Genomic DNA, 115,343 nt, shown 5'->3' with positions numbered 1-115,343 from the left:
CGCCGACAAGGTCGCCATGATCGCCACCTTCGGCACCATCAAGGCGAAGGCCGCCATCAAGGACGCCGCCCGCGTCCTGGGTCATCCGTACGCACTGGGCGACAAGGTCTCCAAGGCGTTCCCGCCCGCGGTGATGGGCAAGGACATCCCGCTGTCGGGCGTCTTCGACAAGGACCATCCGCGGTACGGCGAGGCCGGCGAGCTGCGCAGGCTGTACGACGAGGACGTCGACGTCAAGGCGACGATGGACCTGGCCAAGGGCCTTGAGGGCCTGATCCGGCAGACCGGCGTGCACGCCGCCGGCGTCATCATGTCGGCCGAGCCGCTCGTCGACAACGTCCCGATCATGCGGCGGGACTCCGACGGCGCGATCACCACGCAGTTCGACTATCCGACCTGCGAGACGCTCGGCCTGCTGAAGATGGACTTCCTCGGCCTGCGCAACCTCACGATCATCGACGACTGCCTGAAAATGATCGGGCTGAACGGCGACGAGCCGATCGACCTGCTCAAGCTGCCGCTCGACGACCGCATCACCTACGAGCTGCTCAGCCGCGGCGACACCCTGGGCGTCTTCCAGCTCGACGGCGGCGGCATGCGCTCCCTGCTGCGCGTCATGCGCCCCGACGTCTTCGAGGACATCTCGGCCGCCCTCGCGCTCTACCGGCCGGGCCCCATGGGCGCCGGTTCGCACACGAACTACGCGCTGCGTAAGAACGCCCAGCAGGAGATCACCCCGATCCACCCGGAGCTCGAGGAGCCGCTCGAGGAGATCCTCGGCACGACGTACGGCCTGATCGTTTATCAGGAGCAGGTCATGGCCATCGCGCGGAAGGTCGCGGGCTATTCCCTGGGCGGCGCCGACCTGCTCCGCCGCGCGATGGGCAAGAAGAGGAAGTCCGAGCTGGACGAGCAGTTCGAGTTCTTCGAGAAGGGCATGCGGGACAACGGCTTCTCGGCCGCGGCGATCACGTCGCTGTGGGACGTCCTGCTGCCGTTCTCCGACTACGCCTTCAACAAGGCCCACGCCGCCGGGTACGGCCTGGTCTCGTACTGGACCGCCTACCTCAAGGCCCACTTCCCGGCCGAGTACATGGCCGCACTGCTCACGTCCGTGAAGGACGACAAGGACAAGGCGGCGCTGTATCTCAACGAGTGCCGCCGCATGGGCGTCAAGGTCCTCCCGCCGGACGTCAACGACTCCGACTCCGACTTCACCCCGCGCGGCACCGACGTCCGCTTCGGCCTGTCGGCCATCCGCAACGTCGGCGGCGACGTCGTCGACGGGATCATCGGCGCCCGCAAGGAGAGGGGCCGCTTCACCGACTTCAAGGATTTCCTGCGCAAGGTCCCCGCGATCGTCTGCAACAAGCGCGTCATCGAGTCCCTGATCAAGTCGGGCGCCTTCGACTCCTTCGACCACGTCCGCAAGGGCCTGCTGACGGTCCACGAGCAGGCCGTGGACGCGATCATCGACATCAAGAGGAACGAGGCGATCGGGCAGGACTCGCTGTTCGGTGCCGTCGAGGGGGACGAGGACCGGACCTTCGACGTGCGGATCCCGCCGGGGGAGTGGGACAAGACCACGCTGCTGCGGTTCGAGCGGGAGATGCTCGGGCTGTACGTCTCCGACCACCCGCTGCTCGGCGTCGAGCACATCCTCGCGTCCGGCGCCGACTGCTCGGTGGCCGCGCTGCTGTCCGAGGACCGGCCCGACGGTCAGATCGTCACCGTCGGCGGCCTGCTGTACGGCCTGCAGCGGAAGGTCACCAAGAAGGGCGACACCTGGGTCCTCGCCATGCTGGAGGACCTGGAGGGAGCCATCGAAGTGATGATCTTCCCTTCGGCGTACCGGCTGTACGCCACGATCCTCGCCGAGGACGCGATCGTCTTCGTCAAGGGCCGGATCGACAGGCGGGAGGACGTCGCGAAGATCATCGCGATGGAGGTGACCACGCCCGACCTCGCGGATTTCACGGATTCCACGACCGAGACCGGGGGCCGCACGTCGGAGCCTGATCCCGGGACTTGAGGTTCCAGCGGCTGGAGGGTGCAGGCTGGTCGTGTGAGCGAGGAGACACGGCTCTACACGATCGGGCAACTCGCTCGCCGTACTGAGCTTTCGGTACGCACGATCCGTTTCTGGTCCGACATCGGCCTGATCCCACCCGCCGGCCGGTCCGCCGGCGGGTACCGCCTCTACGACGCCGAGGCGGTCACCCGCGCCGACCTCGTCAGGACCCTGCGCGATCTCGGCGTGGGGCTGGAGGCCGTCCGGGAGATCCTCCTGCGGCAGGCCTCGGTCGCCGAGGTGGCGCAGGCCCATGTCAGGGCGCTGGACGCGGAGATCCGCACCCTGCGGCTGCGCCGGGCCGTGCTGAGCACGGTCGCCAAACGCGGCGGCACGACCGAGGAGACGCTGCTGATGCACAAACTGGCCCTGCTGTCCGTGCGCGAACGCCGGCAGATCATCGATGACTTCGTCGACCGGGTGACCGCCGGGGCCGGCCTCGACGCGGACGCCGCTGTCATCGCCCAGTGGATGCGCGAGCTGCCCGACGACCCGGCCCCCGAGCAGGTGGACGCCTGGATCGAGCTCGCCGAACTCGTCGGCGACGAGGACTTCCAGCGCAAGATCAGGCAGATGGTGGCCGGGGGAGCGGCGGGAGGGCGGCCCGAGTCCGCCTACGACGTGCGCGCGCTGGCCGTCCGGTTCGCGGGGCGGGCGCTGGCGGACGGGATCGTGCCCGGGTCCCCGGAGGGCAAGGCCGTCCTGGACCGCATCGTTCCCCCCGATCTGCCGGCCCCGGCGCGAGCCGGGCTCCGCCAGTGGCTGGAACCGCTCGCGGACGCCCGGGTGGAGCGGTACTGGCAGTTGCTGGACGCCGTGAACGGCCGGGAGCCGTCCCCGCCCGCCGTCCCCCCTGTGGAGTGGGTGGTCGACGCGCTGCGTGTGCACGGCTGAGCCCCGGCCGCCGGCCGTGCATGATCACGAAGTGCGTCCGCGCAGGTCGCGGGCGTTGATCGCGAATCCGTGCATGATCACGATGGACGAGTGTGCAGGTCGGAGGGCTTGATCGCGAATATGTGCATGATCACGGTCGGTGGGCGGGCAGGTCAGGTGCCGTGATCACGAACCTGTGCATGATCACGGCGAGGGTGAGGGCGGGCGGGTGCCGGTTGTTTGTGGGCCCGAGTGATGTGGGCCTGAGCTGTGTGGGCCTGACTGGTGTGGGGCTGAGTTGGGTGGGGCCGGCTGGGGTGGGGCCGGCTGGTGGGGGCCGCATGCGGGGCTCGCGGCGGGCTGGTCGCCTGGACGGCGTCGCCGCCGGGCGCTGGGGCCACGGCACGGCCGGCGTCGCGATGCCCCCCGGGTGTGGTCCTGTGTGAGGCGCCGGGGCGGTCTGCGCGCGCGTGGCCGCGAGGGCCGGCGTGGCGGCGGTCGTGCCGGATGTCGGGGCGGCCGCCACGCGGGCCGCCCTGCCAGCCGTTCGGCCATGCGCCGTGCCGGCCGTGTGGCCGTGCGTCCGCGCCTCCGTCTGCGCCGCCGGGCCCTTCGCCCGTGGCCCGGTCCGTGCCGTCCCCGTGGTCCCGGCCGCCGTCCCGGTCGCCGTCCCGGCCTCTGCGCCGGTCATCCTCGTCGAGGGACTCCCTCAGGCCGGGTGTGAAGCCTCCGCCGAACCGGGACATGTCCGGGGGGACGAAACCGGACGGCTCGATGTGCTGCAGTGCCGCGGACATGGAGTCGACCCAGATCGGCCCGGGGAGGGAGGCGCCCTGCACGGCGCCGTAGGACTGGCCGCCGATCTCGACGCCCGTGAGCGGGTAGCGGTAGGAGCCGCGGATGTCGCCGACGCTCACGGCCGCGGCGAGGTTGGGCGTGTACCCGGCGAACCAGGCGGACGTGTATCCGTTGTTCGTGCCGGTCTTGCCGGCCGCCGGACGTCCGATCGACTGGCCGCGCATCGTCCCCTGGGTGAAGACGCCGGACAGCACGTGGTTCTCGGCGTCGGCGACCTCGGGGTCGAGCGCCTGCGTGCAACTCGGCGGAATCTGCGTCCGGCTCCCGTCCCGCTCCACGATGTCGGTGATCGCCATGGGCTGGCAGTAGCGCCCCCGCGCGGCGAACGTCGCGAACGCCGCGGACACCGTGGTGGGGTCCATCTCGTTGACCCCCAGCGTGAAGGTGGGGACCTCCTGCAGCGGCTTGCCGTCGGCCCGGGTGATGCCGAGGGCCTTGGCCGTCTTCACGACGTTGCACAGCCCGACGGCCTGCTCGAGCTTCATGTAGAAGATGTTGACCGACTTCCAGGTGCCCAGTTCCAGGCTGTACGGCCCGCCGGTGCCCTCTCCGCTCGCGTTGTAGATCGTGGCCGACGGATCGTTCACCGGCTTGCCCGCGCAGTTGCGGAAGCCGCTGGAGGGCACGAAGGCCCCCGGGGTCTGGAAGCCCTCCCCGAACCGCCAGCCCTGCGACAGCGCGGTGGCCAGGGTGAACGCCTTGAAGGTCGACCCGGCCTGGAAGCCGTCGCCGCCGCCGTGCGCCCGGTCGGCGGCCAGGTTGTAGGTGGTGCTCGGGCCGGAGTTCCGGTTGCGCGGGTTGCGGCCGTACCGCTTGCTGGCGGCCATCGCCCTGATCAGGCCGGTGCCGGGCTCCACCATGGTCTCGGCGGCGACCTGGGTGTCCTCCGGCCTGACCCGTTCGGCGATGGCCTGTTGCGCGGACTTCTGGGCGATCGGATCGATCGAGGTCCACAGGGTGAGCCCGCCCCGCTGGAGGCGGCGTTCACGATCGGCCCGGGTGTAGCCGAAGGCCGGATTGGTGAGCACCTCGTGTTCCACGTAGACGCAGAAGAAGGGGTAGGCGCTGCCGCCGCACCCTCCTGGCTCGCCGCGCATGTGCAGGTCGAGCGGGCTCGCCGCCGTGGACTTGTCCACGGCAGGCGTGATCATCTTCAGGTCGGCCATCCGGTCGAGCACGATGTTGCGCCGCTCCAGCAGCCGCGCCTGCTCCTCGTCGCCGAGGGCGGGGTCGGTGTCGGACGGCGTCCGCACGGCCCCCGCGAGCGTGGCGGCCTGGGCGAGCGTCAGGTCCGCGGCGTCGGTGTCGAAGAACCGCTGCGCCGCGGCCTGGACGCCGAAGGCTCCCGCGCCGAAGTAGGCGATGTTGAGATAGCGCTCCAGGATCTCCTTCTTGGAGTACTTCTTCTCCATCGCCAGCGCGTACCGCAACTCGGTGATCTTGCGCTGGATGTTCTTGACCCGGGCCAGCGCACGCTCGTGCTCCGACTCGGCCTGGGTGAGCATGATGTTCTTCACGAGCTGCTGGGTCAGCGACGAGCCGCCCTGCTTGATCCCGCCGGCCTGCGTGTTGGTGATCAGCGCCCGCAGGGTGCCCTTGATGTCGAGCCCACCGTGCTCGTAGAAGCGGGCGTCCTCGATCGCGACGATCGCCTGCTGCATGGCGGGCGCGACCTGGGTGAGGGGCACCGACTGCCGGTTCTGGTAGTAGAACTGCGCGATCTGCGTGCCGTTGCGATCGAGCAGCCGGGTCATCTCCGGGAGCGGTTCCTCGCGGGGAGGCGGGGGCAGGTCGGTGAAGGTGGACGCGACCCCCTTCACGCCGACCCCGGCCCCGCCCACCAGCGGCAGGACCAGTCCCGCGACCAGGACGCCGCCCAGCGCACCGGACACGCCCAGCGCGACGGCGGCGCTGAGGAGGCGAGAGGTCACGGGTTAACAGTGCGACGCGGCGGAGTGTCGCAAACTCCGGCCGCGAAAACTTTACGTTCCCCTGCTGATCTTCAGCCCGAGAGAGGTGAACTGCTCGAACGGCCGGTGGTAGCCCCGCTCGATGTGGTTGACCCCCCGCAACGTGGAGGTGCCCTCGGCCACCGCGGCCGCCAGCACGGCCGAGAATCCCGCCCGGATGTCGGGAAGCGTCACGTCGGCGCCGCGCAGTTCGGACACGCCGCGGACCACGGCGGAGTGCTTCGCGTTGGTGTCGTGGTAGCGGCAGGCCGGCCCGCCCAGGCACTGCGCGAAGACCTCGATCTCGCAGCCCATCTTCTGCAGGGCGGGCACGTAGACCAGCCGGTTCTCGAAGACGGTCTCGTGCAGCACCGACATGCCCTCGGCCCGCGTGAACAGCACCATCAGCGGCGTCTGCCAGTCGGTCATGAACCCGGGATGGGTGTCGGTCTGCACCGCGGCGGCGCGCAGGCCGTCCGGTGCCGAGGCCGTCAGCCAGTCGTCGTTGATCTCGAACCGGGCGCCCATCCGCGCCAGGGTCGTGATGGCGGTGACCAGCCGGTCCTGCGGGCACCCGTGCACCCGCACCTCGCCCTTGGTGACGAGTCCCGCCACCAGGTACGAGAACGCCTCGATGCGGTCGCCGGCGAGCCACGTGGAGGCGCCGTGGAGGCGCTCCACGCCCTCGATGACGATGCGCCGGTCCGGGCTGAGCTCGATCATCGCGCCCATCCGCTGGAGGAACAGCGCGAGCTCCACGACCTCCGGCTCCATCGCCGCGCCCTTGATGACCGTCTTGCCCTCGGCGAGTACGGCGGTCATCAGGATCGTCTCGGTGGCGCCGACACTCGGGTAGGGCAGCGTGATCCTGCTTCCGCGCAGGCGCGTGGCCTTGGCGGTGATCCCGGTCTCGCCGACCTCGATCTCGGCGCCCATCGACCGCAGCGCCTCGACGTGGAAGTTGACCGGGCGCCGCCCGATCGGGTCGCCGCCCACCAGGGGGACGAACGCCTCGCCCGCCAGGTGCAGCAGCGGGCCGAGCATCAGGATCGGGATGCGGTTGAGCCCGGTGTACTCCTCCGGGACGCGGGGCCTGATCTCGTCGCTCCGCTCGATGGTGATCTCCCCGGGGGTGATCTCCACATGGATGCCGAGCGCCTCCAGCATGGCCGCCGTCAGGCCGACCTCGCCGACCTCGGGGGCGTTGTGCAGCGTGCTCGGGCCGTTCCCCAACATGGCCGCGACCATGTGCTTGGACACGGCGTTCTTGGACCCGCGCACCTCGACGTCACCCCGGAGGGGACCCGAGGGGTCGATCCGCCACACCTCTTCGCGGCCGTTCCCTTGCACACTCACACCTACTCCTCGCCGGTGGCTGGTGGAGCAAGGGTATCGGGGCTTCCCCCGATCATCATGTAGGTACCATCTGGACGGTGCGGCATTTGAGGGGCAATCTGACGACGCTGGTCGCGACCGTTCTCGTGCTGGTCGTGGTGGGGGTGGTGGCCGGTTTCGTGTGGTCGGCGGTCGCGCCCACCACCCAGTACGTCCTGACCGACGTGGGACCGCAGCCGGCCGATCTCGAGGGCCAGTCGCTCATCGCGGCCGACGGCTGGTTCGCCGTCATCGGCGCGGTGTGCGGCCTCGTCTGCGGCGCCGGAGCGTACTTCCTGACGCGCACGCGCCCCATATCCGCCGTCCTGGGGGTGGCCGGCGGGGGGCTGCTGGCCTCCTACGTCGCCTCACTCGTCGGGAGTTCGGCGAAGGGAACGATCCAGGCCTCCGCCGCCGGCGGATTGACGACGTCGACGTCGCTCGGCCTGACCGCGCACGGCGTGCTGTTCGCGTGGCCGGTCGTGGCGACGGGAGTCTTCTGGATCCTCGAGTTCGTGCTGACCTACCGGCTGCGGGGACAGGCCTGAGAGCCCGGGAGCTCCGGCTTCCTCCGCCAGGTGCCCGTCGCCTGCTCGAAAGCGTGGCCCAGTCGCAGGACGTCGAAGTCGGCCCACGGCCGTCCGACGATCTGCACGCCGACGGGCAGCCCCCCCGAGGTGAAACCGCAGGGCACCGACATGGCGGGCGCGTGGAGCACGCTGATCCAGTAGCAGGACCGCATCCACGCCAGGTAGTCGGGCATCGGCGTGCCGTCGATCTCCAGGACGTACGGATCCTCCACCGGGAACGGCGGCACCTGGCTGACCGGTGCGATCAGGAAGTCGTATTCGCCGAAGAAGGCGTTCATCCGGTGGAACAGCCCGGTGCGCAGCCGTTCGGCCCTGGCGAGGTCGGCCCCCGTGACCTTGCGGCCCTGTTCCACGTTCCACGTGATGTTGGGGCCCGCCTCGGGCAGGTCGCCCAGCGCCAGCGCGTAGTACCACGAGCGGTAGATCCGGAAGGCGTCCTCGGCGTCGGACAGGTCGAGACCGACCTGCTCCACCTTGGCGCCGAGGCCGGTCAGCACGGCCGCGGCCTCCGCGGTCACCCGTGCGGTCTCCGGATCGACGGGCAGCCCGCCGAGGTCGGGGCTGAACGCGATCCGCGCCCCCGTGAAGTCATGCTCCAGCGGGGCCGCGAAGGCCGACCCGTCCTCCCTGATCGCGTACGGCGAGGCCGGGTCGAAGCCCGCGATGGCGGTCATGAAAAGCGCCAGGTCGGCCGCCGTGCGCGCCATCGGGCCGGACACGCTGAGCGTGTACCAGGCGGCCTCCGTGGACGCCGACACCACGCGACCGGGGGTCGGCCGCAGCCCCGCCACGTTGCAGAAGGAGGCGGGGTTGCGCAGTGAGCCGCCCATGTCCGAGCCGTCCGCCAGCGGCACCATGCGGCTCGCCAGTGCGGCCGCGGCGCCGCCGCTGCTGCCGCCCGCGCTCTTGGACAGGTCGTAGGGGTTGCGGGTCGCCCCGAAGACCTCGTTGACCGTGTGCGACCCCGTGCCGAACTCCGGGGTGTTGGTCTTGCCGATCATGATGCCGCCGGCGTCCCTGACCCGGCGCACCAGCAGGTCGTCCTGGTCGGGCACGTGGCCGGCGAAGACGCGTGAGCCGTACGTCGTCCTGACTCCCGCCGTGTCGACCAGATCCTTGTGCGCGACGGGGAGGCCGTGCAGCGGGCCGCGCCAGTGACCGCGCGCCAGGTCGGCGTCGGCCTTCCCCGCGTGGTCGAGCGCCTGTTCGGCCACCAGCGTGACGATGGCGTTGACCTGGTCGCCGACCTCGTCGATCCGCCTCAGGTGCGCCTCGGCGAGTTCCACGGCGCTCACCGCCCGCTCGCGCAGCAGCGCCGACATCTCCGTCGCGGTCAGGTCCACCAGTTCGGTCACGTTCGTGCCCCCGTTCCGTCGTCCTTCGGCTACGAGTCTCGGGTGGGGGAGCGGGCGGAGGCGATGGCAACAGTCGACAGGCTCAGGTCTTCGCGATGGGGGCGGTGACCGCCTGCGTGAGCCGTACGAGATTGGCGGGTGCCGTCTCGATCTGCAGGCCCCTGCGGCCCGCGGAGAAGTAGACGGTCTCGAAGCCGAGCGCCGACTCGTCGATCACCGTGGGCAGCTTCTTGCGCTGCCCGAGCGGGCTGATCCCGCCGACCACGTAGCCGGTGACCCGCTCCACCTTGACCGCGTCGGCCATCGCCGCCCGCTTCCCCTTGAGCGCCGCCGCGAAGGCCTTCAGGTCCAGTTTGCCCGCCACGGGGACCACCGCGACGGCGAGGCCCGCCTCCGTCTCGGCGACCAGCGTCTTGAAGATCCGCTCGTACGGCACGCCGAGCGCGTCGGCCGCCTCCTCGCCGTACGCCTGGGCGTTCGGGTCGTGATCGTAGGGGTGGAGGGTGAACTCCGCCTTCGCCTGCGTGAGGGCGACCGTCGCCGGAGTGCCCTGGCCGCCCTTGCTCCTGGTCTTGCTCACGCCGGACAGACTAGCGATCCGCGCGGCCGGGCCCTTCTCCTTACCGTCCATTTCACATGACTTGACTCAAGTCGACAGAGAACAGATCATCGTCCTGATCCGGATATCGCCGTGCCCGTAGGCGGACGGGCCCCGCTCCTGCCGGACCTTCGTCATCGAACAGAGGATCATGCTCATGACCAGGCACGACATGGGGGTGACGCGCACGTGGACCCGGTTGCTCGCCGTGTTCGCCGTCGCGCTGGGGCTCTCCGCCGTCCCCGCCCACGTCCCCGCGCGGGCGGCCGCCGCCCCTCAGTTCAAGGTGCTCGCCTTCTACAGCGGCACCTATGACGCGGCCCACATCGACTTCACCAAAGAGGCGAACCAGTGGTTCCCCCAGGCCGCCGCGCAGAACAACTTCTCCTACACCTCGACCACCAACTGGAACCAGCTGAACGCCGCCACCCTCGCGCAGTACCAGGTGGTCATGTTCCTGGACGACCTGCCGCAGACCGCCGCCCAGCGGTCGGCGTTCGAGCAGTACATGCGGGGCGGCGGGGCGTGGATGGGGTTCCACGTGTCGGCGTTCAACACCAACCCGGGGAGCTGGTCCTGGTACCACAACGAGTTCCTGGGCACCGGGGCCTTCAAGTCCAACACGTGGGGCCCCACATCGGTCGTCGTGCGCAATGAGGGCGGCGCCGGCCATCCCACGACGGCGCGCCTGCCCGCCACGTTCACCTCGTCCGTGAGCGAGTGGTACAGCTGGAACAACGACCTGAGGAACAACCCCAACATCAAGATCCTCGGGTCCATCGACCAGTCGAGCTTCCCGGTCGGGACGGACCCCAACCAGACCTGGTACAGCGGCTACTACCCGATCATGTGGACGAACAAGAACTACAAGATGGTGTACGCCAACTTCGGCCACAACGCCATGAACTACTCGACCAACACCCGGCTGTCGTCCACGTTCGCCAGCGACACCCAGAACCGGTTCGTCATCGACAGCCTGCTGTGGCTGGGCGGGGGGAGCACTCCTCCTCCGCCGCCGGACACGATCTCGCCGACCGCGTGGTACAGCCTGGCCAACCGCGCCAACGGCAAGTGCGTGGACGCCCGGGCGGCCGCCTCGGCGAACGGCACCGCCATCCAGCAGTACGCCTGCAACGGCACCTCCGCCCAGCAGTTCCAGGTCCAGCCGACCAGCGGCGGGTTCGCCCGGCTGAACAACCGCAACAACAGCGCCCAGGTGATCGACGTGACCAACGTGTCGACGGCCGACGGCGCCCCGCTCCAGCTGTGGGCGTACGGCGGGGGCAACAACCAGCAGTGGCAGGCGGTCTCGGAAGGCGGCGGTTACTACCACTTCGTCAACCGCCTGAGCGGCAAGTGCCTGGACGTGCCCGGCGCCTCGGCCGCCGACTCCGTCCAGCTCCAGCAGTACACCTGCAACGGGACGGCGGCGCAGTCGTTCCAGCTGTCCCAGAGGGCGTAGCCCACGGGGACTCACAGTGAACACGGAGGGCGGCCGGTGCGTCACCGACCGGCCGCCTTCGATGGGCCGAGGAGGCACCGTGGAAGATCGCGCAGCTCGGGGCGCCCGGTTCCCGTCCGCGAAACACGGTGTCCCGCATAGTGGGCAGAACGGGATCTGTCCCTGGTCATCCGTAGACTAGGACGGTGATTTCCCGTATCGACCTGCGTGGGTCGCTGCCCGGCGACCTGCGTGAGGTCCTGCCCCGCGCCGAGCTCGACGTCGAGGCCGCCCTGGAGAAGGTGCGGCCCATCTGTGAGGACGTCCGCCATCGTGGCGCGGCGGCCGTCCGGGAGCTCACGGCGAGGTTCGACGGGGTCGAACTGGCGTCGACCAGGGTCCCCGCCGCGGAGATCTCCCGAGCCCTCGACGAGCTCGATCCGGCCGTGCGCGCCGCCCTGGAGGAGTCGATCCGCCGGGCCCGCCTCGTCCATCGTGACCAGCGGCGCGCCGACACCACGACCCAGGTCGTGCCGGGCGGCTCGGTCACCGAGCGCTGGGTTCCGGTGGGCCGGGTGGGGCTCTACGTGCCGGGCGGCCGGGCCGTCTACCCGTCCAGCGTGGTGATGAACGTCGTGCCGGCCCAGGAGGCCGGGGTGCGGTCGCTCGCGGTGACCTCGCCCGCGCAGAAGGAGTTCGGCGGTCTGCCGCACCCGACGATCCTGGCGGCCTGCGCGCTGCTCGGGGTCGAGGAGGTGCACGCCGTCGGAGGCGCCCAGGCCGTGGCGATGTTCGCCTACGGCACCGAGGAGTGCCCGCGGGCCGACATGGTCACCGGACCGGGCAACATCTGGGTCGCGGCGGCCAAGCGGCTGCTCAAGGGGCGGATCGGGATCGACTCCGAGGCCGGCCCGACGGAGATCGCGATCCTCGCCGACGAGACCGCCGACCCCGTCCACATCGCGGCCGACCTGATCAGCCAGGCCGAGCACGACGTGATCGCCGCGGCGGTGCTGGTCACGACGAGCGTCGAGCTCGCCGACGCGGTCGACAAGGAGCTTCCCGGCCAGGTCGCCGCCACCCGCCATTCCGAGCGGATCACCGAGGCCCTTTCGGGCCGCCAGTCCGGCATCGTGCTCGTCTCGAGCGTCGGCGACGGCCTCGAGGTCGTGGACGCCTACGCCGCCGAGCACCTGGAGATCCAGACGGCGGACGCGCGTGAGGTCGCCGCCCGTGTCCGCAACGCCGGGGCGATCTTCATCGGGCCCTATGCGCCGGTGTCGCTCGGCGACTACATGGCGGGCTCCAACCACGTGCTGCCGACCGGCGGGTGCGCCTGCCACTCGTCGGGGCTGTCCGTGCAGACGTTCCTGCGCGGCATCCACGTCGTCGACTACACCCGTGAGGCCCTCGCCGAGGCGGCGCCGTACGTGTGCGCGCTGGCCGACGCCGAAGACCTGCCCGCCCACGGCGCCGCCGTCCGTGCCCGGTTCGACTGGGAAGTGCCCTCATGACACTCGACGACCTGCCGATCCGCGACGACCTGCGCGGCAAGCAGCCCTACGGCGCGCCGCAGCTCGACGTGCCCGTCCAGCTCAACACCAACGAGAACCCCCACCCGCCGTCGGCCGCGCTGATCGACGATCTCACGCGGGCCGTGCGGCACGGGGCGGCCACGCTCAACCGCTACCCCGACAGGGACGCGGTCGACCTGCGCAAGGACCTCGCCGACTACCTCGGCCACGGCCTCACCGCCCGGCAGTTGTGGGCGGCCAACGGGTCGAACGAGATCATCCAGCAGATCCTCCAGGCGTTCGGCGGCCCGGGGCGTTCGGCCATCGGGTTCGAGCCGTCCTACTCCATGCACCCGATCATCGCGGGCGGCACGAACACCCGGTGGGTCGAGGGCGCCCGCGACGAGGACTTCTCGATCGACGTCGGCCACGCCGTCCAGGCCATCGAGACGCACCGCCCCGACGTCGTCTTCCTGACCTCGCCGAACAACCCGACCGGTACGGCACTGCCCCTCGGCGTGATCGAGCGGATCATCGCCGCGACCCCGGGGATGGTCGTGGTCGACGAGGCCTACGCCGAGTTCGCGAGGGCGGGCACGCCGTCGGCGCTCAGCCTGCTGCCGGGCAACCCCCGCCTGATCGTCACGCGGACCATGTCCAAGGCGTTCGCCATGGCGGGCACGCGGCTCGGGTATCTGGCGGCCGACCCGGCCGTGGTCGACGCCATGCTGCTGGTCCGCCTGCCGTACCATCTGTCGACCCTGACCCAGGCCGCCGCCCGGGTGGCCCTGGCCCACCGCGAGGAGTTGCTCGCGACCGTTGGGACACTGCGGGCAGAGCGGGACGAGACGGTCGAGTGGCTACGGCACCGTGGCCTGGCGGTCGCTGACTCGGATGCCAACTTCGTGCTATTCGGTAGGTTTCCGGACCGGCGTGCCGTATGGGAGGGGTTGCTTGAGCAGGGCGTTCTGATCCGGGAGACCGGCCCGGCGGGCTGGCTCCGCGTGTCGATCGGGACGAAGGATGAGATGGCGGCCTTCCGGGCCGCCCTGGAAGGGGTCCTCGGATGAGTGACGTACGCCGTGGCCGGGTCGAGCGCAGCACCAAGGAGACATCGGTGCTGGTCGAGGTCGACCTCGACGGCACCGGTGTCGTCGACGTCGCGACCGGTGTCGGCTTCTACGACCACATGCTCGCCCAGTTGGGCAAGCACGGTCTGTTCGACCTGACCGTGAAGACCGAGGGCGATCTGCACATCGACGCGCACCACACGATCGAGGACACCTCGATCGCGCTGGGCGCGGCGTTCCGCGAGGCCCTCGGCGACAAGTCGGGCATCCGCCGCTTCGGCAACGCGTCGTGCCCTCTCGACGAGGCGCTGGCCCAGGTCACGGTCGACCTGTCGGGCCGGCCGTACCTCGTGCACACCGAGCCCGAGGGCATGGCCCCCATGATCGGCCCGGACTACGACACGACCATGACGCGGCACATCCTGGAGTCGTTCGTCGCCCAGGCGGCGGTCTGCCTCCACGTGCACGTGCCGTACGGGCGAAACGCCCACCACATCGTCGAGGCGCAGTTCAAGGCCTTGGCCCGGGCCCTGCGTGAGGCCTCGGAGCGGGATCCGCGCGCGACCGGCGTGCCGAGCACCAAGGGCGTTCTCTGATGACCTTCGCCTCGGGTGGCATGATCTTCATTGGGCTCTTCCTCCTCGGAGGTGTCTACTCCGCCATACGGCAGAAACTCAAGGTGCTCGCGGCGCTGACCGGCGTCGGGGCCGCGCTGGCGATCACGGCAGGGGTGATGTGGTGGCAGTAGGCAGACGTGTCGTGGTCCTCGACTACGGATCGGGCAACCTCCGCTCGGCGGAGCGCGCGCTGGCCCGGGTGGGCGCCGACGTGACGGTGACCGCCGACTGGGACGCCGCGCTGGAGGCCGACGGCCTGGTCGTTCCCGGCGTCGGGGCCTTCTCCGCCTGCATGGAGGGTCTCAAGAGCGTGCGCGGCGACCAGATCGTGGGCCGCCGGCTCGCGGGCGGGCGCCCGGTGCTCGGAATCTGCGTCGGGATGCAGATTCTGTTCGAGAAGGGCGTCGAGCACGGCGTCCACACCGAGGGCTGCGGCGAGTGGCCCGGCACCGTCGAGCGCCTCGACGCCCCCGTGCTCCCGCACATGGGCTGGAACACGGTCGCCGCACCGGCGGGGAGCGTGCTGTTCGACGGCCTCGACGCGGGCACCCGCTTCTACTTCGTCCACTCCTACGGCGTGCGCGACTGGAGGCTCACGGCCGGCCCCGGCTTCAACCAGCCGCTGGTCACCTGGGCCGAGCACGGCGTGCCGTTCGTCGCGGCCGTGGAGAACGGGCCCCTGATGGCCACCCAGTTCCACCCCGAGAAGTCCGGCGACGCCGGAGCCGCGCTGCTGGGCAACTGGCTGCGCACGTTGTGAGCCGGGCTAGCCGTAGGGCGGGACGGGAGACAGGATGAGCAAGGAGCGGGCCAGGCGGAGGGCGGAGCGTGAAGCCGAGCGCGAGCGCCTCGCCGCCGCTCGCGCCGTGCGTGAGGCCAGAGCGGCCAGGCGGCGCGAGTTGCGCGGCCGCGTCACCGCGGTGTTGCCGCGGCCGGTCCGGGTGGCCCGGCAGCAGGGCAGGCTCGCGCGAAGGCGCCGCACGGAGAACGGCGTTCTCGCGCTGCTGTGGTTCATCGTCCAGGTGCTCGCCTGGCTCCTGCTCGACGGCTGGATGGCCCGGCTCGGCGTCCTGATCTTCTCCACACTGCTGATCCCCGTGCTCGTCACCATCGTCTTCGACCGGAGGTCGTGACCAATGTCGCTCGTTTTGCTCCCTGCTGTGGACGTCGCGGACGGCCAGGCGGTCCGCCTGGTGCAAGGTGAGGCAGGGACGGAGACCTCGTACGGGGATCCGCTCGCCGCGGCGCTGGCCTGGCAGGAGGCCGGTGCGGAGTGGATCCATCTGGTCGACCTGGACGCGGCGTTCGGCCGGGGTGACAACCGCGAGTTGCTCGCCTCCGTCGTCGGCGCCCTGGACGTGCAGGTCGAGTTGTCGGGGGGCATCCGTGACGACGCGTCGCTCGACGCCGCGCTGTCCACCGGCTGCCGTCGTGTCAACATCGGCACGGCGGCCCTGGAGGACCCCGCCTGGTGCGCCAAGATCATCGCTGAGTACGGCGACAAGATCGCGGTGGGGCTCGACGTCCGGGGGACCACCCTCGCCGCACGCGGCTGGACGCAGGAGGGGGGCGACCTGTGGGAGGTCCTCGACCGTCTGGAGTCCGAGGGCTGCCCGCGGTACGTCGTCACCGACGTGACCAAGGACGGCACGTTGCGCGGTCCCAACCTCGATCTGCTCCGCGAGGTCTGCGCCAGGACCGACCGGCCCGTGATCGCCAGCGGCGGCGTCTCGTCGCTCGACGACCTCCGCGCGCTGGCCACCCTCGTCCCCGAGGGCGTCGAGGGCGCCATCATCGGCAAGGCGCTGTACGCCCAGGCGTTCACGCTGGAAGAGGCGCTCGCGGCGGTGAGCGCGCGATGAGTGAGCGTGTCACCTTCACCCGGATCTCGTCCGGCGGTCCCTGGGAGGACCGGTACGGCTATGCCCGCGCGGTCGTCGCGGGCCCCCACATCCACGTGTCCGGCTGCACCGCCACCGTCGGCGGAGAGATCCAGCACGTTGGCGACGCTTACAACCAGACGCTGACGGCGATCTCCATCGCCCTCGACGCGGTGGAGAAGGCGGGGGTCTCGGTCGCCGAGGTCGTCCGCACGCGCCTCTACGTCGTGAACGCCGCCGACTTCGAGGCCGTCGGCCGCGCGCACGGCGAGGTGTTCGGGACCGTACGGCCCGCCTGCACGAGTGTCCAGGTCGCCGGCCTGGTGGACTCCCGCATGCTGGTCGAGGTCGAGGTCGAGGCCTACCGGGGGGAGCGGTCGCCATGACGGTCGCGGTGCGGGTCATCCCCTGCCTGGACGTGGACGCCGGGCGGGTGGTCAAGGGCGTCAACTTCGAGAACCTGCGTGATGCGGGGGACCCGGTCGAGCTTGCCCGCCGTTACGACGCCGAAGGCGCGGATGAGCTGACATTTCTCGACATCACCGCGTCTTCGGGTGAGCGGGAGACCATGCTCGACGTGGTCCGCCGTACGGCCGAGCAGGTGTTCATCCCGCTGACCGTCGGCGGGGGGATCCGGGCGGTCGAGGACGTGGACCGTATGCTGCGCGCCGGCGCCGACAAGGTGGGCATCAACACCGCGGCCATCGCGCGGCCCGAACTGCTCACCGAGGCGTCGCGGCGGTTCGGCTCCCAGTGCGTGGTGTTGTCCGTCGACGCCCGCCGGGTCGTCGACGGTCCGCCCACGCCGTCCGGCTTCGAGGTGACCACCCACGGCGGGCGCCGCGGCACGGGACTCGACGCCGTCGAGTGGGCCGCGCGGGGCCAGGAGCTCGGTGTGGGGGAGATCCTGCTCAACTCGATGGACGGCGACGGCACCAAGTCGGGTTACGACCTGGAGATGCTCAGAGCCGTCCGCGCGGCCGTGACGGTCCCGGTGATCGCCTCGGGCGGCGCGGGAAGGCTGGAGGACTTCGCGCCGGCCGTCGAGGCCGGGGCGGACGCCGTCCTCGCCGCGTCGGTGTTCCACTTCGGCCAGCTCAAGATCCACGAGGTGAAGGAGACGCTGCGGTCCGCGGGTCATCCCGTCCGCTGAGGCAGGGGTGAAACGGCTCTTTGCCGCTCGGGGAGTTTGATTTCCGGGCGGCGGAGATGTGGTCTCGTGCGATTCCTGGAAATTCACCGAATATGCGAGAAACGCGGCCTCCAGATTCACTGGAGGCCGCATCTCCATTCATGTGGCCGCTTTTTCCGCGGCGCTTGGTTTCACTGTTCGCCGGGCTGGTGCGGGTGTGTCACCCGCTCTGGTCCGACCAGCGGTTCCTGGGCTCCTCGCGGGGAGGTATCGATTCTCCCCGCATGGACTGCTGCTGCAGGGGCTCGCCCGTGAGGGACTCGTCCGTGCTGGACTGGCCCTGCGAGATCTCTTCCGGTGTGGTGGCCTCTTGCTGCTCGGATTCCTCGGAGTCCTCGGCCACCGGGTCGAGCGACGGGATCCGCATCCGGTCGCTCATGGTGCGGGACGTCCCGCTGTGAGCGGTGCCGATCGTCGTGTCGGACGCCGTGTCGGCGACCGACGAGGTGCCGGGGTCGTGGGTGGCGGCCTGGGCCGTCTGCGCCGACCCGAAGGCGATGGCGGGAAGAAGGGCCAGCCCCAGAAGAGCTGGGAAACGCTTTCCGTTCATGCTTTCTCCTATCCGATCAGGGCCGCTTGGCGGCGATCGGGGATTTGCTCTTCCATCGTCGGCCCGGGCATCGAATTCCGTCTAGGCGAATCAACCGGAAACAGAGCGAACCGAACGGCATTCCATTCCACGGGCTGACGGTTCGTTGTCCTTGCCCACCGATTACGAGGTGGCGATTTGCGCGCTCGTCGACTCCCTGACGACCAACGTCGGCTGGAACATGATCTGCTGGTGCGTGTGCGCCTCGGGGTTGTCGCACTCGTCGAGCAGCAACTGGGTGGCGATGCGGCCGAGCCGGTACGTCGGCTGAGTGATCGAGCTGAGCGACACGGCCGAGGCGGCGGCGAAGTCGATGTCGTCGTAGCCGATCAGCATCATGTCGCCGGGCACGCGCACGCCCGCCTGGAGCAGCCCGCGCAGCAGGCCCAGCGCCAGCAGGTCGTTGGCGCAGAACACGGCGTCCGGCAGCGCTCCCGACGCCAGCAGCGCCTCGGCGGCCTGCTGCCCGCACCCGGCGTTCATGCTGGGCATCGTCAGCTCGGCGAGTGCGACGGCCGGGTCCAGGCCCGCCCGCAGCACGGCCTGCCGCGCTCCCTCCAGGCGGTCCTGACACTGCCGGATGGAGGAGGGGCCGCTCAGGTAGGCGATGCGGCGCGCTCCCCGTTCGAGCAGGTGGGCCACGGCGAGGCGGCCGCCCGCCACGTCGTTGACGGCGACCGAGCACTGGTCGGGGCGGTGGGCCGGGTGGTCGACCAGGACGAGGTTGATGCCGCGCTCGCGGATGCGGTCGAGCCGGACCGGGTCCTCTCCGGACGGAGTGATCAGCACTCCCCGCACGCGTTGCTCGGACAGGACGAGCAGGTTGCGCTCCTCCTTCGCGAGGTTCCCCGCGGAATTGCCGAGGATCACCGCGTACCCGAGCTCGCTCGCCATGTCCTCGACCCCGGCGGCGACATCGGTGAAGAAGGGGTTGCCGATGTCGATCACGGACAGCCCGATGGTCCTGCTGTGCCCCGCCCGCAACGACGACGCGGAGCCGTGCCGGACGAATCCCAGCTCCCGTACGGACCGCTGGACTCGTTCCCTGGTGGCGGCGGCGACCTTCTCCGGACGATTGAGCACGTTGGAGACGGTGCCGGGGGAGACGCCGGCGTGGGCCGCGACCTCCCTGATGCCGATCGGATTCATCGAAGCCGATTAAAACGGAGCCCCAGGGGGCCGCGCCAGCCCGGGGGCGCGCCTTTCCACGGGCCGGCCGGGCGGCGGGCGCCCCCGCGTGCGCGGCCCGCACATGCGGGGGTACGAGCCGGAGGCCGGACGGCGGGTCAGAACGCCCGCAGGTGCTGGAAGGTCTCGTACGCGACGTCCTGGGCGGCGAAGTCCGCGGCCTCCGACCGTTTGACGGCCAGATAGGCGGCGCCCCGCAAGGGCCCCAGGGCGTCCATGAGGAGCCGGTCGGCCTCCAGGGCGTCCAGAGCCTCACCGAGGGACGCGGGGAGCCGCTCACAGCCCAGACGGGCCCGCTGCTTGGCACTCAGCGTGTCGGGGTCCACCATGACGGCCTTTCCGGGGTCGAGCTCCCGCCGGATGCCGTCCAGCCCCGCGTGGAGGACGGCGCCGAGCGACAGGTACGGGTTGGCCGACGAATCCGAGGGCTTGATCTCGAGATTCGTCGACGCCTCGACGTTTCCGCCCATGGGGGAGCAGATCCGGACCGCCGCCTCGCGATTGTCCGTGCCGTAGCAGGTGTACGCGCTCGCCCAGGTGCGGGGCCGGAGGCGCCGGTAACTGTTGACGCTCGCGCAGGTCAGTGCCACGAGGCCGGGCAGGTGGGCGAGGACGCCCGCGATGAAGCGCCGGCCGAGCACCGACAGGCCGCCCTTGCCGTCGGCGAACAGGTTGCGCTCCAGATCGGCGTCCCAGAGTGAGACGTGCAGGTGGGCGCCGTTGCCGGCCTGGTCGGCGATCGGCTTGGGCGCGAGCGAGGCCCACATCGCCATCCGGAAGGCCACTCCGCGGACGGTCTCCCGGTAGATCACGTGGTTGTCGGCGGCCTTGAGGGCGGTCGCGGGCCGGATGGACAGCTCGTGCTGGCCGGCTCCCAGCTCGGGGTAGTAGTGCTCGATCGGCAGCCCCTGCGCCTCCAGCGCGCGTACGAGCGCCATCGTGTAGTCGTGGGCGAGGTCGAACCCGGCCGCGGCGTAGCACAGGCTGTCGTCGATCGGGACGAGCCGGTCGGGACCGCCCGTCGGATCGGGGAGCCGCCGGCCGAGTGTGAACTCGGGCTCGAAGGCCGCGACGGGGGTGAGGCCCTGCGAGCCGAGCAGGGCGACGGCGTCCTTGAGGAACGTCCGCGGGCAGGCCGCCCACGGGCTCCCGTCGAGCTGCCGGAGATCGGAGAGCATCGCCGCCGCGCCGGACGCGTAGGGGAGCGGCACGAAGGTCGCGGGATCGGGGACGATGCGGACCTCGCCCACCGGTCCCATGCCCTCGACCGGCTGGAGATGGTCGAGCATCGACATCGCCATCATCGCCACCGTGTGGCCGATGCCCGTGCCGATCCGTTCGGGGAGGCGGGAGCGTCCCGAGGCCTTGCCGCGGATGACTCCGCCGTGGTCGGCGTAGAGGAATCGGACCAGCTCGATGCCGTCGACCTCGACACGTTCGAGAATCCTGCGGGCCGCGGGATCGAGTTGTGGTGGAGCGACGGCGGCGCTGTGGCGGTCTCCCATCCTGTCTGCGTAACACGGGAGAGCCGACGGCGGAAGTGCCGCCACGCCACCGCGCCGTCTTTTCGGCGCGGTGGGCGGGGTGGAGAGAAGGCCGGGTGTGCGGAATCCCCTTCGGCACACCGGCCGGGGTCACATCACTGCAGGACCGTCGTGAAGAAGGTCGCCAGACGGGTGGCGCCGGTGTTGATCGTGTCGAACACGCCGTTGACGGCGCCGGCTGCGGCTCGCGGCTGGTTGTAGAGGTAGAAGACCACGAACGCGATGGCCGCGTACGTAAGAACCTTCTTGACCTGCATTGGGGGGCCTCCTGCAGTCAGTTTCCCGGCTGTTTGTACCCGGCGACACGGAAGATCATAACTAGCCGGGAGGCCACGAGCCCCTACCATCCCATCCGCTGAGAAGGCGCGGGGTCAGCTGTTCACGAGCGTCGTGAAGAACGACGAGAGGCGTTCCGCGCCGGTGCTGACGCCCCCGAACAGGCCCCTGACCGCGGCGGCTGCGGCCGTGGGCTGGGTGAACAGGTAGAAGATCACGAAGGCGACGACCACATAGGTGATTATCTTCTTGGCGTTCATCGGGGCTCCAACCATGAGGCACTGCCCTCATGCTGCCGCATCGCGCCAAGGTTACGCGTGATTTCCGTCTAGATCGATTTACCGTGTCACATGCCCAGTGGCGTCTCGCGCAGCCGCCGCACTGCGCCCTCGTCGCCTTCGAAGGTCACCCGGGCGTGCTCGGCCCGGCCGAAGGCGAACAGGATCAGCTCGCCGGTCTCGCCGCTGACGACCACCTCGGGCGCGGTCTTCCCGGCCGTCACCTCGCCGCCGCCGGTGCGCCGGAGCAGGACGCCGACCGGCGATCTGCGCAGGAAGAGGCGGGCGCCGCTCTTGAGTTGCCGCCACAGCGACTCCTCGGCCTCCGGAGGCAGCACGCGGGGCTCCCAGCCGGGCTGGGCACGCCTGGCGTCCTCGTGGTGGACGAACAACTCGACGGAGTTCACGACCTTGTCGATGCCGGGGATGCGGTACGGGGACCAGATCGGCGGGCCCTGCCGTACGAACTCGACGAGTTCGGCATAGGGCCGGCCGTTCTTGAGGCGGTTCTGGACGGAGCCGGTGTAGCCGGACAGGAAACTGAGCGCGATGCCTCCCGCGGCGTCGGGCCGGCGCTCACGGAGCACGAGGTGCGCGGCGAGATCGGCCGTCGTCCATCCCTCGCAGAGCGTGGGAGCATCGGGACCGAGCTCGTCCAAAGTGGTGGAGATGGCCGCACGTTCGTCCCGTACAAAACTCACGAGGGCAGCCTAGCCCCGATCACCCGCGTCGCGATCACCAGGCCAGTCAAGGAATAATCCGGTTGATCGTGATGATAAGGAATATCTAGGACTAAAGGCTTGGTGTGGCGTCGGTCGAGAGGCCGATTCGTGTGCGCGCCGGGGTAGGTAACGTCCGATTCGCTGGCGCTCGGAGCGGGCGGCCAGATGGTCCCCGACCGAGAGGAAACCCGGCGTGCCGTCGAAGGACTCCCCCGCGCGGCCGAGTAAATCCGTCATGACCCGAGGTCTGCGGGTCATCGGCATGGCGATCAGGGCCGAGCCGCGCATCTTCACCAGCGCGGTGCTCGCGAGCGCGGTCTACGGCATCATGACCGTCGGCTCCTCATGGGCCCTCGGCCGGGCGACGGACGACGTCGTGCTGCCCGCCTTCCGCGACGGCCGTGCCCACACCGGCGCGCTGGTCTCGGCGGCGCTGCTGATCGTCGGCGTCGCGGTGTTCAAGGCTGCCGGGATCATGGGCAGGCGGATCCTCGCCGGGGTCATGCAGTACCGGATGCAGGCCCGTTCGCGGCGCGCGGTGACCCGGCAGTACCTGCGGCTGCCGCTCTCCTGGCACCACCTGCACCCGACGGGTCAGTTGCTGTCCAACGCCAACTCCGACGTCGAGGCGGCCTGGGCGCCGCTCGCGCCCCTTCCGATGGCGGTGGGCGTCATCGTGATGCTCGTGACGGCGGCGGGGGCGATCCTGCTCATCGACCCCGTCCTCGCCGTCGTCGGTTTCCTGATATTTCCGGCTATCGCCGTGCTGAACCTGATCTACCAGCGCAGGCTGTCCCCCCTCGCGATGCGCGCGCAGCAGCTCAGGGCCGAGGTGAGCGAGGTGGCGCACGAGAGTTTCGACGGCGCGCTCGTCGTGAAGACGCTCGGCAGGGAGGACGCGGAGGCCCGCCGGTTCCAGGCGCGCGCCGACGACTTGCGCGACGCCAACGTCGCCGTCGGCCGGGTGCGCGGATTGTTCGACCCGCTCCTTGAGGCACTGCCGACGATCGGTGTGCTGGCCGTGCTGCTGGTCGGCGCGATGCGGCTCGAGGCCGGCGACGTCGTCGCCGGAGACCTGATCCAGGTCGCCTACCTCTTCACTCTCCTCGCCTTCCCCGTCCGGGCGCTCGGCTGGGTGCTCGCCGAGCTTCCCCGCAGCGTCGTCGGCTGGACCCGGGTGCAGGACGTCCTCGACGCCACCGGGTCCATGGAGTACGGCACGGCGGACCTGGCCGGCGAGAGCCCCGCGGGCGTGCGGGCCGACGGGGTGAGCTACCGCTACCTCCCCGAGGCCTCCGTGCTCACCGACGTGACCTTCGAGGTGGCGCCGGGCCGCACCGTCGCCGTCGTGGGACCGACGGGTTCGGGCAAGTCCACGCTGACCCTGCTGCTCGGGCGGCTGATCGATCCCGCCGACGGGTCCGTCCGGATCGACGGGACCGACCTGCGCGAGGTCGCGCGGGGCGGGGTGAGCGACGCGGTGGCCCTGGTGCTCCAGCAGACGTTCCTGTTCGACGACACCGTCCGCGGCAACATCACGCTGGGCCGGGACGTGCCGGACGAGACCGTGTGGGCGGCCCTGCGGCTGGCGCAGGCGGACGGGTTCGTCAGCGCGCTGCCGTCCGGAGTGGACACGCACGTGGGCGAGCGGGGCACGTCGTTGTCGGGCGGGCAGCGGCAGCGGATCGCGCTCGCCCGGGCGATCGTCCGCACGCCCCGGCTGCTCATCCTCGACGACGCCACCTCCAGCGTGGACCCCCAGGTGGAAAAGCGCATCCTGCACGGCCTGCGCGAGGGCGCGGCCGGCTCGACGGTGATCGTCGTGGCCTACCGGATGGCGACGATCGCCCTGGCGGACGAGGTCGTCTACCTGGAACACGGCAGGGTCGTCGACCAGGGCCCCCACGAGCTGCTGCTGGAGCGCTGCGCGGGCTACCGGGACCTGGTCACCGCATACGAGCGCGAGGAGGCCGACCGGGCCGCGCTCGACACCGACGAGGAGATCGTGGCATGACCGCCGTGACAGAGGAGACGACGACCGAGGGCGAAAAGCCGGGCGGCCTCCAGGCCGCCGAGCGGACGGCGTTCGAGACCATCCGGCACGGCCTGCGGTTGTCGCCCGAATTCCGCAACGGGCTCCTGGGCACGGTGTGCCTCGCCGTGCTGGCGACCCTCGGCAAGGTCATCGTCCCCATCGCCGTGCAGCAGGTGATCGACCGGGGGCTCGGCGACGTGCCCGACGTGCCGTTCATCCGGAACGCGACCGCCCTGTGCGCCGTCGCCGTGCTGCTGACCGCCCTGTGCGGCTACCTGATGAACGTCAGGCTCTACAAATCGACCGAGTCCGGCCTCGCCACCCTGCGGGGCAAGGGCTTCCGCCACGTGCACGACCTGTCGGTCCTCACTCAGAACACCGAGCGGCGCGGCGCGCTGGTCTCGCGGGTGACGAGCGACGTCGACCAGATCAGCACGTTCATGCAGTGGGGCGGCCTGCTCGTCATCGTCGCACTCGGGCAGTTGCTGGTCGCGACCGTCCTCATGGCGGTCTACTCCTGGCAGCTCACCCTGCTGGTCTGGGCGTGCTTCCTGCCGCTGGTCATCGCCCTGCCGCGGTTCCAGCGGCTGGTCGCCCGGGCGTACATCCGCGTCCGCGAGCGGACCGGCGACGTCCTCGCCGGCGTCAGCGAGTCGGTCGTCGGCAGCGCCGTCATCCGGGCCTACGGCTCGGAGGACCGTACGGCCGCGCGCATCGGCACGGCGGTCGACGAGCAGCGCAAGGCGCAGACCAGGGCCCAGAAGATCATCGGGTTCACGTTCCCGATCACCGAGCTGGTCGCCGCCATCGCCGTCGCGGGAGTCGTGGTGGCAGGAGTGGAGCTCGGCGTCTCCGGCTCCATCACGCCGGGCAGGCTCATCGCGTTCCTCTTCCTGATCACCCTGTTCATCAGCCCGCTGCAGACCGCGACCGAGGTGCTGAACGAGGCGCAGAACGCCATCGCCGGATGGCGGCGCATCCTCGGCGTCCTCGACACACCCGCCGACGTCGCCGACCCCGCGGACGGCGCGACGCTGCCGCGGGGGCCGATCTCCGTGGAGTTCGAGAACGTCGGCTTCGCCTATCCGGGCGGCGCCCCCGTGCTCCACGACGTCGCGGTGGAGATCGGGCCGCGCAGCCGCGTGGCCATCGTGGGCGAGACCGGATCGGGCAAGACGACGTTCGCCAAGCTGCTCACCCGGCTCATGGATCCGACCTCGGGCCGGATCCTCGTCGACGGCGTCGACCTGCGGAAGGTGCGGTTCTCCTCCCTGCGGGAACGGATCGTGATGGTCCCTCAGGACGGGTTCCTGTTCGACTCGTCCCTGGCGGAGAACATCCGTTTCGGGCGCCCGTCCGCGACCCTCGACGACGTACGGCTGGCCGTGACCGAACTGGGCCTGGCCGACTGGGTCGACGGCCTGCCCGCGGGGCTGGACACGGCCGTGGGCCAGCGCGGGGAGTCGCTGTCGGCGGGGGAGCGGCAACTCGTGGCGCTCGCCCGGGCCTACCTGGCGGATCCCGACCTGCTGCTGCTGGACGAGGCCACATCGGCCGTCGACCCGGCCACCGAGGTGCGGCTGGCCCGCGCCCTCGACGGCGTGACCCGCGGCCGCACCGCCGTCTCCATCGCCCACCGGCTGTCGACCGCGCAGGCGGCCGACGAGGTCGTCGTGTTCGAGCACGGGCGCATCGTCCAGCGGGGTCCCCACGCCGTCCTGGTCCAGGAGCCCGGCGTCTACGCGGACCTCTACGACTCCTGGACGTCGGCCACCCATTCCTCCTGATCAGTGCGTGGTGGTCTCGCCTGAAAGCCGCTGGGCGAAGTAGATGGGGACGATCGAGACGACGATGAGAGCGGCGGCGACCACGTTGACCACGGGGGCCTGGTTCGGGCGGAAGAGGTTCTCGAAGATCCAGATGGGCAGGGTCCTGACTCCCGCGCCCGAGGTGAACGTGGTCACGATGATCTCGTCGAACGAGAGCGCGAAGGCCAGCAGACCGCCCGCGAGCAGTGCCGACCGCATCATCGGGAACGTGACCAGACGGAACGTGGTGAACGTGTCGGCGCCCAGGTCGGCCGACGCCTCCTCGAGCCCCAGCCCCATGCGCCGCAGGCGGGCCAGCACGTTGTTGTAGACCGTGACCACGCAGAAGGTGGCGTGTCCGACGATCACCGTCAGCATTCCGAGGGGGATCCCCAGGACCGTGTGGAAGGTGTTGCTCAGCGCGATGCCGGTCACGATCCCCGGCAGGGCGATCGGCAGCACGATGAGCAGCGAGACGCTGTTCTTGCCGAAGAACCGGTACCGCTGCACCGCGAAGGCGGCCATCGTGCCGAGGACGAGGGCGATCGCCGTGGCGCCGAGCCCCGCCTGGACCGAAGTCCACAGGGCGTCGCGGACACCGCTGGAGTTCCACGCCGAATGCCACCACTGGAACGTCAGCCCCGGGGGCGGCCATCCGAAGGTGCGGTCGGAGTTGAAGGAGTTGAGGATCACCACGGCCAGCGGCACGTAGATGACGCCGAGGCCGAGGACCAGTGCGGCCCTGAGCAGCAGGCGGGCCGGACGGGACAGATTCACCGCGTCTCCTTCTTCACAGGTTGTCCAGCGCGCCGGTACGGCGGACGGCCGCGAGGTAGACCAGCATGATCAGGACCGGGACGGTGGCCACGGCCGCGGCGAAGGGGAGGTTGTTGGCCGCGCCGATGTTGTCGTAGACGACGTTGCCGATGAGCTGCGACTTGCCGCCGACGATCTTCACGGTGATGTAGTCGCCCAGCGACAACGAGAACGTGAAGATCGAACCCGCGACGACGGCCGGGAACGTCAGCGGCCACACCACGGTCCTGAACGTCCGCCAGCCGCGGGCTCCGAGGTCGCCGGACGCGTCCAGCAGGGCGTTGGGCAGCCTTTCGAGGCCCGCGTAGATCGGCAGGATCATGTACGGCAACCAGAGGTAGGAGAGAGTCGCGATCGTCGCGGTCAGGCCGTACCCCCAGCCGAGGATGCCGTCGGACGAGAGCAACACCCGCCAGGCGTACGCCTTGACCAGGTAGGAGGCCCACAGCGGAGTGAGGACGAGGATCACCAGCCACCGCTGGGCACGCGGCGAGGTGAGCTTGGCCATCGCGAACGCCATGGGGAAGGCGATCACCAGGTCGATGACCGTCACCGCGGCGGCGACCCAGAGGGAGCGCAGGGCGACCGTCCGGTAGACCTCACCCGTGACGAGGTCCTGGAAGTTGGCCCAGGTGAAGACCTTGACCAGGTCGCCGGTGAAGGTGTCGGTCGACCAGAAGGCGGTCACGAACAGGGCGGCCAGGGAGCCCAGGTACGCCAGGCCCAGCCAGGCGAGGGGGGCCGATAGCAGCAGCGACAGCCGTACGCGGGCGTGCCTGTGCAAGAAGGCCGCCACCCCCCGCCGAAGGCCCGCGGCCTCCTCATCCCCCAAAACACCACTCGCCGTCATGCGTCCGTCTCCCTCACTCTCCACGCCCCTCTCGCGCGCACATCTCGCGCGCATGTCTCGCGCGTGATCATGCACACATTCGCGGGCACCCCGTGCGACCTGCCCCAACCCCCGCCGTGATCATGCACACATTCGTGATCATCCGGGCTGGGCTGCGGTGATGCATGCCGTGATCATGCGCAAGTTCGCGCACGTGCCGTCCGGCTTGCGGCGATGCCGTTCGTGATCATGCACGCCGTCGCCGAGTGTATGATCACGAACTGTGTTCTCCCAGCTGGGCCGGCGCATCTCCGAACCCGCGCATGATCACGAACTGGATTTCGCCTGGTCAGTGGACCTGCCGCCGAACCTGTGCATGATCACGCCCGGGGTTTGGCCTGGTCAGTCGGCCTGCTTCCGAACCTGTGCATGATCACGGCCAAACAACGGCCAAACAACGGCCTAACAGGGGTCAGCCCTTGATCTCGGTCCAGGCTCGGGTCCACTCCGAGTAGTCGGTGCACTTGACGTCCGTACGGCCGTCGAGGCACTGGGCGATCGGCGTGGTCCAGTAGTGGACCTTGGAGAAGTAGCTCTCGTCGGCTGCGTGGAAGGTGTCGCAGAACGTCTTGTCGGACGTCTCGTCACACGCCTTGGCATTGGACGGGGCCTCGCCGAACCACTCCGCCACCTGGGCGTTGGCCTTGGGGGAGATGATCCAGTCCATCCACTTGTACGCACAGCTGGGGTGCTGGGCCTTGGCCGCGACCATCCAGGTGTCCGACCAGCCGGTCGAGCCCTCCTTGGGCAGCGTCACCTGGACCGGCGCCTTCTCGGCCTCGGTCAGGTTGGCGATGACCTGCCAGGTCGTCCCCACCACGGTGTCGCCGCTCTTGAAGCTCTGGACCGCCTTGGTGTAGTCGGACCAGTACTCGCCGATGTTCGTCTTCTGCTGCTTCAGCAGGTCGACCGCCGCCTGGAGTTGCTTGTCGTCCAGCGCGTACGGGTCCTTGATGCCGAGCTCGGGCTTGGTGGACATCAGGTACAGCGCCGCGTCGGCGATGTAGATCGGCGAGTCGTACGCCGTCACGTGCCCCTTGTACGGCGAGGCCCCGTCGAACACGACGCTCCACGAGTCCGGCGGCGTCGTGACCTTGTCCGTCCGCCACATCAGGAGGTTCGCGCCACGGCCGTGCGGCACGCCGTAGGGGACTCCGTTCACGGAGTTCCACGGCTTGAGCTTGAGGCCCTCGAACACATCCTTGTAGTTGGGGATGAGGTCGGTGTTCACCGGCGCGACCGTGCCCGAGGCGATCAGCCGCAGCGAGGCGTCGCCCGAGGCGGACACGGCGTCGTACTCGCCGGTCTTCATCAGGTTGACCATCTCGTCCGAGGTGCCGGCGGTCTTGGTGTTGACCTTGCAGCCGGTGGCCTGCTCGAAGGGATGCACCCAGTCGACCTTCGGGTCGTTGGAGCCGTCTTCGGCGTACCCCGCCCAGGCCACCAGGTTGACCTGGCCTTCGCCCTGCCCGAGGGACTTCAGCGCCTCGATCTTGGGCGGCGTGAAACCGGTGCTCCCCGGTGCGGGGGCCGAGCCGGTCGTGGACGAACCGCCGCCGCAGCCCGCCACGGCGGCGAGCGCCAGCGCGGCGGTGGCGATGAGACTGTGCCGGCGGATACGCCGGTGGGGGGATCGCATGGGGGTTCTCCTTGTTCGATGACGGTTCATGACTCGCCGCGCGATGTCCGGAACGCGGCCGGCGGGCGTCATGGGTGTGCCGCTTCCCGGGGTACGGCCAGGCTCACGTCCGCGATCGCGAACTCGTGCCGGCGGTGCCACACGAGGCTGACCCTGGTGCCCCGCAGGCCCATGACGTCCATGGACGAGACCTGCAGGTTCTGCTGCAGAGCGATCAGCCGCACGCCGGCGTCGAGGTCGACGACGAAGCGGGTCGCCGGCCCGGCGTAGACCACCTCGGACACCGTCCCCGACGCGCTGTGCTCGTCCGGCCCCGGTGTCTCGCCGTCACCCGCGACCACCCGCAGCTTCTCCGGCCGGACGCTGAAGGTGCCCTCCTTGCCGAGGACGGCCCGCGCCGCCTCGCCGGAGATCAGGTTCGACGTGCCGACGAAGCCGGCCACGAACGCGCTGGCGGGCCGCTCGTAGATCTCGGCCGGAGTGCCGATCTGCTCGATCCTGCCCTGGTTGAACACCGCGACCCGGTCGCTCATCGTGAGCGCCTCCTCCTGGTCGTGGGTGACGAACAGGAAGGTGATGCCGACCTCGCGCTGGATCGCCTTCAGCTCGACCTGCATCTCCTCGCGTAACTTGAGGTCGAGCGCCCCGAGGGGCTCGTCGAGCAGGAGCACGCGCGGACGGTTGACGAGGGCGCGGGCCAGCGCCACACGCTGGCGCTGGCCTCCCGACAGCTGGCCCGGGCGCCGTTTCTCGAAGCCTTCGAGACGCACCGTGCGCAGGGCCTCCAGGGCCCGCTCCCGCCGCGGAGCCCTGGCCACCTTCTTCACCCGCAGGCCGTACTCCACGTTCTCCAGCACGCTCATGTGCGGGAACAGGGCGTAGTCCTGAAAGACGGTGTTCACGTCGCGCTCGAACGGTGCGAGCCGGGTGACGTCACGGCCGGCCAGTTCGACGGTCCCGGCCGTCGGTGACTCGAATCCGGCGATCATCCGCAGCACGGTCGTCTTCCCCGAACCGGACGGCCCGAGCATCGCGAAGAACTCCCCGTCGGCGACATCGAGGTCCACGCCGGCGACCGCCTCGACGCTCCCGAAGCTCTTGCGCAGGCCGCGGAGGCTGACTGCTTGGTCTGGCATGGCCGAAAACATATGGGGTTAAATGTTTCCCGTAAAGTCCCGGACCGGATTCACCGTGTTAACTTCTGGCGCAGCGGAGCGCCGGCCCGGGGGTGGCGCGGCCGGCAGCGGCCGATCGGCTCGCTCTCAGCTGGGACGGCGAAGGCGGTGGGGACGGCATGGTGAACGCCGCCCGGCTCGCCGTCTTCTCGCCTGTGGACAGCACGGCCCGGGTCGACGTCGTCGTCCGCCGCCTCGCCGACGCGATCGCCGTCGGCCTTCTCGCCGACGGGGAGCAGCTTCCCAGTGAGGCCGAGCTGGCCGCGAGCCTCGGCGTCTCCACGGTCACCCTCCGGGAGGCCCTCATGGCCCTCCGCCAGCAGGGGATGGTCGAGACCCGGCGCGGACGCGGCGGCGGCAGCTTCGTCCGCGCTCCCTCCGAGATCGACGTGTCCACCCGCCTGCGCCTGTTCGCCGTCGACGAGTTGCGCGATCTGGGGGACCACTACACGGCCATCGCGGGGGCGGCGGCGCGGCTGGCCGCCCAGCGCTCACTGCCCGCCGACGTCGCGCCGCTCCGGCGTTCCCTCGACGAGATGGCCGCGGTCGCCGCGCGGGTGCCCCCTGGCATGATCGCTCAGCTTCGGAGACTCGACGGCCGGTTCCACATCGAGGTGGCGGCGGCCTCGCAGTCCGCACGACTCACTCAGGAGGAGATCCGGTTACAGGCCGACGTCGGACCTCTGCTCTGGCTGTCTCACGAGGCGCTGGGCGGGCACGATGAGATGGCCGCACAGCACCACGCCATCGCCCACGCCATCGAGATCGGCGACGGCGACCAGGCCAGAGCCCACGCCGAGCGGCACGTGCTCGACGCGATAGAACATCTCATCGAGCTTCGGCTGGGGCTCCAGGAGTAAGAAATGATCACAGATGTGGGCGCCGGCCACCACAGCCCCGCCGTCGCGGGGGTGCTCACCCGCGTCGGGGACGCGATCGAGGGCGTGTTCGGGACTCTGCGCGAGGTGCGCGACGCGTCTGCCCGGTGCGTGCGGCGCCGGGGCCGCCGGCCGGTGGCCGCCGACCTCGCCGGGTTGCGGCCGTCGTTGTGGGCGCACCTGAACGGGAACGGCGTCGCGGCTCTCATCGCGGGCATCGGGTTCATCGCGGCGCCGGGCCTGCTGGCCGACGCTCACTGGTACCTCGAATGGTGGCAGGAGAACCCCTCGGGCGCCCCGGTCCAACTGCTGCGCGACCTCGACCCGTCGAGCAGCGCCTTCTACGACTACACCCACTGGGACTGGTACACCGGCCCGCTCTCCGGCGCCGGGCACACGATCTGCGGGCCGTACGTCGACTATCTGTGCACGGACGAATACAGCCTCACGCTCTCGGTGCCGGTCGTCCTCGACGGCGCGTTCGTCGGCGTCGCGGCGGCCGACGTGTTCGTCCGCCGTTTCGAGGGTGCGGTGCTCCCCGCGCTTCGTGAGCTTTCCGCCCCGGCGTTCCTCGTCAACGCGAGCGGCCGCGTGGTCGCCTCGAACACCGCGCGATGGGTCGCCGGATCCCTCTACCGCGGCGCGGAGGGCTTCGCCGTACGGCCCGTGCGCGACCTGCCGCTCTCCCTGGTCACGGCGAAAGTCTGAGCGTTTCACGAAGGCCTGCTACAAAATAGTCACGATTGCAGCAATAAGAGATCAGAGCCTGATAAATTAGGTTGTTGGTCCTTATAGACGACTTTGACCGTCATGTGGGGGCTGAGACGTCATGAGTCCAGGTGACTGGTTTCAAGCAGTTTCCCTCGTCGCAGTCGTCGTCGCCCTTGTTCTGAATATTCTGCAGGTGCGCGCGCTGAGCCGGCAGAACGCATCTCTCGCTTCCTCGCTCCGTCAAACGGTGTTTCAGGCCCAGGTGCAGGCGACCGCCAGTTCGAGGATTCCCTTCCTCTGGAATGACCCCCGTCTGCTTGCGTGGCATCTCTCACAGCGGGGCTACGGAGCCTCCACGCGCAGCAGGAACAAGAAGAGGCTGTATGTCATCGTGGAGATCGAGCTCCACGAGTTCAACTACCTGAACCATGAGGCGGGCCTCCTGCCCGAACACGTCTGGACGGCGTGGAGCAAGGTTCTCGAGGCCGACTTCGCCCTCGCTGATTTCCGTGAAGTGTGGCCGGCCGCCCGCACGTTCTTCGCCCCGCCGTTCGTCTCCTACGTGGACACGCTCATGGCCGGACAGCCATTCGTACAAAGCGTGACTTCAAACGCGGACTTCATTTCAAAGGTGTTTCGCAGGGCCAAGCGCAACGGATGAGGCGGTCGAAATGACCGAGATCGGACAACCGTATCGCCATCTGACTCTACGGGAGCCCGGGATTCACCACCGAGGAGAAGGTCTTCGACTGCTTCGGGAAAGACTGGCTCCGGCCGGTGATGCGCCGGTCGGCGGACGTGAGCCGACAGTTGCTGGGCTGACGTGCCCCGATGGCCGCATGCGGCAGAATTGGGCACATGGCACTCGACCCGAAGATCGCCGGACGGCTGAAGCGCACCACTGACGGGCTCGTGCCCGCGATCGTGCAGCAGCACGACACCGGCGAGGTGCTGATGCTCGCCTGGATGGACGACGAGGCGCTGCACCGCACGCTCACCACGGGCCGGGCGACCTACTGGTCCCGCAGCCGCGGGGAGTACTGGGTGAAGGGCGACACCTCGGGTCACGTCCAGTGGGTCAGGCACGTCGCGCTCGACTGCGACGGCGACACGATTCTGCTCAAGGTGGACCAAGTGGGGGCCGCCTGCCACACCGGCGACCGCACCTGCTTCGATGCGGACGTGCTCGAGGTAAGCGAGAACGCATGACCGCGCAGGACGGGACGCCCGCGCCCGGCCCGGCTCGTACGGCACGGCGCGCGCTGATGGCCTGGCTGATCACGTGTGCGGTGGGCGCCGGGCTGGTGCTGGTGGCCGCCGGGCGCACGTGGGCGACGGTGACCTTCCAGTCGCAGGCCGGCGCGCTCGGACCGGGCAAGGTGGCCGTCACGGGAACCGAGATCGTCGCCTCCCTCACGCCGGCCACCCTGGCGGCCCTGGCGGCCACGGTCGCCGTGCTCGCCACCCGTGGCCTGGCCAGGCGGGCGATCGCCGTGGTGATCGGCCTGTGCGGCGTCGCGGTCGCGGCGGCGAGCTGGACGGGCACGCGGTCGGAGGCGATCGCGGCCGCGGCGCGCGAGCACGCGACCTCGTCGATGATGTCCAGCGGCAGGCCCGTCTCGGAGTCCCTGGTGTGGGGGTGGCCCCTGCTGTCCATCGCTGGTGGGCTCGTGCTGGTGGCCGCCGGGGTGGTGGCCGTCGTCAGGAGCACGAGATGGCCCGGCATGTCGAGCCGGTACGACCGCGCCGACGGCGGGAGCCGTACCGGATCGTCGGGAGAACGGCGCAGCGCGCGCCCTCGCAAGGCCACGGGAGAACGGGCCTTGTGGGAGGCCCTGGACGAGGGAGCCGACCCGACCCTGGAGCCCCGGCAGTCTCACGATTCCTAGCGCCGTTTTGGCCCCAGATCACAACTTGTCCACAACCTTGAGGTTTCCTCCAGATCGGGCGTCGCCGTCGATAGGCTTCCGGCCGCAACGAATGATCTCAGGGGAGCATCGATGAGCTACGGAAATCAGCCGGGCGACACGGGGGGTCAGGGGACGCCGCCGCCCGGCGGAGGCTACGGCCCTCCCGGGGGTTACCCGCCCCCCGGCGGAAACTATCCCCCCGGTGGTTACCCCCCTCCGGGCGGGTACGGCGCGCCTCCCACGCCGCCGAACAACCACCTGGCCATGGCGATCATCACCACGATCCTCTGCTGCCTTCCGCTGGGCATCGTGTCGATCGTCTACTCCAGCCAGGTCAACTCCAAGTGGGCGGCGGGTGACTACCAGGGCGCCCTCGCCTCCTCGGAGTCGGCCAAGAAGTGGTGGATCGCGGCGGTGATCACCGGCATCGCCTTCTCCGTGCTGTACATCATCGTCTTCGTGGTGATCGGGGTCAGCCTCGGCACGTCCTACCCCACCTCGTCATACTGACGGGCATGACGCAGATCGTCCGCCAGCGGCGGAGGGTGGACCGGCTTCGGTCCATGCTCGCGCCGCTCGGCGTGGCGGCGATCACAGGCGCGGCGTTCGCGTATGTCGGCGCCGTCGACCCGAACCAGTCCGGTCACTATCCGACCTGCCCGTTCCTGTTCCTCACCGGCCTGTACTGTCCCGGGTGCGGCTCGCTGCGGGCGATGCACGCCCTGGGACACGCCGATATCGGGTCTGCTCTCGGGCTCAATCCGCTGGCTGTCGCGACCCTCCCGTTCCTCCTCTTCTGGTGGGGCCGGTGGACGTTACGATCATGGCAGGGACGCCCTGCGCGCACGAGCCTGGCGCATCCCGCGTACATCTGGGGTTTGTTCGTCGTCGTACTTGTGTTCGGGGTCGTACGGAACACACCTTTCGGCCAATTCCTCGCACCCTGACGAGACCCAGTGGCGGAGCGGCGCGAGCCGGGCCGATAGCATCGCAAGGCAAGACAGGGAGCGCAGCCGACCGGAGGGACCCTTACGCGTGAGCGAGCGGACTGGTATTTCGCGCGGGATCCGAGCCGAGGGCGAGGAGGACGCGTGAGTGTTCTCGAGGACATCATCCTGGGCGTGCGAGAAGACCTCGAAGAGCGGCAGCGGACCGTGCCCATCGAGGAGCTCAAGAAGCGAGCGTCGCGCGCGCCGGGGCCCCGGGACGCCTACCCCGCGCTCGGAGGCGACAAGGTCTCGGTGATCGCCGAGGTGAAGCGTTCAAGCCCCTCCAAGGGCGCGCTGGCCGCCATCGCCGACCCCGCCGCCCTCGCCGCCGACTACGAGGCGGGCGGAGCGCACGTCATCAGCGTGCTGACCGAGCGGCGCAGATTCGGCGGCACGCTCGACGACCTCGCCGCCGTCCGTGCGGCGGTGGACATCCCCATCCTGCGCAAGGACTTCATCGTCACCTCCTACCAGTTGTGGGAGGCCCGGGCCTACGGCGCGGACCTCGCCCTGCTGATCGTCGCCGCCCTCGAGCAGAACGCCCTGGTGTCGCTCATCGAGCGGGCGGAGTCGATCGGGCTCGCGCCGCTGGTCGAGGTGCACACCGAGGAAGAGCTCGACCGGGCCGTCGAGGCGGGGGCCAAGATCATCGGGGTGAACGCGCGGGACCTCAAGACCCTCGAGGTCGACCGTGAGGTCTTCGCCCGGCTGGCGCCGAAGGTGCCCGACGGCGTCATCAAGATCGCCGAGTCGGGTGTGCGCGGCCCGCACGACCTGCTCGCCTACGCCCGGGCGGGCGCCGACGCGGTGCTGGTGGGGGAGAGCCTCGTGACGGGGCGTGACCCCCGGGCCGCCGTCAACGATCTGGTGACGGCCGGAGCGCATCCGGCCTCACGCCTGGACACGGGATCCGAGAGGTAGTCGTGACAGACAGCGTTCATCGAGAAGAGCGGACGACGGGGGCGGAGGGGGTCCTGATCACCTCCGCCGACCTGGCCGGTGGCGGCGTCCGGGGTGACGACCCCGACATCCGCGGCAAGTTCGGCGTCTTCGGCGGCCGTTACGTGCCCGAGGCGCTGATCCCCGCGCTCGACGAGGTGGCCGCGGAGTACGAGAAGGCCAAGACGGACCTGGGCTTCATCCGGGAGTTCGACCACCTGCTGCGCACGTATGCGGGCAGGCCGACGACGATCACCGAGGTGCCGCGCTTCGCGGAGCAGGCCGGCGGCGCGCGGCTGCTGCTCAAGCGCGAGGATCTCACGCACACCGGCGCCCACAAGATCAACAATGTGCTGGGCCAGGCGTTGCTCACCAAGCGTCTCGGCAAGACCCGCGTGATCGCGGAGACGGGAGCGGGCCAGCACGGCGTCGCCACCGCCACCGCCGCGGCGCTGATGGGGCTCGAGTGCGTCATCTACATGGGCGCCGTCGACTGCGAGCGTCAGGCGCTCAACGTGGCGCGGATGAAGCTGCTCGGGGCCACCGTCGTCCCGGTCACCAACGGCAGCCAGACCCTCAAGGACGCCATCAACGAGGCCTTCCGCGACTGGGTCACCAACGTCGACCGCACCCACTACCTGTTCGGCACGGTCGCGGGGCCGCACCCGTTCCCCGAGATCGTCCGTGACTTCGCCCGCATCATCGGGGTCGAGGCCCGCCGCCAGGTCCTGGAGCTCACCGGCAGGCTGCCCGACGCGGTAGCGGCGGCCGTGGGCGGCGGGTCGAACGCCATCGGCATCTTCCACGCCTTCCTCGACGACGAGAACGTCCAGCTCCACGGCTACGAGGCCGGCGGGCGGGGCGCCGAAAACGGCGAGCACGCACTGACGCTGACCAAGGGAAGCATCGGCGTGCTGCACGGCTCACGCACCTACGTCCTGCAGGACGAGGAGGGCCAGACGATCGAGTCGCACTCGATCTCGGCCGGCCTCGACTACCCGGGCGTCGGTCCCGAGCACGCCTGGCTCAAGGACTCCGGCCGCGCCGTCTACCACGGCGTCACCGACGCCGAGGCGATGGAGGCCTTCTCCCTCCTGGCCCGAACCGAGGGCATCATCCCGGCCATCGAGTCCTCGCACGCCCTCGCGGGAGCGCTCAAGCTCGGCCGTGAGCTCGGCCCCGAGGCCACCATCCTGGTGAACCTCTCCGGCCGTGGCGACAAGGACATGGGCACCGCGATGAAGTACTTCAACCTCTGACATCCGTTGAGGCAACCGATGACGACACTCCAGACGGTCTTCGAGAAGGCGCGCGCCGAGAACAGGTCCGCTCTGGTCGGATACCTGCCCGCGGGCTTCCCCAGCAAGGACGGGGCCGTGGCCGCCGCGACCGCCATGGTCGAGGCCGGCTGCGACGTGATCGAGATCGGCCTGCCGTACTCCGATCCGCTCATGGACGGGCCCACCATCCAGGACGCGGTGCACCGGTCTCTCCTGAACGGCACTCGCATCAGTGACGTGATGCGCACCGTCGAAGGGGTGGCCGCGTCGGGTGCCGCCACGCTCGTGATGACGTACTGGAACCCCGTCGACCGCTACGGGGCCGAGCGCTTCGCGCGCGACCTGGCCTCGGCGGGCGGGGCGGGGACGATCACGCCCGACCTCACGCCGGAGGAGTCCGGGCCGTGGCTCGCGGCGAGCAAGGAGGCGGGGATCGACACCGTCTTCCTGGTCGCGCCCAGCTCGCCGGACGAGCGGATCAGCCGGGTCGCGTCCTGCTGCACCGGATTCGTCTACGCGGCCTCCCTGATGGGCGTGACCGGCGCGAGGGAATCCGTGGGCTCCGCCGCCGAAGGGCTGGTGAAGCGGACCAGGTCCCACACCTCCCTGCCGGTCTGCGTCGGGCTCGGTGTCGGCAACGGCCGGCAGGCGGCGGAGGTCGCCGCCTACGCGGACGGGGTCATCGTCGGCTCGGCCTTCATCAGGCGCCTCCTCGACGCGCCGGACGAGAAGACGGGACTCGCCGAGGTTCGCGAGCTCGCGTACGAGCTGGCGCGAGGCGTCCGGCGCTGAGGCGCAATGGCGGGCATTTCCGGCCCGCCTCTCGGTAGGGCCGGTAAAACCCCTGCTTACCGTGCTCTTATCCGTCACATGTTGTGCTGGTCCCGATATTGTTCACCCGGGGTTGCCGAGCGGGACGAGGGAGACGATGGTTCAGTTGGCATCGGGCAGGCCGGTGTTGAGTCCATTACGGTCCGTGGTCACGGCGCTCTCCTGGGTGACCACCGTCGCGAGACTCGTGCTCGGCGTCTCTCTTTTCGTCGCGGGCGCGATCAAGATCGGCGCGCCCGCGGTCTCGGTGCAGGCGGTCAAGGCCTATGAGCTGTTGCCGGACACCCTGGCCACAGTGGTGGGGCACGGCCTGCCGATCGTGGAGATCATCGTCGGAATCCTGCTCGTCCTCGGCCTGCTCACCCGGCCCTCGGCCGTCGTGGGCGGAGTGCTGATGGTGGCCTTCATCGTCGGCATTTCTTCGGCGTGGGCGCGTGGCCTGCGGATAGACTGCGGCTGCTTCGGCGGCGGCGGCACGGTGGGCGCGGATCAGGACCCCGGATACATCTGGGAGCTTCTGCGCGACGCCGGCTTCCTGCTCTGCGCCGCCTGGATCGTCTACAAGCCCCCCGGCCGGTTCGCGATGGACTCGGCGCTCGGTCTGGCCGGTTCGCGCGAACCCGGCCCAGCAGACGGCGACGAGGACGACGAGGACGGCAGCGATACGGATTGACGAGGTCGCGGGCTCACCGCGACCTCTCTGAGGCCGGCGCTGGATGGCCGGCGGAGCAGCCACGGGGGGCTTGCTTGAGTAAGAGGGCACGGGAGGCATCGGCCAAGGCGCGGGCCGCGGCGCAGCGCGAGGCGGTCCGCAAACAGGAGCAGCGCAAGCGCACGACCATGCTGACCACGATCGGCGTGATCGTCGTGGTCGCCGGCGCGGTCACCTGGTGGTCGGTACGGCAGAGCGCGTCGGAGGAGGTCACGGGCGCTCTCGCGCCGGTCGAGATCCAGCCGGACGGCCCGGTCGTCATGGCGAGGCCAGGAGTCACCGCGCCCGTGGTCGACGTCTACGAGGACTACCAGTGCCCCGCCTGTAAGCAATTGGAGCTGACCAGTGGGTCGACGCTGAAGAACCTGGCCGCCGAGGGCAAGGCCAAGGTCGTCTACCACCTGCTCACGATCTTCAAACAGGAGCCGACGATGTCGAACTCGCTACGGGCGGCCTCGGCGGCCCGGTGCGTGACGGACGGCGCCCAGTGGCTCAAGTACCACGACAGGCTGTACCAGGAACAGCCGAGCGAGACGTCGGTCGGGTTCGGCGTCGACGACCTGGTCCGCTGGGGCCGTGACGTCGGCGTCACGGGCGCGGACTTCGAGAGCTGCGTGCGCGACCAGAAGAACGTCGCCGCCCACCAGCAGTACTCCGCCCAGGTCATCGCCACTCAGAAGCTGCCCGGGACGCCTACCGTCATGCTGGACGGGCAGAGTCTGGGCACCACCGCGTTCGTGCCGAGCGCTCTGCGGGAGGCCGTTCTCGATGCGGCCAAGTGAGCTTCGGTACCTGTACTCCGCGGTGTGCACCGAGGGCGGGCGGACTTACGGTAACGTCACCTGACATGCCACCCCTCGCCTCGATTCCCAGTCCGTCACAGGGCGTCTGGGATCTCGGCCCGATCCCGATCCGGGCCTACGCGCTGTGCATCGTGCTCGGCGTCATCGTCGCCGTCTGGATCGGCGAGCGCCGTTGGCGCGCCCGCGGCGGCGCAGCTGGAACGATCACCGATCTCGCCGTCTGGGCCGTGCCGTTCGGCCTGGTCGGCGGGCGTCTCTATCACGTCATCACCGACTGGCAGCTGTACTTCGGATCCGAAGCGCCCAATCGGCCGATCGACACGCTCTTCATCTGGAAGGGCGGCCTCGGCATCTGGGGCGCGATCGCGCTCGGTGCGCTCGGTGTCTACATCGGCTGCCGGCGGCGCGGGATCTCCTTCACCGCGGTGGCCGACACCCTCGCCCCCGCGGTCGCGGTGGCCCAGGCCATCGGCCGGTGGGGCAACTACTTCAACCAGGAACTGTTCGGCAGCCCGACCACGTTGCCGTGGGGCCTCGAGATCGATCCTGGCCGTCCGGGCGCGATCGCCGGCGTGGAGACCTACCACCCGACGTTCCTCTACGAGTCCTTGTGGGACCTCGCCCTCGCGGGCGTCCTCGTGCTGCTGGCCAGGCGGTTCACCCTGCGCCACGGCCGCCTGCTGGCGCTGTACGTCGCGGGATACACCCTGGGCAGGTTCTGGATCGAGGGGCTGCGGGTCGATCCCGCGCACCACATCCTCGGGCTCCGGCTCAACCAGTGGACCTCGGTGGTCATCTTCATCCTGGCCGTGGCGTACTTCTGGTTCGCCAGGAACAAGAAGGGCGAGGAGATCCTCGACGCCCCCGTGGCTCCGGCCGACGGTGACGAGCCCGCAGCGGACGCCGCGGGAGACGCGAGCGAGGACGGATCCGCGGGGGAGCGGGCGGACGGTTCCGAATTAGCGGCCGGTCAGACCAAGGTCGCCGCCTTCACGAGCGAACCGGCCGGGGAGACGGCGGGCGACACGGCGGCGGACCTGGCTGAAGGCGCAGGGGCCGAACCGGCGTCCGCCACAGCGGCCGAACCAGCTGCGGAACCAGCATCCGACGCGGCGGCGGGCACGGCGGCCGACACAGCGTCCGACGCAGCGGAGGCCGCTGACGAGGCGGACGGCGTCGACCCGGCGCACCAGCGGGACCAGGCGGACGAGTCCGACATCGCCCCGCCCGTGACGGCTCCCGTCCCCGCTTCGGCGGCCGGTCAGGACGGGCAGGACGGTCAGGACGGTCAGGACGGCGAACGGGCGGCAGGCGAGGCTCAGGCCGTACCTGACCGGGAGGCCGGCCAGAGATGACCGAAGGCGGCTCGGGGGCGCGGGCCGAGATCCATCACCAGCACCGGGACGTCACCGGTGGGTGGCTCAGGCCTGCGGTGTTCGGCGCGATGGACGGCTTGGTCTCCAATTTCGCCCTGATCGCGGGTGTCGCGGGAGGAACCGCCGACACGAAGATCATCTCCCTGGCGGGCGTCGCCGGCCTCGCGGCCGGCGCGTTCTCCATGGCGGGCGGCGAGTACGTGTCGGTCGCCAGCCAGCGGGAGCTGGCCGAGGCCGAGATCGACATCGAGCGGCGAGAGCTGGAGCGCAATCCTCAGTCGGAGGAGGACGAGCTGGCGCAGCTTTACATCCAGCGCGGCGTGGAGCCGGACACCGCGAGGGAGGTCGCCAGGCAGATCTCCCGTAATCCGGAGCAGGCGCTCGTGGTCCACACGCGGGCGGAGATCGGCGTCGACCCGCAGGACCTGCCCTCGCCGGTCCTCGCGGCGGCCTCGTCCTTCGTCTCGTTCGGCGTGGGGGCGCTCATCCCGCTCGTGCCGTACCTCCTTGGGTTGACGGTCCTGTGGATCCCGGCAGTGGCGTCGATGCTGGCTCTGTTCGCCGCCGGCGCGCTGGTCTCCAGGGTGACCGCGCGAAGCTGGTGGTTCAGCGGCCTGCGCCAGCTCCTCGTCGGCGGCCTGGCTGCGAGTCTGACTTGGGGGCTTGGCACGCTCATCGGAGCCGGCGGTTCATGACCAGGCGAAAGCGCCGGACGTCCGGTTCCCGGGACAGATGGGCCGACTCGGCACCACCCGCCGAGTCGGGGATGACCGACAGTCAGCGGCGCGTCCTGGTGTGGACCGGGTCGATCACCGCCACCCTCGCGACCGCGCTGGGCCTGGTCCTGCTGGCCACCTCGATAACCGGGAGCGCCGCGGCGCCGGACGAGCAGGGGTCGGACCCCTTCGGGAAGGCCCGGCCGGACCTCTACCAGGCATGGCCGTCCCCCAAGCAGTTCGGGCCGATCGCCGACAGGAAGGCCGACGCGGCGCCGCTCACGGCCAAGGAGGTCTTCGGCGCCAAGACGCTCACGTCGGGCAGGATCGTCCTCAAGCGGATCGCCAGCAGCCTGGACGACAACTGCGGCGGCACCGTGTGGGGCGGCCTGGCGGGAGCGCTGGCCGACGCGGGCTGTGAGCAGGCCGTCCGCGGGCTGTACGCGACCGCCGACGGCGACTACGTCGCCCAGTACGCGATGTTCAACCTGGCCGACGTGGACGCCGCGAACGAACTCGTCGACAACCTCAAGGCCCTGCACCACGACGGCTGGGTCCTGCCGCTGGAGTCGGAGAAGGCGAAGTTCCAGGGGTACACGGAGGCCAGCGGTCAGGCGATGGGGCACTTCGTCGGCCTCGCCTGGATCGGCCGCGCGGACGGCGCGGAGCCGGGGCGCAAAGACGACTTCGTCACGCTCGGGCTGGCGGTCCGGGAGTCGGAGAAGGCGCTCTACCGCCGCGTGGTCGCGGTCGCCGGGCTGCCCGCGGCCCCCGCCGGAGGGGACGAGGGAGACGACACGGCGCAGCCGTCGGAACCGCCGCCCAGCGAGCCCGCTCCGGGGTCCGGAGGATACGAGGAGTCCCAGCCTCCCCCGCCGGCCACCTGACAGGTCAACGGGCCCCGGCCAGTGTCGCCGACACGTCGGCGGGGAGCCCGGCGAGGCGGTGAAGAGGCAGTTCCAGCGCGGTGAGATCCCCAGCCCACGGCGCGGCCTCCTCGACCACGGCCCTGGCCTCCTTCCTGGTCAGCCCGGCCGTCTCGGCCAGCGCCTCGCGCCAGGTGTTGGCCACCTTGCCGTGCGCGCTGTCGAGGATCCGCCGGACGATCCGCGCGGCATCGGCGTCCGGGAGCGGCAGCCGTACGGCGTCGAGGACGGCCCCCGCGCCGGCGGACCGGCAGGTGACGTCGTACACGGGGCGAACCCCCTCTGTCAGCGCGGGCAGGTCGTCCGGCCGGCCGGCGAGCAGGACGCGCACGTGCCTGGCCCGGGTCGCGAGCAGCAACCGGGGGAGGGCCGCCTCAAGCCCGGCGGGCACGGCCACGGCCACCCGTTCCGGCGCGGCGGCGTACGGCTTGGCGAGCAGGGTGGACAGCCTCGTCCTGGGCACCTTCGGCAGCAGTTCGCGGGGCCATTCCCCGGCGAGCAGGGCGGGGGCGAACTCCGCCGGATCCTCTCCGGCCGGCGCACCCGCCGGAGAGGCGGCCTCGACGGACTGGGGGCCCTGGGTGTAGATCGCGGTGGCGAGCCTGTCGACCCGGGCGGAGACGGCCGGCCACGTCTTGGTCGTCGGCCGGAGAATGTACAGGTCGGCGGCGCTGCCGATGGCCTCGGCACCGTCATACCTATTGAAGTCCGGAAATATCGCTTCATTAAGAAGATTTAGGTCAGACAAGGTGTTCTGTACCTTGAGGGCCAGCATGGGGGTGCGTTCGGAAGCCCCGTAGGCCAGGAGGATCCGGCCGTGGTCGCGGTCCCGCAGCCCCTCGGCCGCGCGTGCCACGAACAGGCCGATCCCGTCGGGTGTGTAGGGCGGATCGGTGATCGCCAGGTCGGCCTGCCCGCGCGCGGACGGGGCGAGGCCCAGGCGCAGGTCCGCCCAGCGGGTCCTGACGCCGAGGCCCTGGGCGTCGATGTAGCCGAGGATCCGCTCGTCGATGTCGACGACCGTGACGTCCACATCCGGATGGATCATCCGTACGGCGAGGGAGGTCAGGTCGTGGTCGCCCACGCAGAGCAGCCTGGCGCCCGGAAGCCAGAAGCGGGCCCCGAGAAGCAGGGCCCGGCGCAGGACCGTGTCGGCGGTCGCGGCGACGTGGTCGAGTGTGTGGCGGCCCCGCGGGGCACCGGCGATCAGGTCCCTCAGCCGCTCGAGGGTGTCGGCGTGCTCTCCGGCCAGGCCGGCGACCGGATCCGTCAGGCCCGAAATATCGCGACCGAGGGCTTCGTTATAACGTCTGGCGCGATCGGCCGGCAGTCGGAGGCGGTCGCCTGTGCGCTCAAGGGGGAGCTCACGCAGCAGCGACTCGATGGAACGCCGTGACGTCGCGGTCTCCCGGACGAGATCGGCCAGAGTCCACCAGTCGCCGCCGCCCAGAAGGCCGAGGGCCCTGCGGAGACGGCGGCTGTCCACGCCCGCCGAGGTCAAGAGCTGATCGATCGCCTCATGAGCCGCCATGCGGCAACTGTATCCATCGTGTTAACCAATGAAGATTCGCGAAGCGGACCCACGGGGACTATTCCGGCAGGGTGCGGTAATCTCTACGTACCATAATTGCAGCAGGGCCAACGTCGTCCCTCTGTTTCGAACAGACGATGACGACGGGAGTGACTAGATGCCTGCTGCCCGCCTTGGCTCACCCAGAGGCTTTCCGGAGCCCCAGGGCCTGTACGACCCCTCGAACGAGCATGACGCCTGCGGCGTGGCCATGGTGGCCGACGTCGCCGGCAGGCGCAGCTATGACATCGTCTCCAAGGCGCTGACGGCGCTCCGCAACCTCGATCATCGGGGGGCCAGCGGCAGCGAGCCCGACACCGGTGACGGTGCCGGCATCCTCACGCAGATCCCCGACGCGTTCTTCCGGGCGGTCGCGGGCTTCCCGCTACCGCAGGAAGGCGCGTACGCCGTGGGCACCGCCTTCCTGCCGCTCGACGAGGAGGCCAGGAACATCTCCGTCGGCCTCATCGAGGAGATCGCCGCCGAAGAGGGCATGACCGTCCTCGGCTGGCGCGACCTGCCGGTCGACCGCACCCTCCCCGGGGCCAGCGCCCGCGCGGTCATGCCGTATTTCCGGCAGCTGTTCGTCAGCTCGCCCGGCGGCGAGAGCGGCCTCGAGCTCGACCGGCTCGTCTTCGCCTTCCGCAAGCGCGCCGAGCACGAGGCGGACGTCTACTTCGCGTCGCTGTCCAGCCGGACGATCGTCTACAAGGGGATGCTGACCTCGCTGCAGGTCGAGCCGTTCTTCCCCGACCTCGCCGACGAGCGTTACGTCTCGGCCATCGCGCTGGTCCACTCGCGTTTCTCCACCAACACCTTCCCCTCGTGGCCGCTGGCCCACCCGTACCGGTTCATCGCGCACAACGGTGAGATCAACACCGTCAAGGGCAACCGGAACTGGATGCGCGCCCGCGAGGCCATGCTGACCACCGGCCTCATCCCCGGTGACCTGGAGCGTCTGTTCCCGATCTGCGACCCGGACGGCTCGGACACCGCGTCCTTCGACGAGACGCTGGAACTGCTCCACCTGGGCGGGCGGTCGCTGCCCCACGCCGTGCTGATGATGATCCCCGAGGCGTGGGAGAACCACGCCGAGATGGACCCGGCGCGACGGGCGTTCTACGAGTTCCACTCGACGCTGATGGAGGCCTGGGACGGCCCCGCGTCGATCACCTTCTCCGACGGCACGCTCGTCGGGGCGGTGCTCGACCGCAACGGCCTTCGCCCCGGCCGGTTCTGGGTCACCGACGACGGCCTGGTCGTGCTCGCCTCCGAGGCGGGCGTGCTCGCGGACATCGCCCCGGAGAGGGTCGTCCGCAAGGGCCGCCTCCAGCCGGGCCGCATGTTCCTGATCGACACCGCTCGCGGCAAGATCATCGAGGACGACGAGATCAAGGCCGAACTCGCGGCGGCCGAGCCGTACGAGGAGTGGCTGCACGCGGGCCTGGTGCGGTTCGAGGAACTGCCCGAGCGCGAGCACGAGCACCCCACGCACGAGGCGCTGGTGCGGCGGCAGCAGACCTTCGGGTACACCGAGGAGGAGCTGCGGATCATCCTGGCGCCGATGGCCAGGACGGCGGCGGAGCCGATCGGCTCCATGGGGACCGACACGCCCGTGGCCGTGCTGAGCGACCGGCCGCGGCTGCTGTTCGACTACTTCAGCCAGCTGTTCGCCCAGGTGACCAACCCGCCTCTGGACGCCATCCGCGAGGAGCTCGTCACCTCGCTGCAGTCGACGATCGGCCCCGAGGGCAACCTGCTCGACCCTGCCGCTCCCTCGTGCCGGCGTCTCGTGCTGCCCTACCCGGTGATCGACAACGACGAGCTCGCCAAGATCGTCCACATCAACGACGAGGGCGGGCTGCCGGGCTTCCAGCCGCACGTCGTCTCGGGCCTGTTCGACGTGGCCGGCGGGGGCGAGGCGCTCACCCGTCGGCTGGAGGAGATCCGCCAGGAGGTCTCCGCGGCGATCCGGGACGGCGCGCGGATCATCGTGCTGTCCGACCGCGGATCCTCCCGCGACAAGGCGCCCATCCCGTCGCTGCTACTCACCGGCGCGGTGCACCACCACCTCATCCGGGAGAAGTCGCGCACCCGGGTCGGCCTCGTCCTCGAGACCGGCGAGGCCAGAGAGTGCCACCACATGGCCCTCCTCGTCGGGTACGGCGCCAGCGCGATCAACCCCTACCTCGCCCTGGAGACGGCCGAGGACCTGATCGCCACCGGCGTCATCGACCTCGAGCCGCACAAGGCCGTCCGCAACCTGATCAAGGCGTACGGCAAGGGCGTGCTGAAGGTCATGTCCAAGATGGGCGTGTCCACGGTCGCCTCCTACACCGGCGCCCAGATCTTCGAGGCACTCGGCCTGGGGTCCGAGGTCGTCGACCAGTGCTTCACCGGCACGACCTCCCGGCTCGGCGGCGTCGGCTTCGACGTCCTGGCCCGCGAGGCGCTGGAGAGGCACGCCCGGGCCTACCCGCGCGCCGAGAACGCGCACCGGCGCCTGGAGGTCGGCGGCGAGTACCAGTGGCGGCGCGAGGGCGAGCCGCACCTGTTCAACCCGACCACGGTCTTCAAGCTCCAGCACTCCACCCGGACCCGGCGCTACGAGATCTTCAAGGAGTACACCTCGCTCGTCGACGGGCAGTCCGAGCAGCTCATGACCCTGCGGGGCCTGTTCAAGCTGCGTCCGGGCACGCCCATCCCGATCGAGGAGGTCGAGTCGGTCGAGTCGATCGTCAAGCGGTTCTCGACCGGCGCCATGTCGTACGGCTCGATCTCGATGGAGGCCCACGAGACGCTCGCCATCGCCATGAACCGGCTCGGCGCCAAGTCGAACACCGGTGAGGGCGGCGAGGACCCCGAGCGGCTGCACGACCCCGCCCGCCGGTCGGCGATCAAGCAGGTGGCCTCCGGGCGCTTCGGCGTGACCAGCGAGTACCTGGTCAACGCCGACGACCTGCAGATCAAGATGGCCCAGGGCGCCAAGCCCGGCGAGGGCGGCCAGCTGCCCGGCCACAAGGTGTACCCGTGGATCGCCAGGACCCGGCACTCCACGCCCGGCGTCGGCCTCATCTCGCCTCCGCCGCACCACGACATCTACTCGATCGAGGACCTGGCCCAGCTCATCCACGACCTCAAGAACTCCAACCCGCGCGCCCGCGTCCACGTGAAGCTGGTCGCCGAGGTCGGGGTCGGGACCGTGGCCGCCGGTGTCAGCAAGGCCCACGCCGACGTCGTGCTGATCTCCGGCCACGACGGCGGCACCGGCGCCTCGCCGCTGACGTCGCTCAAGCACGCCGGCGCGCCCTGGGAGCTCGGCCTGGCCGAGACCCAGCAGACGCTGCTGCTCAACGGCCTGCGCGACCGCATCGTCGTCCAGGCCGACGGCCAGCTCAAGACCGGCAGGGACGTCGTCGTGGCCGCCCTGCTCGGCGCGGAGGAGTTCGGCTTCGCCACGGCGCCGCTGGTCGTCTCCGGCTGCGTCATGATGCGCGTCTGCCACCTGGACACCTGCCCGGTGGGCGTCGCCACGCAGAACCCCGAGCTGCGCAAGCGGTTCACCGGCAAGCCCGAGTTCGTGGTGAACTTCTTCGAGTTCATCGCGCAAGAGGTCCGCGAGTACCTCGCGGAGCTCGGCTTCCGCTCGATCGCCGAGGCCGTCGGCCACGCCGAGATGCTCGACACCGCCCAGGCGGTCGAGCACTGGAAGGCCGCGGGCCTGGATCTGTCGCCGATCCTCTACCAGCCGGAACTGCCCGAGGGCACCCCGCTGCACAAGGTCGTCGCGCAGGACCACGGCCTGGACAAGGCCCTGGACAACACCCTCATCCAGCTCGCCGAGGGCGCGCTCGAACTCGGTGACCGGGTGACGCTGGACCTGCCCATCCGCAACGTCAACCGTACGGTCGGGACCATGCTCGGCCACGAGGTGACCAGGCGGTACGGCGGGGCGGGCCTGCCGGACGACACGATCGACGTGTCGTTCACCGGATCGGCCGGCAACTCGTTCGGCGCCTTCGTCCCGCGCGGCGTCACGCTGCGGCTGATCGGCGACGCCAACGACTACCTCGGCAAGGGCCTGTCGGGCGGGCGGCTCGTCGTCCGGCCGCACCCGGACGCGCCGTTCGCGGCCGAGACGCAGGTCATCTCCGGCAACGTCGGCCTGTACGGCGCGACGTCCGGCGAGGTGTTCGTCAGGGGCGTCGTCGGCGAGCGGTTCTGCGTGCGCAACTCCGGCGCCACCGCGGTCGTCGAGGGTGTGGGCGACCACGGCTGCGAGTACATGACCGGGGGCAGGGCGGTCGTCCTCGGCGCCACCGGGCGCAACTTCGCGGCCGGCATGTCGGGCGGCGTCGCCTACGTGCTCGACATCAGGCCGGAACGCGTCAACCGGGAGATGGTCGAGGTCGAGCCGCTGGAGGACGCGGACGCCGAGTTCCTGAGAGAGATCGTCGAAAGGCATTTCACGGAGACCGGATCCACGGTCGCCAAGGACCTGCTGGCCGACTGGGATTCCGCTCTGGCCAGGTTCGGGAAGGTCATGCCGACGGACTACAAGCGGGTCCTGCGGGCACGGGCCGCAGCCGAGGCCGAGGGCCGGGACATCGACGAGGCCGTCATGGCCGCCGCGCACGGATAAGGGGCACACCAGATGGCTGACCCGAAGGGTTTCATGAGGCACGGGCGTGAGCTGCCGGCGCGCCGTCCCATCGACGTGCGCATCCGCGACTGGCGCGAGGTCTACGAGGACTTCTCCCGTCCGGCTCTCACGCAGCAGGCGGCTCGCTGCATGGACTGCGGCATCCCGTTCTGTCACAACGGCTGCCCGCTCGGGAACCTCATCCCCGAGTGGAACGACCTCGTCTTCCGTGACGACTGGCGCGAGGCGATCGAACGGCTGCACGCCACCAACAACTTCCCCGAGTTCACCGGCCGGCTGTGCCCGGCTCCGTGTGAGGCGGCGTGCGTCCTCGGCATCAACTCCGACCCCGTCGCGATCAAGCGGGTCGAGGTGGAGATCATCGACCGGGCCTTCGCCGAGGGCTGGGTCACCCCCCAGCCGCCGCTGGACAGGACGGGACGGCGGGTCGCGGTCGTCGGCTCCGGCCCGGCGGGCCTGGCCGCGGCGCAGCAGCTCACCCGCGCCGGGCACGACGTGACCGTCTTCGAGCGGGCCGACCGGATCGGCGGCCTGCTCCGCTACGGGATTCCCGAGTTCAAGATGGAGAAGCGGCACATCGACCGCCGCCTCGAGCAGATGGAGGCGGAGGGCACCCGGTTCCGCACGTCGGTCAACGTGGGCGTGGACGTCACCGTGGCCGAGTTGCGCGAGGAGTTCGACGCGATCGTGCTCGCGGGCGGCGCCACCGCGTGGCGCGACCTGCCGATGCCCGGCCGTGAGCTGGGCGGCGTCCTCCAGGCGATGGAATACCTCCCGCTGGCCAACCGCGTCCAGCAGGGCGACCTCGCGGAGTCCCCGGTCTCCGCCGCGGGCAAGCACGTCGTGGTGATCGGCGGCGGCGACACCGGCGCCGACTGCATCGGCACGGCGATCCGGCAGGGGGCCGCCTCGGTCACCCAGCTGGAGATCATGCCGAGGCCGCCGGAGAGCCGGCCGGGTGCGCAGCCGTGGCCGACCTATCCGATGTTGTTCAAGATGGAGAGCGCCCACGAGGAGCTCGAGGCCGGCGAGGGGGACCGGGTCTACGCGGTCTCCACGCAGGAGTTCCTCGGTGACGCCGAGGGCAACCTCAGGGCGTTGCGCCTGGTCGACGTCGAGGGGCCGGGAGCCGGGTTCAAGCCGATCCCCGGCACCGAGCGGGAGATCCCCGCCGGCCTGGTCACCCTCGCGATGGGATTCGTCGGACCGGAGAAGAGCGCGCTGCTCACCGGGCTGGCCGAGCTGGCCGCAGACCCGGCCTCGTTCTTCGACCCGCGTGGCAACGTCGCCAGGGGCCGGTCGTACGAGACCGCCGTGGACGGGGTGTTCGCCGCGGGCGACATGGGCCGGGGGCAGTCGCTGATCGTGTGGGCCATCGCCGAGGGCCGTTCCGCGGCCGCGGCGGTGGACCGGTACCTGAGCGGGCGGACGGCCCTTCCGGTCGCCATCCCGCCGACGGCCCGTCCGCTCGTCTGACGCCGGGGACCCGTGCGTGATCGTGGGGGCGATCGCGCACGGGACCTCGCCGGCACGGCCCGGTTCGCCGGACGTCGGCCGGTCAGGACGAGTCTTTGCATGATCACGGTCGGGCTTTTCGCCGGGGAGGGGTAGGGTCCCGGAGCCTGTGCCTGGTCGCGGCGGCGGGGGCGTTAGCCGTACAAAACGGGAAGTATCCCTGCAAGGTGGTTGAATCGCGCGCTGGATAGCGGGCACTTGTGAGGGATGCCGGGCCCGGATCGAGGAGGATCGTTGAAATCACGGGGGCGTGTCGCGAAGGCACTGTTTTCGATCGCACTGGTGGGCGTCGCGAGCGCTGCCACGGCCGGTGTCTCGATGCCGGTCCCCAAGTCCATCCCACCCGGCAAGGGCGGCGACTACCTGGTCTTCTACGCCGACGGCGCCCGTGACACGGCCTCGCGTGCGGTCACCGCCGCGGGGGGCGTGATCGAGTCCCAGGACGACAGGCTCGGCTACCTCATCGTGCGCGCCCCGGCTCCGGAACCGCTGGCGGACAGCCCCTCCGTCGTCGGCGTCACGCCCGACCTCCCCATCGGCTCCGCCGCCGACATGCCGATGGCCGCCCCTCCGCCGAAGACGTCGGGGGGAGCGAAGGCCGTGGCCGGCGACCCGCTGTCCGACCGGCAGTGGGACATGAAGATGATCGGCGCCACGCCCACCGGGTCGTACGCCAAGGCGCGGGGCAACCACCAGGTGCTGGTGGGCATCATCGACACCGGGGTCGACGGCAACCACCCCGACATCGCGGCCAACTTCAACCGGCAGTTGAGCCGCAACTTCGTCACCGACCTGCCGAACGACGTCAACGGCAAGAAGTTCGACGGCGCCTGCGAGGTCGCGGGCTGCAAGGACCCCGCCGACGAGGACGACGACGGGCACGGCACCCATGTGGCCAGCACCATCGGCTCGCCGATCAACGGCATCGGCGTCGCCGGGGTCGCGCCCGACGTGTCGCTGGTCAATCTGAGGGCCGGGACCGACTCCGGTTACTTCTTCCTCAAGCCGACCATGGACGCCCTGGCCTACGCGGGCGACGTGGGTGTCGACGTGGTCAACATGAGCTTCTACGTCGACCCCTGGACGTTCAACTGCGCGGCCAGCCCCCAGGACTCGCGGGCCGACCAACTGGCCCAGCGCGGCATCCTCGTCGGCATGCGCAGGGCCGTCGCCTACGCGCACCAGCGCGGCGTCACCATGGTCACCGCCATCGGCAACAGCGGCTCCGACCTGGGCAGGCCGAGCAAGGACACGGCCAGTCCCGACTATCCGCTCGGGGCCGAGAAGGAGCGCACGGTCGACAACACCTGCCTCAACGTGCCGACCGAGCTTCCCGGAGTCATCGCGGTTTCCTCGGTGGGGCCCAGCGGCCAGAAGGCGGCCTACTCCGACTACGGGGTCGAGCAGACCGACATCGCTGCGCCGGGCGGCGACATCTTCGACAGCGGGACCTCTCTGATCGGGGAGCGCAGGGAGATCCTCGCCGCGGCCCCGACCGCCGTGCTGAAGGCCGGGCACCAGATCGACGCCAGCGGCAACCCGGTCGACGCGTCCGTCGTGCGCGACTGCCATGGGGGGACGTGCGCCTACTACCAGTACCTCGAGGGCACCTCGATGGCCGCCCCGCATGTGACGGGAATCGCGGCGATCATCATCAGCCGGTTCGGCGTGCCCGGCAAGGGCGGTCTGGCCATGGACCCGAACCAGGTGGAGAAGCTCCTGTACGCGTCGGCGACCCAGACGTCCTGCCCGACGCCGCGCGCCTTCAAGTACGGCACGGCCACGCAGACGTGTGAGGGGACCAAGGAGAAGAACGGCTTCTTCGGCCACGGCATAGCCAACGCCGCCCAAGCCGCCACCGTCACCCCCTGAAATCGGGCGTGATCATGCACAGGTTCGGGGAAAGGTCTGGTGACCTAAGGTTCCCGGGTTCGTGATCATGCACGAGTTCGGCGAGTGTGCCGTGGACGTGGGCGAACCCGGTCCGTGATCATGCACGGATTCGGGATCTTGCCGCGTGACCTGGTCAAACCGCGGGCGTGATCATGCACACGTTCGGCGATCGGGTCGTCGACCTGGGCCGATATCGGCCGTGATCATGCAATGGCGGGCTCGTTGCATGATCACGCGTTGAATTCGCCCTGGTGGTGGGGCGCTTTCCCGAATCCGTGCATGATCACGGAAGCGGAATCCGCAGGTCAGGGCCATTTTGCCGAACTCGTGCATGATCACGGCTGGGGTTTGTGCATGTCAATGGGCCGTTCACCGAACCTGTGCATGATCACCACCCAAAAGGGGGGCGGGGCCCTGGGGGATATGGCCCGCTGATCAACTGGAGATGCCGCAGGTGTCCTCCGCGTACGACAACATGGTCGCCTGCGTCTGCTTCGACGGAGTGGCGATCAGCCAGTAGGTCTCCCCGGCGGCCACGGTGCCCCAGACGGGGAACAGGTACGCCTTCTTGGCCTCGCCGAACGCGTGCGGGTCGCAACGCGCGGGGGTGACCACCACAGGGATCTCCAGGCTCCGGACCCCCGGCTCGAGCACCACGACCGGATGGCGTTTGCCCGACACCGGCAGGATGTTGAAGTGGGTGGTGCCGCCGAGGTCGTCGATCGAGACCGCCTCGTTGCCGTTCTTCCTCGTGACGAGGAGGACCCCGTTCAGCACCTTGCCCTCGTGTGTCCAGGAATCGCCGAACGTGACGTCAGCCGACTCCCGCAGGATGAAGGCCCCGCATTCGGCGTTCACCAGCCCGCTCAATGTCCGGTCGGGGTGCGGGATGGTGAAGGTGACCTTCCGGAGCGGCTCGTTTCCCACCTGGATGTGGGCGATCACCGTCGCCGGCTGGACCGCGGGGATCCGTGCCGGATCGCAGCGGGCCTGGCCGTACGGGATCCGGAGGTCGGTCCGGGGAGTCCGGCCGAGTGTCGTGTCCACCCGCTCGGGGGGAAGTTTCACGAACGAGGCGGTGACGAGTTGCACGTCCTGGAATCGCACCGGCGTCGTGGTGTCGTTCCGGACGGACACCTCGATCGCGTGGGCGGCCTCGCCGCTGCGCCACTGGTTCAGTGACACGGAAACCCCGGCCGGGGGCTGGTCCGATTCGGTAGCCTGAGCTGAACAGGCGGCCGCCAAGACGAGTGCCGCAACTGCGCCCCATGCCCGGATACGTCCCATGGATGGTCACGTTAGGGCACGTGGGTGATCACGTGAAGTCTCTGAACATTTGGCGACAGGTATGTGGGTCGTCACTACCAAGTGGTCTGTACCAATTAGGGTGGGGTATGTGAGTCGTCGAGCAAAGATCGTCTGTACCCTTGGGCCCGCCACCTCCTCGCCGGAGCGTTTGCGTGAGCTCATCGCCGCAGGGATGAACGTGGCCCGTTTCAACCTCTCCCACGGCAGCCACGAGCTGCACAAGGAGGTGTTCGACCGGGTCAGGGCCGCCGCCGACGAGCTGGGTGAGGCCGTAGGCGTACTCGCCGACCTCCAGGGTCCCAAGATCCGCGTCGGCCGGTTCGCGTCCGGTCCCGTACGGCTCGGCTTCGGCGACGTGTTCACCGTCACCACCGAGGACGTCCCCGGAGACCGGGACATCGTCTCCACCACCTATGCGGGTCTGCCCGGTGACGTGAATCCGGGTGACACGATCCTCGTGGACGACGGCCGCCTCAACCTCGAGGTGACCGCCGTGGAGGGCCCGCGCGTCGTCACGCGTGTGGTCATCGGCGGAATGATCTCCGACAACAAGGGTCTCAACCTCCCGGGTGTCGCCGTCAGCGCCCCGACGCTCACCGAGAAGGACGAGGCGGACCTGCGCTGGGCGCTCCGCACGGGCTTCGACATGATCGCCCTGTCGTTCGTGCGGACGGCGGAGGACGCCCAGGTGGTCCGCGACATCATGGATGAGGAGGGCGTGCACCTGCCGCTCCTCGCCAAGATCGAGAAGCCGCAGGCGGTCGATCAGCTCGAGGAGATCGTCGACGCGTTCGACGGCGTCATGGTCGCCCGTGGCGACCTGGGCGTGGAGCTCCCGCTCGAGCAGGTCCCGATCGTGCAGCGCCGCTGCATCGAGCTGTGCCGGGAGAAGGCCCACCCGGTCATCGTGGCCACTCAGATGCTCGACTCGATGATGAGCGCCCCTCGCCCGACCCGCGCCGAGACCTCTGACGTCGCGTACGCGGTGATGGACGGCGCCGACGCGGTCATGCTCTCCGGTGAGACCTCGGTGGGCACCTACCCGATCGAGTCGGTCGCCACGATGGCCCGCATCGCCACCGCCGCCGAGGGCACCACGCTGCACGCCACCCACCACCTCGACCGCCTGCCCGAGACCACCGGTGGCGCCATCGCGCGCGCCGCGGCCGAGGTCGGTGCGATCGTGGGGGCCAAGGCCCTGGTGGCCTTCACGATGTCCGGCGAGACCGCCCGCCGCCTCGCCCGCTACCGGTCGTCGATTCCGCTGCTGGCCTTCACCTCCAACCCGCAGGTCCGCGGCCAGCTCGCGCTGACGTGGGGCGTCGAGACCTTCGAGGTCCCGTTCGTGCACCACACCGACGACATGGTCCGCCAGGTCGAGGCGTCGTTGCTGACCCTCGGCCACTGCGAGAAGGGCGACAAGATCGTCATTGTCGCCGGCTCCCCGCCCGGGAACCCCGGGTCGACCAACGCGCTCCGGGTGCACACGATCGGCTCCGCGGTGTCCAACACCCGCTGATCGACTCCGCTCAGAGAACGGCCACCGCTCCGGCGGTGGCCGTTTCGCGTGTGACCCCCGGTGACCCGGGAAAACCGGTTGATCGCGCCATTCCCCTGATGAACCATGGCAGGTGCGAGAGGCCCGATCCCGTCTTCATGCGCCGGTGAGGAGTGCTGCGCCCGACGATGCCTTCAGATGACGATGATCCAGATGCGGTCCCGGGCGCCCGGCAACCCTCGTGGCGCGCGCTGTGGCGGCTGAAGTCCTACCTCAGGCCCTACAACCGCGTGCTCGTCGTGTCGTGGGTGGCCGCGTTCCTCGGCATCGCCGCGGGCACCGCCGTCCCGCTCGTGGGCAAGCAGATCATCGACGGGCCCGTCGGCCACGGCGACCTCGGGGGCCTTCTGCCGCTCGGCCTGCTCGCCCTCGTGCTGGGGATCGCGGAGGCGGTCCTCATCTTCGTCCGGAGATGGTCGCAGGCGGGGCCGGTCCTCGGCCTGGAGACGGCGATCCGCGACGACCTCTACCGCCGGCTGCAGAGCCTGCCGATGAGCTTCCACGGCGAATGGCAGTCGGGCCAGTTGTTGTCGAGGGCGACGACCGACCTCTCGACGATCCGCAGATTCCTCGGGTTCGGCGCGCTGTTCCTCGTCATGAACGTGCTCCAGCTCATCGCCGTCACCATCGTCCTGTTCCACATGTACTGGCCGCTCGGCCTGATCGTCGCGGTCTCGGCCGTGCCGATCATCGTGTTGTCTCTCCGGTTCGAGAAGCGGTACATCGGCATCTCCCGCCGGGTCCAGGACCAGCAGGGCGACCTCGCCACCCTCGTCGAGGAGGCGGCGGTGGGCATCCGGACGATCAAGGCGTTCGGCCGCAGCCGGCACCTCTACGAGGGGTTCGACGAGACCGCCCGAGGGATCCACCAGACGTCGCTCGCCAAGGTACGGCTGGCCTCGCGGTTCTTCACCTTCCTCGAGGTGGTCCCGAACGTCACCCTGGCCATGGTCGTGCTCGTCGGCGCGCTCGCCGTCGCGCGTGACGCGCTCACCCTCGGCACCCTGGTGGCGTTCACGACGCTCGTCCTCCAGCTCGTCTGGCCGGTCGCCTCCCTCGGCTACATCCTCGCGATGGGACAGGAGGCCATGACCTCGGCCGACCGCGTCACCGAGGTGCTGGACACCGTCCCGGAGATCGTCGGAGGGACCGAGGTCATCGAGCGCCCGCGCGGGCATCTCCGGTTCGAGGGTGTGGAGTTCCGCCATCCCGGCAGCGCGCGCCCGGTGTTGCGCGACGTGTGGCTGGACGTGCGGCCGGGGGAGACCATCGCCGTCGTCGGGGCGACGGGCTCGGGGAAGACCACGCTCACGGCACTCGTCCCACGGCTCATCGACGTCACGGGCGGCCGCGTCACCGTCGACGGGCACGACGTCCGCGACCTGACGCTGCCCGCGCTCCGGTCGGTGGTCGCGACGGCGTTCGAGGAGCCGACGCTGTTCTCGATGAGCGTCAGGGAGAACGTCATGCTGGGCCACGGCGACGCCGGCGAGGACGACGTCCGGGAGGCCCTGGAGATCGCCCAGGCCACTTTCGTGTACGACCTGCCGTGGGGGCTGGACACCAGGATCGGGGAGCAGGGGATGTCGTTGTCCGGCGGGCAGCGGCAACGGCTCGCCCTCGCCCGCGCGGTCCTCGGCAAGCCGCGGATCCTCGTCCTGGACGACACGTTGTCGGCGCTGGACGTCGAGACCGAGGCGCTGGTGGAGGAGGCGCTGCGCCGGGTCCTCGCCGACGCGACCGGCCTGGTCGTCGCCCACAGGGCCTCGACCGTGCTGCTCGCCGACCGGGTGGCACTGCTCAGGGACGGAACCATCCAGCACGTCGGCCGACATCCCGACCTGCTCGCCACGGTCCCCGAATACCGGGCCCTGCTCGCCCAGGACGCCGACCTCGACCCCGACAGGGCGCTGCGGTGAGCGACTCCTGGCGCGGTGTCGCGGCCGAGGACAAGGACCACATCCCCGAGACCGTCTCCCTCCTGCTGCGGTCGCGCTCCCGCCGGCTGCTCGGCGATCTCCTGCGCCCGCACAAGAGGGCGATCGCGCTGCTGACCGCCGTCATCGTGGTGTCCAACGCGGCCGGCCTCGCCCTGCCGTACCTGGTGAAGACCGGCATCGACAGCGGCATCCCGCCGATGGCCGACGGGCGGGGTTCGGGCACGCTGCTGACGATCGTGGCGGCGATCGTGGGGGCCGCGCTGGTCCAGGCCGTCACACGGCAGGCGTTCCTCCAGCTCGCCGGGCGGATCGGGCAGGACATCCTGCTCGAGTTGCGGCGCCGGGTCTTCACGCACTTCCAGAAGTTGTCGTTGTCGTTCCACGAGGGCTACACGTCCGGCCGGGTGATCTCACGGCTCACCTCCGATGTCGAGGCCATCGCCGAACTGCTGGACTCCGGCTTCGACGGCCTGGTCACCGCGGTGCTCACGCTGTTCGGCACGGCCGCCATGCTCCTGGTGCTCGACGTCCACCTCGGCCTCGTGGCGCTGCTGCCGCTGCCTGTGCTGCTGCTGTTCACGCGCTGGTTCCGCCGGGAGTCGAGCGCCGCCTACCGCCGGACCCGCGAGACCGTCGCGCTGGTCATCGTGCACTTCGTGGAGTCGATGACCGGGGTCCGCGCGGTGCAGGCCTTCCGCAGGGAGCCGCGCAACCAGGAGATCTTCGAGAGGCTCAACGCCGACTACCGCGAGGCCAACACGCGCGGGTCGCGTCTCATCGCGATCTTTATGCCCGGGATCAAGCTCATCGGCAACGTCACGGTCGCGCTCGTCCTGCTGTACGGCGGGTGGCTCGCGTTGCACGGCACGGTCACGGTGGGCGTGCTGGCGGCGTTCCTGCTCTACCTCCGCCAGTTCTACGAGCCGATGCAGGAGATCAGCCAGTTCTACAACGCGCTCCAGTCGGCCGGCGCCGCCCTCGAGAAGCTGTCAGGGGTCCTGGAGGAGCAGCCGGGCGTGGCGGAGCCGCCCCGGCCCGGGGAGCTGGCCCGTGCGAGCGGGGCGCTTCGGTTCGACGCCGTCGAGTTCGCCTACGGGGAGGGCCCGCGGGTCCTGCCCCGGCTGGACCTGGAGATCCCCGCGGGCCAGACCGTCGCGGTGGTGGGGACGACCGGTGCGGGCAAGACGACGCTGGCCAAGCTCATCTCGCGCTTCTACGACCCCGTGTCCGGGCGGGTCATGCTCGACGGCGTGGACCTGCGCGACCTGGACGAGGCCACGCTGCGCCGGTTCGTGGTCATGGTGACCCAGGAGAACTTCCTGTTCACCGGGACGATCGCGGACAACATCGGGTTCGGCCGTCCCGGCGCGCCCATGGAGGCGGTCGTCGAGGCCGCCGAGGCGATCGGCGCCCACGAGTTCATCACAGCGCTCCCCGACGGCTACCACACCCAGGTCGGCAAGCGGGGCGGCCGGATATCGGCGGGGCAGCGCCAGCTCGTCGCGTTCGCCAGGGCGTTCCTCGCCGACCCCGCCGTGCTGATCCTCGACGAGGCGACCTCGAGCCTCGACGTGCCGAGCGAGCGGATGGTCCAGCGGGCCCTGCGGACCATCCTCGCCGACAGGACCGCGCTGATCATCGCCCACCGCCTCTCCACGGTGGAGATCGCCGACCGGGTGCTCGTCATCGAGGGCGGGCGCATCGTCGAGGACGGCCCGCCCGACCGGCTCATCGAGGGATCCGGCCGGTTCTCCCGGCTCCACCAGGCCTGGGTCGACAGCCTCGCCTGACCCGCCTCGGCCTGCCCGGCCTGACCCGCCGGGTGGCCGGGGGAGCCGCCGTACGGCTCGCGCCCCCACGCGAGCCGTACCGGTTTCCGGATCCGCCGGATTCCCGCGGTCAGCCGACCGGGACCGGGTAGTCCTTGGCGAGGTCGGAGACCGCGGCCTCCTTGAGGACGACCGAGCCGCCGATCGCGGCCTTGTCGGGCTTGAGGATGTAGGACGCCCGGGACGCCGGCTTGTCGAAGAACGTGAAGTCCATCGGGGTGCCGAAGCCGCCTTCGAAGGTCGACTGGGAGCGGTGCGCGGCCAGGATGCCCTCGTGGCTGAGGTCCTTGGCGGCGCAGGCCTTCTTGACCGCCTCATCCACGATCATGGCGGCGCTCCAGCCGGTGGGGACGGCGTTGTCGAGGGTCTGCCCGGGATATTTCGCCTGATAGTCGGCGACCAGCTTCTGCATCGCGGGCATGGGCGCGCTCACCGGCGCTCCGGCCGTCATGACGTAGAAGTCCTTCAGCAGCGCGGGCGCCGCCGGCGTGCCGAGCAGTTGCGGCGAGTAGGCGGAGTTGCTGCCGACGAACGGCACGTCCATGCCGCCCGCCAGCGCGACACCGACGAGCGACGCGGCCTGCCTCGGCCCGACCGAGACGAGCACGGCCTTGACCTTCGCCGCCTTGAACGCGGCGACCTGCGCGCTCATGTCCTGGTCGGTGGCCTTGATCTTCTGCTCCACGATCTCCAGGCCGAGCTTGTCCGCGGCGTACTTCGAGCCGTTGAGCGCGCTCTCGCCGTAGTCGCCCTCGAAGTACAGGTGCCCGAGCTTGTCGCCGGCCTTGATGCCCTTCTCCTTCGTGAGGAAGTCCACACCGTTGATCATGTCGATGTCGTACGTCGTGCCGGTCACCTGGATCGCCCGGCTGCCCAGCAGGGACGTCGCCCACGCCATCGGGATGGTGAGGAGCTTGTCGGTGTCGATGCGCTGCTTGAGCGCCGTGACCATGGGCGAGCCGATGAACTGCGGGATCGCCGCGGACTTCGGCCCGATCTCCGTGTAGGCGGCGACCGCCTTCTGCGTGTCGTAGCCGTGGTCGCGGACGATGACCTCGTACTTGCGTCCGCACGCTCCGCCCGCGGCGTTGGCCTGCTCGAAGTACAGCTGCTGCGCCTGGGTCAGGCTCTTCCCGAGGGAGGCGTACGGCCCGGTCAGGTCCGTGACCACGCCCACGGTGATCGTCGTGGCGGTCACACCCGGACCGGTCTTCACGCCGTCGCCGCCGGTGGCGGGCGCTCCGCCCACCGCCTTGTCGCTGGCGCAGGAGGCCGCCGCCAGGGCGAGGACGGCTAGCGTCGCGATGCGGGCGCGGGTGCCGAATTTGGCCATCTGAGCTCCTTGATTCGAGGGATGACGCGGCGGAGCCGCGTGGCGAGCCCGTGCAGACCGCCGGGCAGGAACAGCACCACCGTCACGACGGCGGCGCCGTAGAGGATGCGCGCGGCCTCGGCAGGGGACACCCCGCCGGAACCGGGCTCGGCCACCAGCGGCAGGGCGTCGCTGTAACGCGTCAGCAGCTGGGGGAGGAGGGAGACGAACACCGCCCCGATGACGGCCCCCGCGACCGATCCGAGACCCCCGATCACGATCATGGCGAGATAGTCGAGCGACAACAGGAAGCCGAAGTAGTCCGGCACCGCCCGCTGGAAGACCAGGGCGACGAGCACGCCGGCCAGCCCGCCGTACATGGACGACAGGACGAACACGCCCGCGCGGTAACGCGCGACCGGGACGCCCATCACCCCCGCCGCGATCTCGTGGTCCCTGATGGTGTTCATGGCGAGGCCGGGACGGCCGCGCAGCACGCCTCGCGCGAACGCCGCCGCGGCGGCGAGCACCAGGAGGCCGAGGAACCACAACCGTTCCAGCGCCCCGAAGGGCACGTTGAGCAGGACGAGGCCGGGGGAGTCCGCGAACACGAAGCCGAACAGCTCCATCGGAGGCACCGCGCGGCCGTTGTAGCCGCCCGTGAGCGGCTCGGCGTTGAAGAGCACGTGCTGACCCCCGAAGATCAGCGCGAGGGTGGCGATGCCCAGATAGGCGCCCTTCAGGCGTCCCGCGATCGGGCTGAACAACCCGCCCGCGACGCCCGCGAGGATCACCGCGACGACGGCGGCCAGGGGAGTCGGCAGCCCCACGTCGGTCGACAGGTACACGTAGGCGTACGCGCCGACGGCGAGGAAGAACGCGTGGCCGAGCGACAACTGCCCGGTCGCCCCGGTCAGCAGGTTGATGCCGATGGCGCCGACCGCCGCCGACATCGCGAACAGGCCCGTCTGGAGCCAGAAGCCCTCCAGGTAGAAGGGCGCGACGACCGCGGCCACCACGACCACCCCCCAGACGGCGCCGAGCGTGATCCACCTCGATCTCCTAGACACGGGCCAACTCCTTCGTGCCGAAGATCCCGGCGGGCCGGAACAGCAGGATCGCGATCATCACCAGGAACGGCGCGGCATCGCCGATGCCGCGCCCGAGGAAGGCCAGCTGACTCTGGTATCCGCTCATCAGCGCCTCGGTCACCCCGACGATCAGCCCGCCGGCCAGCGCGCCGGTCGTCGAGTCCAGCCCGCCGAGGATCGCCGCGGGGAAGGCCTTCATGGCGGCGGCCGTCGTGCTGCGGTCCAGACCCGGCGTGGGGAAGACGCACAGGAACAGGGCCGCGATCGCGGCCAGCGCACCCGCCACGGCCCAGGCGCTGAGCGAGACCCGGCCGAGCCGTACGCCCATCAGGGCGGCGGTCTCCGCGTCCTCCGCGGTGGCCCGCATGGCCACGCCCCACCCCGTGAACTTGAACGCGAGCAGGAACGCCGTGATCAGCGCTGCGGCGACACCCAGGGCGACGATGCGGGTCTCGGCGATCGTGATCGGGCCCAGGTGCAGGACCTGGTCCCGCCACGGATCGCCAAGGGCGAGGACGTCGGTTCCGATCTCCCGGGTGAGCTCGGTCGTCAGCAGGATGTCCACGCCGATCGTCACGATCGCCAGCACGCCGTGCGATCCGACGCGCGCCCGTCTGATGATCAGGAACTCGATGAGCGCCCCGACCAGCGCGGCGCCCGCGACCCCGGCCGCCAGGGCGAGCCAGAAGCCGAGCGCCGGATGCAGCTTCGCGACCAGGAACCCGCCCGCGAGCAGCAACGAGGCGTGCGTGAAGTTCACCACCTCGGTCGCCTTGAAGATGACGACGAACCCGAGCGCGATCAGCGCGTACACGGCTCCGACGGAGATCCCGTTGACGAGAAGCTCCAGGAAGGTGGTCATGAGGCGCTCTCCTCGATGTCGCCGAGGTAGGCGCGGATCACCTCGGGATCGCGTTGGATCTCGTCGGGCTCGCCGTCGGCGATGCGCCTGCCGAAGTCGAGGACGGTCACGGAGTCGGCGATCCGCATGACGATCCCCATGTCGTGCTCGACCAGCAGGATCGAGATGCCGAGGCTCTCCCGTACGGAGACGATCAGGTCGGCCATCTCCCGCCGCTCCTCGCCGTTCATGCCGGCGACCGGTTCGTCGAGGAGCAGCAGGCGCGGCTCCATGCACAGCGCCCGGGCGAGCTCGACGCGCTTCTGCGTCCCGTACGGCAGCAGCCCCACCGGCGTGGGCAGCGCGTCGGCGACGCCGACGAACGCGGCGATCTCCTCCACCCGCGCGCCGTGCCGTACGGCCTCCCGCCGCGCCGAGGGCAGCCGCAGCCCGGCGGAGACGAAGCCGCTCGTGGTCAGCCGGTGGCGGCCGAGCATGAGGTTGTCCCGCACCGTGAGCCGAGGGGACAAGGCGATGTTCTGGAACGTGCGCGCCACTCCGAGCGCCGCCACCTGGTGCGGCCGCGACGCCGTCAGCTCGGCGTCGCCGAACCGCACGCTGCCCGACGTCGCCCGGTACACGCCGGACAGCACGTTGAAGCACGTCGACTTGCCCGCGCCGTTCGGCCCGATGAGCGCGTGCGTGCTGCCGGGCCTGACCGTGAAGCTCACGGCGTCGAGCGCGACGAGGCCGGCGAACCTGACCGTGACGTCGCTGACCACGAGTTCCGGGATCACGCCGTCCACCTCGACAACGTCCGGACCGGTCGCGGCGGCTCCCCCGGCGGGAGGTCCTCCGCGTCGATACCAACCGGTCGGTCTGTCTCGGGCGTGCCGACGCCCAGATACCGGCGCCGTACCTCGTCGCTGGCGGCCAGCTCCGCCGCCGGGCCCGACAGGGCGACCTCGCCCACCTCCAGCACGTACGCGTGGGACGCCAGCCCCAGGGCCATCGCCGCGTTCTGCTCCACCAGCAGCACGGAGGTGCCCTGCGCGTTGATCTCTCTGATCGTGGCCGCGATGCGGGCCGCCATCATCGGAGCGAGGCCGAGAGTGGGCTCGTCGAGCAGCAACATCGACGGGTTCGCCATCAGGGCCCGTCCGATCGAGAGCATCTGCTGCTCGCCGCCCGACAACAGGCCCGCCCTCTGGTGCGCCCGTTCCGCGAGGATCGGGAAGAGGGAGTGGACCCGGTCACGCGCCTCGCCCGCCTTCCCGCGATCGCGGACGCCCAGCGCGCCGGCCCGCAGATTCTCGGCCACGGTCATCCGGGCGAAGACGCGGCGGCCCTCCGGCACCTGGACCACGCCACGCGCGACGGCGGTCGCCGGCGACCCGTTCAGCCGTGAGCCGCCGAAGGACACCGTGCCGGAGGTGACCCCGCCCCGGTGGAACCGCAGAGTGCCCGACACGGCGCGAAGGAGCGTCGTCTTGCCCGCGCCGTTCGCACCGAGGACCGCCACCACCGCACCGCGCGGAACGGTGACGCGGATTCCTCTCAACGCGCGTACGGGGCCGTAGTGCACCGCCAGATCCGTGATCTCCAGGCCTGCCTCACCAGCCATCAACCCCTCCTGTGACTCCGATGAAGGCACAGACAACCCATCGCGTCGAGCCGCGTCCAGATCTGCCCGGCAAGTCGGGTCCTCAGCCCATGTCGTTGACACACGACTTGTGCGACAGCACAATCCACGGTCACGAAACGAGAACCGAACCTTGTTCCAGACCCGAAGTGCTGGCACATTCGGACGCATGAGGTCCAGGACGGAATCCGAGATCCGGGAACTGCTGAGGACCTCCGCCGCCTTTTTGCTGGAACGGATCCCCGAGCTCACCGACGAGCTCGTGAAACGCGGCAGGGAGAACGACGAGGCCTACCGGATCAACATCCCCATCGAGGACCACTGGAAGAGCACGTACGAGGGGCTGCGCATCGGCATCACCGCCATCCTCCAGCCGCGGCACGAACGACGGGACGTCGAGTACGCGCAGACGGTGGGGCGCAGGCGGGCCGAGCACGGGCTGCCGCTCGACTCGCTCATGCGCAGCTACCGGCTGGCCGCCCAGGTCACGTGGAACGGCTTCATCGACATCGTCGGCGACCGGAACCCGGAGAAGCTGCCCGCACTGCTGCGCAGCGCCACTCACGTGTGGCACGCCATCGACCGGCAGGCCGTGGCGGCGGCCGACGCGTACCGCCGCCGGGAGAACGAGCTGCTCGGCCGGGGGAACGAGCGGGTGCACGCGATGCTGGACGCCCTGCTCGAAGGCCGGGCGGACGCGGCCGTCGGACAGGTCGCGGCGGCCGCCCTGGAGCTCCCGGAACACGGCCGCTATGCGGTCGTCACAACGCGGCTCCCCGAGCGGGTCCACCGGCCCGAGATCATCGGCGGCCTGCTGTTCCTGTGGCGCATGCGGACCGACTACGAGATGGCCGTGGTGTTCATGGGCGACCGGTCGCTGGACGACCTCGTCGAGGCCATCAGGCCCATCGTGTGCGGGATCGCCGGCATCAGCCCCGTCGTCGAGGGGCTCGCGGAGCTCGGCAACGCCCGGCGGATGGCCGAGCTCGCCATGCGGACGTGTACCGGCGCCCGACCGGAGATCGCCAGGCTCGACCGGCGGCTGCCCGCCGCGCTGGTGGTCTGCCAGCCTGAGCTGGCCAGGCACCTGGCGAGCGGTGTGCTCGGGCCGGTGTTGTCCTCACCGGAACGCGGGGTGCTCCTGGCCACTCTGGAGGCCTGGCTCCGGTGCGAGGGCTCGGCGGTGCGGGTGGCGAGCGAGCTGTACTGCCATCGGAACACCGTCTTCAACCGGGTGCGCAGGATCGAGCAGATGACCGGGCGCTCGCCGTCGCGGCCGCGCGACGCCGTGGAATTGTCCCTCGCCCTCGACGCCGTACGGCTCCTGCCGGACACCTGATCGGTGCCGGAAGCAGGGGAGAGCCCGAAGTCGCGTCGACCGGGTCACGTGCGTCGATGACGGCGTCCGCCGGTGAGATTTCGGAGATGATTTTTTACGATTACTGCAAGTGCCCCGGGTGGGACTCGAACCCACACTGTACGGGTTTTGAATCCGCTCCCTCATGCCAATTGGGGTACCGGGGCTTCAATCCGGACATACGTTGACTTGTCCGAACCCGTCGTCATAGAGCTTAGCGGAGAGATGATCGACCGCGTGGCCCCTGGCGTGGTCCTAATGTAGCGGACGTCGGTAACCTCTTGTGCGTGAGTACGCAGCGGCGAGTGGTGATCGCGGAAGACGAGGCACTGATCCGTCTCGACCTCAAGGAGATGCTCGAAGAGGACGGCTACGCCGTCGTGGGGGAGGCGGGCGACGGCGAGACCGCGGTCAAGCTGGCCATGGAGTTGCGGCCCGACCTGGTGATCCTCGACGTGAAGATGCCGGTCCTCGACGGGATCTCGGCCGCTGAGCGGATCGTGTCCGAGCGGATCGCGCCCTGTCTCATCCTGACCGCGTTCTCGCAGCGCGATCTGGTCGAGCGCGCCAGGGACGCGGGGGCCATGGCCTATCTGGTCAAGCCGTTCACCAAGGGCGACCTGGTTCCGGCGATCGAAATGGCGGTCAGCCGCCACGAGGAGATCTCGGCGCTGGAGAAAGAGGTCTCCACCCTTTCCGAGCGACTGGAGACCAGGAAATTGGTGGAGCGGGCGAAAGGCCTGCTCATGACCCGGCACGGATGGACCGAGCCGCAGGCGTTCCGGTGGATCCAGAAGGCGTCGATGGACCGGCGGCTGAGCATGCGCCAGGTGGCCCAGGCCGTCGTCGACGACGGCGCCGGAGAAGCCGGACCGTCCGCGTGACGCCTTTATGGCGGAGTGAATATCAGTGCTCAGTGGTATCCGTGTGCCGGTTGTGACGCCTGTGGCGAAATGTGCGGAGAGAGCGCACACCGGGCTCCTGGTCAGAAAGGTTCCCCTCATAAGTTGAGGAGTTATTACGACTCCGCAACCAAGTGTGGACAGTTCTGACGCATGCCTGGTCGGAGGTCCCTTGCGGTATGTACGTTTCCACCATTCGATCGGGACCGGTCGGCGATGCTGCCGTTTCCCGGCCTGGATGAAGGAGATGCTTCATGATCCGCATTGCCCCCCTTGGGCGCGTGCTGGCCGTCGCCGCGGCCGCCAGCCTCGCCCTGACGGCCTGTGGCGGTGGCGAGGAGACCGCCGCGCCGACGTCTTCGGCGCCCGCCTCCTCAGCGCCCGTCGCTGCCAAGGGCGACGGCGTTCTCACCGTCGGCACGCTGCTGCCGCAGACCGGTTCGCTCGCCTTCCTTGGCCCGCCGGAGTTCGCGGGTGTCAAGCTGGCGGTTCAGGAGATCAACGCGGCCGGCGGCGTCCTCGGCAAGCCGGCCGTCGAGATCGACACCGACTCGGGTGACACCTCGACCAACATTGCCTCGCAGTCGGTTGACAAGCTGATCCAGCAGAAGGCCGACACCATCATCGGTGCGGCGTCCTCTTCTGTTTCGCTGTCGGTCATCGACAAGATCACGGGCGCCGGCGTGGTGCAGATCTCGCCCGCCAACACCTCTGACGAGTTCACGACGTATAACGACAAGGGCCTGTACTTCCGTACGGCGCCGCCGGACGTTCTCCAGGGCCGCGTGCTCGGCGACCTCATCCTCGCCGACGGCAGCGACAGCGTGGGCATCCTCGCCCTCCAGGACGCGTACGGCACCGGCCTGGCGGACAACGTTCAGAAGGCGGTCGAGGGCGGCGGCGGCCAGGTCGTCTCGAAGGTCATCTACGACCCGAAGGCGGCCGACTTCTCCGCGGACGTCGCGAAGATCAAGGAAGCCAACCCCAAGGCCATCGCGCTGATCGGCTTCGACGAGACGAAGAAGATCGTGCCTGAGCTGGTCAAGCAGGGCCTGACCGCCGACAAGGTGAAGTGGTACTTCGTCGACGGCAACCTGTCCAACTACGGCACCGGCAAGGACGGCTTCCCCAAGGGCACGCTGGACGGCGCGAAGGGCACGCAGCCCGGCGCCGAGGTCTCCGACGACTTCAAGGCGAAGCTCAAGACGGCCGACCCGAGCCTGAAGGACTTCAACTACGGTCCCGAGTCCTACGACGCCACGATCCTCACCGCTCTCGCGGCGACCGCGGCCAAGAGCGACGCGGGCGCCGACATCGCGGCGAAGCTGACCGAGGTCTCCAGCGGCGGCGAGAAGTGCAAGGACTACAAGTCCTGCGCCGACCTGCTCGCGGCCGGCAAGGACATCGACTACGACGGTGTCTCGGGCCCGATCGAGTTCAACGCCGCCGGTGACCCGGCAGAGGCCACCATCGGCGTCTACCAGTACGGCGCGGACAACACCAACAAGAACATCGCCTTCAACACCGGCAAGATCGACGGCTGACATCGGTGATGGCAGCGCTGTAGACGAAGTGCTGACGTGAAGGGCCCGGTCCTGACGGACCGGGCCCTTTTCGCATGTCCACCGCCGTCTTCGCCGCATGCCCACAGCCGTGCCCGTCGTGCGTCCACAGCCGTGACCGTCGTGCGTCCACCGCCGCGCGTTCACCGCCGTGCCCGCCGCGCGCCTGGCGCGGTCTCAGGGCCTCGGGCAGGCCGAGGTGATGGAGCGGGAGGCCTTGCGGTACTCGCGGAGCAGCGCGGGCCGCGTGGAGGGGTCGGTACCGGCCGTCGACAGGGGCGTGCCGACCTCCTCGATGGTCGCGGCGGGCCCGGCAAGGGACGCGGGGAGATGCGGGCCGTACATCGCGAGTGTGCCGCGCACGTAGCCGAAGCGGCCGCGCACGTCGCCGTCGTAGCGCTGGGCGTCCTCCTGGCCGGCGGGGAGCAGAGAGAGCTCGAGGTAGCCGATGGCGGAGACCACCCGGGTGCAGGCGTCGTCATCGGGCCCGGCGCCGGTCACGTAGACGGCCCTGTCCGCCGAGGAGCCGGTCGTGGCGGTGGAGGACGCGGATCCCGTCCGGGCGCCGTGAGGGGCGCTCTGGCAGGCGCTCAGGCAGGCGCTGAGGACGATCGTGAGCGCCGCGAGGGCCGGCGCCGACCCCAGAGTGGTTCGGGTCATGACGCCCATTGTGGTCGCCCTGTTCCGCGATCTCGCGGGCAAAAGGTCACAAGGCGGTGGCGGACGCCGTACCGGAGATCACGAAGGCCCCGGGCGGCGAACCACCCGGGGCCCTTCGTGACGGCGTGCTAGGCGCGGGCCAGCGTGCCGAGGTAGAGCTGGATGACCTTGGGGTCGTTGATGAGCTCGCGTCCGCTGGCCATGTAGGCGTTGCGGCCCTGGTCCAGGACGTAGCCCCGATGGCAGATCTGCAGACAGCGGCGCGCGTTCTGCTCCACCATGATGATCGTCACGCCGGCCTTGTTGATCTGCTGGGCCTGGATGAAGACCAGGTCCTGCAGCTTGGGCGACAGACCGGCCGACGGCTCGTCGAGCAGGAGGACCGACGGCTCGGTCATGAGCGCCCGGCCCATGGCGACCATCTGGCGCTCGCCGCCGGACAGGGATCCGGCCCGCTGCTTGCGGCGTTCCTTGAGCGCCGGGAAGATCTCGCAGACGAACTCGAAGCGTTCCTTGAACTTGCCGGGCACCTGGAAGGCGCCCATCTCCAGGTTCTCCTCGATGGTGAGGCTGGGGAACACGTTGTTGGTCTGCGGGACGTACCCGACGCCTCTGGCGACCAGCGAGTGGGCCTTGAGGTTGGTGATGTCCTCGCCGTTCAGCGTGACCGTGCCCGTGCGCACGTTCACCAGCCCGAACAGCGACTTGAGCAGCGTCGACTTCCCGGCTCCGTTGGGGCCGATGATGCCGATGAGCTCGCCCTTCTTCACATAGAGGTCGGCTCCGTTGAGGATGTTGACGCCGGGGACGTAGCCCGCGTACAGCTCGTCGGCGCGCAGGACCGCGTCCTGCGCCCCGGCCAGATGGTCGCCCCGGTCGATGACGGCCACGGAGGCGGTGTCCTCCGTGATGTCCTCCGCGGTGTCCTCCGTGCCGGTCTCGGGCTCAGGGGCGTCCTGCTCCGCGGCGCGCGCGGCCGGGACGGCCACCGCGTCGTCGGCGCCTTCGGCGCGCTCGGCGTTCGGCTCTGGCTCGCTCATGCCTTCTCCTCGATCTCGGCCTCGAGCTCGGCCTCGGCCTCCTGCAGCTGCTCCTCGGCCTCCTCGACCGACATCGGCGCGTCGTGATGGGCGCCGAGGTAGGCGTCGATGACCCGGTTATCCGACATGATCGTGTCCGGCGGGCCCTCGGCGATGACCGTGCCCTGCGCCATGACGATGACCCAGTCGCTGATGTCGCGCACCATGTCCATGTCGTGCTCGACGAAGAGCACGGTCATGCCCTCCTCGCGCAGGTCCTTGACGTGGCCGAGGAGGGACTGGGTCAGCGCCGGGTTCACGCCGGCCATGGGCTCGTCGAGCATGACGAGCTCAGGGCCGACCATGAGCGCGCGGGCCATCTCGAGCAGCTTGCGCTGGCCGCCCGACAGGGAGCCGGCGAAGTCGTCCCGCTTGGCCGCGAGCTTGAACCGCTCGAGGAGCTCCTCGGCCCGCTCGGTGATCTCGTCTTCCTGCCCGCGCCAGCTGCCGGGGATCAGGGCGCGGAAGAAGTTCTCGCCGCGCTGGTTCTGCGCCCCCAGCCGCATGTTCTCCATGACGGTCAGCTTGGACAGGGCCTTGGTGAGCTGGAAGGTGCGCACCATGCCGCTGCGGGCCACCCGGTGGGCCGGGACGCCCCTGAGCGGCTTGCCGTTGAAGGACCAGGAGCCCTCGTCCGCGGTGTCGAACCCGGTGAGCTGGTTGAAGAACGTGGTCTTCCCCGCTCCGTTCGGCCCGATGAGCGCGGTGATCGAGCCGCGCTGGACCTCGACGTGGTCGACGTCCACCGCGGTGAGGCCGCCGAACCTGCGCACGACCTTCTCGATGACGAGGATGGGATCGGGCTTGGGTACGCCGGGCTCGGAGTCGATTCCCTCGAAGGCCGCGAGCGCGGCGGCCTTCTTGCTGGTCACGGTGGTGTCAGCGTGCATCGAGCGCGATCTCCCTCTTGTCGCCGAAGATGCCCTGGGGCCGGAAGATGAGCAGGAGCATCAGGCCGAGGCCGACCAGGATGAAGCGCACGGAACCGACCTGGGTGACGGTGATCGCGGAGCCGAAGACCCCGGCGCCGACGGCCTCGCTCAGCGTGTTGCCGACGAAGACCAGCAGCACCCAGAAGATCGCGGCGCCGACGACGGGGCTGAAGACCCGGGCCGCGCCTCCGAGGATCACGATCGTGTACGCGTAGAACGTGAACTCGGTGCCGAACAGGTCGGGCTGGATGGATGCCTGGCCCAGGCCGAAGATGAAGCCGCCGAGGCAGCCGATGACGCCGCCGAGGACGAGCGCCTGCATCTTGTAGGAGAAGACGTTCTTGCCGAGGCTGCGCACGGCGTCCTCGTCTTCCCTGATGGCCTTCAGGACGCGGCCCCACGGGCTCTTCATCAGCAGGTAGACCAGCACGCAGGAGAGCGCGATCAGAATCCAGCCGACCGTCAGGACCCACGTGGTCCGCTCGTCGAACTTGATCGGGCCGATGCCGTACGAGCCGGGGGCGTAGGGGTTCATGGCGTAGAAGTCGCCGGAGAAGTTCTGCCGCCCGTCGGAGCCGCCGAAGACGTCCTTGAACGCCACCGACCGGAAGACGAGACGGACGATCTCCGCCGCCGCGATGGTCACGATGGCGAGGTAGTCGGCGCGCAGCCGGAGGGTCGGGATGCCCAGCAGGAACGCGAGGACCACTGTGGCCACGAGACCCACGGCGATGCCGAGCCAGAACGACAGGCCGAACGTCGAGACGATGACGGCCAGGCCGTACGCGGCGACGCCGAGGAAGGCCGCCTGGCCGAAGTTGAGCAGCCCGGCGTAGCCGAACTGGATGTTGACGCCGATCGCGGCGAGCGCGTAGACGACGGTCTCCAGGCCGATCGAGGCCTTGACCGTGGTCACGAAGATGGTGTTCCAGTCCACGTGTGGTCTCCGATCAGCCGATGCGCTCGCGGCGGCCGAGGATGCCCTGCGGCCGGAAGAGCATGACGAGGATGAGCACCAGCAGCGCGCCGACGGTCTTCAGCTCGGTCGGCACCACGAGGGTGGACAGCTGGATGAACAGGCCGACGACGAGCGAGCCGACGAGTGCGCCGAATGCGGTGCCGAGGCCACCGAGGGTGACGCCCGCGAAGACGAGCAGCAGGATCTGGAAGCCCATCTGGTAGTTGATGTTCTGGGCGAGGCCCAGCATGACGCCCGCGAGCGCGGCGACGGCGCCGCCGACGGTCCAGATGATCTGGATGACGCGCTCGACGTTGATGCCGGAGGACGCGGCCAGCGCCGGGTTGTCGGCGACCGCGCGGGCCGCCTTGCCGGTGCGGGTCTTGAGCAGGGCCACGCCGACGATCACCAGGACGGCGAGTTCGACGCCCATCGCGATGAAGTTCTTGGGCGCCGCCGAGATCGGGCCGACCTGGATGCCCGGCTGGGCGTTGTATTCGGCGAAGGGCCTGCTCTCCCCGCCGAAGAGGAACAGGAAGATGTAGCGCAGGAACAGGGCGAGGCCGATCGAGATGATCATCATGGCGACGAGGCTGCTGCCACGTTTGCGCAGTTGTCCCCAGAAGAAGCGATCTTGCAGATAGCCGAAGGCGCCGCCGATGACGACCGCGATCACCGCGGACAGGATGAGCGGGACGCCGAGGACGGCGTTGAACAAGTAGGCCGCCATGGCCCCCAGGGTGAGCAGTTCGCCGTGCGCGAAGTTCGTCAGGCCGGTGGTGCCGAAGACGAGGGACAGGCCCATCGCCGCGAGCGCGATGATGAGGCCGAGGTTGAAGCCCTCGAAGGTCAACTGGGCGACGCGGTCCCAGACCGAGGAGGCCGACTCGCCGGAGGCGTTCCCCCCGTTCTGCTGCCCGGCGGGCGCGAGGGCGAACAGCACGTTGCGCTGGTTCCCCTCATACACCTGGACGTCGAGCGTGCCCTTGTCCTTGAACTTGAGGCCGATCCCCGAGGGAAGCGTCTTCTGGTCGAGGGTGACCTTGTACTTGCCGGCCTTCGAGACGGGGACCTCCCACGTGCCGTCGGCTCCGGTGGTGACCGCGGCGACGGGGCTTCCGTCCTCGGCCACCACGCTGATCTTGACGCCGTTCACCGGCTGGCCTTGGTTTTGGAGTGTGCCCTTCAGCGCCTCCCCTTCCGCCCAGGCGGGGGAGGAGAGGAGAAGAACGAGTCCGCCCAGGAAGGCCGTGAACGCGATCACGGCTCTGCGCAATGGTGCTCCCTTATTTGGGTCATGGCGGGTGGGTCGCCCGCCATTCCGAACACACGACAATCGCCTCGGGTCGACGACGTTGTGGCGGAGCATAAGCCCGAGTCGCCCGGTTCGGGGTTGTTCGTCACCAATCGGTGACCATGGCGTGTCACTCACGTGAGAATGGCTTCCCAGGTCAGAACCGATTTGCCGGAGAGATCCTCTATTGAACGGCTACGGGAAAAACAGTGAGCCCGTGGCTGACCTTTGGGACCGTGCAGAGCTTCCCCGGCTCTGCACGTTGTCTACTCGGTCTTCCACGGGCTCTCTGGGGCCACAACGGTAGCGACCGGAGAGGGTCGCGTGCAAAGAGAGTCGCAACCTCATCCGTTTTGCGGCGGTATGTCGTTGTACTACTCCGCGTGTCGCGCCCTTTCCGGGGTCTCAGACGTCGCGCAGCATGCAGGTGAGCCGCGAGGTGCAGATCCGGCGGCCCTCCTCGTCGGTGATCTCGATCTCGTACGTCGCGAGAGTGCGGCCGCCGTGCGTCCGGGTGGCGACGCCGGTCACGTGACCGGAGGTCGCCGAGCGGTGATGGGTGGCGTTGATCTCGATGCCCACGGCGATCCTGCCCTCCCCGGCGTGCAGGGCGGACCCGATGGACCCCAGCGTCTCGGCCAGCACGACCGAGGCGCCGCCGTGCAGCAGGCCGTACGGCTGGGTGTTGCCCGCGACGGGCATGCGCCCGACGACCCGCTCCGGGCTCGCCTCAAGGATCTCGATTCCCATGCGCTCGGGCAGGTGGCTCTTCGCGGCCTCGTTCGCGGCCGCGATGAACTCGTCGGGATTGGTCAAGGTCAAAGGGATCCCTCCTGTGGGAAGAGCCCGGGATTCGTGTCGTAGACGGAGACTAGGCTGCGGGTGTGCCGAAGAGTGAAGCGACCCCCAGCCGTCCCCGCCTGCTGCTGCTGGACGGCCATTCTCTTGCGTACCGTGCGTTCTACGCCCTTAAGGACGCCAATCTCATGACGACCGACGGGCAGCACACGGAGGCGGTGTACGGCTTCACCTCGATGCTGGCCAATATCCTCCGCGATGAGCAGCCGAGTCATGTCGTGGTCTGTTTCGACCGCAGTGAACCCACCTTCAGGCACGAGGCGTTCGAGGGGTACAAGGCGAACAGGAGCGAGACTCCTGAGGACTTCCGCGGGCAGGTGCAGCTGATCTTCGAGCTGCTCGACACGCTGCGGATCCCCCGGATGTGGCAGGCCGGGTTCGAGGCCGACGACCTGATCGCCACCCTCGCCACCCAGGCGGCCGGCAAGGGCATGGACGTCCTGATCGTCACCGGCGACCGCGACGCGCTCCAACTCGTCAACGACGACGTCACGGTGCTGATGACGCGCCGCGGCATCAGTGACATGACCCGGTTCACCCCCGCGACCGTCATGGAGAAGTACGGCCTCACGCCGGGGCAGTATCCCGACTTCGCGGCGCTTCGCGGCGACCCGAGCGACAACCTGCCGGGCATCCCCAGCGTGGGCGAGAAGACCGCCACCAAGTGGATCTCGGAGTACGGCTCGCTGGACGAGCTGGTCAGGCGGGCCGACGAGGTCAAGGGCAAGGTCGGCGACAAGCTCCGCGAGCACCTCGGCCAGGTCATCCACAACCGGATGCTGACCGAGCTGAGGCGCGACGTGGAGCTCGGCGTCGAGGCGAGCGACCTCCGGATGGGCGAGTGGGAGCGCGAAGAGGTCAACAAGCTGCTCGACTCGCTCCAGATCCGCGGGGAGCTGCGCGAGCGGCTCTTCAAGACCCTCGGCACGGCCGAGCCCGAGGTGGAGGAGGGCTTCGAGCTCGAGGTCACGGTGCTCGAGCCCGGCCAGGTCGCCGGGTGGCTCGGCACGCTCACCGAGAGCAGGGCAGGCCTCGCCTTCGACGGCGTGTACGGCAGCGGCACCGGGCGGGTGGACGGCATCGCGATCGCCGCCGAGGCGGGTGCGGCGTACGTCGATCCCACGCGGCTGACACCTGAGGACGAGGCGGCCCTCGGCGCGTGGCTGGCCGACGAGTCGAAGCCGAAGGCCGTGCACGATGCGAAGGGGCCGCTGCTGGCCCTGTGGGCGCTCGGGTTCGACCTGCGGGGGCTCACCTGCGACACCGCCCTCGCGGCCTATCTCGCGATGCCGGGGCAGCGGTCGTTCCCGCTCGACGACCTCGTGCTGCGCTACCTGCACAGGGAGCTGCGGGCCGAATCCGCGCCCGGCGGGCAGGGGTCCCTGTTCGAGGACGCCGACGCCGGTGTGGCCAAGGACCTGGCGCTCCGGGCCCAGGCCGTCCGCGATCTGGCCGAGTCGCTGGAGGACCACCTGTCCAAGCGCGGCGGCACGCGCCTGGTCACCGACGTCGAGTTGCCGCTGGTCCGGGTCCTCGCCGAGGTGGAGCGGGCCGGCATCGCCGCCGACCGGCAGTATTTCGCCGCGCTGGAGGCCGAGTTCGGCGCCGCGGTGAAGCAGGCCGTCGAGGCGGCCCACGAGGCGGTGGGGGAGCAGTTCAACCTCGGCTCGCCCAAGCAGCTCCAGGAGATCCTGTTCGTCCGGCTCGGCCTGCCCAAGACCAAGCGGATCAAGACCGGTTACACGACCGACGCCGACGCGCTGGCCTGGCTCGCCGCGCAGACCGACCACGAGCTGCCGACGATCCTGCTGAGGCACCGCGACCAGACCAAGCTGCGGACCACGGTCGAGGGCCTGATCAAGGAGATCTCCGACGACGGGCGGATCCACACCACGTTCAACCAGATCGTCGCCGCGACCGGCCGCCTGTCCAGCGAGAAGCCCAACCTGCAGAACATCCCCATCCGCACGGCCGAGGGCCGGCGCATCCGCAAGGGCTTCGTCGTCGGGGAGGGCTACGAGACGCTGCTGACGGCCGACTACAGCCAGATCGAGCTGCGGATCATGGCTCATCTGTCGGAGGACGCCTCGCTGATCGCCGCGTTCGAGTCGGGCCACGACTTCCACCAGGCGACCGCGGCCCGGGTCTTCGACATCCCGGCCGAGCAGGTCGACGGCGAGCTCCGGGCGCGGATCAAGGCGATGAACTACGGCCTGGCGTATGGCCTGTCCGACTTCGGGTTGTCGGGGCAGCTCAACATCCCCGTCGCCGAGGCGAGGGCCCTCAAGGACGAGTACTTCGAGGAGTTCGGCGGTGTCCGCGACTACCTCGAGGCGATCGTCGCCCAGGCCCGCACGGATGGCTACACCGAGACGATCCTCGGCCGCCGCCGCTACCTGCCCGACCTGACCAGCGACAACAGGCAGCGCAGGGAGATGGCCGAGCGGATGGCCCTCAACGCGCCGATCCAGGGATCGGCCGCCGACATCATCAAGGTCGCGATGCTCAACGTGCAGCGGGCGATCGAGGGGATGCGCTCGCGGATGCTCCTCCAGGTCCACGACGAACTGGTGTTCGAGGTGGCCCCGGGAGAGCTCGACGAGCTCACCGCGATGGTGCGGGACCAGATGTGCGCGGCCTACTCCCTGCGGGTGCCGCTCAGTGTCTCCGTCGGTGTCGGCTCGACCTGGGAGGACGCCGGCCACTGAGTGGGCCGGCGCCGTCTCCGTCCACGGGGGGAGGCGGCGTCTGTCCGCCGGGTGCGGGTGGAGCCGCGGTGGGCGGCGTCGCGGCTCGCCCACGAGGTGCCGCGGTGGGCGGCGTCGCCGCGGGCCCACGAGGTGTCACGGCCTTCGCATCGCCCTCCGGCGGCCGGGCGTACGCCGTCCGCTGCACGGCCGCCGCCTCGACTTCCAGGATGCTCGCCTCGCGCCGTTCCGCCTCGTGGGCGGGCCGCCCGCCGCGCAGGCCGAACAGCCGTTTGCTCAGCGCGATGTAGAGCACGACGGCGATGTTGATCAGCAGGATCACCACACGTGTCCCGGTGACCTTCTCGGCGATCTCGTGGATCTCCACGGGGATGAACGCCGATGTGGCGATCACGGAGAAGTACTCGCCCCACCGCTTCAGCAGCCACAGCCCCAAGCCTTCGATCATCCACAACGTGCCGAGGACGATCAGGGCGAGCATGATCCAGGTCAGCGTCGTGGTGGTCGCCGCCAGTGCGGTCCTGACCGTGTGAACCGCGCCGGACTGGTCCAGGTTCCACCCGAGCCGGTCGGCGATCGGCTGGAGCAGCGGCAGATTCGCCTTGAAGGCCCGGTTCACGGCGTCGTGGTCGGCCCGGAATCGCCACACCCCGTAGGCCGCGGCGAGGACGAGCACGCCCTTCACCCATCGGAACACGGCGATCAGCCGCAGGATCGTCGCGTCACGAAGTGCCCTGCCGCGCAGTACGATCGGCGCGGCTCCCGCGGGCCCGGCCCCGTGGACCTCGCCGACGACGAAGTCGCCGCACCGGAGGCACCGCCAGGCCTCGCCCATGGCGGTGTCCGCGCGGAGGCGGCCGCGCAGCGCGGGGTCGTCGGGCGCGAACGTGACGTGACCACGCCGGCCACATGCCCGGAGGCTCCAATCCACACAAAAATTGCAACACACACCATCTCGGGCAGAGAGCGGCACTAAGGTCAAATGACTGTGCGGAGTCTTGCCCGGGCCGGTGTCCTCGCCAACGCGGCCGTGGTCGTCGTCGGCCTGGTCGTCGTGACACTGCTGCCCTCATCCGACGCCGGACGGCCGGCGGCCAGGACCAGGATCACGCCTGTTCCCACGCCCTCCGTGAGCCATCCGGCCGGTCGGCCGACCCCCGCCGAGGCCGCCCGGAAGGTGAAGGCCAACGAGGCGGGCATGATCCCGGTGATCATGTACCACCGGCTGCTGGCCAAGCGGCGCGCCTCCATCGACCGGACCCCGAAGCAGCTGCGCGCCGAGCTGGAGCGGCTGGTCAGGGAGAAGTACGTGCCGATCACGGCCGCCGAGTTCGTGTCGGGGAAGTTCAACGTCCCGGCCGGGACGCACCCCGTCGTACTGACCTTCGACGACGGGAACCCCAGCCACTTCGCCCTCGACGCGCACGGGAACCCCAAGAAGAACACGGTGGTCGAGATCCTCTACGAGGTCGCCGCGAAGCATCCGGAGTTCCGGCCCGTGGCGACCTTCTGGGTCAACCGGAACCCGTTCGGGATCAGGGACAGGTCGCAGGAGGAGCGGGCGGTGAAATGGCTCCTCGGCCACGGGTTCGAGGTCGCCAACCACACCTACACCCACCCCGACCTGCACCGGATGAAGGCCAAGAAGGTGTCGGAGCAGATCGTCAAGCAGGAGCGGCTGCTCAAGGAGATCGGCGTCCCGTCGTCCACGACGTTCGCCCTGCCGTACGGCTCGCCTCCGAAGAAGGGGAGTGTCGCCCACGAAGGGTCCTGGGACGGGACAAAATATCATTTTGATGGAGTTTTCCTAGCTTCGGCACGGCCGTCGGTTTCGCCCTACGCGAAAGCCTTCGACCGGTACGCGATCCCGCGGGTGCAGTCGAACGAGAAGAAGTCGGGCTGCCCCATTTACTGCACGCAGTACTGGCTTGATTGGCTGGACAAGCGGCCGGGGGAGCGCTACACGTCGGACGGCGATCCCGCGCATATCTCGGTCCCGAAGAAACTCCGAGGCAAAATCACGCCAAGCCAGGCTAAAAGCGTCATCGCGTACTAGCGTGTTCAGGCTTGTATCGGATTGACCCAGCCCGCCACGTCTCATATGCTGATCGCTGCGCTGTGGGCTCGCGCGCGTCTCGTACGGAGCGGCTCGCGCTCGATCATCGATGCTTCGCCAGGTGCCTCTGATGAGCGAAAACAGGCCCGCCGCGCTTCCGTCACAACGACATCTGTCCGGTTCGGAGCAACTCCACACATGACGAGCAGCACTGAGGCCACCTCGAACACCCCGCAGGTAGCGGTCAACGACATCGGTTCCGAGGAGGCCTTCCTCGCCGCGATCGACGAGACCATCAAGTACTTCAACGACGGAGACATCGTTGAAGGCACCGTCGTCAAGGTCGATCGAGACGAGGTCTTGCTCGACATCGGCTACAAGACCGAGGGTGTCATCCCCTCGCGTGAACTCTCCATCAAGCACGACGTCGACCCCGCTGAGGTCGTCGCCGTCGGAGAGCACGTCGAGGCCCTGGTTCTCCAGAAGGAGGACAAGGAAGGCCGTCTGATCCTGTCCAAGAAGCGCGCTCAGTACGAGCGGGCCTGGGGCACGATCGAGAAGATCAAGGACGAGGACGGCATCGTCACCGGCACGGTCATCGAGGTCGTCAAGGGTGGTCTCATCCTCGACATCGGCCTCCGCGGCTTCCTCCCGGCCTCCCTGGTCGAGATGCGCCGCGTCCGCGACCTGCAGCCGTACGTCGGCCGCGAGCTCGAGGCGAAGATCATCGAGCTGGACAAGAACCGCAACAACGTGGTCCTGTCCCGCCGCGCCTGGCTCGAGCAGACGCAGTCCGAGGTGCGCCAGACGTTCCTCAACACCCTGCAGAAGGGTCAGGTCCGCAAGGGCGTCGTCTCCTCGATCGTCAACTTCGGCGCCTTCGTGGACCTCGGCGGAGTCGACGGTCTGGTCCACGTCTCCGAGCTGTCCTGGAAGCACATCGACCACCCCTCTGAGGTCGTCGAAGTCGGCCAGGAGGTCACTGTCGAGGTTCTCGACGTCGACATGGAGCGCGAGCGGGTCTCGCTGTCGCTCAAGGCGACGCAGGAGGACCCCTGGCAGCAGTTCGCCCGTACGCACCAGATCGGCCAGGTCGTGCCCGGCCGGGTCACCAAGCTGGTTCCGTTCGGCGCGTTCGTCCGGGTCGAGGAGGGCATCGAGGGTCTGGTGCACATCTCCGAGCTGGCCGAGCGTCACGTGGAGATCCCCGAGCAGGTCGTGCAGGTCGGCGACGAGATCTTCGTCAAGATCATCGACATCGACCTGGACCGTCGTCGCATCTCCCTGTCGCTGAAGCAGGCGAACGAGGGTGCGATCGGCGCCGACGTCGAGTTCGACCCCACGCTCTACGGCATGGCGGCGACCTACGACGACCAGGGCAACTACATCTACCCCGAGGGCTTCGACGCCGAGACCGGCGAGTGGCTCGACGGGTTCGACAAGCAGCGTGAGGAGTGGGAGCGGCAGTACGCCGAGGCTCAGGCCCGCTTCGAAGCGCACAAGACGCAGGTCGAGAAGGCTCGCGCCGAGGAGGCGGAGGCCAGCGAGGCCGCCCCGTCGTCCTACACCGGCGAGACCGCGAGCCCGGCTCCGACGACCGGTGGTGCTCTCGCGTCCGACGAGGCGCTCGCCGCTCTTCGCGAGAAGCTGGCCGGCGGCCAGAGCTGACCGCACCTGAAGTGAACGCAGTGAAGGCCCCGCTTCGGCGGGGCCTTCCGCGTTCCCGGGTTCGGGTTCGGGTGCCGGAGGTGGAGCGGCCGCTCTCCCGGACCGCCGATAGGGTTGCGGCGTGGTGGACATCACGCGCGCCCTCCCCGAAGACGCGGGGGAGATCCTCACTCTCCAGCGGGCCGCATACGTGACCGAGGCCCAGTTGTACGGCGATCCGTTTATCGGGCCCCTCGTCGAGTCCGCCGAGCAGGTCCGCGAGTTCATCGGGACCGGGGTCGTGCTGAAGGCGACCGCGGGCGCGCGGATCGTCGGCTCGGTCCGGGGCAGGCTCAACGGGTCCACCTGCCTCGTGGGCCGTCTCGTCGTCGCGCCGGATCGTCAGGGCGAGGGGATCGGGGGCGGCCTGCTCGCAGCGCTCCACGACGCCCTGCCGGACGCCACGACCTTCGACCTGTTCACCGGCCATCTGTCCGGCGGGAACCTCCGGCTCTATCGCCGTCTCGGCTACCGCGAGACCCACAGGGAGCGCGTGCAGGACCATCTGACCCTGGTACACCTCCGGCGCGACGTCTGAGATCCCTCGGTAGGCTTCGGGCGTGCTCAAGGTTGGCCTGACGGGCGGCATAGGTTCGGGGAAGAGCGAGGTCTCCAGGAGGCTCGCGGCCGGTGGTGCGGTGGTCATCGACGCCGACAAGATCGCCCGTGAGGTGGTGGAACCGGGGACGCCAGGGCTCGCCGAGATCGTCGAGGCGTTCGGTGAGGGCATCCTGCGCTCGGACGGCACGCTCGATCGGGAGAGGCTCGGCTCGATCGTCTTCGCGGACACCGGGAAGTTGAAGATCCTCAACGGAATCGTCCATCCGAAGGTGGGCGCCCGCGTGGGGGAACTCCAGCAGGCGGCCCCCGAGGGCTCGATCGTGGTCTATGACGTCCCGTTGCTGGCCGAGAACAACCTCGCGGGTCTCTACGACGTGGTGATCGTCGTCGACGCCTCCGATGAGATCCGTCTTGAACGTCTGCGCAAGTTCCGGGACATGCCCGAATCGGAGGCGCGAGCGCGGCTCGCGGCTCAGGCCTCCCGCGAGGACCGCCTGAAGATCGCGGACATCGTGATCGACAACGAGGGCTCCCTGGACGCGCTCGACGCCCGGGTCGCCGAGGTGTGGGCCGGTCTCCGATCCCGATGACCGCCGGGTGACGCAGGCCACAGTGTCACCGCCCGTCCTCGGGGAAGGTGGCGCCGGTGAGGTTGCGGCGGCTGGGCGTACTGGACTGGATCAGTGCGGGGTTGCTCACGCTGGGCGTGCTGTTCGTGATCACGGGGCTGCTCCCGGCCGCGACGGCCCGTGAGAGCGTCGACCGGATCGCGCCGCTCCTGGTCTTCCTGTGCGCGGTCGTCGTCCTGGCGGAGCTGACGAAGGAGGCGCAGGTCTTCGATGTCGTCGCCACGCGGCTCGCCATCGTCGGCCGCGGCAGCTACGCCGCCCTCTTCGTGCTTTGTACGGCTTTCGCATCTTTGGTCACGATATTCCTGAATCTCGACACGACGGCCGTGTTGCTGACCCCCGTCATGCTGGCGCTGGCGCCACGGGCGAAGATCGCGCCGCTTCCGCTCGTGATGACGACGGTGTGGCTCGCCAACACCGCGAGCCTGCTCCTGCCGGTCTCCAACCTCACCAATCTCCTCGCGATGAGCAGGCTGGCGCTCGGCACGCGGGAGTTCGCCGCCCGCATGTGGGCGCCGGCCCTGGTGGGCGTCGCGGTCACGATGGCGTTTCTGTGGATCTTCTACTGGCGGCGAGGGGAGCGCGGGGACGACCGCTACATGCCGCCGCCCGCTCCTTCGATCGCCGATCGCACGCTGTTCGCCGTCGCCGCCGTGGCCTGTGCGCTGTTCGTCGCGGGAATCCTGGCCGGGGCGCCGATCGAGGTGGCCGCGCTGATCGCCGCCGTAGTCGTCGTCGCCGTCTTCGCCTGGCGTGACCGGGGGAGACTCCGCTGGGGTCTCGTCCCCTGGCGGTTGCTGGTGTTCGTCACCGGGCTGTTCCTCGTCGTGCCCACGCTGGGCAGGTTCGGCCTCGAAACGGTGATGAACGTGATCATCGGGCCGGACGGCGCCGGCGACGGCGCCTACCGCGCGGCCGCGGCCGGGGCGGGGCTGTCCAATGTGGTGAACAACCTCCCGGCCTACGTCGCGGGGGAGCAGGTCATTCCGGCGGCCCACCACATCCCGTTGTTGTCGCTGCTCATCGGGGTCAACCTGGGGGCGGTGATCACGCCGTGGGGCTCGCTCGCGACCCTGCTGTGGTTCGAGTGGTGCCGCCGCCGGGAGGTGCGCGTCCCTCTGGCGAAGTTCATGCTCACGGGCGCGGGTCTCGCGGTCACCGGCATCGCCGCCGCCGTGGCCACGCTGCTGCTCACGACGTGAGCGGACCGTCTGCGCCGCCGCCCTCAGGCCTCCCGGCACATGCCCGGGATGATCTCCGCGAGCCGTTCCAGCTGATCGGTCTGCGTGGTGAGATCGAGTGCGCCGATCCTGGCCACCACGTGGCGGGCCCCGGCGGCCGTGTAGCGGCTGAGTTCGGCCTTCACCTGTTCCGCGGGTCCCGTGACCACCGCCTGGATCTTCTCGAGCTCTTCCAGCGGAAGCCCGTAGGCGACCCGGGCGTACCCGTCGAGAGCGCGGCGGCCGCTCTCGGCGCTTTCGGAGATCAGCACCGAGACGAAGAGCGCCGCAGTGATCGCGCCGGGGTCGCGGGAGGCCGCCTCCGCCGTCTCCCGGATCGTCTCCAGGCCGGACCGATAATCGGCGGGATCCGGCGGATAGGGCAGCCAGCCGTCGTAGAGCCGCCCGGCGCGGGAGAGCGCCGCGGGAGTCGCGCCGGCCAGCCAGACGGGCGGCCCGCCCTTCCTGAAGGGCGGGGTGGGCGCGGGGATGTCGTCGAACCGCAGGATCTCGCCGTGGAACGAGGTGGGTCCCTCCGTCGACCAGAGCAGGCGCCACAGGGCGACGGTCTCGTCGAGTCTTTCGAACCGGCGCGGCCACGGCACCTCCGATAGGTCGTAGAAGGGCCGGCCGAAACGCCCCGGGAAGCCCGCGCCGACCGCCACGGCCAGCCGTCCTCCGCTGAGCAGGTCGATCGAGGCGAGGGCCTGCGCGGTCTGCACGGGGCGGCGCAGGAACGGCAGGAGGGCGCCGGTGCCGAGCGTGGCCCGCGTCGTGACGGGCGCGAGGGCGGCGAGCATCGTGAGCGCCTCGACGCGCGGGGAGATCAGCGAGTCGTTGACGAACAGCGAGTCGTACCCGAGCCGTTCCGCCCGGACGGCGAAGCCGATGAGCTCCCTGGGATCGGCGGCGTCGCCCCACTGGGCCCTTCCCGTGGGCAGGAGCACGCCGAACCGGATGTCGTGGGTCATGCGCCCCAGCGTGCCGACCCGTCCTGAGGCGTCTCAATTCCCCGGGGGGAATGGCCGGGCCACGGGAGCAGGGGCTACAACTGGCCGGGTGGACTTTCCTCAGGCGCTGCGGGAGCGGCGCACCGGGCGCCGGCTGAGCCAGCTCGACCTCGCCCTGCGGGCGGGGACGACCCAGCGGCACCTCAGCTTCATCGAGAGCGGCCGGTCGGCTCCCGGCAGGACCATGGTCGTACGGCTGGCGGAATCGCTGGAACTGCCCCTCCGGGAGCGCAACGAGCTGCTGCTGGCCGCCGGATACGCGCCCGCCTACCCGGAGACCTCCCTCGACGACCCCGCCCTGGCTCCCGTACGGACCGCGCTGCGGCACATCCTGGCCGGTCACGAGCCCTACCCGGCCATCGTGGTCGACCGGTACGGCGATCTCGTCGCGGCCAACGAGGCGTTCGGGCTGATCACCGAGGGGGCGGCCCCCGGACTCGTCGGGCCGGGGACCAACGCCTACCGCCTGGCGTTGCACCCGGACGGCCTGGCGCCCCGGATCATGAACTTCGCCGAATGGGCCCGCCACATCCTCGAACGGCTCCGCCAGGCGGCCCCGCACGACCCCGCGGGCAGGATCGCGGAGCTGCACGCCGAGCTGGAGACGTACGTCCCCGAGATGCGGCCGTCGCCTGATCACCTGGGGTTCGCCGTGCCGCTGCACCTGCGCTCCTCACGCGGCGAGCTCCGGCTCATGACCACGGTCACCACCTTCGCGACCGCCGTGGACGTCACGATCGCCGAGCTGAAGCTCGAGGCGTTCCTGCCCTCCGACCAGGCCACGGCGGCGCTCCTGTCCGCCTGACGCCCGGCTTGCGGATCCGCGCCGGGAAATGTCGGTGCCCGCGCGTAGGTTATGAAGGTGTGGGCCCTGCGTGGCGGGCGGAGTCGCCGCCGACGCACGAGTCGCCCCACGGCAAGCGAAGAGTGGAGATCGGCCGATGAGACCTGTCACGGAGCTGGAGCGGAAGGTGGCGCCCTTCGAGGTCGTCACCGGCATGACCCCCTCCGGGGACCAGCCCGCCGCGATCGCCGAGATGGAGCGCCGCGTCTCGGGCGGGGACAAGGACACCGTCCTGCTGGGCGCGACGGGCACCGGAAAGACGGCCTCGGTGGCCTGGCTGATCGAGCGGCTCCAGCGCCCGACGCTGGTCATGCAGCCGAACAAGACGCTGGCCGCCCAGTTCGCCAACGAGCTGCGCGAGATGCTCCCCAACAACGCGGTGGAGTATTTCGTGTCGTACTACGACTACTACCAGCCCGAGGCGTACGTCCCGCAGAGCGACACCTACATCGAGAAGGACTCCTCGATCAACGAGGAGGTCGAGCGGCTTCGCCATTCGGCCACGTGGTCGCTCGTGACCCGCCGCGACGTCGTGGTGGTCGCCTCGGTCTCGTGCATCTACGGCCTCGGCACTCCGCAGGAGTACGTCGACCGCATGGTCGGCCTCAAGGTCGGCCAGGTGATCGAGCGCGACCGGCTTCTGCGCAAGCTCGTCGACATGCAGTACGCGCGCAACGACGTGGCCTTCACCCGCGGCACCTTCCGCGTGCGCGGCGACACGATCGAGGTCATCCCCGTCTACCAGGAGCTCGCCGTACGGATCGAGATGTTCGGCGACGAGATCGAGAAGCTGTCCACGCTCCACCCGCTGACCGGCGAGATCGTCAGCGAGGACACCGAGCTTCACATCTTCCCCGCCACCCACTACGTCGCGGGTCCTGAGCGGATGGAGCGGGCGATCGGCGGCATCGAGGCCGAGCTGGTGGAGCGGCTCGCCGACCTGGAGCGGCAGGGCAAGCTGCTCGAGGCGCAGCGGCTGCGCATGCGCACCACCTACGACATCGAGATGATGCGCCAGATCGGCACCTGCGCCGGAATCGAGAACTACTCACGGCACATCGACGGCCGCGAGGCCGGCACCGCGCCGCACACGTTGCTCGACTTCTTCCCCGACGACTTCCTGCTCGTCCTCGACGAGTCGCACCAGACGGTCCCGCAGATCGGTGCGATGTACGAGGGCGACGCCTCGCGCAAGCGGACCCTCGTCGACCACGGTTTCCGCCTGCCCTCCGCCATGGACAACCGCCCGCTGAAGTGGGAGGAGTTCCTGGAGCGCATCGGCCAGACCGTCTACCTGTCCGCCACCCCCGGCCCGTACGAGCTGGGAAGGAGCAAGGGCGACGTCGTCGAGCAGGTCATCCGGCCGACCGGCCTGATCGACCCGGAGATCGTCGTCAAGCCGACCAAGGGCCAGATCGACGACCTCATGGAGGAGATCAGGTCCCGGGCGGAGCGCGACGAGCGGGTCCTCGTCACGACGCTGACCAAGAAGATGTCGGAGGACCTGACCGACTACCTCCTCGAGAACGGCATCCGCGTCCGCTACCTGCACAGCGAGGTCGACACCCTGCGCCGCATCGAGCTGCTCCGCGAGCTGCGGATGGGCGAGTTCGACGTGCTGGTCGGCATCAACCTGCTGCGTGAGGGCCTCGACCTGCCCGAGGTGTCGCTGGTCGCGATCCTCGACGCCGACAAGGAGGGTTTCCTCCGGTCGGAGACGTCGCTGATCCAGACCATCGGCCGGGCCGCGCGAAACGTGTCCGGTCAGGTGCACATGTACGCCGACAAGATCACGCCGAGCATGGAACGGGCGATCGACGAGACCAACCGGCGCCGTGCCAAGCAGGTGGCCTACAACGAGGCGGCCGGCATCGACCCCCAGCCGCTCCGCAAGAAGATCGCCGACATCCTCGACAGCCTGGCGCGGGAGGACGAGGACACCGCCCAGCTGCTCGGCGGTGGCGGCCGCCAGCAGTCGCGGGGCAAGGCCCCGGTGCCCGGCCTGGCCTCGCGGGGGGCCGGTCAGCACGCGAAGGCCATCGCGGGGGAGATGCCCCGGGCCCAGCTGGAGTCACTGGTGGAGTCGCTCACCGAGCAGATGCACGCGGCGGCCGCCGACCTTCAGTTCGAGGTGGCGGCCCGGCTCCGCGACGAGATCAAGGAGCTGAAGCGCGAGGTCCGCGACATGCGCGAGGCCGGCGTCAAGTGACCCCGGATCCTGCCCGACCGGCCCCCTCCTGCTCCAGCGGGGCGGGAGGGGGCGGGGTGGGGGCGGCTCAAGGGGTACGGACCGCCTCGGGGCCGGGGACGGCTTCGGGGGCGTGTGCAGCCTCTGCCGCGTGTGGGGTGCCGGGGCGAGGCCGCCGCCGGACGGCTCCGGCGACCACGGCGAGCAGCGCCAGCACCAGGACCAAGACCCCGTAGGCGGTGGCCGTGGTCCGCAGGCCGGCGGACGGGACGGCCAGCCCGGCCAAGACCGCGGGCACGCTGAACGCGAGGTAGCTGACCACGTAGATGGAGGCGAACAACTCCGCTCGCTCCGCGGGTTCCGCGAGTTGAGCGAGCGAGCGGAAGGCACCGAGGAAGGCGGCGCCGAAGCCGCCGCCCGCGACGGCGGTGCCGATGAAGAACAGCGGCGCCGACGCCCCGGCGATCGCGGCCAGCGCGAGCGCGGTTCCGACGGCCAGGGCGGCCGATCCCGCGGTCATGACGCGGCGTGGTTCCATGTCGCGGACCACGATCGAGGCCACGGCGCCCGCGCCCGTGAGGGTGGTGATCACGAGTCCGCCCACCAGGTGGTTGGTGACGTGCAGGACGCCGGCCGTCACCGAGCCGCCCAGGGAGAGGTAGAGCCCTCCCATCGCCCACGTCGCCACGAGGCAGGGGACGGCGGTGAGGAACGCCCGCCGTGCCCGGGGCGGCACCGAGGCCCGTGGGCGCAGCGACGCGAGGGCCCCCTTGCGCCGCGAGACCGTTTCCGGCAGGAAGGCCACGGCGACCGTCAGGAGCACGAAGACGGCCGCGAGAAGGGCGAACGGGAGGGTCGTCGGGGCGGGGGCGTACTGCACGAGCAGCCCGGCCCCCAGCGCTCCCACGGCCAGTCCCACGGTGGGCGCCACACTGTTGGTCAGCGCTCCCAGCCGTGAGCCCGGGAAGGGCTGCAGGTCCACCACGGCGGCGCTGATGGCGCCGGCCGCCGCGCCCGTGGCGAGGCCCTGAAGGATCCGGGCCAGCAGCAGGAGCCCGACCCCGTCGGCCTCCATGAACACGACCATGGCGGCCGCCTCGACCAGCAGGGCGGCGGCCAGGACGGGGCGACGGCCCAGATGGTCGGACAACCCTCCGACGGTCAGCAACGCGATCAGCAGGGCCAGGACGTAGACGGCGAAGACGGCGGTGAGCGTGGCGGCGGAGAAGTCCCATCGCTGCTGGTAGACCACATAGAGCGGGGATGGGGTGCTCGATGCGGCCATGAAGGCCAGCAGGGTCCCGCCGACCAGCCAGAAGCCGGCGGCTCGGGGCATCCGCCGCGCGGCGCGAGCCGTGGGCGGACGATCGTCGGTGCGGTGCATGCCCGGCTCTCCTTCAATACAGTTCCAAAATTTTCGAACTGTTGGAGACTACGCCGCAGGGGCTCACTGTTCAACTATTGTCGAACCATGAGTGGAACCTCACGGGACCTGGCGCACCCGGACACGGCGGACCTGGCCCTGACCGACGTGCTGTTCGCCCTGAGCGATCCGTCGCGGCTGGCGATCGCGCGATCCCTCGTCGAGGGCCCGATCGAGGTGGCGGCCTGCCAGCCGGCCGGCGCGGAGATCCCCAAGTCCACGCTCTCCCACCACTTGAAGACGCTGCGGGAGGCGGGGGTGGTCCGCAACGTCCCCCATGGCCGGCAGCGGTACGTCAGCCTGCGCCGGGAGGACCTGGACGAGCGTTTCCCCGGCCTGCTGGCCGCCGTCCTCGGCTCCGTACCGCAAGAGGTCGACGCCCCCGGCAACGGTTTGACCCCCTCGCCCCCCTTGGCGTGATCATGCACAAGTTCGGCGATCGCCCCCCTCGCCTGCGCCAACTCCCGCCGTGATCATGCACAGGTTCACCGCGATGGCTGCTGACCTGCCGAAACGATGTTTGTGATCATGCGCAGGTTCGGGAAAGCGCAGGTGAGCAGTGCGGATCCCATTCGTGATCATGCAGTAGCGGCCGGCAATCGGGCTTCGGGAAAGTCGTACGCATGATCACGAATGCCATCGCGCCAGGCCAAGCGCCCTGACACCGAACCTGTGCATGATCACGGAAGATGTGGGCCCTGCTCGTGGGCCTGATCACCGAATCTGTGCATGATCACGGATACGATCGCGCCGGGTCAGGGGCCCTGACGCCGAACCTGTGCATGATCACGGTCCGGCGGGGCGGGCTCGGCGGGCCTCCCGATAGCGGCGGACCCGGCGCAGGAGCAGCCAGGCGACGAACGCCAGAACAACCATCGCCACGATGACGAGCACCGGCAGGAAGATCGCGATGAGGCTCATGCCCAGCGAACTCGCGTCCTCGACCGTGCTGACGACGGGCGCGCCGAAACCCGCCGTGGTCGCGTTGACGACGGGGCGGGCGCCCGACTTGACCAGATGGACGGCCAGGGCGACCGCGATGCCGAGGACCCAGCCGACCGCCGGATGCTCGGCCATCCACGTCGATTCGTCCAGCCTGGCCGCGGCCGCGGTGGCGCTGAAGACCACGCCCCCGGAGGCCGGCCGTACGGCCGTCTGGATGATGTCGTTGACGTGGTCGACTACGGGGACCTTGTCGAGCACGAACTCGGCGACCAGCAGCACCCCGATGACCGCCAGGACCCAGCCGTTGGATAGCCATTCGTAGCCCTGCGGCAGCCGTACGGCGTCGGTGAGGTTGGCGAGCAGGCCGACGACCATGAGCGGGATGTAGGCGTTGAGCCCCGCCGCGGTCGACAGGCCGAGCCCGGTCAGCGCCGCGAACATCGGCACCTCCTCCTGCTTCGCCACGTGGTCGGGCGCCACGCGGCCGTCGCCATCCGGTCAGGCGAAGACATTAACGGACAGCTCTGTCCCTGTGTCCCCGATCGGGCGCTCCAATCACGACGGCATCCCCGAAAGATCGGAAAGTATGTTCGACCGGATCGGGCCGGTTCATTTCCGGTGAACCAGCCGTGGACCGGGCCCTGATCGACTGGCGGCGAAACGTCCGATCTGAGCGTTCCGCCATGGAGAACAATGATGCGCCCTCGCCCACACGGCGTCGTCTTCGCCGCCACCGTCCTGCTGATGGCCGGCGCCGTGCACGCGGGTGGCGCTGCGGCCGGAACGAGTCCCGCGAGGGCCGCGACCGCCGTTGACGCTCCACCGGTCGGGCCCACCGAGGGGCAGGCATCGGAGCTGGCCCGCTCGTCCGGGCGGCGGGTGGAGGTGCTGCCCCTGCGCACAGAGAACCGCCAGGTGTTCGCCAACGCCGACGGCAGCTTCACCTCCGAGACCGCGGCCCTGCCCGAGCGGGTACGGCGAGGCGGTGCATGGGTCGATGTCGACACCACCTTGGAATTCGCCGCCGACGGAACCGTGCGTCCGGTGGCGGCCCCGCTGAGCCTGTCGTTCTCCGGAGGGGGGACGGCGCCGCTCGCGACCATCGGCGACGGCAAGCGTTCGGTCGCGACGACCTGGCCGGGCACGTTGCCCAGGCCCGTCCTCGATGAGGACACCGCGACGTACGCGTCGGTGCTGCCCGGGGTCGACCTGCAGGTCACCGCGTCCGTGCTCGGGTACTCCGAGGTCCTCGTGGTCAAGACCCGTGAGGCCGCGGCGAATCCGGCGCTGGCGAGGCTCACGTTCGGGACGCGCGGCACCGGGGTCTCGGTGCGGGAGACCGAGGCCGGCGGGCTGAGCGCCGTGGACGCCGACGGCACGGCCGTGTTCCACTCGCCGGCGCCGCGCATGTGGGACTCGTCGGGAAGGGTGCTCGCCCGTCCGCTGACCACCCAGGCCAAGGTGGACGGCCGGCAGGCGGTGATGGGCGTGGAGGCCGCGAAGGAGGCGGTGGTGCTGACCCCCGACACCCGGCTGCTCAACGGCCCGGACACCACCTACCCGGTGTACCTCGACCCGCAATGGTCGGGGTCCAAGCAGGCCTGGACCTACGTGGACCGCGCCTTCCCGGATCAGGAGTACTGGAACTCCACCCACATGCCGGAAGCGGGCAACTACGGCAGCGGGATCAAGCGGTCGTTCTTCCGGATGGACTCCGACAACGTGAACGGCAAGCACATCCTCAAGGCGACCTTCCGCATCACGCAGTCCAAGTCGTGGGGATGCACCGACAGCCCGCAGGCCGTGCAGCTGTGGCTCACCGGCGGCATCACCAAGTCCACCAACTGGAGCCACCAGCCGTCCTGGATGGACTCGCTCGGCAGTGTCTCCTCCGACGCCGGCTACAGCTCCTCCTGCCCCGCGAAGGGCGTCGAGTTCGATGTGACCGGCACGATCGTGAAGGCGGCCAAGGGCGGCTGGGCGAACACGACCTTCGGGCTGCGGGACTACGACGACACCGGCAGCAGCACGTGGGGCTGGAAGGGATTCACCAACTCGCCGAAGCTCGTCGTCGACTACAACACCCCACCGGTGGCGCCGTCGGGCGTGGGCACCTACCCCGGCACCCCCTGCGTCACCGGGGCGGCCCGGCCGTACGTCAACGCGGGCGACGCGCAGAGTCCCCTCCAGCTCAAGGCGAAGATCTACGACCCGGACAAGGCCGACGACGGCGTGCGGGCCGAGTTCGTCATGAATCACTACGACAGCACCGCCGGAGCCTGGGAGGAGATCACCTCGACGCTGCCCGGCGGGGGCAAGACCGCCTACAAGTACACCACCGCGGCGACCGACCACGCGATCACGCTGACCAACCTCGTCGACGGCGAGACCTACTCCTACAAGGTCAAGGCCTACGACGGCACGGACTCCAGCGCGTGGAGCACCTGGTGCGAGTTCACGGTCGACACCGTCGACCCCGCCACGCTGCCGGAGGTGAGCTCCGCCGACTATCCCGCCGACACGCCCGACGACTGGCGGGGCGGCGTCGGGCTGACAGGAGCGTTCACGTTCGCCGCGGGCGACGGTGAGACCGACGTGTCGGCCTTCAGGTTCGCCCTGGAGGAGCCGGCCCTCGCCACTCCCGCGACGCAGGTGACGATCCCCGCCGGGCAGACCTCCGTCACCGTGCCCGTCGCTCCCCGCCACGACTGGCTCAACACCCTGTACGTCTTCCCGGTCGACCGGGCGGGCAACGTCGGCAAGACCCCCGCCGTCTACAGCTTCTACGTCAAGGCGGGCGCCGACCCGGTCGGGCAGTGGCGCATGGACGAGACCGCGGGAGGAGTGGCGGCCGACTCGGCTCCCACGCCGCATCCCCTCACGCTGGCCGGGGGAACCGGCTGGACCGGAGGCCGCGTGGGCGGCGCCGTACACGTCGACGGGAGCACCGGATACGGCAGCACGTCAGGCCCGGTGGTGCACACCGACCGAGGGTTGAGCGTATCGGCGTGGGTCCGGCTGGCCGACACGACGAAGAACTCCACGGTGGCGAGCCAGTCCGGCGTGCACGGTTCAGGCTTCCAGCTCTACTACTCGTCCGCCTACAAACGCTGGATCTTCAACAAGTACGACGCCGACACCGACACCGAGATCACCATCCGGGCTTTGAGCGACAGCGAGCCGCAGGCCAACGTGTGGACCCACCTGACCGGCGTGTACGACGCGCCCGCCAAGCAGATCCGCCTCTATGTGAACGGAAAGCTCCAGTCGGCCCCGGCGGCTTATCCGTACACGCCCTGGGACGCGACCGGCCCGCTGCAGCTCGGACGGATGAAATGGCGCAGCCATTTCATCGAGAACTTCGCCGGCGACATCGACGACGTCCGGGTCTGGGACCGGATCCTGTCCGACGACCCTCGTACGGTCAACGACCCCGCCCTCGGCAACGAGATCGCGGCCATGGCCAAGCAGCCTCCCGGCCCGCTCGGCCGGTGGACGTTCGACGAGGGGACGGGCACCACCGCCGCGGGCGCCGACGGAGGTGCGGCCGCGAAACTCGCTACGGGCGCCGCATGGTCCGACGACGGCGTCGATGGCGGCGCCGTGCTGAGCCTCGACGGTGTGAAGGGCTACGCGTTCACGTCCTCGGCCGCCGTCAGAACCGACCACAGCTATGCCGTGTCCGCGTGGGTGCGCCTGGCCGGCGACGACACCTGCGCGCTCCCGGCGCGGGTGATGAGCGTCCTCGGGCAGGACGGCGTGCGCAACAGCGGCTTCTACCTCAGCTACCGCATCTACACCGAGAACGGAGTGAAGGTCTCCCGCTGGGGATTCTCCACGGCCAGCGACGACACCGACTCCGAGGCCATGACGGTGGCCAAGTCGGCCGAGCCGATCGACTGCTCGGCGATCAACGGCTGGACCCACCTGGCCGGTGTGTACGACGAGGTCGCCAAGGAGATCCGGCTCTACGTCAACGGCCAGCTCTCCGACCGGCGGCCGTCCACCGGCTGGCACGCCGCGGGCGGCCTGCAGATCGGCCGGGTCAAGTACCGGGGCTCTTATGCGGACTACTTCGCCGGCGACGTCGACGACGTCCGCGTCTACACCGGCACCCTGACCGACCGTCAGGTGCTCGACCTCGCGATGAATCTCCCCATCGAGGGCTAGGCCCGCCGCCTTCCCGACGACGTTCGCCCACGTGTCACCGATGTCCCCGGAGGAAACCGTGCCCGGTTCAAGGCGAGGCTGGAAGCTGATCGCCGGAATGCTCGCCGTCGTGGTGCCCGCCGCGTTGCTCAGCCCGGTCACCGCCGAGGCCGCCGCCGACCCGGGGTGGCATCAGGCCCAGGAGCAACATCCCGTTCCCGGCCACGCCGTCAAGGCACGGGGGCCCGTGACGGACCCGGGGGCGGCGTACGACCTGAAGGGCGCGCCACCGGTGACCTGGCCGGCGGCCGGCGCCGCGGTGGTGAACCTGCCCCAGCCCGATCCCACCTCGCCCTCCGTCGTGACTCCGACGGCGGATGGCGCGACCCCGGCCGGGCCGCCGGCTGCGAAGCAGGACGCGCGGCCGCCGGCGGCTGGGGCGGGCGGCGGCACGAAGGTCAAGGCCGGGGGGCTGCCGGTATGGCTGGGCCAGGCGACGCCGGCCGCGCGGGGGAGCGACGAGGCTCCGGCCGGGCGGCGGGGACCGGCCGGCGCCACGTCTCCCACCGCCGTTCCCGCCGCGCCGCCGCCCATCGAGGTGCGGACGCTGGACGCGCGAACGGCGGCGAGGTCGCGGATCGACGGTCTCGGCATCCGGCTGACGCCCCAGGCCAGGCCGGCCACCGCGGCGCGTATGGCGGTCGAGGTCGACTATTCGGGGTTCCGGTACGCCTACGGCGGCGACTGGGGCTCCCGGCTCCGGCTGGTCAAACTGCCCGAATGCGCGGCGATCACCCCCGACCGGCCCGAATGCCAGACCCGCACGCCGCTGGCGACCCGCAACGACACCAGGACCGGCCGTCTGGACGCCGACGTGGACGTCGCCTCGGCGGCCCCGATGACACTTGCCGCCGAGGCCGCGCCGTCCGGTTCGGCGGGCTCCTACGAGGCGACCGCCCTGTCGGCGTCGGCGACGTGGGGCGTCAGCGAGCAGAGCGGCGCCTTCTCCTGGTCCTATCCGCTGCGCATGCCGCCCACCCCGGGCGGGCCGGCGCCCTCCATCGACCTCGCGTACTCCTCCGGAAGCGTCGACGGCCGCACCGTGGCCACCAACAACCAGGCCTCGTGGATCGGCGAGGGTTTCGACTACTGGCCCGGCTTCATCGAGCGCAAGTACAAGCAGTGCGCCGACGACGGCGTCACGCCCAAGCGGTCCGACCAGTGCTGGGGCAACGACAACGCCACCCTGTCCCTGAACGGCCAGGCGACCGAGCTGGTCCGCGACGACGCGACCGGCACGTGGCAGCCGCAGGACGACGACGGGTCCAAGGTCGAGAAGCTGAAGGACGCCGACAACGGCGCCAACGGGGGCGAGCACTGGCGGGTCACCACCCCCGACGGCACCCAGTACTACTTCGGGCTGAACCATCTGCCGGGCTGGACGAGCGGCAAGCCGGAGACCCAGTCGACCTGGACGGTGCCGGTGTTCGGCGACGACGACGGGGAGCCGTGTCACAAGGCCGCCTTCTCCGACTCCTGGTGCCAACAGGCGTGGCGGTGGAACCTCGACTACGTCGTGGACCCGCACGGCACCGTCAGCACCTTCTGGTACGCCCCGGAGACCAACTACTACCGGCGCGACGTCACCACGCTGACCGACGGGCAGCCCAACGGCACGCCGACCGTCTACACCCGTGGCGGCTACCTCAAGCGCATCGACTACGGGCAGCGGTCCGACGCCGTGTTCTCCTCCTCGGCCCCCGACCGTGTGGTCTTCGACGCCAAGGAGCGGTGTATCCCGACCTCGAGCTTCGACTGCGCGGCCGACAAGCTCACCAAGGACAACGCCAAGTACTGGCCGGACGTGCCGTACGACCAGAACTGCGACTCCGGCGACAAGTGTCTCGACAGGTACTCGCCGACGTTCTGGACCCGCAAGCGCCTGGCCGGCGTCACCACCCAGGTGCTGACCTCCGGCACCACCTACAAGGACGTGGACACCTGGACGCTGAACCAGGAGATGCGCGCCCCCGGTGACGGTACGGCCGCGACGCTCTGGCTGGCGGGGATCGACCATTCCGGCAAGGTCGGCGGGACGGCGTCGGTGCCGCAGGTGAGGTTCGCCGGGGTGCAGATGCCCAACCGGGTCGACGCGATCGAGGGGCGGCCGCCCCTCACCAAGTGGCGGATCTCCGCGATCGACAACGAGACCGGCGGCGCTCTGTCGGTCACCTACTCCGACCCCGACTGCGTGGCCGGCGACACGCCCGCCCCCGACTCGAACACGCGGCGGTGCTATCCGCAGTACTGGTCCCCGGAGGGCGCGATCACGCCCAAGCTGGACTGGTTCCACAAGTACGTGGTCACCCAGGTGCAGCAGATCGACCGTACGGGCGGCGCGCCGGACGTGCTGGACACCTACGAGTACCTCGGCGGCGGCGCCTGGCATCACGATGACGACGACGGGCTGACCAAGGAGAAGTACAAGACCTGGTCGCAGTGGCGCGGCTACGGCAAGGTGCGGGTGATCCGCGGAGCCCCCGGCGAGACTCGGTCGCAGGCCGAGTTCACCTACTTCCGCGGCATGGACGGCGACGAACTGTCCGGAGGCGGCACCAGAGATGTGAAGGTCGCCGACTCCGAAGGCGCCGCCATCGACGACGCCGAGGCGCTCCAGGGGCGCGTCCTCGAGGAGATCCACTACGACGGCCCCGGCGGACCGGCGATGACCGGCACGATCAGCGGCTACTGGGTCAAGCAGACGGCCAAGCGGGTGCGCTCCTGGGGCACCACCACGGCGAACATGGTGCGCGGCGACGAGGAGCACGCGCGCACCGCCCTGTCCTCCGGAGGCTGGCGGCGCACCGAGGTCGACACCGGCTACAACGGCGACGGGCTGGCGACGCAGGTCAGCGACCTGGGTGACGTGGCCGTACCCGATGACGACCAGTGTGTGCGCACCACGTACGCGCGGGACTCCGCCAGATGGATGGTCTCCTACGCCACCCGCGTGGAGACGGTGACCAAGGCCTGCACGGATACCCCCAACCGCCCGGCGGACGTGGTCTCCGACGTGCGCAGGTACTACGACGGCAAGGCGTTCGGCGTCGCGCCCACCAAGGGCGACGTGACCAAGACCGAGAAGCTCGGCTCATGGAACGGCGGCCCGGTGTACGCCACCGCCGGGAGCACCACCTTCGACGTGTACGGCCGGCCGCTGGTGGTCACCGACGCCACCGGCGCCACGACGAGGACGTCCTACACCCCGGCCACCGGCCTGGCGACGTCCAAGCAGGAGACCAACGCGCTCGGCTTCGCCAGCACGACCCAGATCGAGCCGGCCTGGGGTCTGGCCACCGCGACGACCGACCCCAACGGCAAGCGCGCGGAGATGGCCTACGATCCCCTCGGCCGGTTGACCGGCGTCTGGATGCCCGGTCACGCCAAGTCGGCGTACCCCTCGGTCCCGAACATGAAGTTCGACTACCTGATCCGCACCGACGGACCGACCGCCGTCTCCACCTCGACGTTGCGCAACGACGGCGCCGGCTACACCACGGGATACGCGCTGTACGACGGCCTGCTCCGGCAGCGCCAGACCCAGCAGCCCGCGCCCGGCGGCGGACGGGTGGTCGACGGAACCTTCTACGACACCCGCGGCCTGGTGGCCAAGACCGACCAGGCCTACTACACCGAGGGAACGCCGGGCACCACGCTGTCGACTCCGGAGAGCGACGACGACGTGCCCGGCCAGACCGTCACGGTCTACAACGGCATGGAGTGGCCCACGGCGGAGGTCTTCCGCAAGCGCGGCAGCGAGCAGTGGCGCACCACCACGACCTACGGCGGAGACCGGACCAGCGTCGACCCGCCGCCCGGCTCGACCCCCGTCACCGAGATCGTCAACGCGCAGGGGGAGACCACCGAGGTCCGGCAGTACAAGGGCGACGGCCCGTCCGGCGACTACGACGCCACCAAGTACACCTACACGCGCACCGGGCAGCCCGCCACGGTCACCGACACCGCGGGCAGCGTATGGACCTACCACTACGACCTGCGCGGCCGGATGAACCAGGTCGACGACCCCGACAAGGGCACCTCGACGCTGACGTACGACGACACGACCGACCGGCTCCAGACGGTGACCGACGCCCGCGGGCAGAGCCTGTACGTCACCTACGACACCCTCGGCCGCAAGACCGCCGAGTACGCGGGAACCTCCACGAGCGGCACCAAGCTCGCGGAGTGGACCTTCGACACGCTGGCCGACGGAACCGCCGTCAAGGGTCAGCCGGTCTCCTCCACCCGGTACGTCAAGAACTCCGCCACGGGAGCGCTGGACGCCTACGTCAGCTCCGTCACCGCCTACGACGACGCCTACCGGCCGACCAAGACCCAGACGGTCATCCCGGCCTCCGAGGGGGCGCTGCAAGGCACGTACAAGACGAGCACCGACTACAACCCCGACGGCACCGTCCGCCGCACGGTCCTGCCCGGCGCGGGTGGCCTGCTCGGCGAGACGATGTTGTACGGCTACGACGAACTGGGCGACCCGACCACCACACGCGGCCTGACCGACTACGTCACCTCGACGACGTACTCCAAGCTCGGCCAGGTCCTCGACATGACGATGTCGACGGGCGGCAAGCGGGTCAAGGAGACCAACTTCTACGAGGAGGGCACCAACCGGCTCACCCGTTCCCTGTACGAACGGGAGACCGCCCCGATCTCGGTGGCCGACGCCAACTACACCTACGACGACTCCGGCAACATCACCAAGATCGCCGACACTCCCTCAGGCCAGTCGCCGGACGTCCAGTGCTTCCAGCAGGACTACCTCCAGCGCCTCACCGAGGCCTGGACCACCACCGGCGGGTGCGACGCCCCCTCCCAGGCGGCCGTCGGCGGCCCCGCGCCGTACTGGCAGTCCTTCTCCTACGACACCGTGGGCAACCGGACCAAGGAGGTCGACCACGACCCGGCCGGTGACACCGCCAAGACCTTCACCTACGCGGGCGCCGGCAAGCCCCAGCCGCACACGCTGACGTCGGTCTCCTTCAAGGGCGGCGCCCGCGACGGGCAGACCGACACCTACGACTACGACGCCGCGGGCAACACGACCGAGCGTGGCGCCGGCCGGACCCTGGACTGGGACGTGGAGGGCCACCTCGCCCAATCCACCGACCCCTCAGGCGTCAGCACGTACGTCTACGACGCCGGAGGCGACCGGCTCATCCGCCGCGACCCCACCTCCACCACCCTGTACGTCGCGGGGATGGAGATCCGGCTCGACAAGAGCGGCGCGAAGACCGCGACCCGCTACTACTCCCACGCCGGGCAGACCATCGCCGCGCGCACCGCCAAGGGCCTGACCTGGCTCGGCGCCGACTCGCACGGCAGCGCCGACACCTCGGTCGACGACACCGCCGCTCAGGCGGCCACCCGGCGCCGGTTCACCCCCTTCGGGCAGTTACGCGGCCCCGCGCCGGCGTCCTGGCCGGGGGAGCGAGGCTTCGTCGGCGGCACCATCGACCAGAGCACCGAGCTGACTCATCTGGGCGCTCGCGAGTACGACGCCGAGACCGGCCGGTTCATCTCCGTCGACCCGGTCTTCGACACCTCCGATCCGCAGAGCTGGAACGGCTACGCCTACGCCGACAACAGCCCGGTCGTGAAGTCCGACCCCTCCGGGATGCGGCCGGAGGACGGCCCGTTCTGCACGGCCTACCACTGCGACTACGACAATGAGAACTTCGGTGGTGGCGGCGGCAAAAAGCACACGCCGCACCCCGACTACAACCCCCCGGCGCCGTACAACCCGCCGCACTGCGGCCGGTGGGACTTCGGTTGCAAGGCCCACACCTTCTGGAACCAGCACAAGGCGACCATCGTCAGCGTCACCGTCTCGATCGTCGTCACGATCGGCTGCGAGGCGGCCACCGGCGGGGCGGGCAGCATCGGCTGCGCGGCGGCCGGCGGAGCCGCCGGCAACCTCGCCGGCTACCTGGTCTCCACGCCACGGGACGAGTGGAGCGCCGGCGGCGCGTTCAAGGCGGCCGCGGTCGGAGCCGTCATCGGAGCGGCGGGCGGAGCCGCCGGCAAGGCCGTCGCCGCCGCCATGGGCAAGCTGGCCACGACCGCGGCGGGCAGAGTCGTCAGCGGAGCCGTCAGCAAGGCCGCCGGCAAGGTCAGAGCGGCGGTCGGGCGCGCCGGCGGGGCCGCCGAGGACGCCGCGGCGGGCGCTGAAGCGGCGGAGGGGGCGGCGGCCAAGGGCGCCGGGGGAGGCCCGCGCGCGGGCTCGAGCAAGTCCGGCTGCAACAGCTTCGTCGCCGGCACCCTGGTGAAGCTGGCCGACGGCACGACCAAGGCGATCGAGAAGGTCAGGCCCGGCGACAAGGTCCTGGCGACGGATCCGGCGACGGGCAAGACCGTGGCCAAGGTCGTCCTCGCGGCCTACTCCGGTGTCGGCTACGTCGGCCTGGTCCAGGTCACCGTCGACACCGACGGCGCCAAGGGCGACGCCACCGGCGTCATCCTCGCGACCGAGCACCACCTGTTCTGGGATGCCGAGGATCAGACCTGGGTCCGGGCCGACGAGCTGACCTCCGCCGACACCGTCCGGACTCCCGACGGCAGAACCCTTCATGTCGTCTCCGCGGCCGTTGCCCAGGGCCACCCCCTGGTCCACGACCTCACCGTCAAGGATTTCCACTCCTTCTACGTCCTCGCCGGCACGACCCCGGTCCTGGTCCACAACTGCGGGGTCGCGTTGGGATACCAGAATCAGGGGCTCCGGCAGTTCGCGGAAAATAGAGGTCTCAAGCACTTCCTGAATCTTGGCGTGGACGAGTGGCGGGCGCCCGTGCAAAAGGCGATCGGCGACGGCAGCATCGATCTGCACGTCTCTACGAAGGGCTTCTCGGGTGGCTTCAAGGACATGGCCATGAGAGGGCTCGGGCGGGTGAAGGACGTGAACCCCCTGGCGACCGAAGAGGAAATGGGATGGATCTCAAGAGCCGTCGCCAACGGACGCCGGCCATGGAGTTCCGTCAAGTTCTACGATGACGCCGGTGATCTCCTGAGTGTCGCGGAGCCGGACTGGACGTCATTCGGGGGCGCATTGAGAGATTTCCATTTCTGAGCGGTCTCTTCCGAACAGCCGAAAGGCACGCCCGGCTCCCGACGGTCTTCGCAGAAGGCCGGGCGTGCCTCACGAGATAGCATCCATCCCCGAGGGGAACCGTTCTGAGGTGGTGTTTCCTGTGACAACGGATGGAAGCGGGCACGCCGCCCCGCAGGTGTCGGAGGTCCTCGACGCCGGTCTCTACCCGGACCTCGTCGAGTCAGGCGGCCTCGCCCCCGCTTTGCGCGCCGGCGCGGCGGACGCTCACGTCGACCTGGGGGAGATAGAGACCGAGCCGCTCACCGGCCGGTTCAACAGCGCCGCGATCGGTTCCGACCGCGGCACGATCAGAATCCTTCTCGGCGCCGAGGTGCGCAAGTTCTCCATCAGCATCGGCGGCGACGTGCATTTGTGGGCGAGCGGTGGGACCGCCGAACTCGATGCCGTCGTCTCGATGGCGGAGGCGTGGCGCCGCGGCCTCACCCTGGACGAGTTGGTGACCCGCTTTCCGTTCATGTCTACGAGCGCCCTGGCGCGAGGATACGAGCGCGGAGACCCGGTCGGGGTTCAATGGAGCCTCCTCCTCGGAGACGACGGGCTCGCCGAGGTTATGGATCTACTCAGAGCCGTCCATTCGAATGATCGGCTGCGGAAGCTGATGCCGTATGTCAGCCATGGAACCCTGCGTCTCGCGAATGACCCGTGGGACAGGACCATGGGTGAGGTCTGGATATCGCCGTTGCCCCGCGGGACGTACAGAGTCCTGTCCACCGATTCGAGCGAATCGAGGAAGCAGGTGGGGTCACTCGAGGAGGCACTGGAAACGCTTGTCTCGTATCTTCCCTGATGCCGTGGCCCCACCGAGCCGGCGCTGACGAGATCGCCGCGTCGCGACCTGCTGATCTTGCTGTGGGAGGGGCGGATGCCTAGGATCTGAGGCGTTTCACGACTTATCGCCTCATCGCCGGAGGCCGCGTGGAGTACCGGCTCCTCGGTCCTGTCCGGGTCCGTGACGACACGGGCCGGGAGATCCACGTCGTACGTCCCAAGCACCGCCAGGTTCTCGTCGCGCTGCTCGTGGCCGGGGGCAGGGTCGTGCCCGCCGACCGGCTCGTGGAGCACCTGTGGGACGGGACCCCGCCCGCGTCCGCCCGCGGCAACCTCAAGACCTATGTCTCCGACCTGCGCCGGCTGCTGTCCCCCTCCGGCGAGGCCTCGCCCATCGAGACGGCGGGGGACGGCTACCGCCTCGCCGTACGGCCGGGCGAGCTAGACCTGGGCGCCTTCACCGACCTCGCGGCAAGGGGCAGGGCCGCGCTCAAGTCCGGCGAGGGGGCCAGGGCCGAGGCGCTCTTCCAGCGCGCTCTCCTGCTGTGGCGTGACGACCCGTTCCAGGACGTGCCGATGACCCTGGCCCTGGAGCAGGTCGCCACGGAGTTGCGGGAAGAACGGCTGAGTGTGTTCGAGGACTGGGCCGAGGCGCGGCTCGACCTCGGCATGCACGCCGAGATGATCAGCCCGCTGCGCGCGTGGGTCCGCGACCACCCGCTGCGAGAGCGGCCGTGGGGCGAGTTGATGCTCGCCCTGTCACGTGACGGGAGGCGGGCGGACGCGCTCGCGGCCTTCCAGGAGTTGAGGCGACGCCTGGTCGAGGACCTGGGAGTCGAGCCCGCCCACTCCATTCAGCGGCTCCACCAGCGGATCCTCGCCGCGGATCCCGATCTCATCCTGGCGTCGCCGTACGGACCCTCCGGGTCGGGTCGCGGCGCTCCAGCCACGGACGACGTCCCGGCGGGCACCGATGACGGAAGCCGCACCGGCGGACCCGCGGCCGGGCGGGATGACGCCGCGAGTCCGCCCCCGGCGGTGCCGAGGCAGCTCCCCTCCGACGTGCCCCACTTCGTCGGCCGGGAACAGGAGCTCACCCGGCTGACCTCGTGGCTGGCCCCGCCGGACGGGTCGGCGCCCGCGCCCGTGGTGGCCATCTGCGGTCCCCCTGGAACGGGCAAGTCGGCTCTGGCGCTGCGCGCTGCGCGCCGGGCCATGTCGCTCTTCCCCGACGGGCAGGTGTACGTCAACCTCCGCGGCGCCATGCCCGGAGTGCGGCGACTCGACACGGAGGAACTGATCGGCCGGCTCCTGCGGACGTTCGGCATGCCGGAGGCGAACCTCCCCCCGGACGCCGACGAGGCCGCGTCGGCCCTGCGCACGATGCTTCACGACAAGCGGGTCCTGCTCCTCCTGGACGACGCCTTCTCGATCTCGCAGGTCGAGCCCCTGCTGCCGATGACCGCGGGGTCCACCATCCTGCTGACGTCTCGCGAGAGCCTGGCGCGCGCCGCTCCCGGTTCGCACGTCAACCTCGGGCCCCTGCCGCGGGACGAGGCCGTCATGATGCTCGTACGGCGGTTCCGGTCCGGCGGCGTCGAGCACTCCGAGAAGGCCGTCGAGCGCCTGGCCGTCCTCTGTGACGGATTCCCCCTGGCCCTGCACGTCGCCGGTGCGCGGCTTGCCGGGAGGGCCGGTTGGTCGGCCGACATGCTCATCGAACGTCTGGAGGACGAGAGCAGGCGGCTGGACGAGCTGCGAAGCGGCGAGGCCGGCGTCCGCGGCAGCATCGCCGTCAGCTACACGGCGCTGGCCGCCAGTGGGCAGGCCGTTGAGCGCGAGGCCGCGCGGGCGTTCCGCCTGATCGGGCTGCTGCGGGTGCCGGACGTGGGTCTGGAGGTGGTGGCCGCGCTGCTCGACACGCAGCCCCGGATCGCCGAAGAGATCATCGAGAGGCTGTTCGACGCCCGGCTGGTCGATGGACCGGTACCCGACCGCTACACCATGCACGACCTGATCCGGCTGTTCGCGCAGGAGCGGGCACTGGAGATCGAGCCGGCGGAGCGGATCGCGGCGCTACGCCGTGTGCTCGGCTTCCACCTCGCCACCACGGGAGCGGCCGTGCGCCTGGTGGAGCCCCATCGAGAGCACGCCGCCATGCCCGCCGTGCCACAGGCGCCGCTGGCTCTACGCGGCCGGGAGGACGCCGAGCGCTGGCTGGACCGGGAGCTGCCCAACCTCCTGTCGATCGCCGAGCAGGCCTGGGATGCCGACGAGGGCACCGCCCGCCTCGCGCTCGCGATCGCGCTCAACCTGAGATGGCACCCCGCCGCGCACAGATACCGCAACGACATGCGCGCGCTCGGCGCCGCCTCGGTGGAGACCGCCCGCCGTCTCGGGGACCGCGTGAGTGAGTCGCAGGCCCTGTCCATGCTCTCGATGGCCTACCGCGCACTCAACGACGACGCGGCGGAGCTGGACTGCCTCAAGGCGGAGCTCGAGCTGTGCCGGGAACTGGGCGACGGCTTCGGCGAGATGCGGGCGCTCGGTAACCTCGCCAGCGCACATCTCCTCCTGGAGCGTCATGACGAGGCGTTGCGGTTCGCCGAGCAGCAGCTCGTCATCAGTAGACGCGTCGGCTCCGTGGCGGGCGAGCGGTACGCGCTGATCATGGCGGGTGAGGCGCACACGTCGCTCGGGACCCTGGCTGAGGCCGTCGCGGTCCTGCGGGAGGCGCTGGAGCTGTCACGCGAGACCGGAGACCTCATGCACGAGGCGATGACGCTGAGGCGGCTGGGGGAGGCGGACCTCGCCCGCGGGGACGCCGCCGCGGCGCGCGGGCGGCTCAGAGACGCCGTGACCAGGTTCGGCGAGTGCGCGCAGAGTCTCGAGTTGTCGGAGACCCTGGTCGCCCTGGCCAGGTCGTCGCGGCTGCTGGGCGACGTGGACGAGGCGTCGGAGCAGATCGCCCACGCCGTGCGGATCGCCAGGGACACCGGCGACCGGAACGACGAACGGCGCGCGCTGGAGGAACAGGCGAGGATCCTGGGCCGAGGCTGACCGAACCGGCTGTGTCAGCTTCTCCGACATCTTGGTGTGCATTCGAGATCTTCTGGTCAGATAATGCGATTTATCTTGATCCAATCTCGACAGGAGGCGCTGTGCGCAGATACCTGAGGCACTTCGTGGTGGCCGCCCTCATCGGCGCCGGTGTGATCGCCGGGGTCGTGGCAGCGGGGCCCACACCTCACGACGAGGCCGCGCAAAGTCCGTACATCAGCTGCTGCTGACGGCGCACCCGCCGCCGGGGCGATCATCGCGGCCCGGTCGCTCCGGCGATCAGGGCGGGGGTCAGCAGGGTCCGGCCCCGGCGATGGTCGGCCGGGTCGCCGGCGGGCCCGGCCAGGCGGGAGCCGTACGAGCCTCGAAGACCTGCGGTTCCTCCGGGAGGACCGGCAGGAGGGGGCTGTGCCACCCCCGCTCGGGGGAGTGCCGACGGACGATCTTGGCGGGGACGCCCGCGATCACGGAGTGGTCGGGGAACTCGCCGCGGACGACGGCGCCGGCCGCGACGACCGACTGGCGGCCGATGCGCGTGCCCGGCAGGATGATCGCCCCCGTCCCCAGCCACGAGCCCGAGCCGATCGAGACGGGATTGTTGCGCGGCCACTGCCGCCCGATGGGCGTCTCGGGATCGTCGTAGACGTGGTTCTGGTCGGTGATGTAGACGTACGGGCCGGTGAACACGTCGTCGCCGACGTCGATCGACTGGTGCCCGACGATGTGGCTGCCCCTGCCGATGGAGCAGGCGCGGCCGATACGCACGATCGAGTCGGGCCCGAGGTCCACGCCGGGGCCCATTCCGGCGGAGATCGACACCCTTTCCCCGATCAGTGTGTGGTCCCCGATCTCGATCCAGGCCTCACCGAAGATCGCGCCGAGCGGGAACGACACGCACGCTCCCTCGCCGAGATGACGGAACCGGTAACCCCCTGTGGAGCCGGGGCTGAGAGCGGCCGCCTCCCGCAGGTAGGCCCATGTCCGGTGGGCCAATCGGCCCACGGCGCGCTTCACGATCGACATAACGGGACAAGGTACCTCCTGGTCGCGCCCTTGACCATGGTGGGTTCGCGCACGTAGGGGCACCAATCATGCCAAGCGTTTGATAATCTGAGAGCCCGTGGCATGGCGGTCGCCGATTTGGCGGCCGAGCAAAGTCAACGACCACGGGAGCCCTTCTTGCGCAGCGACGCCCACTCCAGGCCAACACTGACCAAGCATCTGTTCGTCACCGGCGGCGTCGCCTCCAGTCTCGGCAAGGGGCTCACCGCCTCCAGCCTTGGCCGCCTTCTCAAACTGCGGGGCCTTCGGGTCACCATGCAGAAGCTCGACCCCTACCTCAACGTGGATCCCGGAACGATGAACCCGTTCCAGCACGGCGAGGTGTTCGTCACCGACGACGGCGCGGAGACCGACCTCGACGTCGGCCACTACGAGCGTTTCCTCGACACCGAACTGCACGGCTCGGCCAACGTGACGACCGGCCAGGTCTACTCGAACGTGATCGCCAAGGAGCGCCGCGGCGAGTATCTCGGCGACACCGTCCAGGTCATCCCGCACATCACCAATGAGATCAAGGATCGCATCCGGAGCATGGCCGGGCCGGACGTCGACGTGGTCATCACCGAGGTCGGCGGGACCGTCGGCGACATCGAGTCGCTGCCCTTCCTGGAGGCCGTCCGCCAGGTGCGTCACGAGGTCGGCCGCGACAACGTCTTCTTCCTCCACGTGTCGCTCCTGCCGTACATCGGACCGAGCGGCGAGCTGAAGACCAAGCCGACGCAGCACTCGGTGGCCGCGCTGCGCAGCATCGGCATCCAGCCCGACGCCATCGTCTGCCGGTCCGACCGGCCCATCACGACCTCGCTCAAGCGCAAGATCAGCCTGATGTGCGACGTGGACGAGGACGCCGTGGTGTCCGCCGTGGACGCGGCCTCGATCTACGACATCCCGAAGGTCCTGCACACGGAGGGTCTCGACGCGTACGTCGTCAGGCGGCTCGGCCTGCCCTTCCGCGACGTGGACTGGAAGGAGTGGGACCAGCTCCTGCACCGGGTGCACCGGCCGGCGACGGAGGTCACGATCGCGCTGGTCGGCAAGTACATCGACCTGCCCGACGCGTACCTGTCCGTCACCGAGGCGCTGCGCGCGGGCGGCTTCGCCAACGACGCCCGGGTCAACATCCGCTGGGTCAAGAGCGACGACTGCGAGACCCCCGAGGGGGCCGCCCGTGAGCTCGACGGCGTGGACGGCGTGCTCATCCCCGGCGGCTTCGGCGTGCGCGGCATCGAGGGCAAGGTCGGCGCGGTGCGCCACGCGCGCGAGCAGAAGATCCCGCTGCTCGGCATCTGCCTCGGCATGCAGTGCATGGTCATCGAGGCGGCCCGCAACCTCGCGGGCATCGCGGACGCGGGGAGCACCGAGTTCGACCCCGACACGGCCGACGCGGTGATCTCGACGATGGCCGACCAGGAGGACGTCGTCTCCGGCGACCGCGACATGGGCGGCACCATGCGGCTCGGCCTCTACCCGGCCGCGCTCACCGAGGGCTCCCTCGCCCGCCAGCTGTACGGCAAGCCCAGGGTGGAGGAGCGGCACCGCCACCGCTACGAGGTGAACAACTCCTTCCGTGACCGGCTGGAGAAGATCGGTATGGTGTTCTCCGGGCTGTCGCCCGACGGCCGGTTGGTGGAATACGCCGAGATGGCGGCCGACCAGCACCCCTTCTTCATCGGCACCCAGGCCCATCCCGAGTTCCGCTCGCGGCCGACCCGGGCCCACCCGCTGTTCAAGGGACTGGTTCAGGCGGCCCGGGTGTACGCCGACGTCCGTGAGACCGTTGCGAAGGCAGGCCGCAGCAAGTGAACGTGGAAGACTCCGCGGAGTCCTGGGAGATCACCGGCTCGCAGGAGCACTTCTCCGGGCGGGTGATCTCCGTGCGCACCGACGCGGTGCGGATGTCCGACGGTTCGGTGGCCAAGCGCGACTACGTCGTCCACCCGGGGGCGGTCGCCGTGCTCGCCCTGGACGACGACGACCGCGTGCTGCTGATCCGCCAGTACCGGCACCCGACGCGCCGCCTGCTGTGGGAGCTCCCCGCGGGCATCCGCGACGTGCCGGGCGAGCCGCTCGTGGACTGTGCCGCGCGCGAACTGGCCGAGGAGGCCGCCTATCGGGCGGGCACCTGGCACACGCTGGTGGACCTGTACACCTCGCCGGGGATGAGCGACGAACGCATCCGGGTCTTCCTCGCACGTGACGTCACGCCGCTGTCCGACGAGGAGAACAAGTTCGTCCGGGAGGACGAGGAGATCGACATGCCGGCGATCTGGATCCCCTTGGGGGCCGCGGTGGAGAAAGCCCTGTCGGGGATGATCCACAATTCTCCGGCCGTCGCCGGTATTCTCGCCGCGTACGCCGCTTCCGCCGACGGTTTCAAGGGCCTTCGTCCCGCCGACGCTCCGGAGGCATGAGTCCGTAGGGGGACGTCCTGAGCGAGCCGGAGGCGGTGCTGTCCAGCTACCTCGCGCACCTGGCGGTGGAGCGGGGTCTGGCTGCCAACACGCTCGCTTCCTACCGCCGTGACCTGCGCCGCTACCTCGATCATCTCGCGGCGCAGGGGGTCGGGTCCTTCTCTCAGATCACCGAGTCCGACGTGGTCGCCTTCCTCGCCTCGCTGCGGGAGGGCGACGCGGAGCACCCCGCCCTGGTCGCCAGTTCGGCGGCCCGGGCGGTCTCGGCGGTGCGCGGCCTGCACCGCTTCGCGGTCCGTGAGGGCGTGACCGGTCACGACCCCGCGCACGAGGTCCGGCCGCCGCGGCAGCTGCGCAGGCTGCCGAAGGCGATCACGGTGGCGGACGTGGAGCTGCTCATCGCGGCCTCGGGCCCGGAGGACGCGCCGCTGACCCTGCGCAACCGCGCGCTCCTGGAGGTCCTGTACGGCACGGGCGCGCGGATCTCCGAGGCGGTCGGGCTGGCCGTCGACGACGTCTCCCCGCGCGAGGAGCCCGATCACGACCAGGTGCGGCTGCGCGGCAAGGGCGGCAGATCGAGGATCGTCCCGCTGGGCCGGTTCGCCCGGGGGGCCCTGGACGCCTACATGGTCCGGGCGAGGCCCCAGATCGCCGCTCACGGCCGGGGGACGCCCGCGCTGTTCCTCAACGCCCGGGGGGGCAGGCTGACCCGTCAGGGCGCCTGGGAGGTCCTCCAGGCGGCGGCGGAGCGGGCGGGCCTTTCTGGTGTTTCTCCGCATATGTTGCGGCATTCATTCGCAACCCACCTCCTTGACGGAGGCGCCGACGTTAGGGTTGTCCAAGAGTTGCTGGGCCACGCGTCGGTCACCACGACGCAGGTGTACACACTTGTGACGGTCGACAGGCTCCGCGAGGTCTACGCCGCCGCCCATCCCCGGGCGCGGCACTGAACGCATTTGGTTCCGCGCACAATATGGCGTTGAATATCGCGGGCCCCTGGCGCGCCGCCTTGCCGCATGGGGTCCTACGCTCTAAATTCGATCAGGTTCGGTCCATCAGGGAGGTTCGTCAGTTGACTGCGACCACAGATGCGACGTGGACCGCGGGGAATCCCGGCGGTGAGATCGGGCCGACCGGTCGCCCCCGCCCCGTATTCCCGGAGCCGATAGCGCCGGAGACGCACGGTCCCGCGCGGATCGTCGCCATGGTGAACCAGAAGGGCGGCGTCGGCAAGACGACCACCACGATCAACCTGGGCGCCGCGCTGGCCGAGGTGGGCCAGCGGGTGCTGCTCGTGGACTTCGACCCCCAGGGCGCCCTGTCGGTCGGGCTCGGCATCGACCCGCGGCCGCTGGAGTCGACCATGTACGACCTCATCATGGAGGAGCCGGACGTCACGGTCGACGACGTGCTGCTCAAGACCTCCGTCGAGGGCATGGATCTGCTGCCGAGCAACATCTTCCTGTCCGGCGCGGAGATCAGGCTCGTGAACGAGGTGGCGCGCGAGTACGCGCTGCAGCGGTCGCTCGAGCCGCTCCTGCCGCACTACGACATCATCCTCATCGACTGCCAGCCGTCCCTTGGCCTGCTCACCGTGAACGCGCTGACCTGCGCGGACAGCGTGATGATCCCGCTGGAGTGCGAGTTCTTCGCGCTGCGCGGCGTCGCGTTGCTGATGGAGTCGATCGGCAAGGTGCAGGAGCGTCTGAACAAGGACCTCGAGATCGACGGCCTGCTGGCGACGATGTACGACCCGCGGACGCTGCACGCGCGGGAAGTGCTGCAGACGATCATGCAGGGCTTCGGCGACAAGGTCTTCCACACCGTCATCAACCGGACGGTGCGGTTCCCCGACGCCACCCTGGCCGGCGAGCCCATCACCCAGTTCGACCCGGGTTCCATGGGTGCCACCGCCTACCGCGAGCTGGCTCGTGAGCTGCTCGTCCGGTGGCCTTCGCGGGTCTGACGTCACGCCCGGTTCCGAGCCCCCGCATCGGGACCGTACGCGTGTCGGGTCCTGCCTGGCTCGGCCGGCCCTGCCCGGGCCGAGGCGCCCCATGAGCGGAGCACCTCTGCCCGGCGCTCCGCGGGCTACGTCACCGAATGCCGGGCACGGCCGTACGGAGCGGTTCGCTCAGGAGCGCATGCCGCCATGGCGGCCCGGTCCTCCTGAGCGGCTTGATCAGGACTGCGTGCCGCCGGGGCCGTCGAACAGCGCGCTGTAGTTGCCCACCAGCATGGCGCTGCCCTTCACCGCAGCGGTCACGTCGGGTCCGGCCAGCTTCGCGACGCCGTCCTCGCCGGGAATCCAGCTGGCACCCTTCTCCGGGCCGAGCGGCACGACGATGATGGGCGGGAGCGGTTGCCACGTGCCGAGCTCACCCTCGCCGGTGATCAGCGTCCGGAGGTTCGCCGCGAGCAGCTGCGCCTGGTAGGTCGCGCCACCGGCCGTGTTGCGGTCGGCGTCGGTGATGTCGCCGAGTGCGTAAACGCGGTCGTGCCCGATCACCTGCAGGTGCCCGTCGACGCGGAGGTAGCCCCTCTCGTCGCGTGTCTCGGCGAGGGAGCCCGTCAGGTAGCCCGACTCCGGGGTGAGGCCGAAGCAGCGGAACCAGATGTCCGCCGTCAGCTTGTCGCCGTCCTCCGTGGCGATCGTGATCTCGCCGAACGTGGCGGGGGCGGTGTCCGGCAGCTCCCTCAGGCGGCTGCCGAGCTTGACCTCGACGCCGATCTCGTCCAGTTGGCGCCGGAGATCGTCGCGAAGCGACTGGTCGAACGGGCCGGGCAGTACGTCGGATGCGATGTCGACGATCGTCACGTGTTTGTCGGGGAAGAACGCCTTGATCTCACCCGCGAGCTCCAGGCCGGTGGGGCCGGCGCCGACCAGCAGCACCCGCCCGGCGCGCAGGAGTTCCTCGTGCGCTCCCCGGAACCTCGCCTTCGCCGTCTCCGCATCCGGCGCGTCGGTCTTGGCGGGGAAGGGGTAGGACGAGCCGGTCGCCAGGATCAGGTAGTCGGGCTCGAGTTCCTTCCCGGAGGCCAGGGTGACGCGCCGGCCGTCGACGGTCACGGCGCGATCGTGCAGGAACCGCCCGTGGGTCAGCAGGCGGTCGTAGGGCATGAAGATCTGGTCCAGCCAGACGGGCTCGACCAGGGCGCGCCATGCCGCGACGTTGTGGACGAAGATCTCGCTGGCGTCCACGAGGGTCACGTCGGCGACGTCGTCGAGGCCCTTGGCGGCGTTGACCCCGCCGTATCCGCCGCCCACGATGACGACGCTCGGGCGCCCGCCGGTGTTGTCGGTCATTACGGTTGTCCTAACTCGGTATTTACGGGTGACCATGCGAAGACTAGCAGCTAGGAAAGTCGAAGTGGCAAGCAACCGGCTAGGATGGCCTCCGTGACGTCCGAACCCCCCTCACCCGCCGAGGTGGAGTGCTGTGAGCGCGGTGATGCCGCGTTGACGCGAGCCTTCTCGGTTCTGGGGAAGCGCTGGACCGCCGTGGTGCTGGGCTGCCTTCGGCCGGGTCCCGCCGGATTCCGCGAGCTGTCGCGTGCGATCGGGGGAGTGAGCGATTCGGTGCTCTCCGACCGTCTGTCGGAGTTGGCCGAGGAGGGACTCGTCACGCGCACCGTCTGTGAGGGACCGCCCGTCACGGTGTCGTACGAGCTGACCGAGCGGGGCCAGGCGCTGATGCCCGCGCTGGACCAGGTCGCCCGCTGGGCGCGCGAGAACCTTCCCGCCCAAACGGCGTGAGCGACCCGGTTCCTCCGGAGATCGCCGTCCCCGGGTTTCCGCCGGCGTCGTGATTCACCGTCGACCGCGGATTCGCCGTGGAAACGGTGTCGTGAAACGGCGAGTGCCGTGCCGGGCGGCAGCCCGGCACGGCACTCGTTGTCTTTCCGCGAATGTCTTTCCGCGAACTCAGTTGTTCGGCGGTGTGTGATCCACCCACGCCGTGCAGTTCGCCGGGTAGGCCGGAGGCCCGAGAGGCTGTCCTGGCGCGAGAAACCCGCCGAGTGGGAGCGGAATGCCGACGTTACACGCCGTCTGGAAGATCCCGCCCGTCGCTGTCTCCACCGTCACGTGCAGGAACGCGATGCCGACACCGTCGAGGATCACTGTCGTGCCGACCGAGCGCGCGCCCGACGGGGGGTACCCCGGCAGAGTGGAAAGGTCATGCCAGAGCGGATCCGTACGCGGGTCGCGGACGAACGTCCGGCCGTCGTTCTGGACGGACGCGATGAACTTGCTCAGCAGCAGGAATGTCGTGTCGACGCTGGCCGGCGGCGCGAGCGGGCCCTGAGGTCCGGCGACGCCCTGGGGTCCGGCCGGCCCGACAGGTCCTTGAGCGCCCGTCGCTCCGGCGGCTCCGGTCGCACCTGTCGCTCCGGTCGCACCCGCGGGGCCCGCTGGTCCGACAAGCCCTTGAGCGCCTGTCGCGCCGGTGGCGCCGGTCGCACCCGCGGGACCCGCGGCCCCCTGAGGCCCGGCTGGTCCGACGAGGCCCTGGGCGCCCGCGGGTCCGGCGGGGCCTTGGGCACCCGTCGCGCCGATCGCACCCGCTGGTCCGGCGGGTCCCTGAGCGCCTGCAGGGCCTGCCGGTCCTGTGGCGCCCGGTGTGCCCGCGGGCCCCTGGGCGCCTGCCGGTCCGGCGGGGCCCTGAGGTCCGGGAGGGCCGCCGGCAGGACCGGCGGGACCCTGGGGGCCGGTGGCGCCGGTCGCTCCGGGTGTTCCGGCAGGACCCGCCGGGCCGGTGGAGCCGGGCGGGCCGCCAGGACCCTGCGGACCGCCGGGGCCGCGCGGCCCGGGCGGGCCCTGCGGGCCTCTCGCTCCGCCGCCGCCGTCGAAACCGTCGCCGCCCCTGCAGCGCCGTCCGTGGCATCCGTCGTCTTCGTCGTCGAGCATTCGGGTCAGATGCCGTGAACTTTCGGCAATACGAATGACGTTGCGCGCCGCGCGAGGGTTGTCGAAGTCACCTCGTGACTGGAGGGAAGTCGCGCTTTTCGCCCCGATTACGGCACTCGCCGGCGTCTGGCAGGAGAGAGCCAGAATGGCGCCGATTGCCGTCGTCGCGACCCCCAACACCCGGATGCTCCTACCGGAACCAGGAGTGGAAGCGCGCCTGTAACTACTAGAAGTCATCGCATTCCATGTCGTTCGTGATTCGAGAGAATCAAATCCATGAACCGCTACAGCGGCTGCGAACAAGGGGTACCCGGCCATAGTCGCGACAATGCGCCTTCTTCGTTAACAGGGCATAAATGGGTTCGTCAACGATGAGAAATTGTCCAAATTCTTCGAGTTTGCTCGACGCTTTCCGTGGGGAATGGTGCCCTTGATTCCTATACTTGAGTCACAAGCACTAATTCATTACAAGAGGATGTCACTCCTGGTTTGTCGATTAAGGGGGCGTACTACCGATTTACGGCCCGTATAAGTTCGTCAATGCGCCGGATTTGGCGAGTTCTGGTCTTTTTTATCCGGCAACGGGATGTCTGAATAACCCGTATGGAGTTGTTAGTCGGGGAAAGGGGACTTGTTCGGCCGTCGCAGGCCGTGGAGGCGGATTCCCCAGGCCTCCGGCAGCGGTCCCCCGTGTGAGGGACAATGAGAGCGTGATCGAGCAGGAGACCGAGCGGGAGAGCCCGGCGCAGGAAGGCTTCCAGGTGCATCTGGACGTCTTCGAGGGCCCGTTCGACCTGCTGCTCGGCCTGATCTCCAAGCACAAGCTCGACATCACCGAGGTGTCCCTGCACAAGGTCACCGACGAGTTCATCGCGTACATCCGGTCACGGGGCCCGGAGTGGGACCTCGACCAGACCAGCCACTTCCTTCTGGTCGCGGCGACGCTGCTCGACCTGAAGGCGGCCAGGCTCCTGCCCACCGGCGAGGTGGAGGACGAGGAGGACCTCGCCCTCCTCGAGGCCCGTGACCTGCTGTTCGCCCGCCTTCTCCAGTACCGGGCGTACAAGGAGGTCGCCAAGATCTTCTCTGGCCGGATGGCGGAGGAGGCACTGCGTTTCCCGCGTGCCGTGCCCCTGGAGAAACGGTTCGCCGACCTGTTGCCCGAGCTCGTCCTCGGCATCGGGCCCGAGCAGCTGGCGAAGATCGCGGCGAGGGCGTTCACGCCCAAGGAGCCGCCGTCCGTCTCGGTGAGCCACATGTACCAACCGCTCGCCAGCGTGCGCGAGCAGGCCGCTATCCTTGTCGAGCGGCTGAGGCGGGTGAAGAAGGCGACCTTCCGGGCCCTGACGGCCGACTCCGCGGGGACGTGGGAGACCGTCGCCCGCTTCCTGGCCGTCCTGGAGCTCTTCCGGGAGGCCGCGGTCTCCTTCGAGCAACTCGAGCCCCTGGGCGACCTCTACGTGACGTGGACGGGCGCCGACGACGGTGACGTCTCCGTCGGGGACGACTACGACGAGGGCAAGGGCGGCGGCACCGGCGAAGCCGGGGACGACAAGGCCGCCGGCGGGCCGGATGAATGACCCGGGAGGATCGGGCGCACGTGTGGGCTCCGCACCGGCTCCGCGGGACGACGACCACGGCGATCCTCCGGCACGATGAGCACAGGACGCGCCGCATGATGATCAGGGTGAGCCCACGACAGGAACGACGAGGGTGAGCCACGGCAGGATGATCAGGGCCGGCCGCGGCACGATGAACATGAACACGGCGGACCTCCGGAACGACGAACGAGGAGCTATGGAACGCAGCGACGCCCCCGACCCCGTCGGCCGCGAGGCGGACGTGCCGGACGAGCCCGACGGCGCTCCCGGCGCGGTCGGTGACGTCCAGAGCCCGGTGGAGAACGTTCTGGAAGAGCCGGACGAGGCCGCGGCGACGCCCGGGGACGACCAGGACCCCGCCGGCACGGGGCCGAGCCTCGGCGCGGCGCTCGAGTCGATCCTCATGGTGGTCGACGAGCCCGTGGCCGACGTCATGCTCGCCCAGGTCCTGGAGCGTCCGACGAACGAGATCACTGCGGCCCTGCGCGAACTGTCCGCGGAATACACCGCCGCCGGAAGGGGTTTCGACCTCCGGGAAGTGGCGGGCGGCTGGCGCTTCTACACGCGCGCGGAGTGCGCTGCGCTGGTGGAGCGGTTCGTCAGGGACGGCCAGCAGGCCCGGCTGACCCAGGCCGCGCTGGAGACGCTCGCCGTGGTGGCCTACCGGCAACCGGTGAGCCGAGCCAGGGTGGCGGCGGTTCGCGGTGTGAGCAGCGACGGCGTCATGCGGACGCTGCTCGCGCGAGGCCTCGTCGAAGAGGCCGGAGTCGACCCGGAGAGCCAGGCCGTGCTTTACCGGACGACCAGTTACTTCCTGGAGAGACTGGGGCTGAAGGAGCTCGGAGAGCTTCCTGAACTCGCCCCCTTCCTCCCGGACAACGTGGAAACCCTAGAGGAGCAGAAGTGAACAGCAGGCCTACCCCGTCCGGTGATGGACGCGGTCGAAGCCGGAACACCGGTCAGCGCGGAGGATCCGGCGGGTCCGGTCGCGGTGCCGGCGACGCCAGAAGAGGGTCGGGAGACTCGCCCAGAAGCGGATCGGGCGGCGGATTCCGGAGCGGATCTCAGGGTCGCCCCCAGGGCGACAGGCGCGGAGGCTCCCGCTCAGACGCCGGTTCCGGCTACCGCCCGGACGCCGGATCCCGCCGGGACGGAGCCCCCCGCTCCGGCGACTCAGGCGACCGGGGCGGTTCCGGCTCGTACGGCAGGCCTGGCGGGGACCGGGACCGCTTCAGGAGCGGCGACCACGACTCCTTCCGAGCAGACCGCGGCGGTTCTCGCGGCGGGTACGGCCGGCCGGATGACACCCGCTCGGACCGCGGCGAGCGCCGCCAGGACGACCGGGGTGGCCGGAGTGACGACCGCGGTTTCAGCCGTGGGTCTGGGCCGTCCGGTGGTTTCGGCCGGGGGTCTGGCGCGTCCGATCGTGGTTTCGGGCGTGGTCCTGGTGGGTCTGAGCGTGGGCGCGATGACCGTGGCTTCAGCCGCGGGTCTGCCCCCTCCGACCGCGGTTTCAGCCGTGGGTCTGGGCCGTCCGGTGGTTTCGGCCGCGGTTCCGGTGCGTCCGATCGTGGTTTCGGGCGTGGTCCTGGTGGGTCTGAGCGTGGGCGCGATGACCGTGGCTTCAGCCGTGGATCTGCCCCCTCCGACCGCGGTTTCGGTCGTGGGTCTGGCGCGTCTGACCGTGGTTTCGGGCGTGGTCCTGGTGGGTCCGATCGCGGACGCGATGACCG

Annotated in this window: 95 protein-coding genes and 1 tRNA gene (1 of these 96 running past the window's edge); 61 read left to right on the top strand and 35 right to left on the bottom strand. The window is 69.9% G+C overall.

The genetic code is table 11. The features are described 5' to 3' along the window. Positions 1–2,032 carry the 3' portion of a DNA polymerase III subunit alpha gene (gene dnaE / locus Psi02_RS00860; protein ID WP_203970724.1) on the top strand. 1,313 nt of this gene lie to the left of the window's left edge, so the window shows 2,032 of its 3,345 coding nt (coding positions 1,314–3,345); its start codon lies beyond the left edge, outside the window; it ends in the stop codon at positions 2,030–2,032. Between the two features lie 33 nt (positions 2,033–2,065). After that, positions 2,066–2,965, top strand: coding sequence for a helix-turn-helix domain-containing protein (locus Psi02_RS00855; RefSeq protein WP_203970722.1), 900 nt, complete (start codon positions 2,066–2,068; stop codon positions 2,963–2,965). A gap of 152 nt (positions 2,966–3,117) precedes the next feature. On the opposite strand, the gene Psi02_RS00850 is transcribed toward Psi02_RS00855, so the two are convergent. Both Psi02_RS00850 and murA read right to left on the bottom strand, forming a co-directional pair. Next, positions 3,118–5,733 carry a transglycosylase domain-containing protein gene (locus Psi02_RS00850; RefSeq protein ID WP_203970720.1) on the bottom strand — a complete coding sequence of 872 codons (2,616 nt, stop codon included), beginning with the start codon at positions 5,731–5,733 and terminating at the stop codon, positions 3,118–3,120. 51 nt (positions 5,734–5,784) lie between these two features. Beyond that, the gene (gene murA, locus Psi02_RS00845; protein ID WP_239094493.1) at positions 5,785–7,107 is read right to left on the bottom strand and encodes a UDP-N-acetylglucosamine 1-carboxyvinyltransferase; all 1,323 of its coding nucleotides are present in this window, start codon (positions 7,105–7,107) and stop codon (positions 5,785–5,787) included. Positions 7,108–7,184: 77 nt separating this feature from the next. Between murA and Psi02_RS00840 the strand changes: the two genes are divergently transcribed. After that, positions 7,185–7,673: a hypothetical protein gene (locus Psi02_RS00840; protein ID WP_203970709.1), complete on the top strand. Its 489-nt coding sequence runs from the start codon at positions 7,185–7,187 to the stop codon at positions 7,671–7,673. Here Psi02_RS00840 and Psi02_RS00835 read toward each other — a convergent pair. Next, complete coding sequence (locus tag Psi02_RS00835; protein WP_239094492.1) at positions 7,649–9,070, bottom strand: amidase; 1,422 nt, start codon at positions 9,068–9,070, stop codon at positions 7,649–7,651. The genes Psi02_RS00840 and Psi02_RS00835 overlap by 25 nt on opposite strands. An 82-nt stretch (positions 9,071–9,152) precedes the next feature. After that, positions 9,153–9,650, bottom strand: a complete 498-nt coding sequence (ybaK, locus tag Psi02_RS00830; protein ID WP_239094491.1) for a Cys-tRNA(Pro) deacylase — start codon at positions 9,648–9,650, stop codon at positions 9,153–9,155. Positions 9,651–9,825: 175 nt separating this feature from the next. Here ybaK and Psi02_RS00825 point away from each other — a divergent pair, with 175 nt between their 5' ends. From Psi02_RS00825 to hisF, 10 genes are all read left to right on the top strand, one after another. Next, positions 9,826–11,130, top strand: coding sequence for an RICIN domain-containing protein (locus tag Psi02_RS00825; RefSeq protein ID WP_203970697.1), 1,305 nt, complete (start codon positions 9,826–9,828; stop codon positions 11,128–11,130). Positions 11,131–11,315: 185 nt separating this feature from the next. Next, on the top strand, positions 11,316–12,623 hold the full coding sequence (gene hisD / locus Psi02_RS00820) for a histidinol dehydrogenase (RefSeq protein WP_203970695.1): 1,308 nt from the start codon (positions 11,316–11,318) through the stop codon (positions 12,621–12,623). After that, on the top strand, positions 12,620–13,693 hold the full coding sequence (locus Psi02_RS00815; RefSeq protein WP_203970693.1) for a histidinol-phosphate transaminase: 1,074 nt from the start codon (positions 12,620–12,622) through the stop codon (positions 13,691–13,693). The genes hisD and Psi02_RS00815 overlap by 4 nt, the downstream gene beginning before the upstream one ends. Then, positions 13,690–14,289: an imidazoleglycerol-phosphate dehydratase HisB gene (gene hisB / locus Psi02_RS00810; protein WP_203970691.1), complete on the top strand. Its 600-nt coding sequence runs from the start codon at positions 13,690–13,692 to the stop codon at positions 14,287–14,289. The genes Psi02_RS00815 and hisB overlap by 4 nt, the downstream gene beginning before the upstream one ends. A gap of 20 nt (positions 14,290–14,309) precedes the next feature. Then, complete coding sequence (locus tag Psi02_RS40605; protein WP_275415120.1) at positions 14,310–14,441, top strand: CG2302 family histidine operon protein; 132 nt, start codon at positions 14,310–14,312, stop codon at positions 14,439–14,441. Next, the gene (hisH, locus tag Psi02_RS00805; protein WP_203970689.1) at positions 14,432–15,070 is read left to right on the top strand and encodes an imidazole glycerol phosphate synthase subunit HisH; all 639 of its coding nucleotides are present in this window, start codon (positions 14,432–14,434) and stop codon (positions 15,068–15,070) included. The genes Psi02_RS40605 and hisH overlap by 10 nt, the downstream gene beginning before the upstream one ends. Positions 15,071–15,104: 34 nt before the next feature. Next, positions 15,105–15,443 carry a hypothetical protein gene (locus Psi02_RS00800; protein ID WP_203970687.1) on the top strand — a complete coding sequence of 113 codons (339 nt, stop codon included), beginning with the start codon at positions 15,105–15,107 and terminating at the stop codon, positions 15,441–15,443. A 3-nt stretch (positions 15,444–15,446) separates the two neighbouring features. Beyond that, complete coding sequence (gene priA / locus Psi02_RS00795; protein ID WP_203970685.1) at positions 15,447–16,172, top strand: bifunctional 1-(5-phosphoribosyl)-5-((5-phosphoribosylamino)methylideneamino)imidazole-4-carboxamide isomerase/phosphoribosylanthranilate isomerase PriA; 726 nt, start codon at positions 15,447–15,449, stop codon at positions 16,170–16,172. Beyond that, complete coding sequence (locus Psi02_RS00790) at positions 16,169–16,576, top strand: RidA family protein (protein ID WP_203970684.1); 408 nt, start codon at positions 16,169–16,171, stop codon at positions 16,574–16,576. The genes priA and Psi02_RS00790 overlap by 4 nt, the downstream gene beginning before the upstream one ends. After that, entirely contained in the window at positions 16,573–17,343 is a 771-nt protein-coding gene (gene hisF / locus Psi02_RS00785; protein WP_203950783.1) for an imidazole glycerol phosphate synthase subunit HisF, read from the top strand. Before Psi02_RS00790 ends, hisF begins: the two co-directional genes overlap by 4 nt. Positions 17,344–17,542: 199 nt before the next feature. Here hisF and Psi02_RS00780 read toward each other — a convergent pair whose 3' ends face one another. From Psi02_RS00780 to Psi02_RS00755, 6 genes are all read right to left on the bottom strand, one after another. Further along, complete coding sequence (locus Psi02_RS00780) at positions 17,543–17,932, bottom strand: hypothetical protein (RefSeq protein ID WP_203970683.1); 390 nt, start codon at positions 17,930–17,932, stop codon at positions 17,543–17,545. A 162-nt stretch (positions 17,933–18,094) separates the two neighbouring features. Further along, entirely contained in the window at positions 18,095–19,120 is a 1,026-nt protein-coding gene (locus Psi02_RS00775; RefSeq protein WP_203970682.1) for a LacI family DNA-binding transcriptional regulator, read from the bottom strand. A 137-nt stretch (positions 19,121–19,257) separates the two neighbouring features. Next, positions 19,258–20,664: a glutamine synthetase family protein gene (locus Psi02_RS00770; RefSeq protein WP_203970681.1), complete on the bottom strand. Its 1,407-nt coding sequence runs from the start codon at positions 20,662–20,664 to the stop codon at positions 19,258–19,260. A gap of 134 nt (positions 20,665–20,798) precedes the next feature. After that, positions 20,799–20,960 carry a hypothetical protein gene (locus Psi02_RS00765; protein ID WP_203944210.1) on the bottom strand — a complete coding sequence of 54 codons (162 nt, stop codon included), beginning with the start codon at positions 20,958–20,960 and terminating at the stop codon, positions 20,799–20,801. A gap of 114 nt (positions 20,961–21,074) precedes the next feature. Further along, the gene (locus tag Psi02_RS00760; protein WP_203950778.1) at positions 21,075–21,239 is read right to left on the bottom strand and encodes a hypothetical protein; all 165 of its coding nucleotides are present in this window, start codon (positions 21,237–21,239) and stop codon (positions 21,075–21,077) included. A gap of 86 nt (positions 21,240–21,325) precedes the next feature. Continuing rightward, entirely contained in the window at positions 21,326–21,958 is a 633-nt protein-coding gene (locus Psi02_RS00755) for a TIGR03085 family metal-binding protein (protein WP_203970680.1), read from the bottom strand. 256 nt (positions 21,959–22,214) lie between these two features. On the opposite strand from Psi02_RS00755, the gene Psi02_RS00750 reads away from it, so the two are divergent. Together Psi02_RS00750 and Psi02_RS00745 are read left to right on the top strand one after the other, a co-directional pair. Beyond that, on the top strand, positions 22,215–23,993 hold the full coding sequence (locus Psi02_RS00750; RefSeq protein WP_203970679.1) for an ABC transporter ATP-binding protein: 1,779 nt from the start codon (positions 22,215–22,217) through the stop codon (positions 23,991–23,993). Further along, positions 23,990–25,801 (top strand): ABC transporter ATP-binding protein, encoded by a 1,812-nt coding sequence (locus Psi02_RS00745; protein ID WP_203970678.1) that lies wholly within the window; start codon positions 23,990–23,992, stop codon positions 25,799–25,801. Before Psi02_RS00750 ends, Psi02_RS00745 begins: the two co-directional genes overlap by 4 nt. Here the strand turns inward: Psi02_RS00745 and Psi02_RS00740 are convergent, their stop codons facing one another. From Psi02_RS00740 to Psi02_RS00725, 4 genes are all read right to left on the bottom strand, one after another. Then, positions 25,802–26,599: an ABC transporter permease gene (locus Psi02_RS00740; RefSeq protein ID WP_203970677.1), complete on the bottom strand. Its 798-nt coding sequence runs from the start codon at positions 26,597–26,599 to the stop codon at positions 25,802–25,804. A 13-nt stretch (positions 26,600–26,612) separates the two neighbouring features. Beyond that, entirely contained in the window at positions 26,613–27,488 is an 876-nt protein-coding gene (locus Psi02_RS00735; protein WP_203970676.1) for an ABC transporter permease, read from the bottom strand. 451 nt (positions 27,489–27,939) lie between these two features. Next, positions 27,940–29,166 carry an ABC transporter substrate-binding protein gene (locus Psi02_RS00730; protein WP_203970675.1) on the bottom strand — a complete coding sequence of 409 codons (1,227 nt, stop codon included), beginning with the start codon at positions 29,164–29,166 and terminating at the stop codon, positions 27,940–27,942. A gap of 68 nt (positions 29,167–29,234) precedes the next feature. Further along, positions 29,235–30,302, bottom strand: coding sequence for an ABC transporter ATP-binding protein (locus Psi02_RS00725; RefSeq protein WP_239094490.1), 1,068 nt, complete (start codon positions 30,300–30,302; stop codon positions 29,235–29,237). Positions 30,303–30,394: 92 nt separating this feature from the next. Between Psi02_RS00725 and Psi02_RS00720 the strand changes: the two genes are divergently transcribed. The 15 genes from Psi02_RS00720 to Psi02_RS00650 all read left to right on the top strand — a co-directional run bounded on the left by Psi02_RS00720 (position 30,395) and on the right by Psi02_RS00650 (position 42,373). Continuing rightward, positions 30,395–31,201, top strand: coding sequence for a FadR/GntR family transcriptional regulator (locus tag Psi02_RS00720; RefSeq protein ID WP_239094489.1), 807 nt, complete (start codon positions 30,395–30,397; stop codon positions 31,199–31,201). A gap of 3 nt (positions 31,202–31,204) precedes the next feature. Further along, positions 31,205–31,927 carry a cache domain-containing protein gene (locus Psi02_RS00715; protein ID WP_203970673.1) on the top strand — a complete coding sequence of 241 codons (723 nt, stop codon included), beginning with the start codon at positions 31,205–31,207 and terminating at the stop codon, positions 31,925–31,927. Between the two features lie 121 nt (positions 31,928–32,048). Continuing rightward, a complete protein-coding gene (locus Psi02_RS00710; RefSeq protein ID WP_203970672.1) occupies positions 32,049–32,591 on the top strand; it encodes a hypothetical protein in 543 nt (180 codons plus the stop codon). A 197-nt stretch (positions 32,592–32,788) separates the two neighbouring features. After that, positions 32,789–33,139, top strand: coding sequence for a phosphoribosyl-AMP cyclohydrolase (gene hisI / locus Psi02_RS00705; protein ID WP_203970671.1), 351 nt, complete (start codon positions 32,789–32,791; stop codon positions 33,137–33,139). Further along, positions 33,136–33,819: a TIGR02234 family membrane protein gene (locus Psi02_RS00700; protein WP_203970670.1), complete on the top strand. Its 684-nt coding sequence runs from the start codon at positions 33,136–33,138 to the stop codon at positions 33,817–33,819. Before hisI ends, Psi02_RS00700 begins: the two co-directional genes overlap by 4 nt. Positions 33,820–33,930: 111 nt before the next feature. Next, a complete protein-coding gene (locus Psi02_RS00695) occupies positions 33,931–34,350 on the top strand; it encodes a CD225/dispanin family protein (protein ID WP_203970669.1) in 420 nt (139 codons plus the stop codon). Between the two features lie 5 nt (positions 34,351–34,355). Further along, the gene (locus tag Psi02_RS00690; protein WP_239094488.1) at positions 34,356–34,787 is read left to right on the top strand and encodes a DUF2752 domain-containing protein; all 432 of its coding nucleotides are present in this window, start codon (positions 34,356–34,358) and stop codon (positions 34,785–34,787) included. A 144-nt stretch (positions 34,788–34,931) separates the two neighbouring features. After that, complete coding sequence (trpC, locus tag Psi02_RS00685) at positions 34,932–35,750, top strand: indole-3-glycerol phosphate synthase TrpC (RefSeq protein ID WP_203970668.1); 819 nt, start codon at positions 34,932–34,934, stop codon at positions 35,748–35,750. A 56-nt stretch (positions 35,751–35,806) separates the two neighbouring features. Beyond that, positions 35,807–37,027, top strand: coding sequence for a tryptophan synthase subunit beta (gene trpB / locus Psi02_RS00680; RefSeq protein WP_373317589.1), 1,221 nt, complete (start codon positions 35,807–35,809; stop codon positions 37,025–37,027). A gap of 18 nt (positions 37,028–37,045) precedes the next feature. After that, positions 37,046–37,840 (top strand): tryptophan synthase subunit alpha, encoded by a 795-nt coding sequence (trpA, locus tag Psi02_RS00675; RefSeq protein WP_203970667.1) that lies wholly within the window; start codon positions 37,046–37,048, stop codon positions 37,838–37,840. Positions 37,841–38,024: 184 nt separating this feature from the next. Next, positions 38,025–38,552: a MauE/DoxX family redox-associated membrane protein gene (locus tag Psi02_RS00670; RefSeq protein WP_239094487.1), complete on the top strand. Its 528-nt coding sequence runs from the start codon at positions 38,025–38,027 to the stop codon at positions 38,550–38,552. A 74-nt stretch (positions 38,553–38,626) separates the two neighbouring features. Beyond that, on the top strand, positions 38,627–39,373 hold the full coding sequence (locus tag Psi02_RS00665; RefSeq protein ID WP_203970666.1) for a DsbA family protein: 747 nt from the start codon (positions 38,627–38,629) through the stop codon (positions 39,371–39,373). Positions 39,374–39,438: 65 nt separating this feature from the next. Then, complete coding sequence (gene lgt / locus Psi02_RS00660) at positions 39,439–40,749, top strand: prolipoprotein diacylglyceryl transferase (protein WP_203970665.1); 1,311 nt, start codon at positions 39,439–39,441, stop codon at positions 40,747–40,749. Then, a complete protein-coding gene (locus tag Psi02_RS00655; RefSeq protein WP_203970664.1) occupies positions 40,746–41,465 on the top strand; it encodes a VIT1/CCC1 transporter family protein in 720 nt (239 codons plus the stop codon). The genes lgt and Psi02_RS00655 overlap by 4 nt, the downstream gene beginning before the upstream one ends. Beyond that, complete coding sequence (locus tag Psi02_RS00650; protein ID WP_203970663.1) at positions 41,462–42,373, top strand: hypothetical protein; 912 nt, start codon at positions 41,462–41,464, stop codon at positions 42,371–42,373. Before Psi02_RS00655 ends, Psi02_RS00650 begins: the two co-directional genes overlap by 4 nt. Before the next feature lie 4 nt (positions 42,374–42,377). On the opposite strand, the gene Psi02_RS00645 is transcribed toward Psi02_RS00650, so the two are convergent. Beyond that, entirely contained in the window at positions 42,378–43,943 is a 1,566-nt protein-coding gene (locus Psi02_RS00645) for a bis-aminopropyl spermidine synthase family protein (protein ID WP_203970662.1), read from the bottom strand. A gap of 157 nt (positions 43,944–44,100) precedes the next feature. On the opposite strand from Psi02_RS00645, the gene gltB reads away from it, so the two are divergent. From gltB to Psi02_RS00630, 3 genes are all read left to right on the top strand, one after another. Beyond that, positions 44,101–48,624 carry a glutamate synthase large subunit gene (gene gltB / locus Psi02_RS00640; protein ID WP_203970661.1) on the top strand — a complete coding sequence of 1,508 codons (4,524 nt, stop codon included), beginning with the start codon at positions 44,101–44,103 and terminating at the stop codon, positions 48,622–48,624. A 12-nt stretch (positions 48,625–48,636) separates the two neighbouring features. Continuing rightward, on the top strand, positions 48,637–50,121 hold the full coding sequence (locus Psi02_RS00635) for a glutamate synthase subunit beta (protein ID WP_203970660.1): 1,485 nt from the start codon (positions 48,637–48,639) through the stop codon (positions 50,119–50,121). A gap of 273 nt (positions 50,122–50,394) precedes the next feature. Continuing rightward, on the top strand, positions 50,395–52,032 hold the full coding sequence (locus Psi02_RS00630; protein WP_239094486.1) for a S8 family peptidase: 1,638 nt from the start codon (positions 50,395–50,397) through the stop codon (positions 52,030–52,032). A 456-nt stretch (positions 52,033–52,488) separates the two neighbouring features. Here the strand turns inward: Psi02_RS00630 and Psi02_RS00625 are convergent, their stop codons facing one another. Next, positions 52,489–53,238 carry a hypothetical protein gene (locus Psi02_RS00625; RefSeq protein ID WP_203970659.1) on the bottom strand — a complete coding sequence of 250 codons (750 nt, stop codon included), beginning with the start codon at positions 53,236–53,238 and terminating at the stop codon, positions 52,489–52,491. Positions 53,239–53,449: 211 nt separating this feature from the next. Here Psi02_RS00625 and pyk point away from each other — a divergent pair, with 211 nt between their 5' ends. From pyk to Psi02_RS00610, 3 genes are all read left to right on the top strand, one after another. Continuing rightward, the gene (pyk, locus tag Psi02_RS00620; RefSeq protein ID WP_203950751.1) at positions 53,450–54,880 is read left to right on the top strand and encodes a pyruvate kinase; all 1,431 of its coding nucleotides are present in this window, start codon (positions 53,450–53,452) and stop codon (positions 54,878–54,880) included. Between the two features lie 167 nt (positions 54,881–55,047). Continuing rightward, positions 55,048–56,838: an ABC transporter ATP-binding protein gene (locus tag Psi02_RS00615; RefSeq protein WP_239094485.1), complete on the top strand. Its 1,791-nt coding sequence runs from the start codon at positions 55,048–55,050 to the stop codon at positions 56,836–56,838. Then, positions 56,835–58,649, top strand: coding sequence for an ABC transporter ATP-binding protein (locus tag Psi02_RS00610; protein WP_203970658.1), 1,815 nt, complete (start codon positions 56,835–56,837; stop codon positions 58,647–58,649). The genes Psi02_RS00615 and Psi02_RS00610 overlap by 4 nt, the downstream gene beginning before the upstream one ends. A 109-nt stretch (positions 58,650–58,758) precedes the next feature. On the opposite strand, the gene Psi02_RS00605 is transcribed toward Psi02_RS00610, so the two are convergent. From Psi02_RS00605 to Psi02_RS00585, 5 genes are read right to left on the bottom strand one after another with little or no spacing between them, the layout of a single operon-like run. Then, the gene (locus Psi02_RS00605) at positions 58,759–60,021 is read right to left on the bottom strand and encodes an ABC transporter substrate-binding protein (RefSeq protein ID WP_203970657.1); all 1,263 of its coding nucleotides are present in this window, start codon (positions 60,019–60,021) and stop codon (positions 58,759–58,761) included. Beyond that, the gene (locus Psi02_RS00600; RefSeq protein WP_239094564.1) at positions 59,982–61,049 is read right to left on the bottom strand and encodes a branched-chain amino acid ABC transporter permease; all 1,068 of its coding nucleotides are present in this window, start codon (positions 61,047–61,049) and stop codon (positions 59,982–59,984) included. The genes Psi02_RS00605 and Psi02_RS00600 overlap by 40 nt, the downstream gene beginning before the upstream one ends. A 13-nt stretch (positions 61,050–61,062) precedes the next feature. After that, positions 61,063–61,953: a branched-chain amino acid ABC transporter permease gene (locus tag Psi02_RS00595; RefSeq protein ID WP_203970656.1), complete on the bottom strand. Its 891-nt coding sequence runs from the start codon at positions 61,951–61,953 to the stop codon at positions 61,063–61,065. Then, positions 61,950–62,726, bottom strand: a complete 777-nt coding sequence (locus Psi02_RS00590; protein ID WP_203971545.1) for an ABC transporter ATP-binding protein — start codon at positions 62,724–62,726, stop codon at positions 61,950–61,952. Before Psi02_RS00590 ends, Psi02_RS00595 begins: the two co-directional genes overlap by 4 nt. Beyond that, positions 62,726–63,556, bottom strand: coding sequence for an ABC transporter ATP-binding protein (locus tag Psi02_RS00585; RefSeq protein WP_203970655.1), 831 nt, complete (start codon positions 63,554–63,556; stop codon positions 62,726–62,728). Before Psi02_RS00585 ends, Psi02_RS00590 begins: the two co-directional genes overlap by 1 nt. A gap of 187 nt (positions 63,557–63,743) precedes the next feature. On the opposite strand from Psi02_RS00585, the gene Psi02_RS00580 reads away from it, so the two are divergent. Beyond that, positions 63,744–64,913, top strand: coding sequence for a PucR family transcriptional regulator (locus Psi02_RS00580; protein ID WP_203970654.1), 1,170 nt, complete (start codon positions 63,744–63,746; stop codon positions 64,911–64,913). Positions 64,914–65,023: 110 nt separating this feature from the next. Here the strand turns inward: Psi02_RS00580 and Psi02_RS00575 are convergent. After that, positions 65,024–65,098, bottom strand: a tRNA-Leu gene (locus tag Psi02_RS00575). Positions 65,099–65,218: 120 nt separating this feature from the next. Between Psi02_RS00575 and Psi02_RS00570 the strand changes: the two genes are divergently transcribed. Both Psi02_RS00570 and Psi02_RS00565 read left to right on the top strand, forming a co-directional pair. Beyond that, positions 65,219–65,815: an ANTAR domain-containing response regulator gene (locus Psi02_RS00570; RefSeq protein WP_275415117.1), complete on the top strand. Its 597-nt coding sequence runs from the start codon at positions 65,219–65,221 to the stop codon at positions 65,813–65,815. 272 nt (positions 65,816–66,087) lie between these two features. After that, positions 66,088–67,377, top strand: coding sequence for an ABC transporter substrate-binding protein (locus tag Psi02_RS00565; RefSeq protein ID WP_203970653.1), 1,290 nt, complete (start codon positions 66,088–66,090; stop codon positions 67,375–67,377). Between the two features lie 195 nt (positions 67,378–67,572). On the opposite strand, the gene Psi02_RS00560 is transcribed toward Psi02_RS00565, so the two are convergent. The 6 genes from Psi02_RS00560 to Psi02_RS00535 all read right to left on the bottom strand — a co-directional run bounded on the left by Psi02_RS00560 (position 67,573) and on the right by Psi02_RS00535 (position 73,068). Then, complete coding sequence (locus Psi02_RS00560) at positions 67,573–68,055, bottom strand: hypothetical protein (RefSeq protein WP_203970652.1); 483 nt, start codon at positions 68,053–68,055, stop codon at positions 67,573–67,575. Positions 68,056–68,183: 128 nt separating this feature from the next. Continuing rightward, positions 68,184–69,095, bottom strand: coding sequence for an ABC transporter ATP-binding protein (locus Psi02_RS00555; protein ID WP_203970651.1), 912 nt, complete (start codon positions 69,093–69,095; stop codon positions 68,184–68,186). Next, entirely contained in the window at positions 69,092–70,024 is a 933-nt protein-coding gene (locus tag Psi02_RS00550; RefSeq protein WP_203970650.1) for an ABC transporter ATP-binding protein, read from the bottom strand. Before Psi02_RS00550 ends, Psi02_RS00555 begins: the two co-directional genes overlap by 4 nt. Then, entirely contained in the window at positions 70,014–71,003 is a 990-nt protein-coding gene (locus Psi02_RS00545; RefSeq protein ID WP_203970649.1) for a branched-chain amino acid ABC transporter permease, read from the bottom strand. The genes Psi02_RS00550 and Psi02_RS00545 overlap by 11 nt, the downstream gene beginning before the upstream one ends. A 13-nt stretch (positions 71,004–71,016) precedes the next feature. Further along, positions 71,017–72,300: a branched-chain amino acid ABC transporter permease gene (locus tag Psi02_RS00540; protein WP_239094484.1), complete on the bottom strand. Its 1,284-nt coding sequence runs from the start codon at positions 72,298–72,300 to the stop codon at positions 71,017–71,019. Between the two features lie 423 nt (positions 72,301–72,723). Beyond that, positions 72,724–73,068, bottom strand: coding sequence for a PaaI family thioesterase (locus Psi02_RS00535; RefSeq protein WP_203971539.1), 345 nt, complete (start codon positions 73,066–73,068; stop codon positions 72,724–72,726). 134 nt (positions 73,069–73,202) lie between these two features. Between Psi02_RS00535 and polA the strand changes: the two genes are divergently transcribed. Beyond that, the gene (gene polA, locus Psi02_RS00530) at positions 73,203–75,884 is read left to right on the top strand and encodes a DNA polymerase I (RefSeq protein WP_203970648.1); all 2,682 of its coding nucleotides are present in this window, start codon (positions 73,203–73,205) and stop codon (positions 75,882–75,884) included. On the opposite strand, the gene Psi02_RS00525 is transcribed toward polA, so the two are convergent. Then, a complete protein-coding gene (locus Psi02_RS00525) occupies positions 75,835–76,815 on the bottom strand; it encodes a DUF2127 domain-containing protein (RefSeq protein WP_203970647.1) in 981 nt (326 codons plus the stop codon). The two genes, polA and Psi02_RS00525, sit on opposite strands and share 50 nt — an antisense overlap. A gap of 51 nt (positions 76,816–76,866) precedes the next feature. Between Psi02_RS00525 and Psi02_RS00520 the strand changes: the two genes are divergently transcribed. The 5 genes from Psi02_RS00520 (at position 76,867) to Psi02_RS00500 (ending at position 82,039) form a co-directional block, all read left to right on the top strand. Beyond that, positions 76,867–77,940 carry a polysaccharide deacetylase family protein gene (locus tag Psi02_RS00520; protein WP_203970646.1) on the top strand — a complete coding sequence of 358 codons (1,074 nt, stop codon included), beginning with the start codon at positions 76,867–76,869 and terminating at the stop codon, positions 77,938–77,940. Positions 77,941–78,138: 198 nt separating this feature from the next. Continuing rightward, the gene (gene rpsA / locus Psi02_RS00515) at positions 78,139–79,608 is read left to right on the top strand and encodes a 30S ribosomal protein S1 (RefSeq protein WP_203950738.1); all 1,470 of its coding nucleotides are present in this window, start codon (positions 78,139–78,141) and stop codon (positions 79,606–79,608) included. Between the two features lie 121 nt (positions 79,609–79,729). Beyond that, positions 79,730–80,185, top strand: coding sequence for a GNAT family N-acetyltransferase (locus Psi02_RS00510; protein ID WP_203970645.1), 456 nt, complete (start codon positions 79,730–79,732; stop codon positions 80,183–80,185). Positions 80,186–80,207: 22 nt separating this feature from the next. Then, positions 80,208–80,798 carry a dephospho-CoA kinase gene (gene coaE, locus Psi02_RS00505; protein ID WP_203970644.1) on the top strand — a complete coding sequence of 197 codons (591 nt, stop codon included), beginning with the start codon at positions 80,208–80,210 and terminating at the stop codon, positions 80,796–80,798. 56 nt (positions 80,799–80,854) lie between these two features. Beyond that, complete coding sequence (locus Psi02_RS00500) at positions 80,855–82,039, top strand: ArsB/NhaD family transporter (RefSeq protein ID WP_239094483.1); 1,185 nt, start codon at positions 80,855–80,857, stop codon at positions 82,037–82,039. A 23-nt stretch (positions 82,040–82,062) separates the two neighbouring features. Here Psi02_RS00500 and Psi02_RS00495 read toward each other — a convergent pair whose 3' ends face one another. After that, positions 82,063–83,028, bottom strand: coding sequence for an LLM class flavin-dependent oxidoreductase (locus Psi02_RS00495; RefSeq protein WP_203970642.1), 966 nt, complete (start codon positions 83,026–83,028; stop codon positions 82,063–82,065). A gap of 88 nt (positions 83,029–83,116) precedes the next feature. On the opposite strand from Psi02_RS00495, the gene Psi02_RS00490 reads away from it, so the two are divergent. Together Psi02_RS00490 and uvrB are read left to right on the top strand one after the other, a co-directional pair. Then, on the top strand, positions 83,117–83,872 hold the full coding sequence (locus Psi02_RS00490) for a helix-turn-helix domain-containing protein (RefSeq protein WP_203970641.1): 756 nt from the start codon (positions 83,117–83,119) through the stop codon (positions 83,870–83,872). 136 nt (positions 83,873–84,008) lie between these two features. Then, positions 84,009–86,120 (top strand): excinuclease ABC subunit UvrB, encoded by a 2,112-nt coding sequence (gene uvrB / locus Psi02_RS00485; protein WP_203970640.1) that lies wholly within the window; start codon positions 84,009–84,011, stop codon positions 86,118–86,120. A gap of 67 nt (positions 86,121–86,187) precedes the next feature. Here uvrB and Psi02_RS00480 read toward each other — a convergent pair whose 3' ends face one another. Continuing rightward, complete coding sequence (locus Psi02_RS00480) at positions 86,188–87,483, bottom strand: MFS transporter (RefSeq protein WP_203970639.1); 1,296 nt, start codon at positions 87,481–87,483, stop codon at positions 86,188–86,190. Positions 87,484–87,570: 87 nt separating this feature from the next. On the opposite strand from Psi02_RS00480, the gene Psi02_RS00475 reads away from it, so the two are divergent. Continuing rightward, on the top strand, positions 87,571–87,942 hold the full coding sequence (locus Psi02_RS00475) for an ArsR/SmtB family transcription factor (protein ID WP_203970638.1): 372 nt from the start codon (positions 87,571–87,573) through the stop codon (positions 87,940–87,942). A gap of 366 nt (positions 87,943–88,308) precedes the next feature. Here Psi02_RS00475 and Psi02_RS00470 read toward each other — a convergent pair whose 3' ends face one another. Beyond that, entirely contained in the window at positions 88,309–88,947 is a 639-nt protein-coding gene (locus Psi02_RS00470; protein WP_239094482.1) for a DUF4126 domain-containing protein, read from the bottom strand. 216 nt (positions 88,948–89,163) lie between these two features. On the opposite strand from Psi02_RS00470, the gene Psi02_RS00465 reads away from it, so the two are divergent. From Psi02_RS00465 to Psi02_RS40600, 5 genes are all read left to right on the top strand, one after another. Then, the gene (locus Psi02_RS00465; RefSeq protein WP_203970637.1) at positions 89,164–92,637 is read left to right on the top strand and encodes a LamG-like jellyroll fold domain-containing protein; all 3,474 of its coding nucleotides are present in this window, start codon (positions 89,164–89,166) and stop codon (positions 92,635–92,637) included. 58 nt (positions 92,638–92,695) lie between these two features. Further along, on the top strand, positions 92,696–99,757 hold the full coding sequence (locus tag Psi02_RS00460; RefSeq protein WP_203970636.1) for a polymorphic toxin-type HINT domain-containing protein: 7,062 nt from the start codon (positions 92,696–92,698) through the stop codon (positions 99,755–99,757). A 64-nt stretch (positions 99,758–99,821) separates the two neighbouring features. Then, complete coding sequence (locus Psi02_RS00455; RefSeq protein WP_203970635.1) at positions 99,822–100,586, top strand: DUF6193 family natural product biosynthesis protein; 765 nt, start codon at positions 99,822–99,824, stop codon at positions 100,584–100,586. A 128-nt stretch (positions 100,587–100,714) separates the two neighbouring features. Beyond that, the gene (locus Psi02_RS00450) at positions 100,715–103,627 is read left to right on the top strand and encodes an AfsR/SARP family transcriptional regulator (RefSeq protein WP_203970634.1); all 2,913 of its coding nucleotides are present in this window, start codon (positions 100,715–100,717) and stop codon (positions 103,625–103,627) included. Positions 103,628–103,728: 101 nt separating this feature from the next. After that, positions 103,729–103,857 carry a hypothetical protein gene (locus Psi02_RS40600; RefSeq protein ID WP_275415115.1) on the top strand — a complete coding sequence of 43 codons (129 nt, stop codon included), beginning with the start codon at positions 103,729–103,731 and terminating at the stop codon, positions 103,855–103,857. 61 nt (positions 103,858–103,918) lie between these two features. On the opposite strand, the gene Psi02_RS00445 is transcribed toward Psi02_RS40600, so the two are convergent. Further along, entirely contained in the window at positions 103,919–104,650 is a 732-nt protein-coding gene (locus tag Psi02_RS00445; RefSeq protein WP_203970633.1) for an acyltransferase, read from the bottom strand. A gap of 102 nt (positions 104,651–104,752) precedes the next feature. On the opposite strand from Psi02_RS00445, the gene pyrG reads away from it, so the two are divergent. The 4 genes from pyrG to Psi02_RS00425 all read left to right on the top strand — a co-directional run bounded on the left by pyrG (position 104,753) and on the right by Psi02_RS00425 (position 109,066). Next, positions 104,753–106,492: a CTP synthase gene (gene pyrG, locus Psi02_RS00440; protein WP_275409527.1), complete on the top strand. Its 1,740-nt coding sequence runs from the start codon at positions 104,753–104,755 to the stop codon at positions 106,490–106,492. A 2-nt stretch (positions 106,493–106,494) separates the two neighbouring features. Next, a complete protein-coding gene (locus Psi02_RS00435) occupies positions 106,495–107,100 on the top strand; it encodes an NUDIX domain-containing protein (protein ID WP_239094481.1) in 606 nt (201 codons plus the stop codon). A gap of 35 nt (positions 107,101–107,135) precedes the next feature. Continuing rightward, positions 107,136–108,050, top strand: a complete 915-nt coding sequence (locus Psi02_RS00430) for a site-specific tyrosine recombinase XerD (protein WP_239094480.1) — start codon at positions 107,136–107,138, stop codon at positions 108,048–108,050. 122 nt (positions 108,051–108,172) lie between these two features. After that, on the top strand, positions 108,173–109,066 hold the full coding sequence (locus Psi02_RS00425; protein ID WP_373317230.1) for a ParA family protein: 894 nt from the start codon (positions 108,173–108,175) through the stop codon (positions 109,064–109,066). 216 nt (positions 109,067–109,282) lie between these two features. On the opposite strand, the gene Psi02_RS00420 is transcribed toward Psi02_RS00425, so the two are convergent. After that, positions 109,283–110,407 carry an NAD(P)/FAD-dependent oxidoreductase gene (locus Psi02_RS00420; RefSeq protein ID WP_203970631.1) on the bottom strand — a complete coding sequence of 375 codons (1,125 nt, stop codon included), beginning with the start codon at positions 110,405–110,407 and terminating at the stop codon, positions 109,283–109,285. A gap of 93 nt (positions 110,408–110,500) precedes the next feature. On the opposite strand from Psi02_RS00420, the gene Psi02_RS00415 reads away from it, so the two are divergent. Continuing rightward, the gene (locus tag Psi02_RS00415; protein ID WP_203970630.1) at positions 110,501–110,857 is read left to right on the top strand and encodes a winged helix-turn-helix transcriptional regulator; all 357 of its coding nucleotides are present in this window, start codon (positions 110,501–110,503) and stop codon (positions 110,855–110,857) included. A 168-nt stretch (positions 110,858–111,025) separates the two neighbouring features. On the opposite strand, the gene Psi02_RS00410 is transcribed toward Psi02_RS00415, so the two are convergent. Beyond that, positions 111,026–112,009 (bottom strand): collagen-like domain-containing protein, encoded by a 984-nt coding sequence (locus Psi02_RS00410; protein ID WP_203970629.1) that lies wholly within the window; start codon positions 112,007–112,009, stop codon positions 111,026–111,028. Positions 112,010–112,719: 710 nt separating this feature from the next. On the opposite strand from Psi02_RS00410, the gene Psi02_RS00405 reads away from it, so the two are divergent. From Psi02_RS00405 to Psi02_RS00395, 3 genes are all read left to right on the top strand, one after another. Beyond that, positions 112,720–113,589, top strand: coding sequence for a segregation and condensation protein A (locus Psi02_RS00405; protein WP_203970628.1), 870 nt, complete (start codon positions 112,720–112,722; stop codon positions 113,587–113,589). Between the two features lie 217 nt (positions 113,590–113,806). Next, positions 113,807–114,517, top strand: a complete 711-nt coding sequence (gene scpB / locus Psi02_RS00400) for an SMC-Scp complex subunit ScpB (RefSeq protein WP_203970627.1) — start codon at positions 113,807–113,809, stop codon at positions 114,515–114,517. Between the two features lie 447 nt (positions 114,518–114,964). After that, positions 114,965–115,343 (top strand): hypothetical protein (locus tag Psi02_RS00395; protein ID WP_203970626.1); only part of this gene is annotated, 379 nt, incomplete at its 3' end.

The sequence above is a fragment of the Planotetraspora silvatica genome (genome assembly GCF_016863315.1).
Classification (GTDB): domain Bacteria; phylum Actinomycetota; class Actinomycetes; order Streptosporangiales; family Streptosporangiaceae; genus Planotetraspora; species Planotetraspora silvatica.
This window is presented reverse-complemented; position numbering and strand designations above follow the sequence as displayed.

What these genes read in the sequence shown, in the direction of transcription:
- Psi02_RS00765 (WP_203944210.1), bottom strand. Translation starts at nt 20,960, where the DNA reads ATGCAGGTCAAGAAGGTTCTTACGTACGCGGCCATCGCGTTCGTGGTC.
- Psi02_RS00535 (WP_203971539.1), bottom strand. Translation starts at nt 73,068, where the DNA reads ATGGGAATCGAGATCCTTGAGGCGAGCCCGGAGCGGGTCGTCGGGCGC.
- Psi02_RS00690 (WP_239094488.1), top strand. Translation starts at nt 34,356, where the DNA reads ATGACGCAGATCGTCCGCCAGCGGCGGAGGGTGGACCGGCTTCGGTCC.
- pyrG (WP_275409527.1), top strand. Translation starts at nt 104,753, where the DNA reads ATGGCGGTCGCCGATTTGGCGGCCGAGCAAAGTCAACGACCACGGGAG.
- Psi02_RS00615 (WP_239094485.1), top strand. Translation starts at nt 55,048, where the DNA reads ATGCCTTCAGATGACGATGATCCAGATGCGGTCCCGGGCGCCCGGCAA.
- Psi02_RS00645 (WP_203970662.1), bottom strand. Translation starts at nt 43,943, where the DNA reads ATGGCGGCTCATGAGGCGATCGATCAGCTCTTGACCTCGGCGGGCGTG.
- scpB (WP_203970627.1), top strand. Translation starts at nt 113,807, where the DNA reads ATGGAACGCAGCGACGCCCCCGACCCCGTCGGCCGCGAGGCGGACGTG.
- Psi02_RS00750 (WP_203970679.1), top strand. Translation starts at nt 22,215, where the DNA reads ATGACCCGAGGTCTGCGGGTCATCGGCATGGCGATCAGGGCCGAGCCG.
- Psi02_RS00550 (WP_203970650.1), bottom strand. Translation starts at nt 70,024, where the DNA reads ATGCACGCTGACACCACCGTGACCAGCAAGAAGGCCGCCGCGCTCGCG.
- Psi02_RS00565 (WP_203970653.1), top strand. Translation starts at nt 66,088, where the DNA reads ATGATCCGCATTGCCCCCCTTGGGCGCGTGCTGGCCGTCGCCGCGGCC.
- rpsA (WP_203950738.1), top strand. Translation starts at nt 78,139, where the DNA reads ATGACGAGCAGCACTGAGGCCACCTCGAACACCCCGCAGGTAGCGGTC.
- Psi02_RS00790 (WP_203970684.1), top strand. Translation starts at nt 16,169, where the DNA reads ATGAGTGAGCGTGTCACCTTCACCCGGATCTCGTCCGGCGGTCCCTGG.
- Psi02_RS00520 (WP_203970646.1), top strand. Translation starts at nt 76,867, where the DNA reads ATGACTGTGCGGAGTCTTGCCCGGGCCGGTGTCCTCGCCAACGCGGCC.
- trpA (WP_203970667.1), top strand. Translation starts at nt 37,046, where the DNA reads ATGACGACACTCCAGACGGTCTTCGAGAAGGCGCGCGCCGAGAACAGG.
- Psi02_RS00770 (WP_203970681.1), bottom strand. Translation starts at nt 20,664, where the DNA reads ATGGGAGACCGCCACAGCGCCGCCGTCGCTCCACCACAACTCGATCCC.
- Psi02_RS00745 (WP_203970678.1), top strand. Translation starts at nt 23,990, where the DNA reads ATGACCGCCGTGACAGAGGAGACGACGACCGAGGGCGAAAAGCCGGGC.
- Psi02_RS00655 (WP_203970664.1), top strand. Translation starts at nt 40,746, where the DNA reads ATGACCGAAGGCGGCTCGGGGGCGCGGGCCGAGATCCATCACCAGCAC.
- Psi02_RS00605 (WP_203970657.1), bottom strand. Translation starts at nt 60,021, where the DNA reads ATGGCCAAATTCGGCACCCGCGCCCGCATCGCGACGCTAGCCGTCCTC.
- hisI (WP_203970671.1), top strand. Translation starts at nt 32,789, where the DNA reads ATGGCACTCGACCCGAAGATCGCCGGACGGCTGAAGCGCACCACTGAC.
- Psi02_RS00725 (WP_239094490.1), bottom strand. Translation starts at nt 30,302, where the DNA reads ATGCCAGACCAAGCAGTCAGCCTCCGCGGCCTGCGCAAGAGCTTCGGG.
- Psi02_RS00495 (WP_203970642.1), bottom strand. Translation starts at nt 83,028, where the DNA reads ATGACCCACGACATCCGGTTCGGCGTGCTCCTGCCCACGGGAAGGGCC.
- Psi02_RS00700 (WP_203970670.1), top strand. Translation starts at nt 33,136, where the DNA reads ATGACCGCGCAGGACGGGACGCCCGCGCCCGGCCCGGCTCGTACGGCA.
- Psi02_RS00780 (WP_203970683.1), bottom strand. Translation starts at nt 17,932, where the DNA reads ATGAACGGAAAGCGTTTCCCAGCTCTTCTGGGGCTGGCCCTTCTTCCC.
- Psi02_RS00555 (WP_203970651.1), bottom strand. Translation starts at nt 69,095, where the DNA reads ATGAGCGAGCCAGAGCCGAACGCCGAGCGCGCCGAAGGCGCCGACGAC.
- Psi02_RS00595 (WP_203970656.1), bottom strand. Translation starts at nt 61,953, where the DNA reads ATGACCACCTTCCTGGAGCTTCTCGTCAACGGGATCTCCGTCGGAGCC.
- Psi02_RS00715 (WP_203970673.1), top strand. Translation starts at nt 31,205, where the DNA reads ATGATCACAGATGTGGGCGCCGGCCACCACAGCCCCGCCGTCGCGGGG.
- Psi02_RS00710 (WP_203970672.1), top strand. Translation starts at nt 32,049, where the DNA reads ATGAGTCCAGGTGACTGGTTTCAAGCAGTTTCCCTCGTCGCAGTCGTC.
- Psi02_RS00800 (WP_203970687.1), top strand. Translation starts at nt 15,105, where the DNA reads ATGAGCAAGGAGCGGGCCAGGCGGAGGGCGGAGCGTGAAGCCGAGCGC.
- Psi02_RS00635 (WP_203970660.1), top strand. Translation starts at nt 48,637, where the DNA reads ATGGCTGACCCGAAGGGTTTCATGAGGCACGGGCGTGAGCTGCCGGCG.
- Psi02_RS00815 (WP_203970693.1), top strand. Translation starts at nt 12,620, where the DNA reads ATGACACTCGACGACCTGCCGATCCGCGACGACCTGCGCGGCAAGCAG.
- Psi02_RS00480 (WP_203970639.1), bottom strand. Translation starts at nt 87,483, where the DNA reads ATGCACCGCACCGACGATCGTCCGCCCACGGCTCGCGCCGCGCGGCGG.
- Psi02_RS00465 (WP_203970637.1), top strand. Translation starts at nt 89,164, where the DNA reads ATGCGCCCTCGCCCACACGGCGTCGTCTTCGCCGCCACCGTCCTGCTG.
- hisB (WP_203970691.1), top strand. Translation starts at nt 13,690, where the DNA reads ATGAGTGACGTACGCCGTGGCCGGGTCGAGCGCAGCACCAAGGAGACA.
- Psi02_RS00695 (WP_203970669.1), top strand. Translation starts at nt 33,931, where the DNA reads ATGAGCTACGGAAATCAGCCGGGCGACACGGGGGGTCAGGGGACGCCG.
- Psi02_RS00410 (WP_203970629.1), bottom strand. Translation starts at nt 112,009, where the DNA reads ATGCTCGACGACGAAGACGACGGATGCCACGGACGGCGCTGCAGGGGC.
- Psi02_RS00760 (WP_203950778.1), bottom strand. Translation starts at nt 21,239, where the DNA reads ATGAACGCCAAGAAGATAATCACCTATGTGGTCGTCGCCTTCGTGATC.
- hisF (WP_203950783.1), top strand. Translation starts at nt 16,573, where the DNA reads ATGACGGTCGCGGTGCGGGTCATCCCCTGCCTGGACGTGGACGCCGGG.
- lgt (WP_203970665.1), top strand. Translation starts at nt 39,439, where the DNA reads ATGCCACCCCTCGCCTCGATTCCCAGTCCGTCACAGGGCGTCTGGGAT.
- Psi02_RS00585 (WP_203970655.1), bottom strand. Translation starts at nt 63,556, where the DNA reads ATGGCTGGTGAGGCAGGCCTGGAGATCACGGATCTGGCGGTGCACTAC.
- Psi02_RS40605 (WP_275415120.1), top strand. Translation starts at nt 14,310, where the DNA reads ATGATCTTCATTGGGCTCTTCCTCCTCGGAGGTGTCTACTCCGCCATA.
- Psi02_RS00735 (WP_203970676.1), bottom strand. Translation starts at nt 27,488, where the DNA reads ATGACGGCGAGTGGTGTTTTGGGGGATGAGGAGGCCGCGGGCCTTCGG.
- Psi02_RS00825 (WP_203970697.1), top strand. Translation starts at nt 9,826, where the DNA reads ATGACCAGGCACGACATGGGGGTGACGCGCACGTGGACCCGGTTGCTC.
- Psi02_RS00420 (WP_203970631.1), bottom strand. Translation starts at nt 110,407, where the DNA reads ATGACCGACAACACCGGCGGGCGCCCGAGCGTCGTCATCGTGGGCGGC.
- Psi02_RS00580 (WP_203970654.1), top strand. Translation starts at nt 63,744, where the DNA reads ATGAGGTCCAGGACGGAATCCGAGATCCGGGAACTGCTGAGGACCTCC.
- priA (WP_203970685.1), top strand. Translation starts at nt 15,447, where the DNA reads ATGTCGCTCGTTTTGCTCCCTGCTGTGGACGTCGCGGACGGCCAGGCG.
- Psi02_RS00475 (WP_203970638.1), top strand. Translation starts at nt 87,571, where the DNA reads ATGAGTGGAACCTCACGGGACCTGGCGCACCCGGACACGGCGGACCTG.
- Psi02_RS00775 (WP_203970682.1), bottom strand. Translation starts at nt 19,120, where the DNA reads ATGAATCCGATCGGCATCAGGGAGGTCGCGGCCCACGCCGGCGTCTCC.
- Psi02_RS00445 (WP_203970633.1), bottom strand. Translation starts at nt 104,650, where the DNA reads ATGTCGATCGTGAAGCGCGCCGTGGGCCGATTGGCCCACCGGACATGG.
- uvrB (WP_203970640.1), top strand. Translation starts at nt 84,009, where the DNA reads ATGAGACCTGTCACGGAGCTGGAGCGGAAGGTGGCGCCCTTCGAGGTC.
- Psi02_RS00730 (WP_203970675.1), bottom strand. Translation starts at nt 29,166, where the DNA reads ATGCGATCCCCCCACCGGCGTATCCGCCGGCACAGTCTCATCGCCACC.
- Psi02_RS00560 (WP_203970652.1), bottom strand. Translation starts at nt 68,055, where the DNA reads ATGACCCGAACCACTCTGGGGTCGGCGCCGGCCCTCGCGGCGCTCACG.
- gltB (WP_203970661.1), top strand. Translation starts at nt 44,101, where the DNA reads ATGCCTGCTGCCCGCCTTGGCTCACCCAGAGGCTTTCCGGAGCCCCAG.
- Psi02_RS00650 (WP_203970663.1), top strand. Translation starts at nt 41,462, where the DNA reads ATGACCAGGCGAAAGCGCCGGACGTCCGGTTCCCGGGACAGATGGGCC.